At 70.0% G+C, this 115343-nt stretch carries 93 protein-coding genes, 1 tRNA gene and 1 pseudogene (2 of these 95 running past the window's edge); 43 read left to right on the forward strand and 52 right to left on the reverse strand.

The window, feature by feature from the left end; translation table 11 throughout:
- From DTQ71_RS02710 to DTQ71_RS24540, 4 genes are all read right to left on the reverse strand, one after another.
- Positions 1–1924, reverse strand: partial view of a calcium-binding protein gene (locus DTQ71_RS02710; RefSeq protein ID WP_109562732.1) — the 5' portion only. It extends 50 nt beyond the left edge of the window; the window shows 1924 of its 1974 coding nt (coding positions 1–1924); the start codon lies at positions 1922–1924; the stop codon falls past the left edge of the window.
- Positions 1925–2188: 264 nt separating this feature from the next.
- Positions 2189–2317, reverse strand: coding sequence for a hypothetical protein (locus tag DTQ71_RS24535; protein WP_281271213.1), 129 nt, complete (start codon positions 2315–2317; stop codon positions 2189–2191).
- A gap of 122 nt (positions 2318–2439) precedes the next feature.
- The gene (gene leuC, locus DTQ71_RS02715; RefSeq protein ID WP_109562733.1) at positions 2440–3846 is read right to left on the reverse strand and encodes a 3-isopropylmalate dehydratase large subunit; all 1407 of its coding nucleotides are present in this window, start codon (positions 3844–3846) and stop codon (positions 2440–2442) included.
- A gap of 53 nt (positions 3847–3899) precedes the next feature.
- On the reverse strand, positions 3900–4022 hold the full coding sequence (locus tag DTQ71_RS24540) for a hypothetical protein (RefSeq protein WP_281271214.1): 123 nt from the start codon (positions 4020–4022) through the stop codon (positions 3900–3902).
- Between the two features lie 61 nt (positions 4023–4083).
- On the opposite strand from DTQ71_RS24540, the gene DTQ71_RS02720 reads away from it, so the two are divergent.
- Positions 4084–5424, forward strand: coding sequence for a mechanosensitive ion channel family protein (locus tag DTQ71_RS02720; protein ID WP_109562734.1), 1341 nt, complete (start codon positions 4084–4086; stop codon positions 5422–5424).
- Positions 5425–5437: 13 nt separating this feature from the next.
- Here DTQ71_RS02720 and DTQ71_RS02725 read toward each other — a convergent pair whose 3' ends face one another.
- Complete coding sequence (locus DTQ71_RS02725; protein WP_109562735.1) at positions 5438–8068, reverse strand: HWE histidine kinase domain-containing protein; 2631 nt, start codon at positions 8066–8068, stop codon at positions 5438–5440.
- Positions 8069–8527: 459 nt separating this feature from the next.
- On the opposite strand from DTQ71_RS02725, the gene DTQ71_RS02730 reads away from it, so the two are divergent.
- Complete coding sequence (locus tag DTQ71_RS02730; RefSeq protein ID WP_109562736.1) at positions 8528–8905, forward strand: response regulator; 378 nt, start codon at positions 8528–8530, stop codon at positions 8903–8905.
- Positions 8906–8927: 22 nt separating this feature from the next.
- On the opposite strand, the gene DTQ71_RS02735 is transcribed toward DTQ71_RS02730, so the two are convergent.
- The gene (locus tag DTQ71_RS02735; RefSeq protein ID WP_109562737.1) at positions 8928–9119 is read right to left on the reverse strand and encodes a zinc-finger domain-containing protein; all 192 of its coding nucleotides are present in this window, start codon (positions 9117–9119) and stop codon (positions 8928–8930) included.
- Positions 9120–9262: 143 nt separating this feature from the next.
- On the opposite strand from DTQ71_RS02735, the gene DTQ71_RS02740 reads away from it, so the two are divergent.
- Complete coding sequence (locus DTQ71_RS02740) at positions 9263–10195, forward strand: ABC transporter ATP-binding protein (RefSeq protein ID WP_109562738.1); 933 nt, start codon at positions 9263–9265, stop codon at positions 10193–10195.
- Positions 10196–10771: 576 nt separating this feature from the next.
- Here the strand turns inward: DTQ71_RS02740 and DTQ71_RS02745 are convergent.
- The 6 genes and pseudogenes from DTQ71_RS02745 to merF all read right to left on the reverse strand — a co-directional run bounded on the left by DTQ71_RS02745 (position 10772) and on the right by merF (position 14677).
- Positions 10772–11689: a ketopantoate reductase family protein gene (locus DTQ71_RS02745; RefSeq protein ID WP_170125270.1), complete on the reverse strand. Its 918-nt coding sequence runs from the start codon at positions 11687–11689 to the stop codon at positions 10772–10774.
- 57 nt (positions 11690–11746) lie between these two features.
- Positions 11747–12607 (reverse strand): aromatic amino acid exporter YddG, encoded by an 861-nt coding sequence (gene yddG / locus DTQ71_RS02750; protein ID WP_109562740.1) that lies wholly within the window; start codon positions 12605–12607, stop codon positions 11747–11749.
- A gap of 331 nt (positions 12608–12938) precedes the next feature.
- Positions 12939–14237, reverse strand: coding sequence for a cytochrome-c peroxidase (locus DTQ71_RS02755; protein ID WP_109562741.1), 1299 nt, complete (start codon positions 14235–14237; stop codon positions 12939–12941).
- A gap of 7 nt (positions 14238–14244) precedes the next feature.
- Positions 14245–14355, reverse strand: a complete 111-nt coding sequence (locus DTQ71_RS24815) for a hypothetical protein (protein ID WP_407066384.1) — start codon at positions 14353–14355, stop codon at positions 14245–14247.
- Positions 14316–14489, reverse strand: a pseudogene (locus DTQ71_RS23990) (GDCCVxC domain-containing (seleno)protein); the annotation flags it as partial. The pseudogene DTQ71_RS23990 and the gene DTQ71_RS24815, both read right to left, overlap by 40 nt.
- On the reverse strand, positions 14486–14677 hold the full coding sequence (gene merF / locus DTQ71_RS02765) for a mercury resistance system transport protein MerF (protein WP_109562743.1): 192 nt from the start codon (positions 14675–14677) through the stop codon (positions 14486–14488). The gene merF and the pseudogene DTQ71_RS23990, both read right to left, overlap by 4 nt.
- A gap of 152 nt (positions 14678–14829) precedes the next feature.
- On the opposite strand from merF, the gene typA reads away from it, so the two are divergent.
- The gene (gene typA / locus DTQ71_RS02770) at positions 14830–16650 is read left to right on the forward strand and encodes a translational GTPase TypA (protein ID WP_109562744.1); all 1821 of its coding nucleotides are present in this window, start codon (positions 14830–14832) and stop codon (positions 16648–16650) included.
- Between the two features lie 264 nt (positions 16651–16914).
- On the opposite strand, the gene DTQ71_RS02775 is transcribed toward typA, so the two are convergent.
- Positions 16915–16991 (reverse strand) — tRNA-Arg (locus tag DTQ71_RS02775).
- A gap of 125 nt (positions 16992–17116) precedes the next feature.
- Between DTQ71_RS02775 and DTQ71_RS02780 the strand changes: the two genes are divergently transcribed.
- The 4 genes from DTQ71_RS02780 to DTQ71_RS02795 all read left to right on the forward strand — a co-directional run bounded on the left by DTQ71_RS02780 (position 17117) and on the right by DTQ71_RS02795 (position 21484).
- Complete coding sequence (locus DTQ71_RS02780) at positions 17117–19147, forward strand: FAD-dependent oxidoreductase (RefSeq protein WP_109562745.1); 2031 nt, start codon at positions 17117–17119, stop codon at positions 19145–19147.
- Positions 19148–19384: 237 nt separating this feature from the next.
- Entirely contained in the window at positions 19385–20290 is a 906-nt protein-coding gene (locus DTQ71_RS02785) for a LysR family transcriptional regulator (RefSeq protein WP_109562746.1), read from the forward strand.
- Positions 20291–20336: 46 nt separating this feature from the next.
- Positions 20337–20858, forward strand: a complete 522-nt coding sequence (locus DTQ71_RS02790; protein ID WP_174900356.1) for a hypothetical protein — start codon at positions 20337–20339, stop codon at positions 20856–20858.
- Entirely contained in the window at positions 20855–21484 is a 630-nt protein-coding gene (locus DTQ71_RS02795) for a DUF7002 family protein (RefSeq protein WP_109562747.1), read from the forward strand. The genes DTQ71_RS02790 and DTQ71_RS02795 overlap by 4 nt, the downstream gene beginning before the upstream one ends.
- A 94-nt stretch (positions 21485–21578) precedes the next feature.
- Here DTQ71_RS02795 and zapE read toward each other — a convergent pair whose 3' ends face one another.
- From zapE to DTQ71_RS02820, 5 genes are read right to left on the reverse strand one after another with little or no spacing between them, the layout of a single operon-like run.
- On the reverse strand, positions 21579–22616 hold the full coding sequence (gene zapE, locus DTQ71_RS02800) for a cell division protein ZapE (protein ID WP_109562748.1): 1038 nt from the start codon (positions 22614–22616) through the stop codon (positions 21579–21581).
- Positions 22617–22662: 46 nt separating this feature from the next.
- Positions 22663–23730: an acyltransferase family protein gene (locus DTQ71_RS02805; RefSeq protein ID WP_109562749.1), complete on the reverse strand. Its 1068-nt coding sequence runs from the start codon at positions 23728–23730 to the stop codon at positions 22663–22665.
- Positions 23727–24950, reverse strand: a complete 1224-nt coding sequence (locus tag DTQ71_RS02810) for a glycosyltransferase (RefSeq protein ID WP_109562750.1) — start codon at positions 24948–24950, stop codon at positions 23727–23729. Before DTQ71_RS02810 ends, DTQ71_RS02805 begins: the two co-directional genes overlap by 4 nt.
- A gap of 44 nt (positions 24951–24994) precedes the next feature.
- The gene (locus DTQ71_RS02815) at positions 24995–25900 is read right to left on the reverse strand and encodes a glycosyltransferase family 2 protein (protein ID WP_109562751.1); all 906 of its coding nucleotides are present in this window, start codon (positions 25898–25900) and stop codon (positions 24995–24997) included.
- Positions 25900–26592 (reverse strand): sugar transferase, encoded by a 693-nt coding sequence (locus DTQ71_RS02820; protein ID WP_109562752.1) that lies wholly within the window; start codon positions 26590–26592, stop codon positions 25900–25902. Before DTQ71_RS02820 ends, DTQ71_RS02815 begins: the two co-directional genes overlap by 1 nt.
- Positions 26593–26902: 310 nt before the next feature.
- Between DTQ71_RS02820 and DTQ71_RS02825 the strand changes: the two genes are divergently transcribed.
- The 4 genes from DTQ71_RS02825 (at position 26903) to DTQ71_RS02840 (ending at position 41626) form a co-directional block, all read left to right on the forward strand.
- Complete coding sequence (locus DTQ71_RS02825; RefSeq protein ID WP_109562753.1) at positions 26903–28375, forward strand: oligosaccharide flippase family protein; 1473 nt, start codon at positions 26903–26905, stop codon at positions 28373–28375.
- Positions 28375–29166 carry a methyltransferase, TIGR04325 family gene (locus tag DTQ71_RS23340; RefSeq protein ID WP_170125272.1) on the forward strand — a complete coding sequence of 264 codons (792 nt, stop codon included), beginning with the start codon at positions 28375–28377 and terminating at the stop codon, positions 29164–29166. The genes DTQ71_RS02825 and DTQ71_RS23340 overlap by 1 nt, the downstream gene beginning before the upstream one ends.
- A 248-nt stretch (positions 29167–29414) precedes the next feature.
- On the forward strand, positions 29415–38921 hold the full coding sequence (locus DTQ71_RS02835; protein ID WP_109562754.1) for a non-ribosomal peptide synthetase/type I polyketide synthase: 9507 nt from the start codon (positions 29415–29417) through the stop codon (positions 38919–38921).
- On the forward strand, positions 38918–41626 hold the full coding sequence (locus DTQ71_RS02840; RefSeq protein WP_109562755.1) for a condensation domain-containing protein: 2709 nt from the start codon (positions 38918–38920) through the stop codon (positions 41624–41626). Before DTQ71_RS02835 ends, DTQ71_RS02840 begins: the two co-directional genes overlap by 4 nt.
- Here DTQ71_RS02840 and DTQ71_RS02845 read toward each other — a convergent pair.
- From DTQ71_RS02845 to DTQ71_RS02860, 4 genes are all read right to left on the reverse strand, one after another.
- Positions 41548–42150: a 4'-phosphopantetheinyl transferase family protein gene (locus DTQ71_RS02845; RefSeq protein WP_109562756.1), complete on the reverse strand. Its 603-nt coding sequence runs from the start codon at positions 42148–42150 to the stop codon at positions 41548–41550. The genes DTQ71_RS02840 and DTQ71_RS02845 overlap by 79 nt on opposite strands.
- 146 nt (positions 42151–42296) lie before the next feature.
- Entirely contained in the window at positions 42297–43427 is a 1131-nt protein-coding gene (locus DTQ71_RS02850) for a glycosyltransferase (protein ID WP_109562757.1), read from the reverse strand.
- Positions 43420–45633: a GumC family protein gene (locus DTQ71_RS02855; RefSeq protein WP_170125273.1), complete on the reverse strand. Its 2214-nt coding sequence runs from the start codon at positions 45631–45633 to the stop codon at positions 43420–43422. The genes DTQ71_RS02850 and DTQ71_RS02855 overlap by 8 nt, the downstream gene beginning before the upstream one ends.
- A 188-nt stretch (positions 45634–45821) precedes the next feature.
- Entirely contained in the window at positions 45822–47243 is a 1422-nt protein-coding gene (locus DTQ71_RS02860) for a hypothetical protein (RefSeq protein WP_109562759.1), read from the reverse strand.
- 71 nt (positions 47244–47314) lie between these two features.
- On the opposite strand from DTQ71_RS02860, the gene DTQ71_RS02865 reads away from it, so the two are divergent.
- Positions 47315–48916: a hypothetical protein gene (locus DTQ71_RS02865; protein ID WP_109562760.1), complete on the forward strand. Its 1602-nt coding sequence runs from the start codon at positions 47315–47317 to the stop codon at positions 48914–48916.
- On the opposite strand, the gene DTQ71_RS02870 is transcribed toward DTQ71_RS02865, so the two are convergent.
- Positions 48897–50081, reverse strand: a complete 1185-nt coding sequence (locus DTQ71_RS02870) for a polysaccharide pyruvyl transferase family protein (protein WP_109562761.1) — start codon at positions 50079–50081, stop codon at positions 48897–48899. The two genes, DTQ71_RS02865 and DTQ71_RS02870, sit on opposite strands and share 20 nt — an antisense overlap.
- Before the next feature lie 224 nt (positions 50082–50305).
- Between DTQ71_RS02870 and rsfS the strand changes: the two genes are divergently transcribed.
- The 7 genes from rsfS (at position 50306) to DTQ71_RS02905 (ending at position 56333) form a co-directional block, all read left to right on the forward strand.
- Entirely contained in the window at positions 50306–50692 is a 387-nt protein-coding gene (gene rsfS / locus DTQ71_RS02875; RefSeq protein WP_407066388.1) for a ribosome silencing factor, read from the forward strand.
- A 198-nt stretch (positions 50693–50890) separates the two neighbouring features.
- Positions 50891–51349 (forward strand): 23S rRNA (pseudouridine(1915)-N(3))-methyltransferase RlmH, encoded by a 459-nt coding sequence (gene rlmH / locus DTQ71_RS02880; RefSeq protein WP_109562763.1) that lies wholly within the window; start codon positions 50891–50893, stop codon positions 51347–51349.
- Between the two features lie 38 nt (positions 51350–51387).
- Positions 51388–52899, forward strand: coding sequence for a 2,3-bisphosphoglycerate-independent phosphoglycerate mutase (gene gpmI / locus DTQ71_RS02885; RefSeq protein WP_109562764.1), 1512 nt, complete (start codon positions 51388–51390; stop codon positions 52897–52899).
- Positions 52896–53954 (forward strand): murein hydrolase activator EnvC family protein, encoded by a 1059-nt coding sequence (locus DTQ71_RS02890; protein WP_109562765.1) that lies wholly within the window; start codon positions 52896–52898, stop codon positions 53952–53954. Before gpmI ends, DTQ71_RS02890 begins: the two co-directional genes overlap by 4 nt.
- Before the next feature lie 9 nt (positions 53955–53963).
- Entirely contained in the window at positions 53964–55316 is a 1353-nt protein-coding gene (locus DTQ71_RS02895; protein ID WP_109562766.1) for a S41 family peptidase, read from the forward strand.
- Between the two features lie 4 nt (positions 55317–55320).
- Positions 55321–55797, forward strand: a complete 477-nt coding sequence (locus DTQ71_RS02900) for an RNA pyrophosphohydrolase (protein ID WP_109562767.1) — start codon at positions 55321–55323, stop codon at positions 55795–55797.
- 74 nt (positions 55798–55871) lie between these two features.
- Positions 55872–56333 (forward strand): hypothetical protein, encoded by a 462-nt coding sequence (locus DTQ71_RS02905; RefSeq protein WP_109562768.1) that lies wholly within the window; start codon positions 55872–55874, stop codon positions 56331–56333.
- A gap of 170 nt (positions 56334–56503) precedes the next feature.
- Here DTQ71_RS02905 and ggt read toward each other — a convergent pair whose 3' ends face one another.
- From ggt to DTQ71_RS02925, 3 genes are all read right to left on the reverse strand, one after another.
- Positions 56504–58237, reverse strand: coding sequence for a gamma-glutamyltransferase (gene ggt / locus DTQ71_RS02910; protein ID WP_109562769.1), 1734 nt, complete (start codon positions 58235–58237; stop codon positions 56504–56506).
- 2262 nt (positions 58238–60499) lie between these two features.
- Positions 60500–60676, reverse strand: a complete 177-nt coding sequence (locus tag DTQ71_RS23345) for a hypothetical protein (protein WP_170125274.1) — start codon at positions 60674–60676, stop codon at positions 60500–60502.
- 273 nt (positions 60677–60949) lie between these two features.
- Positions 60950–61636 (reverse strand): sulfotransferase-like domain-containing protein, encoded by a 687-nt coding sequence (locus DTQ71_RS02925; RefSeq protein ID WP_109562772.1) that lies wholly within the window; start codon positions 61634–61636, stop codon positions 60950–60952.
- Between the two features lie 287 nt (positions 61637–61923).
- Between DTQ71_RS02925 and DTQ71_RS02930 the strand changes: the two genes are divergently transcribed.
- On the forward strand, positions 61924–62766 hold the full coding sequence (locus DTQ71_RS02930; RefSeq protein ID WP_109562773.1) for a cytochrome c family protein: 843 nt from the start codon (positions 61924–61926) through the stop codon (positions 62764–62766).
- 74 nt (positions 62767–62840) lie between these two features.
- Here the strand turns inward: DTQ71_RS02930 and ubiG are convergent, their stop codons facing one another.
- Complete coding sequence (gene ubiG / locus DTQ71_RS02935; RefSeq protein WP_109562774.1) at positions 62841–63548, reverse strand: bifunctional 2-polyprenyl-6-hydroxyphenol methylase/3-demethylubiquinol 3-O-methyltransferase UbiG; 708 nt, start codon at positions 63546–63548, stop codon at positions 62841–62843.
- On the reverse strand, positions 63526–64281 hold the full coding sequence (locus tag DTQ71_RS02940; protein ID WP_109562775.1) for a methyltransferase family protein: 756 nt from the start codon (positions 64279–64281) through the stop codon (positions 63526–63528). The genes ubiG and DTQ71_RS02940 overlap by 23 nt, the downstream gene beginning before the upstream one ends.
- Positions 64282–64453: 172 nt before the next feature.
- Between DTQ71_RS02940 and DTQ71_RS23350 the strand changes: the two genes are divergently transcribed.
- Positions 64454–64594 (forward strand): hypothetical protein, encoded by a 141-nt coding sequence (locus DTQ71_RS23350; protein WP_170125275.1) that lies wholly within the window; start codon positions 64454–64456, stop codon positions 64592–64594.
- A 2-nt stretch (positions 64595–64596) separates the two neighbouring features.
- Here DTQ71_RS23350 and DTQ71_RS02945 read toward each other — a convergent pair whose 3' ends face one another.
- Positions 64597–64893: a YggT family protein gene (locus DTQ71_RS02945; RefSeq protein WP_109562776.1), complete on the reverse strand. Its 297-nt coding sequence runs from the start codon at positions 64891–64893 to the stop codon at positions 64597–64599.
- 106 nt (positions 64894–64999) lie between these two features.
- Here DTQ71_RS02945 and DTQ71_RS02950 point away from each other — a divergent pair, with 106 nt between their 5' ends.
- On the forward strand, positions 65000–65542 hold the full coding sequence (locus DTQ71_RS02950) for an acyl-CoA thioesterase (RefSeq protein WP_109562777.1): 543 nt from the start codon (positions 65000–65002) through the stop codon (positions 65540–65542).
- Positions 65543–65564: 22 nt separating this feature from the next.
- Here DTQ71_RS02950 and DTQ71_RS02955 read toward each other — a convergent pair whose 3' ends face one another.
- Positions 65565–66227, reverse strand: a complete 663-nt coding sequence (locus DTQ71_RS02955) for a hypothetical protein (protein WP_109562778.1) — start codon at positions 66225–66227, stop codon at positions 65565–65567.
- A gap of 177 nt (positions 66228–66404) precedes the next feature.
- Complete coding sequence (locus DTQ71_RS02960; protein ID WP_109562779.1) at positions 66405–66983, reverse strand: FMN-dependent NADH-azoreductase; 579 nt, start codon at positions 66981–66983, stop codon at positions 66405–66407.
- Positions 66984–67137: 154 nt separating this feature from the next.
- Here DTQ71_RS02960 and DTQ71_RS02965 point away from each other — a divergent pair, with 154 nt between their 5' ends.
- Both DTQ71_RS02965 and DTQ71_RS02970 read left to right on the forward strand, forming a co-directional pair.
- Positions 67138–68031 carry a LysR family transcriptional regulator gene (locus DTQ71_RS02965; RefSeq protein ID WP_109562780.1) on the forward strand — a complete coding sequence of 298 codons (894 nt, stop codon included), beginning with the start codon at positions 67138–67140 and terminating at the stop codon, positions 68029–68031.
- Between the two features lie 4 nt (positions 68032–68035).
- Positions 68036–68905: a DMT family transporter gene (locus DTQ71_RS02970; protein ID WP_407066389.1), complete on the forward strand. Its 870-nt coding sequence runs from the start codon at positions 68036–68038 to the stop codon at positions 68903–68905.
- Positions 68906–69052: 147 nt separating this feature from the next.
- Here the strand turns inward: DTQ71_RS02970 and DTQ71_RS02975 are convergent, their stop codons facing one another.
- Complete coding sequence (locus DTQ71_RS02975; protein WP_109562782.1) at positions 69053–69541, reverse strand: peroxiredoxin; 489 nt, start codon at positions 69539–69541, stop codon at positions 69053–69055.
- Positions 69542–69617: 76 nt separating this feature from the next.
- On the opposite strand from DTQ71_RS02975, the gene DTQ71_RS02980 reads away from it, so the two are divergent.
- The 5 genes from DTQ71_RS02980 to DTQ71_RS03000 all read left to right on the forward strand — a co-directional run bounded on the left by DTQ71_RS02980 (position 69618) and on the right by DTQ71_RS03000 (position 75816).
- On the forward strand, positions 69618–70817 hold the full coding sequence (locus DTQ71_RS02980; RefSeq protein ID WP_109562783.1) for an NAD(P)/FAD-dependent oxidoreductase: 1200 nt from the start codon (positions 69618–69620) through the stop codon (positions 70815–70817).
- Positions 70818–70827: 10 nt separating this feature from the next.
- Positions 70828–71376: a 16S rRNA (guanine(966)-N(2))-methyltransferase RsmD gene (gene rsmD, locus DTQ71_RS02985; RefSeq protein ID WP_109562784.1), complete on the forward strand. Its 549-nt coding sequence runs from the start codon at positions 70828–70830 to the stop codon at positions 71374–71376.
- A gap of 106 nt (positions 71377–71482) precedes the next feature.
- The gene (locus DTQ71_RS02990) at positions 71483–71743 is read left to right on the forward strand and encodes a hypothetical protein (RefSeq protein ID WP_109562785.1); all 261 of its coding nucleotides are present in this window, start codon (positions 71483–71485) and stop codon (positions 71741–71743) included.
- Positions 71744–71804: 61 nt separating this feature from the next.
- Entirely contained in the window at positions 71805–73877 is a 2073-nt protein-coding gene (gene recQ, locus DTQ71_RS02995) for a DNA helicase RecQ (protein ID WP_407066385.1), read from the forward strand.
- Between the two features lie 148 nt (positions 73878–74025).
- Positions 74026–75816 (forward strand): hypothetical protein, encoded by a 1791-nt coding sequence (locus DTQ71_RS03000; RefSeq protein ID WP_109562786.1) that lies wholly within the window; start codon positions 74026–74028, stop codon positions 75814–75816.
- Between the two features lie 49 nt (positions 75817–75865).
- Here the strand turns inward: DTQ71_RS03000 and DTQ71_RS03005 are convergent, their stop codons facing one another.
- The gene (locus DTQ71_RS03005) at positions 75866–76168 is read right to left on the reverse strand and encodes a DUF3775 domain-containing protein (protein ID WP_109562787.1); all 303 of its coding nucleotides are present in this window, start codon (positions 76166–76168) and stop codon (positions 75866–75868) included.
- Positions 76169–76271: 103 nt separating this feature from the next.
- Between DTQ71_RS03005 and yaaA the strand changes: the two genes are divergently transcribed.
- Positions 76272–77036, forward strand: coding sequence for a peroxide stress protein YaaA (yaaA, locus tag DTQ71_RS03010; protein ID WP_109562788.1), 765 nt, complete (start codon positions 76272–76274; stop codon positions 77034–77036).
- A gap of 149 nt (positions 77037–77185) precedes the next feature.
- On the opposite strand, the gene dapE is transcribed toward yaaA, so the two are convergent.
- The 3 genes from dapE to DTQ71_RS03025 form a co-directional block, all read right to left on the reverse strand.
- Complete coding sequence (dapE, locus tag DTQ71_RS03015; RefSeq protein WP_109562789.1) at positions 77186–78340, reverse strand: succinyl-diaminopimelate desuccinylase; 1155 nt, start codon at positions 78338–78340, stop codon at positions 77186–77188.
- Positions 78337–78666 carry a hypothetical protein gene (locus DTQ71_RS03020; protein ID WP_109562790.1) on the reverse strand — a complete coding sequence of 110 codons (330 nt, stop codon included), beginning with the start codon at positions 78664–78666 and terminating at the stop codon, positions 78337–78339. The genes dapE and DTQ71_RS03020 overlap by 4 nt, the downstream gene beginning before the upstream one ends.
- Positions 78667–79362: 696 nt before the next feature.
- Entirely contained in the window at positions 79363–79611 is a 249-nt protein-coding gene (locus DTQ71_RS03025) for a GlsB/YeaQ/YmgE family stress response membrane protein (RefSeq protein WP_109562791.1), read from the reverse strand.
- Positions 79612–79711: 100 nt separating this feature from the next.
- Between DTQ71_RS03025 and DTQ71_RS03030 the strand changes: the two genes are divergently transcribed.
- Positions 79712–80008, forward strand: coding sequence for a DUF6525 family protein (locus DTQ71_RS03030; RefSeq protein WP_109562792.1), 297 nt, complete (start codon positions 79712–79714; stop codon positions 80006–80008).
- Between the two features lie 93 nt (positions 80009–80101).
- Here the strand turns inward: DTQ71_RS03030 and DTQ71_RS03035 are convergent, their stop codons facing one another.
- From DTQ71_RS03035 to DTQ71_RS03045, 3 genes are all read right to left on the reverse strand, one after another.
- Entirely contained in the window at positions 80102–81406 is a 1305-nt protein-coding gene (locus DTQ71_RS03035; protein ID WP_109563127.1) for an HlyD family type I secretion periplasmic adaptor subunit, read from the reverse strand.
- Between the two features lie 71 nt (positions 81407–81477).
- Positions 81478–83223 (reverse strand): type I secretion system permease/ATPase, encoded by a 1746-nt coding sequence (locus DTQ71_RS03040; RefSeq protein ID WP_109562793.1) that lies wholly within the window; start codon positions 83221–83223, stop codon positions 81478–81480.
- 200 nt (positions 83224–83423) lie between these two features.
- Positions 83424–85601, reverse strand: a complete 2178-nt coding sequence (locus DTQ71_RS03045; RefSeq protein ID WP_109562794.1) for a transglycosylase domain-containing protein — start codon at positions 85599–85601, stop codon at positions 83424–83426.
- Between the two features lie 292 nt (positions 85602–85893).
- Here DTQ71_RS03045 and DTQ71_RS03050 point away from each other — a divergent pair, with 292 nt between their 5' ends.
- The gene (locus tag DTQ71_RS03050; protein WP_109562795.1) at positions 85894–86232 is read left to right on the forward strand and encodes a P-II family nitrogen regulator; all 339 of its coding nucleotides are present in this window, start codon (positions 85894–85896) and stop codon (positions 86230–86232) included.
- A gap of 24 nt (positions 86233–86256) precedes the next feature.
- The gene (locus DTQ71_RS03055) at positions 86257–87585 is read left to right on the forward strand and encodes an ammonium transporter (RefSeq protein ID WP_109562796.1); all 1329 of its coding nucleotides are present in this window, start codon (positions 86257–86259) and stop codon (positions 87583–87585) included.
- A gap of 302 nt (positions 87586–87887) precedes the next feature.
- Here DTQ71_RS03055 and dddP read toward each other — a convergent pair whose 3' ends face one another.
- From dddP to regB, 10 genes are all read right to left on the reverse strand, one after another.
- Positions 87888–89225 carry a dimethylsulfonioproprionate lyase DddP gene (gene dddP / locus DTQ71_RS03060; RefSeq protein WP_109562797.1) on the reverse strand — a complete coding sequence of 446 codons (1338 nt, stop codon included), beginning with the start codon at positions 89223–89225 and terminating at the stop codon, positions 87888–87890.
- A 103-nt stretch (positions 89226–89328) separates the two neighbouring features.
- Positions 89329–90276 (reverse strand): dimethylarginine dimethylaminohydrolase family protein, encoded by a 948-nt coding sequence (locus DTQ71_RS03065; protein WP_109562798.1) that lies wholly within the window; start codon positions 90274–90276, stop codon positions 89329–89331.
- A gap of 110 nt (positions 90277–90386) precedes the next feature.
- Positions 90387–90707 (reverse strand): thioredoxin, encoded by a 321-nt coding sequence (trxA, locus tag DTQ71_RS03070; RefSeq protein ID WP_109562799.1) that lies wholly within the window; start codon positions 90705–90707, stop codon positions 90387–90389.
- Positions 90708–90743: 36 nt separating this feature from the next.
- Positions 90744–94049: a double-strand break repair helicase AddA gene (gene addA, locus DTQ71_RS03075; protein WP_109562800.1), complete on the reverse strand. Its 3306-nt coding sequence runs from the start codon at positions 94047–94049 to the stop codon at positions 90744–90746.
- Complete coding sequence (gene addB, locus DTQ71_RS03080; RefSeq protein WP_245947168.1) at positions 94046–96967, reverse strand: double-strand break repair protein AddB; 2922 nt, start codon at positions 96965–96967, stop codon at positions 94046–94048. Before addB ends, addA begins: the two co-directional genes overlap by 4 nt.
- Positions 96964–97635, reverse strand: coding sequence for a nucleotidyltransferase family protein (locus DTQ71_RS03085; protein ID WP_245947170.1), 672 nt, complete (start codon positions 97633–97635; stop codon positions 96964–96966). Before DTQ71_RS03085 ends, addB begins: the two co-directional genes overlap by 4 nt.
- Complete coding sequence (locus tag DTQ71_RS03090; protein WP_109562802.1) at positions 97632–98648, reverse strand: aminoglycoside phosphotransferase family protein; 1017 nt, start codon at positions 98646–98648, stop codon at positions 97632–97634. Before DTQ71_RS03090 ends, DTQ71_RS03085 begins: the two co-directional genes overlap by 4 nt.
- Complete coding sequence (gene tsaE / locus DTQ71_RS03095; protein WP_109562803.1) at positions 98645–99136, reverse strand: tRNA (adenosine(37)-N6)-threonylcarbamoyltransferase complex ATPase subunit type 1 TsaE; 492 nt, start codon at positions 99134–99136, stop codon at positions 98645–98647. The genes DTQ71_RS03090 and tsaE overlap by 4 nt, the downstream gene beginning before the upstream one ends.
- A 47-nt stretch (positions 99137–99183) precedes the next feature.
- On the reverse strand, positions 99184–100758 hold the full coding sequence (locus tag DTQ71_RS03100; RefSeq protein ID WP_170125276.1) for a PAS-domain containing protein: 1575 nt from the start codon (positions 100756–100758) through the stop codon (positions 99184–99186).
- 132 nt (positions 100759–100890) lie between these two features.
- Positions 100891–102255 (reverse strand): sensor histidine kinase RegB, encoded by a 1365-nt coding sequence (gene regB / locus DTQ71_RS03105; RefSeq protein ID WP_109562805.1) that lies wholly within the window; start codon positions 102253–102255, stop codon positions 100891–100893.
- Between the two features lie 90 nt (positions 102256–102345).
- Between regB and DTQ71_RS03110 the strand changes: the two genes are divergently transcribed.
- Both DTQ71_RS03110 and DTQ71_RS03120 read left to right on the forward strand, forming a co-directional pair.
- Positions 102346–102909, forward strand: a complete 564-nt coding sequence (locus tag DTQ71_RS03110; RefSeq protein WP_109563129.1) for an ActR/PrrA/RegA family redox response regulator transcription factor — start codon at positions 102346–102348, stop codon at positions 102907–102909.
- 286 nt (positions 102910–103195) lie between these two features.
- Positions 103196–103537, forward strand: a complete 342-nt coding sequence (locus DTQ71_RS03120) for a hypothetical protein (protein WP_146204791.1) — start codon at positions 103196–103198, stop codon at positions 103535–103537.
- A 68-nt stretch (positions 103538–103605) separates the two neighbouring features.
- On the opposite strand, the gene DTQ71_RS03125 is transcribed toward DTQ71_RS03120, so the two are convergent.
- Together DTQ71_RS03125 and DTQ71_RS03130 are read right to left on the reverse strand one after the other, a co-directional pair.
- Positions 103606–104007 (reverse strand): DUF2177 family protein, encoded by a 402-nt coding sequence (locus DTQ71_RS03125; protein ID WP_109562808.1) that lies wholly within the window; start codon positions 104005–104007, stop codon positions 103606–103608.
- Positions 104008–104067: 60 nt separating this feature from the next.
- On the reverse strand, positions 104068–104967 hold the full coding sequence (locus tag DTQ71_RS03130) for a LysR substrate-binding domain-containing protein (RefSeq protein WP_170125277.1): 900 nt from the start codon (positions 104965–104967) through the stop codon (positions 104068–104070).
- Between the two features lie 111 nt (positions 104968–105078).
- On the opposite strand from DTQ71_RS03130, the gene DTQ71_RS23355 reads away from it, so the two are divergent.
- The 3 genes from DTQ71_RS23355 to DTQ71_RS03140 all read left to right on the forward strand — a co-directional run bounded on the left by DTQ71_RS23355 (position 105079) and on the right by DTQ71_RS03140 (position 109159).
- A complete protein-coding gene (locus tag DTQ71_RS23355) occupies positions 105079–105228 on the forward strand; it encodes a hypothetical protein (protein ID WP_170125278.1) in 150 nt (49 codons plus the stop codon).
- A 164-nt stretch (positions 105229–105392) separates the two neighbouring features.
- Positions 105393–107468: a hydantoinase/oxoprolinase family protein gene (locus DTQ71_RS03135; protein WP_245947172.1), complete on the forward strand. Its 2076-nt coding sequence runs from the start codon at positions 105393–105395 to the stop codon at positions 107466–107468.
- Positions 107465–109159, forward strand: coding sequence for a hydantoinase B/oxoprolinase family protein (locus DTQ71_RS03140; RefSeq protein ID WP_109562811.1), 1695 nt, complete (start codon positions 107465–107467; stop codon positions 109157–109159). The genes DTQ71_RS03135 and DTQ71_RS03140 overlap by 4 nt, the downstream gene beginning before the upstream one ends.
- A gap of 138 nt (positions 109160–109297) precedes the next feature.
- On the opposite strand, the gene DTQ71_RS03145 is transcribed toward DTQ71_RS03140, so the two are convergent.
- The gene (locus DTQ71_RS03145) at positions 109298–109855 is read right to left on the reverse strand and encodes a DUF1285 domain-containing protein (protein WP_109562812.1); all 558 of its coding nucleotides are present in this window, start codon (positions 109853–109855) and stop codon (positions 109298–109300) included.
- A gap of 71 nt (positions 109856–109926) precedes the next feature.
- Here DTQ71_RS03145 and DTQ71_RS03150 point away from each other — a divergent pair, with 71 nt between their 5' ends.
- The 4 genes from DTQ71_RS03150 to DTQ71_RS03165 form a co-directional block, all read left to right on the forward strand.
- A complete protein-coding gene (locus DTQ71_RS03150) occupies positions 109927–110940 on the forward strand; it encodes an AAA family ATPase (protein ID WP_109562813.1) in 1014 nt (337 codons plus the stop codon).
- Positions 110941–111056: 116 nt separating this feature from the next.
- Positions 111057–111830: a DUF58 domain-containing protein gene (locus DTQ71_RS03155; protein ID WP_342768105.1), complete on the forward strand. Its 774-nt coding sequence runs from the start codon at positions 111057–111059 to the stop codon at positions 111828–111830.
- Positions 111827–114532, forward strand: coding sequence for a DUF4159 domain-containing protein (locus DTQ71_RS03160; RefSeq protein ID WP_109562815.1), 2706 nt, complete (start codon positions 111827–111829; stop codon positions 114530–114532). The genes DTQ71_RS03155 and DTQ71_RS03160 overlap by 4 nt, the downstream gene beginning before the upstream one ends.
- Before the next feature lie 3 nt (positions 114533–114535).
- Positions 114536–115343 carry the beginning of a hypothetical protein gene (locus DTQ71_RS03165; RefSeq protein WP_109562816.1) on the forward strand. 1253 nt of this gene lie beyond the right edge of the window, so 808 of the gene's 2061 nt are visible here — the first part of the coding sequence; its start codon is at positions 114536–114538; its stop codon lies beyond the right edge, outside the window.

The following is a 115343-nucleotide window of genomic DNA, read 5'->3' on the forward strand; positions in this document are numbered from 1 at the left end:
TCGCGACCACCTCCCGGCTGCCATCGCCGTCGATGTCGAGCGCCAACTCGCCGCTGCGGAAGTTGTAGGAGACCGAGCCGGAATCGCGCAGCGTGCGGAAGTCGTCCACCGTCAACGCGCGGATATCGATCCCGCTCGCGCCCAGCCCGACCATCTGGTCGTCGATGGCCAGCCGATCGGCGCCCACGCCCCAATCCGTCACCAGGATGTCGGGGTCCGTTCCGCGCTGGTTCGTCAGCACGAAGGTGTCCGCGCCGGTGCCGCCGGTCATCGTATCCGCGCCACCGAAGCCCACGAGGATGTTGTCTCCCGAATTGCCCTCCAGGATTTCGCCCGCTTCCGAGCCGTCGAGGCGGCTGTTTGCGGACCCGATGGCCACCACCTTCTCGATCGTCGAGATCGAGACGAAATTGCCCAGGGCGCGGACTTCGTCGTAGCCCTCGTTGAAGGTCTCGATGACCAGATCGTCGTCATCGATGATATAGATGTCGTCGCCGGGGCCGCCCCGCAGCGTATCGGCCCCGGCCTCGCCTTGGAGCAAATCGTTGCCGTCCAGGCCCAACAGAAGGTCGTCGCCATCGCCGCCGCGGATCGTGTCGTTGCCGGCCTCGCCATTGACAATATCCGAGCCGATGCCGCCGGAGATGAGGTCATTGCCCTCGCCACCGAACAGCAGGTCGTTGCCTCCATCGCCGAGGACGGTATCGGCGCCGTCGTCGCCGCTCATCTCGTCGTCGCCATCTCCGCCGCGGATCGTATCGTTGCCCGCATCGCCGAAGATGGTATCGGCGCCGCCGTCGCCGAAGGCCGCGTCGTTGCCGTCTCCGCCGACGAGGGCGTCGTTCCCGGACTCGCCGCGCAGCGTGTCGTTGTCCTCCTGTCCGAAGAGCGTGTCGTTCCCGCTCCCGCCGAGGATCGAGTCCCGCCCGAAGCCGCCTTGCGCTTCGTCATCGCCCCCATCGCCGAAGAGCGTGTCGTTGCCGGTCTGTCCGAAGAGAATATCGGCATCGATGCCCCCGCGCAGCAGGTCGTCGCCTTCGGCGGCTTCGAGCCAGTCGGCTCCGGCTTCGCCGATCAGCGTATCGCGCCCATCGCCTCCGAGGAGGCTGTCATTGCCGTCGCCGCCCCGCGCGTCGTCATTGCCGGTGCCGCCCAGAATGCTGTCCTCGCCGGGCCCGCCGCGCAGCGCGTCATTGCCCGCGTTCCCGCTTAGCGTGTCATCGCCTGCCGATCCGAAGAGCGAGTCGTTGCCGCCCAGGCCGGAGACGGAATCGTCGCCGCCCAGTGCGTCGATGCGGTCTGCGCCTGCCGTGCCCTCCAACGTGTCGGGGCCTTCCGTAGGCCCCGGGGGCGGCGGCGGAGGCGGGGGCGGCGGAGGCGGGGGCGGTGGGGAGGGGGTCGTGTTCCCCGAAATCTCAATGTCCGGGATGCCCTCCAGCGAGATAGACTGCCCCTCGGAGAAGTCGGTGCCCGACGGCACCGGGCTCAGCCCGTCCTGATTTTGGAATAGGAACAGGCTGGCCGCGTCCGCGCTGGTGAAGGTCGGCAGAGGCGCGCCGCCGATCACGGCGATGCTCTCGAATGTCGGGGTGCCGCTGAAATCGAAGAACGGGTATTCCTCGATGGAGAGGATATAGCTCGTCCCGCCGCTCCATTGCAGCTGTCCGAAATAGGTGATGACCTCGTAGCCGCTATCGACGATCTGATCGACGGTTCGGCCATCGATCACCAGTTCCTGCTCCGCCGGAAGGACCTCGATCGTCGGGAACGGGCTTTCCGGGTCAAAGCCGATGACGTTGTATGTGGCGGAGGTGACGGGCGGATCGTAGGTGAGCTCGATCGTGGTCTGCTCGATTCCGGTATAGAAATCGTTGCCAACGGTTGAACTGACCCGCTGAACGGGAATGGTATACGTCACCGACATTGCTGCCCCCTCCTGCTGCACTGCATGCGAATAAGGTTGCAGGTGGCGGCGAGTCGATCAACTCTGCCGAGCGCTTTTGCCCGTCGATGCGCTCCGGCTCGGCCCGTCTTATCGGGCTCTGCGATTGAGGCGGAGATCCGGCGGCGCGCCGGGTGGCCCCGAGACCTGACGCGACAGCAATGGCTTATGCCAGAGGATCGGGCTGAGATCCGCGGGGTGGCCCTGTGCCGGAGGCGCGTCGGGCAATGCGCCTCCGGCCGTTGCTCAAAAGAGCAGCAGATCCTCCTGGCCGAGCCGCGCCCCGCCATCGCGGTCGATGCGCAACTCGCCGGCGCCGCCGCTATAGCTCACGCTGCCCTCAGCCGCGGAGCGAATGCCCGTGATCCGGTGCACGGTGTCGGGCTCTGGACGGGGATACGGAGCGCTGGCTCAGCCAGGGCAATCAGCGTGGCCGAGGCCAAACGGACCCCTTGAAAAGGGGGGCACCCAGCGATGCCCCCCGTGAGGTCTGCGCGTTACATCAACTCGCGCACATCGGTCAGGCGGCCGGTGACGGCGGCGGCGGCGGCCATCGCGGGGCTCATCAGATGGGTGCGCCCGCCGCGGCCCTGCCGACCCTCGAAATTGCGGTTGGAGGTCGCCGCACAGCGCTCCCCGGGCTTGAGCTGATCGGGGTTCATGGCGAGGCACATGGAGCAGCCCGCGAGGCGCCACTCGAACCCCGCGTCGCGGAACACGTCGGCCAGCCCCTCTTCCTCGGCCTGCGCCCGCACCAGCCCCGAGCCCGGCACGACCATCGCGCGCAGCCCGTCCTTGATCTTCTTGCCGCGCAGCACGTCGGCGGCGGCGCGCAGGTCCTCGATCCGGCCGTTCGTGCAGGAGCCGATGAAGACCGTATCGATCTCGACCTCATTGAGCGGCGTGCCGGGCGTGAGCCCCATATAGGCGAGCGCGCGCTTGGCCGCGTCGACCTTGCCGCCCTTGAAATCCGTCGGGTCGGGCACGGAGGCGGTGATCGGCAGCACGTCCTCGGGCGAGGTGCCCCAAGTGACGACGGGCGCGATGTCCTCGGCCGCGATGGTGACGACCTTGTCCCAATGGGCGTCGTCGTCGGATTTCAGCGTCCGCCACCAATCCATCGCCGCTTCCCACTGCGCGCCCTTGGGCGCATGGGGGCGGCCCTTGCAGTATTCGAAGGTCTTCTCGTCCGGCGCGATCAGGCCGGCGCGCGCGCCGCCCTCGATGGCCATGTTGCAGACCGTCATGCGGCCTTCCATCGAGAGGTCGCGGATCGCCTCGCCCATATACTCGATGACATAGCCGGTGCCGCCCGCCGTGCCGGTCTTGCCGATCACCGACAGCGTGATGTCCTTGGCCGTGACGCCCGGGCGCAGCTTGCCCGTGATCTCGACCTTCATGTTCTTGGACTTCTTCTGGATCAGCGTCTGCGTGGCCAGCACATGCTCCACCTCGGAGGTTCCGATCCCGTGGGCCAGAGCCCCAAAGGCGCCATGGGTCGCGGTGTGGCTGTCGCCGCAGACGACGGTCATGCCGGGCAGGGTCCAGCCCTGCTCGGGGCCGACAATGTGGACGATGCCCTGCCGGATATCGGTGACGGGATAGTAATGGACGCCGAAATCCTTGGCGTTCTTGTCGAGCGCCGCGACCTGGACGCGGCTGTCCTCGGTCATCATCTCGGGGTTCTCGCGCCCCACCGTCGTCGGCACGTTGTGGTCGGGCACGGCGATGGTCTGGTCGGGGCGGCGCACAGTGCGGCCCGCCATGCGCAGGCCCTCGAAGGCCTGGGGGCTGGTCACCTCATGGACGAGGTGGCGGTCGATATAGAGCAGGCAGGTGCCGTCTTCGGCCTCATGGGCCAGATGGGCGTCCCAGATCTTGTCGTAAAGCGTCTTTCCGGTCATCGGAGCGGTCCTCGGAAGGGGAATGTCGGGTGGAGAGGGGGAGGGCGCGACGGTCAGCCCCGCGCCGTGACGCCATGGGCACGCCCGTAGAACCGCCAGGGCAGGAACGCATGGTCGCCGAGGTCGTGCATCCGTCTCATCGCCCCCGAGATACGCCCCGTGGGGTCGGCCCGCAAGGCACCGACTGCGCGGCATGGCGCATTGCCCTGCTGCTGCTCCGCATCACATAAAGATCGGATGGAAGAGACCCTTCTGGAAACCATCGCCATGCAGGACGAGCTGGCGCGCATTTGGGGGCAGCTTGTGCTGTTCCTCGAAGGGTTGTTGCGTCCCCGCGCGCTCTGGCAGGTCGGCGTGGTCGCCGGGGTCGCGGTGCTGGCCTGGCTGCTGCGGCGCTGGGCGGCGGACCGCATGACCGCCTGGATGCGCGGCCAGACGGGCCGCCCGAAATGGCAGCTGCGTGCGCTTGTGATCCTGCGCAACCGCTTGGGATTGGTGTTTTTCGCGGCGCTGTCCTGGTCGGCCTATCTGGCGATGCTCAACCTCTTCCGCTTCCCGTCCTGGAGCTATTACGTCGGCCTGGCCGCGACGATCGGCACCGCTTGGATGATCGTCAGCTTCGTGGCGCGGCTGGTGCGCAACCCGTTCCTGCGCAAGATCGTCGCCTGGGGGCTTTGGGCCTATGTGACCCTCTTCTACCTCGGCCTTCTGGAGGCGACGGAGGCCGCGCTCGACAGTCTGGCCCTGGAGTTCGGGGACTTCCGGCTCTCGCTCCTTGGCCTGCTGACGGCGCTGGTGGTGATCGGCGTGCTGTTTACCGGCGCCCGCTTCGTCTCGGGCACGACCACCGCACGGCTTAGCCGGAACGAAGACCTCAGCCCGTCGATGAAGGTGCTGGTGTCGAAGATCATTCAGATCGTGCTCTATGCGGGCGCGTTCTTTCTGGGCCTCAAGGCGGTGGGCTTCGACCTGACGGGCCTCGCCGTGCTGTCGGGCGCCATTGGCGTGGGCCTCGGCTTCGGCTTGCAGAAGGTGGTGTCGAACCTCGTCTCGGGCGTCATCATCCTGCTGGACAAGTCGATCAAGCCCGGCGACGTCATCTCGCTGGGCGAGACCTTCGGCTGGGTGACGGCGCTGACGTCGCGCTATGTCTCGATCACGACGCGGGACGGGAAGGAATACCTGATCCCGAACGAGGACCTGATCACCGGGCAGGTGGTGAACTGGTCCCATTCCAACAGTTACGTCCGTCTCGATATCTATTTTGGGACCGCTTATGCGGACGATCCGCATCTGGTCCGCCGCGTGGCCATCGAAGCGGCGATGGGCACCAAGCGCGTGCTCGATCACAAGCCGCCGGTCTGTCACATCGTCGGGTTCGGGGACTCCTCGGTTGACTACATCCTGCGGTTCTGGATCAGCGACCCGACCGGAGGTCTGACGAATATCCGGGGCAACGTCTATCTGGCGCTGTGGGACGCCTTCCAGGAACACGGGATTTCGATCCCCTTCCCGCAGCGCGAGGTGCGGCATCTGAACGCGCCGCCCTCCGCGTCTGCCGTCGAGCTTCCCGACTGACCGCCCGGCGCTCTTACCCGGCGCGTGAGGCCGGTCCCGCCTGCCGCACTTTGCGCGGCAACTCGGCGATCAGGGCCAGTCTGAGAGCCTCCACATCGTACGGCTTCGTCAGCACCGAGACCTCCGGGAAGCCGGTCAGCACGTTGCCGTCGCGCCCATAGCCGGTTGCGAGCACGAAGGGGATGCCGCCAAGATGCAAGCGCGTGGCGATCTCGATCGAGGTCTCGGTGCCCAGGTTCACGTCCAGCACCGCGCAATCCACGCTAAGGGCGTCGAGGGTCGCCTTCGCCTGCTTGACGCTGTTGGTCATGTGGATCTTGCGTGCGCCGAGGCTGACCAGCTTGGCATAGACATCCATCGCGACGATGAGGTTGTCCTCCACAAGCAGCACGTCGAAGCCCTCCAGCGGCTCGCTCTGTGTCATGTCCGGTGCCTCGTCCGCGGCCGAAGATGCCGCGCCGGCGACGGCCTTCACGAGATCGGTCGCCAAGGGTAGGGGGCTCGCCTGAGCGTCCACCGGTTCGAAATGGATCGCCGGCAGTTCGAACTCCGCGACCAAGCCCGTCAGTTGGTAGCGCAGGCGGGCGCGGCCATGCAGATCGAAGGGGATCGAACGCTCGATGATCGAGGTGCCGAAGCCCTGCCGATCGGGCGCGCAGACCGGCGGGCCGCCCATCTCGGCCCAGCGCAACAGAAGGGCGCCCGCGCTGTTGAAGGCCTTGGTGATGCGGATCTGACCCGAGTCCCGGGAGAGCGCGCCGTATTTCACCGAATTCGTGACCAGTTCGTGTACCACCAGCGCGATGGTCGTGAAGGCCCCCGGGGTCAGTTGCACGTCCGGCTCCTCCAGCAGGAGCGTGGTGCCGGTATCCGTCACGTAGGCCGAGACCTCGGTCCGCAGCAGGCCGTCCAGCGAGGTCGCTTCCCAGTCTTGGCGGGTAATCTGGTCATGGGCGCGGGCCAGGGACTGAATCCGGCCCTCGAGATCGCTGACATAGGCGTCGATTGACGGCATGTCGCGGTTCCCCTGAGAGACGATGCCCGTGATCAGATTGAGGATGTTGCGGACACGGTGGTTGAGTTCGGCGACCATCAACTCCTGCTTCTGGCGCATGTGCTCGGTCGCGCGGTTGGCCTCGTCGGTGACCTTCAGGATCACTTCCAGCAAGGTGTAGCGGAGGGTCTTGGCGATGTTCAGCGTGGCCTCTCCCCAGGATTCGCACTGGCCCGAGACCTCCTCCTGCCAGGCTGCGAAGCTTTGGCGCGGCTGAAGCCGGTCGCCTTCGGGCGTGGGTACTAGGCTTTTGGCCGGAGACCCGGCCCAGGTCACGCTCTGTCGGATCTCGGCACGGAAAAGGACGATGTAATCCCGCGGTGTCCGCGAGATCGGGATCACCAGCAGGCCGGCGACGCGGTCGGCGATTTCCGCGGCGTGCTCGTAGCTTTCCGATAGGGCGGTGGTCGCATAGACAGCCCCCATAGTCGTCGTGTTGAGGAATCGGACGAGGCGAATGAACTCAGCCTCCGTGGGGGCGGCGCCGAGGGCGAGATAGGAATCGTCGGAAAAGACGGCGATCCCATCGAAATCGATCAGGTCATGAATGTCCTCCGCCAGTGTGGCGAAGTCTTCCATCAGGCCCCGCCCACTAGAGACACGGGCCATGATGCGGTCATGCAGGCGGCGGGTGAGCGCGACCTCCTCTTGAGTGGCGGTGTTGATCCGATCGGCCAGTTCATAATTGAACAGCTGGGTGAAGAGTTCGATCGCCGATCGCCGCTCATAATCGACATAGCGCGGCGTCATATGGTGGCAGGCGAACAGGCCCCAGAGCGCGTTGTTGCGAATGATTGAGGACGACATGGAGGCCCGCGTGCCCATGTTGCGCAGATATTGAAGATGGATCGGCGAGACGGCCCGGGTCACAGCCGAGGAGAGGTCGATGACCCGGGCCTCCGGGCAGCGGGCGGGCCGGATGGGCGAGACCGGCGCTTCGGTGTCGGCAATCAGGCGCAGCGGGCTGCGCAGATAGAGCGCGCGGGCCTGCTTGGGGATGTCGCTCGCCGGGAAGCGCAGGCCGAAATAGCTCTCTATGTCCGGGTCGCGCGATTCGGCGATGACCGTGCCGCTGCCATCGTCCTCGAAGCGGTAGATCATCACGCGGTCGAAGCCGCTCAGATGTCGCATCGCCGCCGCCCCGACGGTCATCAGGCCGTCGAGTTCCGGCTGGCTGCGCAGCTGGGCGACCAAGGTCTGGACCAGCTCGAAATCGTCGCGGTGCTCGGTTGCCGATTTTTCCTCGAACTCAAAGATGAAGCCGCGCGCGGTCGGATGGATCGAGATGTCGAAGCGCCGCGCGTCCTCGAAGAGCGGCTCGCCGAAAAGGCGCGCGATGGGGACGCCGGACTGGAAGATCTGGGTGCGCCCCCGCAGAACATGGGCGACGCTCGCCGGGAAATGCGTCTCGAATCGGGTTCCGATCAGGTCCGCAAGGGGGAACCCCAACATCGTCTCCACATTCTCGGAGGCGTGCAGCACCATCCAGTCAGCAGAGACGGCGATCAGGCAGCCGAAGGCCTGGACCGTCCCGAGCAGGTGGATCGGCTCCCGGTCGCAGGTGGTGAGGTCGATCTCCGCTTGGCTCATGATCTTGGGCGTCCGTCATCGGGGAGAGGGTGGTGCCGGATTGTGTCTTCGGACCGTGCCGAGGAACCCGCGAGAACATGAATGGACATTGGACGTTCCTCGTTGGCGGTGCCGAAACCGTGCTAGCGGGAATGTCTTAAGGAAGTCAGAACTTCCGGGACGCCGCCTCGTGGAGATGCGGTCCAGGGACAAATCCTCGCGGGACTTGTTTCGAAATCGAAGCGTTTTGCCCGGCACGGCAAGGCGGCGTTAACCTTCATCCTCCAAGACGGTCCCAGCGTGGCGCATCGGGCGCTCGAAGGGATCGCGCTCGCATGGGCCAGGGCGCGGGGTCTTCCGGTCAGCCGTGTGGATCGGGCGACGGATTGACCGGCTCGGGCGGCGCCTGATCGCGGCCCCGTCGGCCCGGGCGCGGGGCAGCAAGAGGTGTGTGACCGCACCGTCAAGGAGGAAGAGCGAATGACGCTGAGACGGATCGCCTGCGTCGAGGACGAACCCGACATCCGCGAACTGACCGAAATGGCGCTGCGGGATTTTTCGGGCTACGACGTGCGGACTTTCCCGTCCGGCCCCGATGCGCTGGACGGTCTGGCGGAGTTCGCTCCCGACCTCGTGGTGCTCGACGCGATGATGCCGGGCATGGACGGGATGACCGTCCTCAAGGAAATGCGCGCGCGGCCGCATCTTGCGGGGATGCCGGTCGTCTTCATGACGGCCGCCACCTCCGAGGCCAACGTCCGGGAGTTCATGGCCGCCGGGGCGCTAGGCGTGGTCGCCAAGCCCTATGATCCGATGACGCTCGGGATGCAGTTGGCCGCGTTCGTGCCGTCCGGCTGAACGTCGCGGCGCTGCGCCGATCCTAGTGGCCGTCGCCCTCCAGGACGAAGCGTTTGTCGCAATAGCCGCATTCGACCCAGCCCAGCTTGGGGTCGATGGTCAGCCAGACCCGCGGATGGCCCAGGGCGCCCTCGCCGCCATCGCAGGCGACGCGGAGTTGGGTTACGGTCTCCGTTTCGGGCGGCTCGCGGTCGAGATCGTGGGGCAGGGACATGTCTGGCCTCGCGGGAGCTTGGGGTCCGGGCGTTTATGGCCCGTCGGGCCCGGGCTGCGCAAGGGAGGCCGGGAATGTGCGCCCGCGCGCCTTGCCGTGCCGGCGTCGTCCGGCTAGCTCGACCGTCCTATGGAGGGTGGCTGATGTCCGATGCGATCGAGATCAAGGGCTTGCGCAAGGTCTATGCCGGTGGCGGCAAGTCCGCGCCGAAAGAGGCGTTGAAAGGGCTGGATCTGACAGTTCCGACCGGCTCGATCTTCGGGCTTCTTGGGCCGAACGGGGCCGGAAAATCGACCACGATCAACATCCTTGCGGGGCTTGTGCGCAAGACCTCCGGAAAGGTCCGTATCTGGGGGTTCGATCAGGACGTGAACCCGCGTCAGAGCCGCGCCGCCATCGGTGTCATGCCGCAGGAGCTCAACCTCGACCCGTTTTTCACGCCCGCCGGTGCCTTGGAGGTTCAGGCCGGGCTCTATGGCGTGCCCAAGGCCGACCGCGACACCGCCGGGATCCTGGAGATGGTCGGGCTGAGCGACAAGGCCAACGCCTATGCGCGCACGCTCTCGGGGGGGATGCGGCGGCGGCTGCTGCTGGCCAAGGCGCTGGTCCATCACCCACAGATCCTGGTCCTCGACGAGCCGACCGCGGGCGTCGATATCGAGCTGCGCCAGATGCTCTGGCGCAATGTCCGGCGCCTCAACCAGGAGCGGGGGATGACCATCATCCTGACCACACACTACTTGGAAGAGGCGCAGGAAATGTGCGACGAGATCGCCATCGTGAACCATGGCGAGCTTGTCGTGCGCGACCGCACCGCGAACCTGCTGGAGCGCCTCGACGGCAAGACCATGGTCATCGTTCCCGATGGCGCTGCCGGACCCATCGACCTGCCCCCCGGCGTCGAGCAGGAGACGCGCCCGGACGGCGCCGTGGCGCTCACCTATAATCGGGGCAAGGTGACGGCGGAGCAGTTGCTCTCGGCTGTCCATGCGGCGGGCATCACCATTCGGGACGTGCGGACCGAAGAGGCGGACCTGGAGGACGTGTTCGTCTCGCTGACGCATTCGGCGCGCTGACGCCTCGCACCGGGAGCGGCGCCGATTGCGCCGGGCGCGCCCCATTTGCCACCGTGCTCGCGGCGACCGGCCGACCCGTGCGAGCGCAGCCGTCCCCCCCGGGGCGAGCCGATATTTCGTCTCCCGCGGAAGGGACCGTCCCGCCGTCGCTTCTGTCGGTGCGCAATGCATCGCCATCCGCGCGGGCACGCTCGAATCCCATTCTGAACGTGTGGGCCGCTCTGCGGGTGACCGCGCGGCTGCTCCCTCTTCTCCAGGAGCCGCGTCTGGGTTCGAGCGTCCCGCTGTCCGGGCCGCGAGTCCGACCACCGCAGGCGGACCCCGGTCCCGAGAGGGCCGTGGCGATGGCGGCGGATATCGGGTCGGAGGGGCACCATCGGCCTTCCTAGGCGGGGGGCGTGCGCTCGGGCGGCGCGCGCTGGCGGTGATCTGCGGATGCGGCAAGGGGGGCGGCGGCGCAGCTAATCCGAGACGTTCACGCGACGGGGACCACAAAAAGAAAGATCTCCGCGCCGAGCTGCCCGACCCGGGGGCACGGTGGCTTCGTGGACCGTTTAGGGAATGGTCCCCGGGCCGCTAATGTCCAGTCCGATGCGGCAGCAGAAGCGCATAGAGCATCGCATTGACCGGCGTCGGCACGCCGACCTCTGCTCCCAGGCGCACCGCGGCGCCCGACACCCATTCGACCTCGATCGGCCGACCGGCCTCTATATCGATGGCGGTCGACGCGCGGCCCCCCGGTGGGACCGAGTTGAGGAAGGACCAGACATCGTCCACGATGCCAGGCGGCAGGGCGACGCCCCGGGCGCGGGCGACGGCCTCGGTCTCGGTGGCCGCGGCGCGGAACAGTGCGCCGAGTTCGGGGATCGCCAGGATGTCGCCGACAGTGCAGCGCCCGGCGGCCGTCACACCCGACATCGCGGCGAAAAGCACGAACTTGGACCAGGATTCGGCCGCGATGTCATCGACCGACGGAGCTTCGGCGCCGGTCGCGGCGATCGCTTGCCGCAAGGCGTCGATCCGCGCCGAGGGCCGGTTGTCGCGCTCGCCGAAATGGAAGGAACCGAACGTCCCGGTCTGACGCAGCACGCCCGGCGCCGTGATCGTGGTCGAGACCCGCGTCACCCCGTCGGCGACGTGCTGCGGCGGCAGGATCCGGCTCAGGCGGTCGGCCGCCTCGACCCCGTTGAGGAAAGGAACGACCACCGTGTCCGGTCCAAGCATCGGCAGGCAGGCCCGTGCCGCGGCCTCCAGCGCGTCGCCCTTGACCGCGAAGACGATGGCATCGACCGGGCCGACCTCCGCCGGATCGTCGGTCGCCATCCAGGGATGGGCGACCTCGACCCCGTCCGCGCCCTCCAGGCGCAGCCCGTCGCGTCGGATCGCTTCCAGGTGGGGACCCCGCGCGATGGCCGCAACTTCGTGACCGGCGCGTGTCAGCTTGACCGCGAGGTAGCCACCGATGCCCCCGGTCGCCATCGTCGCAACTCTCATGCTGTGCCCTCCCATGACCTGATCCAGCCTAGCATACAGGCAGGGTCCCCGTCCCGACTATCGGCGGCGTCCGCGCAGCATGTCCTTCGCCGCCAGCACAGCGCCCCCGGTGATGAGCAGGCAGGCGAGGGCGACCGGCCATCCCGGCTCTGCCTGACCGGCCGCGATCAGGACCAGCGTCGAGAGCAGCGGGGCGGCATAGCTTGCGGCGCCCAGCACCGGCAGATCGCCATGTTTCACGCCGATATCCCACAGGAAGAAGGCAAGGCCGACGGGGCCGAGGCCGAGGCCCAGGATGGCGAGCCATTCGGTGCCGCCGGGCATCGCGGTCGTCTCAAGCGCGAGATGGGCGAGGCCCGAGAGCAGCGCGGTCACGAGGCAGAACCCGGTCACGGCGTCCGTCGGCACCGTGGCGAAGCGGCGGGAGAGGACCGAGTAGCTCGACCAGACTAGCGCCGCCGCGCCCGCGAAGGCATAGCCGGCGACGTCCTCCGCGGCGATTTCGATCCCGACCCCGCCCGTGACGATCAGCGCCGCCCCCGCGAGCCCCATCAGCGCCCCCGCCAGGTGATGCGCCTTCAGCGCCCGGCCCGAGGCCATCAGCACGATCAGCAGCGGCCAGAGATAGGCGATGAGCCCGGCCTCCACCGGCTCCGCGTTCCGAAGCGCCAGCACGTAGAGCAGGTGATAGCCAAAAAGCCCGCCCACCCCGAGCGCCCAGGCGGGCCAGGGCTGTGCCCAGGCGCGCCAGCCGCGGCGGGGCAGGCCCGCGAGCAGGCCGGAGATTCCCCCAATGGCGAAGCACATCGCCAGGAGCTGGAGCGGCGGCACGTCGCCCGTGGCCGCCGTAAAGAGCGCGAGCAGCGCCCAGAGCAGGACGGCGCCGAAACCGAGGAGCGTGGCGAAGGGGCGAGACATGAGCCGCCACTTGCCCGCGCGGCGGGGCGGGAGCAAGGTCGGATGATCGCGCGCGCCAGCCGTCCTTGGTGCTCCGCCGCGCCGCCGGTTCGGTCGGGCAGTGCTCTGGCCGGCGGTCGGAGCGAGCGGAGAGGGCCGGGGGCCAGCCCCCGGACCCCCGGAGTATTTCCGGCCAGAAGAAGGAAAGGCGCGCGTTAACGGTTTTTTAGGGCGGCGTCAGAGGCAATCGAAGGACTGAGTTGAGGAGCGGGGCGTCCGGTTGCCCGCGTGGGAGGGGCCCGCGTGGGGCAAGAGCGTGGGAGTTTCGGGGCGCCCCGTCACGCGCGGCGTGTCAGCGATCCACAGGCAGGCCAGAGGGAACCGTCTCGGGGATGCCCAGGCGGCCGGCCAGCGCGGTCTGATCGGTGAGCATGGCGAGGAAGGCCATGAGCGACGCAATCTCCGCGTCGGTCAGTATGCGGTCCGGTCCCTGGACGGCGGCGGCGATGGCGGTGACTTGGGCGGGGTCGTCCATCACCCGCCAGTCCTCGGCCTCCAGCGCGGGCAGCACGACGTCGCGCTGGTAGCTGGCCAGAGCCGCGCGGGGCGCGGCATGGTCGCGCAGAAAGGCGGCGAGGTCGGCATAGGCTCCGGCATGGCCCCAGGGGCCGGTCTCGGTCGCGTTGCGCAAGGAGGGCGTGCGGAAGGCGTAGGCATCCGCCGCCGCGCCCGTCACGCGCATCCGGCCATCGTCGCGGGCATGGGTCTCGAACCGGGCGGCCTTGCCGGGGCCGAGCTGGGGCTGGCCCATGGCGTGGAAGGCGTGATCGGTCTGGAACGGGCCGGAATGGCACTCTGCGCAGCCCGCCGCGCCGTAGAACAGCTCCAGCCCGGTGAGCGCGTCGTCGGGCAGGGCGCCCTCGCCCCGCAGCCAGGCATCGAAGGGGGCGGTGTCGGAGCGCCACTCGTGCTCGACGAACTGGGCGATGGCGTCGGAGATGGCGGTGAAGCCGATCTCGCGGCCGGGCATGGCGGCCTCGAACATCTCGACATAGACCGGGATCGCCCGCACCCGCGCCGAGAGCAGATCCCACGCGCCGCCCTCGCCGGTGATGAGGCCCTGACGGACGGCCTTCGATATCTCGTTCTCGCCGTAATGGCCGGCCATCTCGTCCGCCGACAGCACCGGAAACATGGTCTGGGCGGAGAGGAGCGTCGCGAAACCCTGCTCCATCTCGTCGCCCATCGGGGTGCGCAGACCGTCCTCCGTCTCTTCGATGCGGCCGTCATGGAAGAGCACGGTGAACTCGTGCGCGCCCAGGTTGAACAGGGCGGGCGCGTTGCGGGGGATGCGCTGCTCGGGCGGGTTCTCGGGGTCGATGGCGCGTTCGGGGCCCAGGCCCGTGCCGCCCTCGCCCAGGCCCAGTGACAGGCCATCGCCGGTGCCGAAGCGGGGATGGTGGCAGGTCCCGCAGGAGATATTGCGGTTACCCGACAGAATCGGATCCCAGAACAGCAGACGGCCCAGGGCCACGACCTCTGGATCGGTCGCGCGATAGGCGTCGTCGGAGATCGGCGCCGGGAAATCCATCGCGACGGCAGGTCCACTGACGGCGAGACAAGCGGAGAGGCACAGGGATCGGAACATCATGGACGCTTCAAAGCACGGGCCGGGGGCGGGCAAAAGAGAGAGCGCTCAACCGCAACAGGTGCCGCCGTCCTGGATCGGGGGGCAAGGCACCGTTCCGTAGGAGCAGAAGACGCAGCAATCGCCTGGCTTCGGTCTGATCAGCGTCCCGCAACGCGCGCATTCATGAAACCAGACGCAGGAGTCGCTGGGCATGTCCTCCTGGGAGGCGTGGCCACAGGCGGGGCAGGTCAGTGTCGAGACGGTCTCGGTCATCGGTGCGTCCTCCGTCGGATCAGAGCCCAGGCCGTCAGGCCCGCGAAGCCAGCGAGCGCGGGCAACAAAACCCAGTCCAGCCAGGCGATGGCCGCCCCGAACCCGATCGCGCCGAGCGCAAAGGGGAGGATCGGCGTGAAACAGCAGATCGCTGTTACGGCGAGTCCCAAGAGTCCGGTCTTCAGCATGGCGCGCCCTCCGCTGGTCCCAGCATGGGCCCCACGGAGTCGGATCGGCAAGTCACATCGGCGCGACGGCTCTGGCTTTTTCTGCGGGTGCAGTGTAGGCGCGCGAGCAATCCTGACAGTCCAGGCTCCCATTTTTTCCCGAGGTATCCCCGATGGACCTTCGCAACGTTGCCATCATCGCCCATGTCGACCATGGCAAGACCACCCTTGTCGACGAGCTGCTCAAGCAGTCCGGCACCTTCCGCGAGAACGAGGCGACCGCCGAGCGGGCCATGGATTCCAACGATCTGGAGCGGGAGCGGGGGATCACCATCCTGGCCAAGGCCACCAGCGTCGAATGGCAGGGCACGCGGATCAACATCGTCGACACGCCGGGCCACGCGGATTTCGGCGGCGAGGTCGAGCGAATCCTGAGCATGGTCGACGGCGTCGTCCTGCTAGTCGACGCGGCCGAGGGGCCGATGCCGCAGACGAAATTCGTCACCTCCAAGGCGCTGGCACTGGGGCTGCGGCCGATCGTGGTTCTGAACAAGGTCGACAAGCCGGATGCGGAGCCGGACCGGGCGCTGGACGAAGTGTTCGACCTCTTCGCCAATCTGGGCGCCGACGATGACCAGTTGGACTTCCCGGTGCTTTACGCCTCGGGCCGCTCGGGCTGGGCGGATGCGGAGCTGGACGGCCCGCGCGAGAACCTGACCGCGCTCTTTGAGCTGATCGTGAGCCACGTTCCGGCCCCGAAGCAGATCGCCGACCGCGCGAAGCCGTTCCGGATGCTGGCCACGACGCTGGGCGCCGACCCGTTCATCGGCCGCATTCTGACGGGCCGGGTCGAGTCGGGCACCGTGAAGGCGGGGCAGACGCTGCATGCGCTCTCGCGCGAAGGGCAGAAGCTAGAGCAATTCCGCGTGACCAAGGTGCTGGCCTTCCGCGGGCTCCAGCAGCAGGCCATCGACGTGGCCGAAGCCGGGGACATCGTGACGCTGGCCGGCATGTCGAAGGCCACGGTGGCCGATACGCTGGCCGACACCTCCATCGACGTGCCTCTGCCGGCGCAGCCCATCGACCCGCCGACCATCACCGTGACCTTCGGGATCAACGACTCGCCGCTGGCGGGCCGCGACGGCAAGAAGGTGCAGTCCCGCGTCATCCGCGAGCGGCTGATGCGCGAGGCGGAGACCAATGTCGCCATCCAGGTCACCGACACGCCGGGCGGAGAGGCCTTCGAGGTCGCGGGCCGGGGCGAATTGCAGATGGGCGTGCTGATCGAGAACATGCGCCGCGAGGGCTTCGAACTGAGCATCTCGCGCCCGCAGGTCGTCTTCCGCGACATCGACGGGCAGCGCCACGAGCCGGTCGAGGAAGTCACCATCGATGTCGATGACGAGTATTCCGGCGCCGTGATCGAGAAGATTACCGGCGCGCGCAAGGGCGAGCTGGTCGAGATGAAGCCCGCCGGCGCGGGCAAGACCCGGATCATCGCCCATGTGCCCTCGCGCGGCTTGATCGGTTATCACGGGGAGTTCCTGACCGACACCCGCGGCACCGGCGTGATGAACCGCGTGTTCCACGAATGGGCACCCTATAAGGGCACGATCCCCGGCCGCCGCGCGGGGGTGCTGATCTCGATGGAAGACGGGGTCAGCGTGGCCTACGCGATCTTCAACCTGGAGGATCGCGGCAAGTTCTTCATCGGCGCGCAGGAGCAGGTCTATCAGGGGATGATCATCGGCGAGCATTCCCGCGACAACGACCTGGAGGTGAACCCGCTCAAGGGCAAGAAGCTGACCAATATCCGCGCGTCCGGCTCGGACGAGGCGGTGCGGCTGACCACGCCGGTGCGGATGTCGCTGGAAGAGGCCATCGCCTATATCGACAATGACGAGCTGGTCGAGGTGACGCCGAACGCCATCCGTCTGCGCAAGCGCTTCCTCGACCCGCATGAGCGCAAGCGTCAGGCCCGCGCCGCCGGGTGAGATCCCGTCCGGCCGCAGGCCGGCATGCGGTCCGGCGGGCCGAATGAGGCGCTAACGGGGGGCGCCCCGGCCGGCGTGTTGTGAGGGTTTCTGAGCGCATCGACGTCCAGGTGTTGCGCGCCGCCTCTGGCGGCACGCCCGGGAAAGCGGTCGGACGGGGCATCGAGCCCCGTCCGACCGCGCCTCCGGGGGAGTATTTGCGAACCCGTGATGAGGGCGCGGCTGAGGGCGGGCGCTTGGTCCGGTGCTTTCGGTGAAGGCGGATGGCGGGCCCTGAAGGATTCGAACCCTCGACCTGCCGATTAGAAGTCGGCTGCTCTATCCAGCTGAGCTAAGAGCCCGTCCTGCTCCTGATGCCCCGGCCCGCTCCCGCGGTCAACACTGTGCCGCGGGCGCCCGTGACGCAGCGTTCGCGCGTGACAGCACGCCTCCCGACCGGCAGGAAGAGGGCCAGGAGGACCCGCCGATGACCGACTATCCCCACCTGCTCGCCCCGCTGGAACTGGGGCATGTCACGCTGCCCAACCGGGTCCTGATGGGCTCCATGCATACCGGCCTGGAGGAGACGAAGGACTGGAACCGCGTCGCCACCTTCTATGCCGAGCGCGCCGCGGGCGGCGTGGCGCTTATCGTCACCGGTGGCATGGCCCCCAACCGCGAGGGCGGTGTGTTCCCCGGCGCGGCGGGGCTGTTCACGCCTGAAGACATCGACAACCACCGCATCGTGACGGACCGCGTGCATGAGGCCGGGGGGCGGATCGCGATGCAGATCCTCCATGCAGGGCGCTATGCCTACGCACCCGATTGCGTCGGCCCCTCTCCGATCAAGTCGCCGATCTCGCCCTTCCCGCCCAAGGAACTGGACGAAGACGGGATCGAGAAGCAGATCGCCGATATCGTCACGGCGGCCGCCCGCGCCCGCGAGGCGGGCTATGACGGGGTCGAGGTGATGGGGTCCGAAGGCTACTTCCTCAATCAGTTCCTGGTCACCCATACCAACCGGCGCGAAGACCGCTGGGGCGGCAGCCTGGAGAACCGGCAGCGCCTGCCCGTCGAGGTGGTCCGGCGCGTCCGCGAAGCGGTGGGTCCGGATTTCATCGTGATCTACCGGCTCAGCATGATCGATCTCGTACCCGGCGGTCAGACCTGGGAGGAGGTCGTCTCGCTGGCCAAGAAGATCGAGGCGGCGGGGGCGAGTATTCTCAATACCGGGATCGGCTGGCACGAGGCGCGCATTCCGACGATCGCCACCAGCGTGCCGCGCCGGGCCTTCACCTGGGTCACAAAGAAGCTGATGGGCGAGGTGGGCATCCCCGTCATTACCTCGAACCGGATCAACACGCCGGAGGTGGGCGAGCAGGTTCTGGCCGAGGGCTGCGCCGACATGGTGTCGATGGCGCGCCCCTTCCTCGCCGACAGCCAGTTCGTGAAGAAAGCCGGCGAGGGCCGCGCCGCCGAGATCGCGCCCTGCATCGCCTGCAACCAGGCCTGCCTGGATCACACTTTCAGCGGCAAGATGACCTCCTGCCTGGTGAACCCTCGGGCCTGCCACGAGACGGAGCTCAGCTACGATCCCGCCGAGGCGTCGCGCCACATCGCAGTTGTGGGGGCGGGGGCCGCCGGCGCGACAGTGGCCATGATCGCGGCGCAGCGGGGCCATCGGGTGACGCTCTGGGACAAGGCCCGTGACGTGGGCGGGCAGCTCAACATGGCCAAGGTGATCCCCGGTAAGGAGGAGTTCCATGGCCTGGTCGAATGGTTGACCCGCATGGTCGACCACCCCTCCATCGACCTGCGGCTTGGCGCCGAGCCGACCGTCGATGAGCTGCGCCATGCCGACGAGGTGGTCATCGCGACCGGCGTGCTGCCCCGCGACCCTGGCATCGAAGGACAGGACCAGCCCCATGTGGTCGATTACATCGACGTGTTGCGCGGGAAGGTTCAGGTCGGTCGCCGGGTCGCTGTGGTCGGCGCGGGGGGCATCGGTTTCGACACCGCCGATTATCTCACCCATGGCGCGGGGCCGTCCTCCACCGAGGACCTGCCCGCCTGGCTGGCCGAATGGGGCGTCACCGATCCGGAGTCCCATCGCGGCGGGCTTGCGCCCGAGGGCCCGCGCCCCGAGCCCTCGGTCCGCGAGATCACGCTTTTGCAGCGCAAGGCCGAGAAGCTGGGCAAGCGGCTGGGCAAGACCACCGGCTGGATCCACCGCGCGGGGCTTCAGATGAAGGGCGTGAAGATGGTGCCCGGCGTCAATTACGAACGTATCGTCCCCGAGGGTTTGGAGATCAGTTTCGGCAAGAACCGCGAGAAGCCGACGCTGATCGAGGCCGACACGATCGTTCTTTGTGCAGGGCAGGTGAGCGAGCGCAGCCTCGCGGACGCGCTGGAGGCCGAGGGCATCGCCTGCCATGTCATCGGCGGCGCCGACGTCGCGGCGGAACTGGACGCCAAACGCGCGATAGATCAGGGCGCCCGCTTGGCGGCAAGGCTTTGACACGGTGGCGGCGCTGGGGCCGGATCGTGCGACCGGTGTGACGCCGAAAAAGTGTCACCTAGTTGTACGGGTTAAGAATTAGTTAACTATTAACAGGTGGTTAAGGCTGCCATTTTTCGTTTCGTGCCCCGGAGAAATCTCCAAACTAACCCGGGATTGGCCCTCCCTGGGCATGGTCTCGCCCCAATCCCCCGGCAGGTTCCCCTTACGAAATTACAAGTTCCAAGGGTCAACTGCATGGATCGTCTGTCAGAGATGGAAGCTTTCGCCACGGTCGTCGACCAGGGGGGCTTCACCGATGCCGCCAAGAAGCTCGGCATCTCCAAATCGGCCGTGTCCAAGCACGTGTCTTCCCTTGAGACGCGGCTCGGTGCTCGCCTCCTCAACCGCACCACGCGCCGGGTCAGTCCGACCGAGATCGGGCTCGCCTATTACGACCGGGCCCGGCGCGTTCTCAACGATGCGGGCGAGGCCGATGCTCTGGTCACCGCGATGCAATCGGCCCCCTCGGGTGTGCTGCGGGTCTCCGTGGCGACGGATTTCGGCGTCAACCATCTGAGTCCGATCCTGGGCGGCTTCCTGCACGAATTTCCCGAGATCACCGTGAACATGGTGCTCAACAACCGCTATGTAGAGCTCATCTCCGAAGGCTTCGACCTCGCCGTGCGCATCGGCGATCTGGAGGACAGCTCGCTCAGGGCCCGCAAGCTGGCCGAGACCCATAAGCAGATGATCGCCTCCCCCGAATATCTGGAGGAATACGGCCGCCCCCAGCGCATCGACGACCTGAATGAGCACAAGCTTCTGCATTACTCCAACCAGGCCAACGGTTCGGTCTGGAAGCTGACCGCGCCCTCGGGCGAGAAGCGTCAGGTGCGCTCCGCCGGGTGGCTGACGGTGAATGACGGGCAGAGCCTGCTGACCGCGGCCTGCAATGGCCTGGGCATCGCGTTCCTGCCCGATTTTCTCTACGCCGACGCGATGAAGGAAGGGAAGCTGGTCCCCGCGATCGAGGGCATGGCGCCCGAGGTGCAGGGCATCTACGCCGTTTACCCGCCGGGCCGCTACACCCAGCCCAAGGTCCGCGCCTTCATCGACTTCCTGGTCGAGAGCTTCCGCGACAAAGGGCCCGACAACTGGTGACCGGCCCCGGCTTGCGCCGCGGGGGTGCAGCCGGGATAACCGCCCCATGATCCGCTTGCTGATGATCTGCGCCGCCCTTGCCGGCCCGGCCCATTCGGCCACCTACGGCTTTTGCTGGCGGGGGGCCAACGACTACCGGCTGGAGGGCTATATCTCCTATCCCGACGACTTCCCTGGGCGCATCGTGACCCAGGACGACGTCACGGGGTTCGGGATCGTCGGCTGGCGCGGCGACACCTATCTCGGCCGCTGGTCCCTCAAGGAGCTGACGCCGGAGACCAGCTGGGTTCTCCGCTTCGACACAAGGGCGCTGGCCTTCCCGACCGGCGGAGATCGTCTGCTCGGCACCTATCAGGCCTGGAACGCGAATGGGCGCGTGGACGATTGCGGCGACCCTGGCTTTGGCTTCAATGGCGGAAATGTGGGCCAGGACGTTTGCGTGAACGGGCGCTACATCGCCGCCAGCACCATCGACCCGACCACGCCGCTGCGCATCGCCGCCAACCCGGCGGACCCTTGCGGCCCCGCGCCGATGTCCGCGCTTCCGGGGGCGCGCCGCCACGGATGACGCCCGAAGCCTTCGCGGCCCGCCATCCCCGCCTGTGGCGCCTGTCCTCCGTCGGCTCGCTGGAGGGGATCCGCAGGCATGGCCTGCTCTGCGCGCGCAGCCTCGCAGCGCGGGCAGGGCATGATCTGGCGGACGCGCCCCGCCCCGAGGCGCTGGCGCTCCGCCTGCCCTGTGGCGCGCCCGTCCGCATCACCGACAATTCGCCCCTGAGCGCGGCCAAGCTGGCCCGGGTGCTCGATGACGGCCTGACGGTGGCGGATTGGATGGCGATGCTGAACGCGCGCGTCTTCTTCTGGCCCGAGCGGAGCCTTGGCACGGGCAATCGCGATGCCCGCGCCCGGCTTGGCTACCGCAGCGAATGGCACGTCTTCGACACCCTCCGCCTGCTGGCGCCCGTCTGGGACCGGGCGGAGATCGCCCCCTTCAACACCGGCGCTACGATTCACCAGCCCCCGCGCCGGGGCCGGGCCAGCTTCGCGCCTCTCGGGGGCCTGGACTACGAGACGTGGCGCCGCACGCGCCGCGCCCAAGGCGCGGTCAAGGGCCTCGATACCGTCAAGGAGGTCACCGTCCGCGGCGATCTGCCCCATGCCGCCGATGCCCTGACCGAGATCGCCCGGGCCTGACGGTCCCCTCTTCTTCTGGCCGGAAATACTCCGGGGGGAGTCGCCCTTGGGCGACGGGGGGCAGGGCCCCCCTCCCGCCCTCGCCTCCCGCGCCTCACGCGCCCCAATCAGCGCTCTGCATCTCCCGCAGGCGCGAGGCGGTACGCGCGAATTCGAAGACGCCGCCCGATGACAGCGCCTCCGGCTCCGCCTCCGCCGAGACGATCAGCTTGACCCGCGCCTCGTAGAGCGCGTCGATCAGGGTGATGAAGCGCCGCGCCTCGTTGCCATGGGCGCGGTCCAGCACGGGCACGTCCGTCAGGATCAGCACCCGAACCGCGCGGGCCAGCGCGAGATAGTCCCCCGCCCCGAGCGGCTTGCCGCAAAGCTCCTTGAAGGAGGCCCGCGCCACCCCCGAGGAGAAATCCTCGAGCCGCAGATCGCGCCCCTTCACCCGCAGCGTCAGCCCCTCGGAGCGCCCGTCCGTCAGCGACTCCCACAACTCGTCCAGCGCGCCGCCGCCGACGAAATAGACCGGCGCTCCGGCCAGCCGGTCCTGCCGATGGTCGCGCGGGCTCTCCAGGTGGTGAACGATCATCCGCGTCTTCACCATCTCGATGAAGGGCAGGAAGAGCGTCCGGTTCAGCCCGTTGAGATAGAGATCGTCCGGCGGCCGGTTGGAGGTGGTGACCACGCGCACGCCCCCGGCGAAGAGTTTTTCGAACAGCCGCCCGACGATCATCGCGTCGGCGATATCGGTGATCTGCATCTCGTCGAAGCAGAGAACGCGGATCTCCTTGATGACGCCGTCGGCGAAAGGCGCCAGCGCGTCGCGGGTGCCGCGGGCGCGGGCCTCGTGCATGGCCTCGTGCAGCTCCTGCATGAAGGCGTGGAAATGGACGCGGCGGGACGGGACGGGCGATGTCTCGTGAAAGAGGTCCATCAGCATCGATTTGCCGCGTCCGACACCGCCCCAGAGATAGGCGCCCATCGGATCCTCGGCAGGTTTCGCGCGGCCGAATAGGCTGCGCTTGGTCCCTTCCGCTAGCTTTGCGCGTACCGCCTCCAGCGGTTTGATGGCGGCGGCTTGGGCGGGGTCGGGGATGAGCGTGCCGTCCTTCAGGCGCGCGGCGTAGGTTTCTTCCAGGGTCATACCGGCACCGATAGGACGCGGCGCGGCGCGGCGCCAGCCTCCCGCGTCAGGCCGGAGCGCTGGCGCGGGGCAGGGCCGCGCGGAGGCGGCGGCCCAATGGCTGCTCCACCCGCTCGGTCAGGAAGATCGACAGCAGAACGATCCCGGCCTGAACGGCCAGCATGGCGGCGATCCCCAGGCCGGTGCCCAGCGCGCCCAGCGTGCTCAGCGCGGCCAGCACCGCGAGACCGAGATTCTGGTGCAGCAGGTAATAGGCATAAGAGGCCCGCCCGATCCGCGTCACGGGCCGGGCCGAGAGCACGGGCAAGGGACGCCGCGTCAGACAGGCCAGCGTGGTCAGCGCGATCAGCGCCAGCAGCGCGCCGAGATGGGCCGAGTCCTCGGGCGCATAGATCAGCGCCTGCATCGCGCCAAGCAGGAACAGCGCGAGCGGGCCGGGCTCGATCCCCTGGCTGCGCATCGCGGCCAGGGCGATGCCGAGGGTGAAGAAGGGCTGGAACTCGGTGAAGAGCAGGCCCGACAGCGCGTGGTCCGCCCCCAGCCGCGCCTGGATCACGGCGCAGACCAGAACGAACGCGGTCCAGGCCAGCAGGAACCGCCGCCGGGCCAGCCAGAACAGGAGCGCGGCGACGCCGTAGAACCGGACCTCGACCCAAAGCGACCAATAGGCCCCGTCCAGCCATTCCAGGCCGGGCAGGCCCAGCGCGCGGCCGACATGCTCCGGCGGCAGGAAGAGCAGGCTGACGGCATATTCGACCGGCCCGCGGACCAACTCCGCTGGACCCAGAAGAGAGGTCGCCACGAAGGTGAGCGTCCCGCAGATCAAGAGCGTCGGCCAAAGGCGCAGCAGACGCCGCGCGGCGAAGTCCAGGGCGGAGGCGCTGCGCTCCAGGCTGAAGGCGATGACGAAGCCCGAGACGACGAAGAACATCGACACGCCGAGATGGCCCAGATCCGCGAAGGGGATCCAGGCCAGCGCCTCGCCATAGGGAACCAGGTCGTCGCCCCGGCCCGCAGGCGTCCAGAACACGGCATAGTGGTAGAGCGCGACCCAGAGGATTGCGAGGGTGCGGACACCGTCCACGGCGTCCAGGCGGTCGGTCTGGGCGCTCATCGCGCGGCCGCCAGGGCCGCGTCATAGAGGCCCGAAAGCTGGTCGATCCAGGCCCCGGGGGTCTGGGCGATCAGGCCCTCCCCGGCGAAGCCCGCGCGGCTCATAGCTTCGATCTCGTCGTCGGGGCGGTCCATGAAGGCAAGCAGGTCGCGCGCCAGCGAGTCCGGGCCGCTCACGTCCACTGCGGTGCCGAGGCCCGCTGCGACAACGTCCGGCGCCAGCAGCGCCGCGCGTGAGATCGCAACCGGCAGTCCCGAGAGGCTGGCTTCCGCGCCGACCAAGCCGAAGGGTTCGGCGAATCGGGATGGCATGACGAGCGCCCGGCAATCGGCCACGGCGGCGGCGATCTCGTCGCGGGGCGTCCAGCCCGCGAACTCCACCTCGGGATAGGCGCGCGTCAGCTCCTTGCGGTTCTCCGCCGAGCCGATCACCCGCAGCGGCAGCCCGGCGCGCCGCGCCGCTTCGCAGAGCAGCGCCACGCCTTTGCCCACCTCCAGCCGTCCGACATAGGCCAGCCGACGGTTCGTCTCGGCGGGGATGCGGGTCTCGCTCCAGCGCTCGACGGGGTTGCGGACGGTGCGGATCGCGGCCTCCGGCAGACCGCCGCGCGCCAGGCTGTCGCGCATGCCGGGATGGATCTGGAGCACGCCCGCCCAGTCGCGCCCGGCCAAGCCCCGCCGCACCTGCATCTGCCGCATGCTGCGCCACGTCTTTTGCGCGCGGGACCGGCGGTCGCAATTGGTCGCCAGACAGCTGGCCGACATCGGCACGCGGGCGCATTCCTCCCGGCGCTGATAGTCGAAATAGGCGCCGTTCGGGCAGGCCAGGAAGTAGTCATGGGCGTGCAGGAACGTGTGCGCGGCGACCGGGGCAAGGGCATCGAAGACCGAGGGCGACAGGATCTGCGCCCAGCCATGCAGGTGATAGACCGTGTCCGGCCCGTCGATCTCGGCGATGGCGCGGGCCAAGCCGTCGCGCTTGGCCGCATCGTAGAGACCGCGCCGCGCGGCGTGAAATTTGCCGCGCTTCAGAAGCGCCGTGCCCCCCAGCGCGACGACCTGAACGCCCTGCGCCGCCAAGGCGCCGTCATCGCCTCCATCCCCGCAGATATAGGTGACGCGGTGACCCCGCATCCGCAGCATCCGCGCCGAGAGCAGCGCGAGCCCCGTCGCCCCCCCGCGCGCCACGCTCGCGTCGTTGATGACGACGACATGGGGCATCGGCTGGGCCTCCGGCAGGCCGGGTTGGGGGCGCAGGGGAACGGTCAAAGGTCGAGGATCCGACGCGGAGACAGCCGCCCCCGCGCGAGATCCGCCAGAGCGGTCAGATTCCCGCGCAGTCGCCCGACCCGGTCGACCCAGGGCTCGGGCCAAGGGGCGCGGAGGAGATTGGCCATCATGTTGCGCGACATCAGTCGCAGGGCGCGGCGCGGAGACATGGTCCCCTTGCGGATGAGGTAAATCGGGTTGGCCAGCTGAGAATAACCCAGAGGCACCCCGCGTGACCGCCCCTTTTTCGTGCCGAGGTGAACGCCGAAGACGCTGTCGCAGCGCAGGATCTCGCCATAGCGCGCCATGTTCCGGCTGAAATCCACGTCCTCCAGCCAGCCATAGAGCGGCAGATCGGTGTCGAACCGGACGCCGTGACGGGCGGCCGTCTTCATGCGCAGCGCCATGTTGCAGCCATAGGCGTTATAGACCGGGGCGCAGCCGCCCATATCATCGGGCGGGGTCAGCATCTCCATGCCGCGGGCATGGTCCAGGCCGGGGCCGAGGATGCCGTCGGCCATGACGCGCCCGGTCGCCATGACGACGTCGGGGCGGGTTCCGAAAAGCCGGCGCAGCGCGCTGACCGACCCGTCGCCGAGCAGGTAATCGTCGTCGAGAAACAGAATGATCGCGTCCTCGGGGGCGGCGTCGAGAACCGCGTTCCGCTGCGCGCACAGGCCCTTGGGTCCGGACAGCACCCGCAGCGGGATCGTCAGCAGCGCCGAAAATTCGGCGGCGAGGGCCTCGGGCGCGGCGACCTCCTCTTCGGCGACCGAGAGCCAGACGGCGTCGGGCTGGTCGCTGAGGCTTGCGATCTGTGCCAGCGTCTGCTCCAGAACCGGGCCGCGCCCGGCAGAGGCGATCGCCAGCAGGATCGGCGGCTTGGCAGGGTCCGCCATCATCAACAGGCCCCCGACCCGCGGAGGACCACGAGCGGCGTGCGCAGGATGATACGGAGATCGCCCAAGAAGCTCCGTGTCGCGACATAGGCCATGTCCAGCCGGACGCGGTCGGAGAATTCGAGCCCGCTCCGCCCGCTCACTTGCCACAGGCCGGTCACGCCGGGGCGCACCGACATGTAGGCCGCGGCGTTCGCCCCATAGCCGCCGAGCTCTTCGGCGGTGATCGGGCGGGGGCCGACGAGGCTCATGTCGCCGCGCAGCACGTTGAGGAATTGCGGCAGCTCGTCGATGCTCAGCTTGCGGAGCAACCCGCCGAAGGGCAGCACCCGGGGGTCATGGCGCAGCTTGCGATGCGACTCCCATTCCCGGCGCGCCACCGGATCAGAGGCCAGCAGCGTCTGCAACCGGTCCTCGGCATCCCGCACCATGGTCCGGAACTTCAGGCAATGAAAAACCCGCCCGTATCGGCCAACCCGGGCATGTCCGAAGAAAATCGGCCGGCCATCGGAGATGAGGATCGCGACCGCCACGGTCGCCATGAGAGGGAACAGGATCAGAAGGGCGATCACCGCGACCAGGCGGTCGAAAAACGACTTCCATAAATCTCCCCAAAGGCCGCCACGAGCGAGGGCACGCGTTCCCAGGTCCGGCGCGAACAACTCGGCCGGTTCGGTAGAAGAACCATACTGCATATCACTCGGAAAGGCCGCGAGGCCCTCCCCCCATAGTTACTAATCTAACATTGTCCGGCAGAGACAAGGTCTATAGGGCAAGAAATACCACGCGGCCTAACCTTCGGTAAACTGGGATATTAACCGGCAGCAAAGAAAGAAACGGCCCTATTCGTGACGAATTCTTCTGCCATAGGAAAATTGTGGCGATAGCCCGAACAATAGGTATCTCGTTGCCCGAGGATGGCCACAAGATTCCCGCGGTGCCGCCACAAACTGATTCTCGTTCCGCCGCATTCCGGCGCCGCAGCATGGAAGGACGCTGACTGCAATGACCAAGGAGACCGGCTCCGTCCCTCTGTTGGGGGCTGGCGCGCTCTCGGCGGCGGAGCGGGTCGTGGCGCAGGTCTGCCAATTCGCGATCTTCGTGATCGCCGCCCGCGCGCTCGGCCCGGCGGAGTTCGGCGTCTTCGCGCTGGTCTCGGCCTGCGCGATCCTGCTGATGCGCGCGGCCGAGGTCGGCTGGGCGCCCTATATCATGTGCTGGTCGGGCGACGCCTCGGTGCCGCGGCAGGTTCTGGGGCTGGCGGTGCTGTCGGGCGTCCTGGCCGGGGCGCTGGGTTTCCTGGGCGCGTTCCTGGGCGGCGTGTTCGGCCTGGAGGTGGCGACTGTCACCCTGGCGGAGCTCTTCGCGCTCTGGGTCGTGCTGGCGACCGTCTCGTCCGCGCAGAAGGGAATGATGGTCTGGATGCAGCGGCTTCGTTCCTCCGCCGTCTGTGAGATCTCGGGCGAGTTGATGGGTCTCGCCGTGGCGCTGGGCGCGCTTTGGTCCGGCTGGGGCGTGTTGGCGCTGGTCTTCGGCCGGCTGGCCTATCAGACCACCCATCTGACGCTGAGCTTCACGGTGACGCGGCTCTTGCCCGATTTCCGGGTCCGGCTGTCGCAGATGGGCGCGCTGGTGGACTTCTCGCGCGACTTCTTCTTCAGTCGGATGCTGTCCAACACCCGCCTCTATGTCGCGACTTTTATCGTCGGCGGCGCGTTGGGGCCGACCGAGGTCGGCTATCTGCGCGTCGCGGAGCGTCTCGTGGGCGCGGTGGGCGAGGTGATCGCGGTCCCGGCGCAATTGCTGGGCTGGGCGGCGTTCAAGCGCGCCCGCGACGTCGGCGACCCGGAGGTCGCCCGCACCCGCGTGGGGGACGGGCTGGCCGTGTTCCAACGGCTCGCCTGGGCGATCTCGGTCCCGCTCTTCGTCTGGCTCATGGTGACGAGCGACATCCTGGTCGCGGGCCTGCTGAGCGAGGAATGGTTGCCTGCGGTGCCGCTGATCGTCCTGCTGGCGTTGGCGCGCCTCCTGGGGACGTTCGGCCTGGCGACGGAGCCGCTGATGTCGATCCTGGGCGAATCGCGGGTTCTACCGCGCCTGTCGCTGCTGCTGCTCGTCACCAACACGATCGCGGCGCTGGCGGCGGTGCCGTTCGGCCTCTACGCGGTGGCCTGGGCGCAGTTGGGCGTCTCGGTGCTGTTGCTTGTCGTGACTCTGCGGATCTTCGATCGCCATGCGGGCGTGACGCCGATGCGGGTGCTGCGCGACCTCGCCGGGCTTGCGCCGCCGCTCGCCCTGGGCGTCGCGGCGCTGCTGGTGGTGGACTGGGCGTTGCGGACGCAGGCGGGGTTGCCGCCGCTGGTGCAGACGGTGGTTTCGGGCCTGGTTGCCGGGGGCGTCTATGCCGGGGCTTTGGCCCTGCTCGCGCCCCGCGTCCTGCGGGAGCTGTCCGGCCGCGGCCAGCCAGCGGCGGCGTAATGCGCGCGGCGTTGGGGCGGGCCCTGCGGACCGGAGGGCTGGCCGGGGCGGCGATCTTGGCGCGGGCGCGGGTCCGGCTGGGCCTGGCCCCGCGCTTCTCTGGCGTCTGGGACACGAGAGAGGCGGCGCTTGCCGCGCTGCCCGCCGCCGAGGCCCGGGGCTATGACGACCCGGACATCGCCGAGGTGTCATTCGAGGCGATGTGCAACCGGGAGGTCTGGGACTACCCCGTTCTCCACTGGCTCTCTCGCTGGCTGCCGGATGCGCCGCGGCTGCTGGACGCGGGCGGCCACATGGGCACCAAGCGCATCGCCTTGGGGGCGCTGCTGCCGCTGGAGGGCGTCACCTGGACCGTGCTCGACACCCCCGGGATCGTGACCGCCGCGCGGGCCGCGCAGGCGGCGGGGCGGATCCCGGCCGACCTCTCCTTTGTCGACGCGCCCGAGCGCGCGCCCGAGACCGACCTGCTGCTGGCGTCCGGCCTGATGCAATATGTCGACCGCTCCCTGACGGAGGTGATCGCCGCGCTGCCCGCCCCCCCGCGGCACCTGCTGCTCAACAAGGTCGCGCTGCGCGACGGCCCGCAGATCGTCACCCATGAGCGGCTGGACGCCGTCCGCGTGCCCTACCGCATTCGCGCCCGCGCCGATTGGCAGGCGGAGTTGGATCGGCTCGGATACGACCTGGTCGACACGTGGCGCATTCCCGATCTGTCCCACCGCATTCCGACTCACCCCTGGCTGGGTATGAGTCAGAGTTGGGGCTTCGCGCTGACGCAACGGCAGAAGTGATGAGACAATAGGGCGGATCGGGGTGTAATCTTGCAGAATCAATGGCGAATGCCATGGAATCGCCTTGTTTTGGGTTGCGCCCGGCATACCGTGATCGCGCCTGTTCCGTAGTATGGTCCTGTTTAACTGCCAGAGGCGAGCAACAGCCGGAGGGAAGGTCGTATTGATCCGGACCCCGCGCCGGCGCTTTCGAAGGTTTCGGTCATGGTTCTGGCGCGCATTTTCGTTTTGCCCTCCCGGTGCCCGCGATGAGCGGGGTGCCCGACGCGGCGCTGCGGGACGGCCTCTTCGCTGGCATCGCCGCGCAGGCTGCGCGCCGCCCAGAGGCGGTGGCGGTCCATGGCGCGCCCGCGCGCCGCTATGGCGAACTCGTTCTGTCCGCCCGGCGTATCGCCGGGCAGCTCGCTGCGGCCGGGGTCGCGCCGGGCGATCATGTGGCCCTGTGGGGCGCGCGGTCGGCCGAGGCCATCGAGGGCCTGCTCGGCATCCTCGCCGCCGGGGCCGTCGCGGTGCCGCTGGACCCGAGCTTCGCCGCCGAACGGATCGGCGCGATCGTCGCCGACGCCAAGCCCCGGGCCCTGCTGGCCCCCGCTCCGGCGCGGGCGGAGGCCCTGCGCATCGCCGACTGCCCCGTGATCTCACCCGGCGACGGCCCCGCGCTCCCGCCCGTCTCCCGCGCGCGGGAGGATCCCGCGCTGATCCTCTATACCTCCGGCTCCACCGGGCGGCCCAAGGGCGTGGTGCTGCCCCATCGCGCCCTCGTCGGGTTTGAGCATGGGCCGGGCGATCTGGCGGTAACGGCGGAGGACAGGGTCCTACATGTCTCGACCCCCGCCTGTGACGGGGCCATCGAAGAGACGCTGACGCCGCTGCTGCGCGGGGCGTCCATCGCCGTGGTGCCGGCCGGGCTCGCGTCGGCCTCGGCCGTGGCCGAGACCATCGCGGCGCATCGCGTCACCGTGGCGACGCTCTATACGGGGCTGCTGCACCTGCTGATCGACCACCGGGTCGACGGATTCGCCGGGGTCCGGCTGGTCATGGCCGGGGGCGAGGCGATGGACCCGGCGCGCGCCCGCGCGCTGCTGGCTGCGCATCCCGGCCTTGTCCTCGTCAACGAATACGGGCCGACCGAGACCTGCTGCGTCAGTCTCGCCCACCGTGTCACGCCCGAGGATCTGGCCGCCGACGCGCCCCTCCCCATTGGCCGCCCGCTGGCCGGGGAGGAGGTCGTTCTGCTCGACCCCGATCTGGCTCCGGTCCCCGAGGGCGCCATAGGCCAGATCGCCATCGGCGGCAGCGGTCTGGCGCTCGGCTATTTGGGGCGTCCCAAGAAGACGGCCGAGGCCTTCATCCCCGACCCGCGCCCCGGCCGGAACGGCCGCCTCTACCTGACCGGCGATCTGGGCCGCGCCCGCGCCGATGGCGTGCTGGAGTTCCACGGCCGCGTCGACCGGCAGGTCAAGCTGGCCGGCCGCCGGGTCGAACTCGACGGCATCGAGGCCGCCTTGCGCGCCGCCCCCGCGGTCGCGGATGCGGTGGTCGAGAAATGGGGCGACGGTCTCGTGGCTTTCGTGGTGCCGGCGACCGACGGCGACCTGCCCGCGCTGCTGCGCGCGCAGACCCAGGCCGCCGATATCCACCCCCATGTCTTTCCCCGCCGGATCGAGGCGCGCGATGTCTTCCCGCTACGGCCGAACGGCAAGGTGGACCGCGATGCGCTGCGCGCGTCCCTCGCGGCGATCGAGACCGGCCCGGCCCCGGCGGCGGGCAATCTGCGCGCCACCGTCGCCGGCATCTGGCAGGAGATCCTGGGCACGCGCCCCGCTCCGGCCGACCGATTCTTCGATCTGGGCGGCACTTCGCTGCAACTGATCGAGGCCCATGCCCGCATCGAAGCCGCGCTGGATCGCCGCTTCGACGTCGCGGCGATGTTCGACCATCCGTCCCTGGGCGGGCTCTGCGACTTTCTGGCGGGCGCCGATAGGGCCGCCCCCGCCGCGACCACCCGCAGGACCGAAGAGGCCATCGCCATCGTCGGCCTTGCCGCCCGGCTGCCCGGCTTGCCCGATCTCGACGCCTTCTGGCAGGCGACGCTGGAGGGCCGGGACAGCATCACCCGCTTCGCCCCCGAGGAACTGGAGGACGGCTTCGACGCCGAGACCCGCGCCCGCCCCGACTTCGTCGCCGCGCGCCCGATCCTGTCGGATGTCGACCTTTTCGATGCCAGGCATTTCGGCATGACCCCGCGCGAGGCCGCGCGCACCGATCCCCAGGCCCGGATCTTCCTGGAGCTTTGCGCCCAGGCGCTGGACCACGCGGGGCTGGACCCGACGCGCCCACCGGGCCGGGTCGGCGTCTATTCCGGCGCCTCCATGTCGACCTATCTGCTGGAAAACCTGCTGGCCGGGCCGGGCGCCCTGCGCGACTTCACCAGCCAGTTCCAGATCGACTACACCAACCTCGCGGGCAATGGCGGCGACGACATCCCCGCGCGCGTGGCGCAGAAGCTGGGCCTGACCGGCCCGGCGGTCAGCATCACCACCGCCTGCTCCACCGGCCTTGCCACCGTCATCGCGGCTTGCGACGCGCTGCGGGCGGGCCGCATCGGCGCGGCGCTGGCGGGGGGCGTCTCGATCACCTTCCCGCAGAAGCGCGGCTATCTCGGGGCCGAGGGCGGCATGGTCTCGCTCGACGGCACCTGCCGGCCCTTCGACGCCCGCGCCAATGGCACGATCTTCGGCGACGGCGCGGGGGTGGTCGTGCTCAAGCGCCTCTCGGACGCGGAGCGGGACGGCGACACGATCCATGCGGTGATCCGCGGCACGGGGCAGTCCAATGATGGCGGGCGGGGCATGTCCTTCACCGCGCCTTCAGCCATCGGCCAGTCGGAGGCCATCGCCGAGGCGCTGGCCGATGCGGGGCTGACCGGCGACGATATCGGCTATGTCGAGTGCCACGGCACTGCCACGCCCCTGGGCGATCCGGTCGAGATCGCGGGGCTCAGGCGCGCCTTCGCCGGCGCCACCGCGCCCTGCGCGCTGGGGGCGGTGAAGGGCAATCTCGGCCATCTGGACGCGGCGGCGGGGATCGCGGGGCTGATCAAGGCGGTGCTGGTGCTCAAGCACGGCACCGTGCCGCCGATCGCCCATCACCGCTCCGCCAACCCCCAGATCGATCTGAGCGGCACGGGCTTCCACCTGCCGACCGCGCCCGCGCCCTGGACGGGGCCGGAGCCGCGCCGCGCCGGGGTCAGCGCCTTCGGCGTGGGCGGCTCCAACGCCCATGTCGTGCTGGAGCAGGCCCCCGCGCGCGCCGCGCCCGCGCCGCTGGCCGCGCCGGTCGTTCTGCCGCTCTCGGCCAAGACGCCCGAGGCGCTCAAGACCATGGGCGCGGAACTGGCCGACCTTCTGGAGTGCCCGGACGCGCCCGCCCTGGCCGATGTCGCCCACACGTTGCAGAGCGGCCGCCGCGCCTGGGATCTGCGCGGCGGGGTCATGGCGCGCGACGTGGCCGAGGCGGCCCGCGCCTTGCGCCGCATCCGCCCGGGCGCGCCTGTGGATGAGGCCCCGCGCCTCGTCTTCCTGATGCCGGGGCAGGGGGCGCAGTTCCCCGGGATGGGCCGGGCCGTGACCGATCCGGTCTTTGCCGAGTTCGTGGAGCGCGGGCTTGCCGCGTTGCCCTCTGAGGTCGCGGATGACCTCCGACCGCTGTTGTTCGGGGACCCCGAGGCCGAGGATCAGGCCAAGGCCCTGGCGCAGACCCGGCTGGCGCAGCCCGCGCTCCTTCTGGTCGAGGTGGCGGCCGCCGAGATGTGGCGCGCCCGGGGCGTGACGCCCGATCTGCTGATCGGCCATTCGGTGGGTGAGATCGCAGCGGCCGTCATCGCGGGCGTGATGTCTTTCGAGGACGCCCTCCGCCTCGTCACCGAGCGCGGCGCGCTGATGCAGGCGCAGCCGTCAGGCGGCATGCTGGCCGTGACTGCACCCATGGACGTTCTCGCGGCGCATTTGACGCCGGAGCTGGATCTGGCGGCGAAGAACGCGCCCGAGCAGCAGGTCGTGGCGGGCCCGCCCGATGCCCTGGACGCGCTGACCGCGCGGCTGGAGGCCGCAGGCTATTCGTCGCGCCGGCTGAGCAGCAGCCACGCCTTCCATTCGTGCATGATGGACCCGATCGTGCCCGCGCTGCGCCGGGTCGCGGCGTCGCTGACGCTGCGCGCGCCCCGGATCCCGCTGATCTCGACCGTCACCGGCCGCCCGATGACCGAGGCGGACGCGACCGATCCCGAGTATTGGGCCGGTCAGGCCCGCGCCTGCGTCGACTTCACCGGCGCGCTTGCCACCTTGGGTGCGGTGCCCTCGGTCCTGTTGGAGGCCGGCCCGGGCCGGACCCTGTCGGCGCTGGCGCCGCAGAGCCTGGCATCGGAGGCCGTACGGGACGTCATCCCCAGCCTGCCCGACGCGGCCCGTGCCGCCGAAGGCGACGCGATCCCGGCCCAGGCCGCCCTGCGCCTGTGGCGCGCGGGGGTCGCGGTCGATCTGTCGGCGGGCTTGCCCGCCGGCGCCGGAAAAGTCCCTTTGCCCAGCTATCCCTTTGCCCGCATCCGCTGCTGGATCGACGCGCCCCGGCCGCGGGCCGCGGCCGCCCCCGTTGCGCCCGTCATTCCCGGCGCGTCGGCGCTGCCGCCCCTGCCGCTGGCCGCGTCTCAGACCGTTTTTACAGGTGATCCCATGTCCTCTGCCCGCACCGTCCTGCCCGACGTCATGGACCTCGTCGCCGAGATGTCCGGCCTCGATCTCACGCTTGAGGAGGCGGGGACCAGTTTTCTGGAGCTCGGGCTCGACTCGCTATTCCTGGGCCAGCTCACGCAGGAGGTGGGCAAGCAGTTCAAGGTGCGGTTCGGCTTCCGGCGGCTGACTTCGGATCTGGGCACGCCGCAGGCACTGGCCGACTTCATCCTGGCGGAAAACCCCGACGCCGCCCCCCAGTCCGCGCCCGCCGCAGCCGCCCCGGCCTCCGCCGCCCAGCCCGTGTCGCCCGCGTCCGTGCTGGCGGAGACGCCCGCCCTGAGCGGTGACGTCGCCGCGGTGATGCAGGCGCAGATGCAGACCATGCAGGCCCTGTTCGCCCAGCAACTCGCCGCCTTGGGCAGGATGCCGGCGCAAGCGCCCGCTCCGGCGCCCACCGCTCAGGCCCCGGTCGCTGCCGCCCCGGCGCAAGCCGCCGCGCCCGAGACCGACGCCGAGGCTCCGGCCCCGAAACCCGAGGTCAAGCGCCGCGCCAAGATGCAGTCCAACGCGGACCTGACCCCCGCGCAGAAGGTCTTCGCCCGCGACCTCGCCCGCCGCTATTCCGAGTGTTTTCCGTCGTCCAAGGCCTACACCGACAGGCACCGCCCGGTCCTGGCCGACCCCCGCGCCGCCGCCGGCTTCCATCCCGACTGGAAGGAGCTGGCCTTCCCCATCGTGGCCGACCGCGCCAAGGGCGCCTATATCCACGACCTCGACGGCCATGCCATCATCGACCTGGTGAACGGCTTCGGCCAAACCGCCTTCGGCCACGCGCCCGACTTCGTCGGCGCGGCCGTGGCGAAGCAGCTGGAGAAGGGATATGCCATCGGCCCCCAGGCCGAGCGTGCGGGTCCTCTGGCCGAGCGCTTCGCCAAGGCGGTCGGTCATGAGCGCGTCACTTTCTGCAACACCGGCACCGAAGCCGTCATCGCCGCCTGCCGCATCGCGCGCACCGCGACGGGGCGCGACAAGGTGGTGCTCTTCGACAAGTCCTATCACGGCCAGCATGACGAGGTGCTGGCCAAGCCGGGTAAGGGCGCCGCCGCGCTGCCCTCGGTTCCCGGCATTCCCCGGGGCGCGATGGGGAACGTGGTGATGCTGGGCTATGACGACCCGGCGGCGCTCGACTGGATCGCCGCCAATACCGACGAGATCGCCGCCGTGCTGATCGAGCCGGTCCGCTCCCGCTACCCGGCCTCGCGCCCCGAAGCCTTCGTGCGCCGTCTCAAGGAGTTGACCCGCGACAGCGGCGCGGCGCTCATCATCGATGAGGTCGTCACCGGCTTCCGCACCGGCCCGCGCGGGATGCAGGGCGTCTGGGGCATCCAGGGCGACATCGCCGTCTATGGCAAGGTCGTCGGCGGCGGCATGCCCATCGGCGTGGTCGCGGGCGATGCCCGCTTCATGGACGCGCTGGACGGCGGCAGCTGGTCTTTCGGCGACGATAGCCGCCCCGAAGCCATGCCCACCTTCGTCGCGGGCACCTTCGTGCGCCACCCGCTTGTGCTGGCCGCCGTCGAGGCGGTGCTGGACGAGTTGGAGCGGAACGGGGACGCGCTGTTCGTTGAGGCCCCCGCGCGGCTCGCGGACATGGCCGCGCGGATGCGCGCCGCGCTGGCCGCGCGCGGCCTGCCGGACATGATCGAGGACTATTCGACCTGGCTCTATGTTGACGCCTCCGACCGGGATCCGCGCGCGACGCTGCTCTATCCGCTGATGCGGCTGCGGGACGTGCATGTCATGGACGGGTTCTGCTGGTTCCTGACGACCGAGCACGGCACGGCCGAGATCGATCATGTCGTCCGCGCCTTCGAGGAATCGCTCGACGAGTTGCTATCGGTCGGCATCCTCGCCGACGAGCGTGCGGCCGACGCCCCGCCCCTGCCTCGACGCGAGGCGGCGCCCGCGCCGCTGCTGCCCGGACAGCGCGAGATCTGGATGCGGCATCAGCTTGGGGGGCTGGCCGCCGCGTCCTTCAACGAGAGCGGGACGCTCTGGATCGACGGGCTGCTGGACCGCGCGGCGCTGCAAGCGGCGCTGGACGAGCTGGTGGCGCGGCGCGACGCGCTGCGCGCCCGGTTCGCGCGGGATGGCAGCGGGTTCCGCGTGGCCGATCCCGAAACGGTGCCTCTGGAGGTCCACGAGGACGCCGACGAGACGGCGCTCGCCGCCTATATCGCCCAGGACGCCGCGACGCCCTTCGATCTGACCCAGGGCGCGCCCTTCCGCGTGGCGCTATTCCGCCTCGCCCCGGAGCGGCATTCCCTGGTCCTGACCGCCCATCACATCGTGCTGGACGGCTGGTCCTTCGGGCTGGTCGTCGACGATCTCTCGGCGCTCTATGCCGCCGCCGCCCAGGGCCGCGATGCCGCGCTGGAGCCGGCGCCCAGCCTTGCCGACCATGCGCGCGCGGCTCCGGTCGCGCCCAAGTCCCATGCCGCCTATTGGCGCCGCGTCTATGCCGAGCTGCCCGCGCCCGTGGACCTGCCCGCCGACCGCCCGCGCCGCCCCGCCGCCGACCGGCCCGGCGCCACCATCGTCCACGAGATGCCGATGGAGGTGATCGAGGGGCTGAAGGCGGTGGGCGCCAGGAACAGCTGCACCCTGTTCTCCGCCGCCTTCGCCGGAATGCAACTGCTGGTGCATCGCCTGACCGGCGCCTCCGATATCGTGCTGGGCGTCCCCACCGCCACGCAACAGAGCACCGCCGACCCGGACCTCGTGGGCCATCTCGTCAACTTCCTGCCGATCCGCGCGGGGCTGGACCCGGCGGCCTCCGTCGCCGACCATCTGCGCGCGCTGTCGGCCCGGGTGGGCGAGGCGCTGGAGCATGACGGGCTGACCTTCGGCGAGATCCTGACGCTGGCCGAGGTGCCGCGCAGCCTGGACCGCACGCCGCTCACCTCCATCGAGTTCAACTTGGAGCAGGCGGGCGCGACCGAGTGGCATGGGGCGACGGCCCGGTTCGAGACGAACCCCAAGGCCGCCGTGACCTTCGATCTGTTCTTCAACCTCGTCACCGACGAACGCGGCCTGCGCGTCGAGGCGCATTACGCCAGCGACCTGTTCGACGCCGCCACGATCCGTGCCTGGGCCGCTGCCTATGAGTGCCTGCTGCGCGCCATGGCCGCCGATCCGGCGGCCACGCTCACGGCCCTGCCGTTGCCCGACGCGGCGGAGGCCCCCGCCCCGACCGAGGGCGGCGCCCCCCTGCCTGAGCGGCTGGAGCAGGTGGCCCGCGACCGGGCGGACGCCCCGGCCGTCACCGGCCCGGATGACACGCTGACCCATGCGCAGCTATGGGCGCGCAGCGGCGCCTACGCCGCCGCGCTCCAGGCGCGCACGCGCCCCGGCGATCGGGTCGCGATCTGCCTGCCGCGCGGCGCCGACCTGATCGCGGCCACGCTGGGCGTGCTGCGCGCGGGCTGTGCTTTCGTGCCGCTCGACCCGGGTCAGCCCGACATGCGTCTCCACAAGATCCTGGAAGATGCCGATCCGGCCCTGGTGCTGACCGATACCTGCGCGCGCTTCGACCGCGCCATTCTCTCGCCCGAGGACGTGTCCGGCACGCCGCGCTTCGTCGCGCTGAGCAAGGATGCCCCGGCCTATGTCATCTACACCTCCGGCTCGACCGGGACGCCCAAGGGCGTGGAGGTGCCTCATGGCGCGCTGACGAACCTGCTCGACAGCATGATCGCCGCGCCGGGGCTGAGCGCCGAGAGCAAGCTGCTCTCCGTCACCACGCCCGCCTTCGACATCTCCATCCTGGAGATGTTCGGTCCGCTCCTGGCCGGGGGACAGGTGGAAGTCGCGCCCGCCGAAATGGTGCTGGACGCCTTCAAGCTGGCGGATCGGCTGCGGCGGGGCGACGTGACCCATATGCAGGCCACGCCGACGCTTTGGGCGATGCTCGACATCGCGGGTTGGACCCCGCCCGAAGACTTCCAGGCCTGGGCCGGGGGCGAGCCGCTGGCCCCCGACCTCGCCGACCGGCTGATGTCGCAGGGCGCGGCGCTCTGGAACCTCTACGGGCCGACCGAGACCACGATCTGGTCCGCCGCCAAGCGCCTGACCCCCGGCGCGGCCATCACCATCGGCGACCCGGTCGCCCGGACCGAGCTGCACGTGTTGGACGCGGCGGGCCGGCCCTGTCCGGTGGGTGTCGAGGGCGAGCTGAATATCGGCGGCGCGGGCCTGGCGCTGGGCTATGCCGGGCAGCCGGAGCGCACCGCCGAGGCCTTCCGCAGGGTCGAGATCGGCGGCATGGCGCGCCGGCTCTATGCCACCGGCGATCTCGCCCGTCGCCGGGCCGATGGCGAGATCGAGATCCTGGGCCGCCGCGATGGGCAGATCAAGCTGCGCGGCTATCGCATCGACCTGGGCGAGATCGAGGCCGCCCTGCGCGCCCAGCCCGGGGTCACCGGCGCCGCCGTCGCGCTCCACACGCGCGAGGGCGGGGACAAGCAGCTGGTCGGCTACGTGACGGGCGACGCGCCCGAGGGCCTCGCCCTGGCCGAGGCGCTGCGTGCTCTGCTTCCCGATTACATGGTGCCGACGGCCTGGATGCGTCTCGACGCCCTGCCGCAGACGCAGAATGGCAAGCTGGACCGCAAGGCCCTGCCCGCGCCGGAACCGGCCCCCACCGGGACCTTGGCGGGAACGCCCCTGGCGCCCGGGACCGAGACGCGGCTCGCCGCGATCTGGTCCGAGGTGCTGGGCCGCGAGGTGGCCGACGCGACCGCCACGCTGTTGCAATTGGGCGCCGACAGCCTGTCGATCTTCCGCCTCGCCGCGCGGCTCCTGTCGGACGGCTACGAGATCGAGGCGCGGCATCTGTTCGAGCATCCCACGATCCGCGACCTCGCCGCCTTCCACGACGCGCGCGACCCGGCGGCCGCCCCCGCGCGGCCCAAGCTCAGCGACTTCCGCCGCGGCGCGCGCCGTTCGGGGAGCGCCGCGTCATGAGCGTGCGCGACCCCCAGGCCGATCCCGTTCTGGCCGAATTTCCGCTGAGCGCCGGGCAGACCCGCTGCTGGATCATCGACCGCGCCAATCCGGGCACGATCACGCTGAACGTCGCCGTCCGCTGGGAGGTGACGGGCCCGCTGCGCGAAGCCGAGTTGGAGCAGGCGTTCCGCCAGGTGATCGCCCGGCACGAAATCCTGCGCACCGCCTTCGCCGAAACGGAGAGCGGCCCGGTCCAGCGCGTCCATGCCAGCGCGCCGTTCCAGCTGTCGCTGGTGGACCTGCGCCGGGTGCCCGCGGAGGATCAGATGGCCCGGGTCGACGCCATCGCGCGCGAGACCGCGGCGGAACCCTTCGACCTGTCCAAGCCCGGCCTGATCCGCGCAACGCTGGTCCGCCTCGCGGCGGAGCGGGCGATCCTGTGCTTCTGCGTGCATCAGAACTGTTTCGACGGCTTCTCGATCCGGGTCCTCGGCCGAGAGATCGGGGCGGCGCTGACCGGCATGCCCCTGCCTGAGCCCGAACTGCAATATGGCGACTTCACGCTCTGGCAGCGAGAGATGCTGGAGGCGACCGGCGACCAGGATCTCGCCTACTGGACCGAAACCCTGGCCGGGATGCCCTATTTCGAGATGCCGCCCGACCATCCCCGCCCGGCCCGCTCCGGCGGGGAAGCGGGAATCGTGGCGCGCGACCTGCCCGAAGGGTTCGGCCCCGCCCTGGCCGAGGCGGCGCGCAAGGCGGGCGTGTCGCCCTTCACCCTGGGCTGCGCCGTCTTCGGCGCGGCGCTGCACCGGATCACCGGCGCCACGGATCTCGCCTTCGGCACCCAGATCGCGGGCCGCATGGATACGGAATTGGAGCCGCTGATCGGCATCTTCATCAACAACCTCGCCCTGCGGCAGCGGCCCGCGCCCGCCGCGACCCTGGCCGAGCACATCGCCTCGCTGCGCCCCGTCATCGAGGGCGCGCTGATCCATCAGACCCTGCCGTTCAACCGGCTGGTCGAAGCGTTGAACCCGCCGCGCGACCCGGCCCGCACGCCGCTGATTTCGATCAACTTCAACCTCCAATCGGTCTTCATGGAGACACGCCGCTATGGCGAGGTCGAGATGCGGTCGATGGCCAGCCACGCGCCGGGCGTCCTCTACGACCTGGACCTCGCGGTGATGGAGCGGCCCTCGGGCTGGCAGATCGTGCTGGAATACGCCGCGCCCCTCTTCGAGCGGGAGACGGCGCAGGCGATCCTGGACACGGTGGTGGCGGCCTTCGACATGGCCCTGTCGGCGCCCGAGACGCGGCTGGCGGACCTGCCGCTCCACGGCGCGCCACGGCTCGTGGGGGAGGCCATGACCGTCTCCGGCCCCCTGGCGGAGATCGAGACGGCGCTGGCGGCGCATCCTTCGGTGGCCGAGGCGGTTGCGGTGGCGGACGGGGACGGGGCGTTCGGCTTCGTCACGCCCGCCGCGACCGGGACCTTCCCGCTGGAGCGGTTGCCCGAGGCGCTGCTCTCCGACTTGGGCGAGCCGCGTTTGACCGGGGTCAGCGTGCTGGCCGCGCTGCCCCGCACGCAATCGGGCGCGCCCGACCGCGCCGCGCTGCGCGTGCCTGCCCGGCGCGCCGCCGTCGCGGTGCCCGACGCGCGCATGGCCGAGACGCTGGCGGTGCTGCGGGCCGACTGGGCGGAGCTTCTGGGCGTCGCGGAGGTGCCCGCGACAGGGCATTTCTTCGACCTCGGCGGGCATTCCCTGCTGGTGTTGCGCTTGCTCGCCCGCTTGCGGGACCGCTGGGGCGTCGCCATCGACCTGCCGGAGCTCTACGAGGCGCCGGTGCTGAGCGACTTCGCCGCCCTGGTCGCCGCCCGCCGGGGCGCGGCGCCGACGGCCACGCCGCGCGACGACGGGCTGATGCGGCTCAAGCGCGACGGGGCGGGCACGCCCTTTACCGCCGTCAACAACGCGGCGACGGCGACGGCGCTCTCGACCCTGCCGGGCTTCGACCGGCCGGTGGCCTGCATCCGGCTTCCCGCCGACGCGCCGCCCCTGGCCGAGGACACGCCCTTCGAGGCGGTGGCGCGCAGCTATGCCGACCAGATGCGCGCGTTGCAGCCCGAGGGGCCGTATCTGCTCTATGGAAATTGCGTGCACGGCAACCTCGCGCTGGAAACGGCGCGGGTGCTCCACGATCAGGGGGCGCGGGTCGCGGTCGCGATGAAGGACGTCTGGGAGCCGGGTTATGTCGCGGGCTTCGCCCATGACGCGGGGCTCGCCCGTCAGGACCGGCGCCACTCTCTGCGGCTGCGGCTGCGCTATTGGCGCGAGGGAGAGATGAGCACCGCCGCCCTGCTGGGCAGCTACGGCATCTTTCACCGGACCGGCCTGTTGCGGGCGCTCAGAGCGCTGCGCCTCGTGGGCCATGCCAACCGGACCGACCTGGAAGCGGCGCAGGAGGCGTTCATCCTGACGATGTCGCGGGCGCGCGACCGCTACCGCCCGGCGCCGGTCGATTTCCCGGTGCTGCATATCGTCACCGATGCCACGCCCCGTGGCGGGCGGTTCTCTCCCTCGATCGGGTGGGAGGCCGTGATCGGCCCGGACCACCTGACCACGGTGCATCTGGACCGGGTCTATGTCTCCCGGTCGAAACGGATCGGAGTGGAGGAGATGGCCGCCGAGATCGAAGCCTTCGCAGGCGCGCAAACCTGAACCGCCAGATCGGCCGGGGCCTCGGCCACGCCGACATCCAGCGGCGCGCCGCGGGCCGCCACCGCGCCCACCATCCCGCCGGGCAGGGCCAGATCTGTGAGCTGCCACGGCCCCGGCGGTCCGATCTCGCAGCGGGTCACGCGGGCCGGGGCGCCGGGGGTCAGGGTCACGTCGAACCGGTCGAGCGGCGCGCCCATGCCGAGGCCCAGCGCCTTGACCACCGCCTCCTTGCGCGTCCAGCAGCGGAAGAAGCCCCCGCGCCACATCTCGGGCGGCAGCGCGCTGAGTTCCGCCTGTTCGGCGGCGGAGAAAAAGCGCTCCGCCACCGCCTCCTCGACCGGGCGCGGGGCTTCGATATCGACGCCCAGCGGGCGGTCGGAATGGACGGCAAGGCAGGCGATCCCGCCGGAATGGCTGAGGTTGAATTCCGGCCCGCCCGCCAGGCGGGGCTTGCCGGCTTTACCCGTCTCGAAACTGAGCGCGGCGGGAGAACAGCCACGCCAGCGGGCCAGCACCTCTCGCATCTTGCCGCGCCCGACCCGATAGGCATCGCCCAGGCCGGGGCGGGCGTAGCGGGCCGCGCGAGCGGCCTCTTCTGCGGAGAGGGACGCGGCCAGGCGCGCGACCTCGCCCGGGGGCGCGTCCAGACGCCAGAGATAGAGCCGGACGGTCAGGCCAGCCCCGCGGGCAGCATCGCGCGGATACCGGACTGGAACGCGGCTTCGGAGAAGCCCTGCGCATGGGCCACCAGCCGGGCCGGGTCTACGTCCCAGAGCCGCTCCGCCTCGAACCGCTCCACCGCCGCGACCAGCGCATCGACCGACTGCTCGGGGAACAGCAGGCCGGTCTCGCCATCGACCACCGTGTCGAGCGCGCCGCCTCGCCCATAGGCGATCACGGGACGGCCGGAGGCCATCGCCTCGACCGGGACGATCCCGAAATCTTCCTCGCCCGGGAAGATCAGGGCGCGGCAGCGGGCGAGATGGTCCTTCAGCACGGGAAAGGGGGCGCGGCCGAGAAAGGTGACGTTGGGCGTGGCGCGGGCCTTCAGCGCCGCCACCGTCTTGTCCGGCCCGCCGATCACGACCAGGGGCAGGCCGAGCCGCCCGAACGCCTCGACCGCCATGTCGGGGCGCTTGTAGGGCGCGAGTTCGCCGGCCCAGAGATAGAACTCCTCGGGGCCGCCGGGCGCGGGCGCGAAATCCTCGACGGCCACGGGCGGGTGCACGACGGTGGAGGGGCGGCGCCAATATTTCTCGATCCGCGCGGCGACATGGCCCGAATTGGCGGCGAAGGCATCGACCCGCGCCGCCGAGGTCACGTCCCATTGCCGCAGCCCATGGGCGAAGACCGACATGGCGGCGCGCTGCGCCGGGCCGGTGCCGTCGCGATAGGTGTGATACTGATCCCAAAGGTACCGCATCGGCGAATGGCAATAGCACAGGTGGAACGCGTCGGGCGGCGCGATAACGCCCTTGGCCGGCCCCGCCTCGGACGAGATCACCAGATCGTAGCCGGTCAGGTCCACCGCCTCCAGCGCGCGGGGCATCAGCGGTAGATAGGCTTGGTAGAGGCGGCGTGCGGCGGGCAGGCGGCCGATCCAGGTTTCGCGGATGCGGTGGGCCGTGAGCGTATCGGACAGCGCCGAGGGGTCAGCCACATGGGTGACGATGTCGGCCTCGGGGAACATACGACATAGCGATTCGAGCACCTTTTCGCCGCCGCGCATCTTCGTCAGCCAGTAATGCACCAGCGCGATGCGCGGGCGGCGGCGGGTCGGGCCGGGGGCGGTGTCAGGCATAGCCGTAGCTGAAGAGATAGCCGTCGGGCACATGCTCCAGATCGGCGCGGGTCATCACGACGCCTTCCAGGTTCGCGTCATGGGCGGCCAGGACGGACATGCAGCGGCGGACCGCCGATTCCTGCGTCTGGTCGTGGCGGATCAGCAGCACGCATTGGTCCACCGCCCGGGCGATCACCGCGCCATCCGGCGCTTGCAGCAAGGCGGGCGTGTTGACCAGGACGACGTCGTAGATGTCTTTCAGGTCGTCGAGAAGCTGCGACAGGCTGCCCATGCGCAGCGCGTCGGTCGCCCGCGCGCCGGGACGGCCCGCCGTCACCACGTCGAAATCCAAATCCTCGGAGGAATAGATCGCCTCCTCCAGGCTGCACTCCCCGCGCAGCACGTCGCCCACGCCCGCGCGGCGGCCCAGCCCGAATTCCCGCGCGAGCGTGTCCTGACGCAGGTCCATGTCGACCACGACGACATGCTCGTCGGCGAGGCCCGCGAGGCGGGCCAGCAGGATCGTCGCGGTCGTCTTGCCATCGCCCGAAAGCGGCGAGACCAGCGCGATGGACCGCGAGAGCGCATCCGGCGCGCCGGCGTTCAGATGGTTGCGCAGGGCGCGCACCGCCTCGGCGGTATGTCCGATCGGGTTGCAGACGATCTCGTCGACGGCGGCTTGCAGCCCGTCGAACCTGGTCTCGGGCAGGACGCTGACGACGGGCAGGCCGGTGGCGCGCTCGACGTCGTCGGGGTCGTGGAAGGTGCGGGTGGCGAGACGGCGCATCAGAACGATGGCAAAGCCCAGTCCGGCCCCGGCGAACAGCGCCATGATCGACAGCAGCTTGGGACGCGGCGACGCAGGCGAGCCGGGGATCGTTGCGCGCTCGATCACGCGGGCATCGGGGGATTGGAACTGCTCCTGGGTGCGGGTCTCGGCCACGCGGGTCAGGAGTTCCTTGTAGACGTCGCGCACGGCTTCCGTCTCGCGCTCCAGCTGGCGCAGGCCGATGGTGGAGCGGGAGGCATCGAGATAGCGCGCCTCGACGTCTTCGAGGGCGGCCTCCATCGTCTCCTCGCGGACGCGGGCGATCCGTGCCTCGTTGCGCTGGGCGTCCAGCGCCCGGGCGACCTCGATCTCCATCGAGCGGTCGACATCGCCGAGACGGGCCAGGATCTTGCGCCGCTCCGGATGGGTGTCGGGATAGCCCTGACGGGCCCATTCGGCATCTTGCGCTTCGAGCTCCAGCCGCCGGGCGTTCAACTCCACGATGTTGTCGGAGGTGACCATGTTGATCAGCGCGATGGCGCCGCCGGTCTCGACGAGGCGCTGCATTTCCTCGAACCGCGTCTCGGCTGCGACGCGCTCGATGCGGGCCTGGACCAGCTCGTCGTTGAGCGAAATCAGCCGCTGGGAGAGGATGTCGATGCTGGAGCCGTTATCGGCGATGGTGGAGGCGCGGTAGTCTTCCACCGCCTGCTCGGCGGCTTCGACCTGTTGGCGCAGGTCGGCGATGCGCGCTTCGATGCGGGCGGTCGCTTCGGTCGCGGTCTGCTGGCGGCCCTCGACCTGCTGGGCGATGTAGCGCTCCACCAGGGTTCCGGCGACCGTCGCGGAGAGAACGGGATCGTGCGTCTCGGCATAGACTGAGATGATGTAGGCATCGCCATCGCGCCAGACATCCGTGGCCTGACGCAGCGCCCAGACGAGGGCGTCCATGCGCGCGGCTTCGGACATCTCCCGCTCTTCCTCGGACAGTTCGGGCTCCGGGCCCCCGATCCCGATCGCGTCGAGGATGCGCCGGGGCAAGGAGGGCGGCTGCTGCGAGGGCAGGAGCAATTCCAGCAGGTCGGGCCGGTCGGCGCCGATGGTCCGGGCCACATCCTCCAGAAGGACGTTGGAGCGCAGGATGGATATCTCGGAGGCGACGACCTCGCTGGAGAGGTCCAGATCGGCCACGACCTGCTCATCCTTGACGAGCGTCCCCTCGCGCGGGTCGAGCAGCACCTTGGCGATGGAGCCGTAGACCGGCGTCATTTGCGAGACGATCAGATAGGTCAGGACCGCACAGATCAGCGCCGAGGTCAGGATGATCCAGCGCCCGGACCAGATCCCTGCCAGGACATCGCGCGGGTCGATTCCGTCAAGGCCTTCGTTGCCTTGGGGCACGAAGCGGGACAGCGGACCGGGCCGGACGTCGAAATCGGCGACCTCGTGGGTCATCTGGCTCCTCTCGTGGGACGGGCGCGCGGCATGCCGCGCGCGCGGCAATCCCTTGGACCGTCTCATGCGAGTACCCCCCCGATGCAAAGCATCGTGGGAAACGGACTCACCCTTCCGGTCTCGTCTACCATGTCCGAGTCGGCTCCATTACAGCGGCAATACCATAAACACCGTTTCCAAGTAGGAATTCAGGCGGCAGGATGAAGAGCCTGTGGCGTCCTGCCCGCGTTGCGGGCCAGCGCCGCGCCACGCGACAGACCCGCCGCCGCCCCCGCCATCGCGTAAAAGGCGAGGCCCAGATCCGGCGTCGGCAGCGTCAGCACCGCCGAGACCAGCAGCGCCACGCAGCCCGCGCGCAGAGCATCGGCCACCTTTCCCTGCCGGTCCTCGCCGCGCCACGCCCCGCGGCTCAGCAAGAGCGCCCGCAGGAAGCCCGCATAGAGCACCGCGCCGATCAGCCCGAGCGAGGCCAGCACAGCCACGACCCAGCTGGACGCCCGGACCGAGCCGAGCCCCGCCCCGAGACCCCAGGTGTCAGCGAAGTTGATGAGCGCCTGGGCGTTCCAGCTGCCGCGCTCCTGTCCCGAGGCACCCTCCAGCTTGTCGAAAAGCGCGCGGTCGAAGAAGGCCTGGACCGGCTCCACGAAATGGTAGGCGCCGTAAAGCGCCACGATCCCCAGCCAGGCCGCCGTCAGCGACAGCCCCGCGATGGTGGCGCCGCGCCGGGACACCCGCCGCCCCATCCCCGCCAGGATGCGCACCGTGCCATAGAGCGACAGGAACGCGACCAGCCCGACATAGGCCGAGGAGGATGTCGAGTGGATCAGGCAGGCCAGCGTCGCGAACAGCAGCAACCCGGACAGCCGCCGCCGCACGCCCGTCAGCCACAGATGCAGCCAGACCGCCGAGAGGCCGAGGCTGAGATAGCCGAAGCTCGACGCTTCGGGGAAGCCGCCGATCATCCGCTTGAGCCCGATCATCTCGTGGTTCCAGAGGATGGCGTAATTGGCGGTGCGGAAGGGCTCCATCAGCGCCTCCAGCCCCGTGTGATAGGTCAGCACGTCGAGCACGCCGAGCGCGATATGCAGCCCCGTCGCCGCCGCCATCGCCGTGATCACCGGTCCGGGATCGGGGCGCAGCCGAAAGATGGTGGCCGCCGCCAGGAAGATGCACACCCCCAGCAGGTGGCGGAAAAGCTGCGTCAGATTGCCGGTGCTGGGCCGCAGGGACGAGGTGACGACCCCGTTCTCGTTGCCCGCCCGCGCGATCGAAAAGACCAGCGTCTCGCCAGCGAAGAGCCGCGGCATCGCCATCGTGCAGAAGATCGCCCAGACCGTGAGCAGCGCGATCCAGAAGCCCGGCTGCCCCAGGCGCATCGTCCCCAGCAGGAGCGACGTGCCCCCCGGGCGCGCGATCAGCAGCGCGATGATCCCGAGGGCGCCGATATCGGCCAGCAGGATCGAGGCGCCGCCCACAGCGGGCAGGTTGAACGCCGCCGTCGCCGCGAAGGGGAGGAGCGCCATGAACGCCCAGAATCCCCGCTGCGGCCCGCGCATGGCCAGAACGACCAGCGCCAGCACGACCAGGAGGGACGTGGGAAAAAGTTGCATGGCTTAGGTGCTGGCCTCAAAGTCTCGGGTTTGGTCAAGTACTTTCAGTATCCTGTCTTTCGGAGACGAAAATGCGGTGGGTCCACGTCCTCTTCCTGACCGCCGCGCTGGCGGGCGCGGCCCCAGCGCAGGAGTTGCGCGGCCCCGATATGGCTGTGGCGTCCAATTTCGGCCAGGGGATGCCCCTTGGCCTGCTTCAGGCGGCGGTGGCGGCGGGAATCGCCGACTTCCGGGATGCGGTCTATTGGGACCGGGTCGAAGGGCCCGACGGACGCTTTCGCTTCGTGCGCGGCCGCGACACCTTTCCCGCCCGGCTGCCCCGCATGAGCCTGACGGTGAACAACGGCCATCCGGCCTATGAGGAGGGCGCCACCCCCGTGACGCCGGAGGGGATCGCGGCCTTCGGGCGGCACGCCGCCGAGACGGCCGCGCGCTTCCCGACCGTCGACGCGGTCGAGATCGGCAACGAGATCAACTCGGAGAATTTCGTCACTGGACCCTTGCGGGCGGGCGGGCTCGTCCGCCGGGCCGAGGGCTATACCGCGCTGCTAGAGAGTGTCGCGCGCCAGGTCCGGGCCGTGCGCCCGGATGTGCGCATCCTCGGGGGTGCGTTGCACTCGCTGCCGACGGGCTACACCGCGCTGCTCGATCGGGCCGGGGCCTTCGCTCACATGGACGCGCTGGCCTTCCATCCCTACGACACCCCGCCCGAGGTCTTGCCCGCGCAAGTGGCTGAGATGCGGCGCCTGCCCGCCCTGGCGGAGATGCCGTTCGAGATCACCGAATACGGAACACCCGATGCCGAGGCCGCGCCCGCGCTGCTGCTCAAGATGCATTGCATGGCGGCGCTGTCCGGGGTGACGCGCCTGGCCTGGTATCCGCTCCATCCCCGAGGAGACGGGTTCGCCCCGGTTCTGACCCGCGCGGGCGAGGTGACGGAGTTGGGCCGCGCCTATCTCTTCGTGCAGGACCGGTTGGCGGGGCTGCCGGTGACGAACGCGGCCCCCGACGCTTTCGCGCGCGGCTGCCGCTATGGCGACGCCGCCACGGTCATCTGGGGCGCCCCCCGCGAGGTGATCCTGCCGCCGGGGGCGCGGACCCTGGGTCCGAATGGCACGGAGATGGCGCCTGTCCTCTCCGAAGAGGTCCCGCTCCTTGTGCTGGGTCCTCCGCCGACGCTGGGACCGGTGGACCTGCTGGCCGATTCGTTTCTGCAATTCGGCTATCCGGGCAAAGGGTTCACCCGGCTGGCGCGCAATCCGCTCGGGGTGGCGCCGCTGGTGACGATGCCGGGGCAGGGCCGGTCGGGCGTTCCCTGGACGCCCTATCTGGGCCGCCCCGACGATCCCGGGGTGCGGCTGCTCTCGCGCAGTCTGCTGCCTTCCGGAACGGCGGCCTTCCCGGTGGAGGTGGTGCATCGCTACGTCGCGCCCGCCGCTCTGGAGGCGGAGCTGGACCTGATGCTCCACCCCGCCGCGCGCAGCGTCGACGGGGTCCGGCTGACGGTGAGCCTGGATGGCGCGGCGGTGACCGACCTTCACGTGACCGAGCGACACGAGGCGCGGCATGCGTTCTCCCTGGCGGAAGGATCGGTGCTGGAGATCGCGGTCGGCCCCGGCGACACGGCCTTGGGCGACGTGACCGGCTACCGCTTCACTTTGCGGGCACGCTGACGCAGGCCAGCAGACGGTCGATCCCGGCCCAGGCCCTGGCGATCATGCCGTCCTGTCGCGGGTCCCGCTCGGCGGCCAGCGCCGCCTCCAGCATCTCGACGATGCGCGCGGGCGTGGCGCCTTCGGCGATGAAGCCATCGGGCCGTCCGGTCATCTCGAAGAAGGATTGCAGCTTGCGGTCCCAGCCCAGCCCGATCACGGCGCGCCCATAGGAATAGGCCACGATGCAGGCATGAAGCCGGTGGGCCACCACTGCCTCGCACCCCGCGATTTGGGCGACCAGCTCGGCCGGGCGCTCGGCGTCCGGGGGCAGTTCCAGCCGATCTGCGACATCCGCGAGGGCCGCGACCACGCGGACCCGCGCCGCCCGGTCTTCTGCGGCGCCATTGGTAAAGAGCCGCACGTTCCGCCCGGAGGCGATCAAGGCCCGAGCGACCGCCTCATAGAACCGCACGCCGCTCCCCGCGCCGGCGACGGCCCCGTCGGCATGGTGCTCCAGCAGCCCGAAATCCGTCACGCAGAGCCCGACCACTCCGACCTTGGCCGCCACCGGCCCGTAGCAATCGGCGGCCAGCAGTCCCGGATCCGCGATGACTTCCGGCGCCGGGCCGCCTCCGGCCTGTGCGGTCCAGGCCTCGGCAGAGGCGATGTCGCGCGGGCCGACGAGTCGTAGATCGCAGGCCAGCAGCTCTCGGAACCAGTCCCGTCCCCGGGGCGTCCAATTGCGCGAGGCGCCCACCGCATAGAGCGCGAGCGGCGTGCCCGCCTCGGCGATCATCCGCGCGGCGCGGCCGACCTTGACCGGAAAGTTCAGGTTGGCGTCCGAGAGCACCTGACCGCCGCCGATCACCACGAGGTCGGCCCGCGCCGCCGCATGCCACTGCGCGGCGACCCGGTCGACCATCGACTGCAGCTTGCGCTCCGCCAGGGGCTGGCGCACCGCGCGTGGCAGCCGGTCCAGGATCGCAATCAGGAGGCGCCGCCCGCGCACCGTCACATGGCCGAAGCCCTCCCGTCCGGACAGGTCGATATGCGTCACCTCCACGCCAGGATGGCGCGAGCGGAGCCCGTGGGCCAGGCACTCGGCGATGACCCCGTCCCCGAGATTGGGCGAGAAGCACAGGCCGAACTGCGTCACGCGCAGCGGGGCAGGGGCGGTGTCCATGGGCAAGCGAGTTCCGTCCTTATCTGATCGCACGGGAGCCTAACCATAGGGCACCGTGACGTCACGTCGGCGCTCTTGGCGGCGGAGCGGTTTGAATGCAACAGCCCGAGCCCCCACATAGCTGCGTCAAGATTGCCGGACAGCCGCTCCGGTGCTATGATTTTAAAAGGGCTGGTACGGCCCGCGAAACTCCGGAGGATCGGACCCTGAACGCCGATAACCTGCTGGCCCAAGGGGCCAAGACAACGAACTCCCGCGCCCAAGCCGGGCGCAGCGACGAGATCCTGCATCTCGTGCTCAAGTCCCTCGACGATGACAAGGCCGAAGACGTCACGCAGATCGACTTGCGCGGCAAGTCCTCGGTCGCCGACTGGATGGTGGTCTGCTCCGGCCGCTCCTCCCGCCAGGTCACCTCCATCGCCGAGAAGCTTTCCGAACGGCTCAAACCCGAGTTGGGCCATGCCGCGCGCATGGAAGGCAAGGAGCAGGGAGATTGGGTGCTGGTCGATGCGGGCGACGTGATCGTCCACATTTTCCGCCCCGAAGTGCGGGAGTTCTACCAGATCGAGAAGATGTGGCAGGATCCGGAGCCCGCGAAGCGCCTGAGCTGACGGATCGCGCCGGGCTGTCGCATTGGCCGAAGGTCGCGCGCCCATGCCCGGTGAGCATTGTGCGGCGGCTGCCGGAAAGCCGCGCCGCAGGATCTCCGCGGCCCGCTTCCGGCGCGCGCGCCTCCTCATCACCGGTTTCCAAATACTCATGGCGACCCGCCTGCCACGGGCGGACCCTCGGGACGGGAGAGATCCAGAATGCGCCTGACCCTCGTCGCCGTCGGCCGCCTGCGCAAGGGGCCCGAAAAGGTGCTTGTCGACGACTATCTCGCCCGTTTCGCCAAGACGGGGCGTGGTCAGGGGCTGCCGCCTGTGACCCTGACCGAGGTCGAAGGCCGAGGCAGCGGCAGTGAGGCGGAGGCCATCGCTCGCGCCCTTCCCGAGGGCGCCGCGCTGGTTTTGTTGGACGAGCGGGGCGCGACCCTGACTTCCCCGGACTTCGCTGCCCGCCTGGGCGCGTGGCGCGACGAGGCGCGGGACGTGGCGCTGGTGATCGGCGGCGCCGACGGGCTGGATGCGGCGCTGCGGGACCGCGCCGACCTTCTCCTCAGCTTCGGCGCTATGGTCTGGCCCCACATGCTGGTGCGGGTGATGCTGGCCGAACAGCTCTATCGCGCGGCCTCGATCCTCGCCGGCTCCCCCTACCATCGCGCCTGAGACCGGCCTAGACACGGGCCAAACCCCCGGAGGCTCCCATGCAGAAGAAACCCGTGATCCTGTGCATCCTCGACGGTTGGGGGATCTCTGACCGGCCCGAGCAATCGGCCCCGGACGTCGCGCACACGCCCAATTTCGACCGCCTGATGGCGACCTGCCCCCACGCGACGCTCACCACGTTCGGGCCGGATGTGGGGTTGCCCGAGGGGCAGATGGGCAATTCCGAGGTGGGCCACATGAATATCGGCGCGGGCCGGGTGGTGCGGATGGATCTGGGCCTGATCGACCACGCGATCGAGACCGGAGAATTCCACCAGCGTCGCGCGCTCAAGGACTGGATCGAGACGCTCAAGCAGACCGGCGGGACCGCGCATCTGATCGGTGTGATCTCGGATGGGGGCGTGCACGGCCATATCTCGCATGTCATCGCCGCCTGCCGAATCGTGGCGGAGGCGGGCATTCCCGTGGTGCTCCACGCGATCACCGATGGGCGCGACGTCGCGCCGCGCTCCGCCGAGGGCTTTGTCGAAAGGCTGATGGCGAAGCTGCCCGAGGGCGTGACCGTGGGCACGCTGACGGGGCGCTACTACGCCATGGACCGCGACAACCGCTGGGACCGGGTGCAGCGGGCCTGGGCCGCGATGGTCTGGGGCGAGGGGGAGGCCGTCGCCGACCCCGCCGCCGCCGTCGCCGCCGCCCGCGCGCGTGACGAGAGCGACGAATTCATCCAGCCCACCGTGCTGGGCGACTACGAGGGCATGTCGGCGGGGGACGGCGTCTTCTGCCTCAATTTCCGCGCCGACCGCGCGCGCGAAATCCTGGCTGCGCTGGGCGATCCGAAATTCGACGGCTTCGACGCGGGGACGCGCCCCGCGCTGCATATGCTGGGCATGGTCGATTACTCCGCCACCCACGACACCTACATGACCAGCGTCTTCCCCAAGGCGCCCGTCGAGAACACGCTGGGCCATTGGGTCGGCTCCAAGGGGCTGACGCAGTTCCACCTGGCCGAGACCGAGAAATACCCGCACGTCACCTTCTTCCTGAACGGCGGCAAGGAGACGCCGGAGCCCGGCGAGGAGCGCTACATGCCCAAATCGCCCAACGTGGCGACCTATGACCTCCAGCCCGAGATGTCGGCCGCCGAGGTGACCGAGCATTTCGTGGCGGCCATCAAGAAGTGCTATGACCTGATCGTCGTGAACTACGCCAATCCCGATATGGTCGGTCATACCGGCGACTTGAAGGCCGCCGCCGCGGCCTGCGAAGCGGTGGATGCGGGGCTTGGCGCGGTGCTGGAAGCGCTGGAGGGGAGTGACGGCGCGATGATCGTCTGCGCCGATCACGGCAATTGCGAGACCATGGTCGACCCCGAGACGGGCAAGGCCCATACGGCCCATACGCTCAACCCGGTTCCGGTCATCCTGTGGGGCGGGCCCGAGGGCGCGTCCCTGCGCGACGGGCGGCTGGCCGATCTGGCGCCCACGGTGCTGGAGTTGATGGGGCTGGACGCGCCCGAGCAGATGACGGGGATAAGCCTGATCGCATGATCCGCGCGGCGCTGATCTGGGCCGCGCTGGCGGCCCCGGCTGTCGCGCAGGACGGGGCCGAGGCGGCGCGGGAGGCCGCCGCGATGCTGGCGGAGGCGGGCGCGCGGCTGGAGGCCGCCCAGGGCGCAACCGACCGCGTCGGCGCGCTCACCGGGGTGGTGCGCGCCTATGAGGCTGGGCTGGCCGCGCTGCGCGAGGGGCTGCGCCGCGTCTCGGCACAGGAACGGGCGCTCACCGCCGACCTGGCTGCCCGGGAAGAGGAAATCGCGCGCCTCCTGGGCGTTATGGCCGGAATGGGCCAGACGCCCGAAGCTGGGCTGCTGCTGCACCCGTCCGGCGCCCTGGGCGCGGCACGGGCGGGCATGATGCTGGGCGACGCCGCGCCCGCTCTGCGCACCGAGGCCCAGACGCTCCGCCGCGATCTCGCCGTGCTCGACGCGATCCGCGCCCTGGAGGAAGAGGCCGCCGCCGATCTGCGCGCCGGGCTCGACGGGATCCAGGCGACCCGGCTTGCGCTGTCGCAGGCCATCGCCGATCGGACCGGCCCGCCCGAGGCCCGCGCCGACCTGGCCGCGTTGCGCGCCCGCATCGATACGCTGGAGGAGATCGCCCAGAGCTTCGACCAACTCCCGCAGGCCCAGACCGACCTGGATCTGCCCCTGGGCCTCCCGGCCCCCGGCCCCCTCCTGCGCCGCCCGGGCGAGGCGGATGCCGCCGGCATTCGCCGCCCCGGCCTGATCCTCGCCCCGCCGCCGGGAACGGAGGTCACCGCCCCCGCCGCGGGCACGGTGCGCTTTGCCGGGCCGCTTCTCGATTACGATCTCGTGATCTTGTTGGAGCCCCGTCCGGGCCTGATGCTGGTTTTCGGAGGGCTTTCGGAGGTCTATGTCTCCAAGGGACAGATCGTGCCGGGCGGCGCGCGCCTCGGCGCCATGGGCGGGCCTCTGCGCGACGGGGCCGCAGGTGCTGGCGCATCGCGCCCGGACACGCTTTATGTGGAAGTGAGAGAGGCCGGACGGCCCGCGGACCCCTCGGAATGGTTCGCCTTTGAGTAGGGAAGAGACATGAAGAAATTCGCCTTGGCCGCCACGGGCGGCGTCGTCGCCGGGATCCTCGCCACCACGCAGGTCGCCGGCCCCCTTCTGGCTCAGGAAGCGCGGGAGCCGTCGGTCTACGAACAGCTCGACCTGTTCGGCATCGTCTTCGAGCGCATCCGCAACCAATATGTCGAAGAGGTCGACGAGGGCGACCTGATCGAAGCGGCCATCAACGGCATGTTGACCTCGCTCGACCCCCATTCCTCGTTCCTGCCCCCCCGCGACTTCGAGGACATGCAGGTCGACACCCGCGGCGAGTTCGGCGGCCTCGGCATCGAGGTCACGCAGGAAGAGGGCTACGTCAAGGTCATCACGCCGATGGACGGCACCCCCGCCTTCGAGGCGGGCGTCGAGGCGGGCGACTTCATCACTGCCGTCGACGGCGAGAGCCTGCTGGGCCTGACCCTGGAAGAAGCGGTTGAACTGATGCGCGGGCCGATCGGCTCCGAAATCATGATCACGGTCGTGCGGGAAGGCCTCGAAGAGCCCATCGACATCGAGATCACCCGCGACACGATCAAGCTGACCGCCGCCCGCGTCCGGCCCGAGGGCGACAGTGTCGTCATTCGCGTCTCCACCTTCAACGACCAGACCATGCCCAACATCCGCACGGGCCTGGAAGAGACCCTGGCCGAGATGGGCGGGCTCGATCAGATCAACGGCGTCGTTCTGGATCTGCGTAACAACCCAGGTGGCCTGCTCAATGCCGGCGTGGATCTGGCCGATTTCTTCCTGGAGCAAGGCGAGATCGTCTCGACCCGCGGCCGCGACGTGATCGACGGCGACCGCTTCGGCGCGCGCCCCGGCGACGCGATCGAGGGTCTGCCGCTGGTGGTTCTGATCAATGGCGGCTCCGCTTCCGCCTCCGAGATCGTCGCGGGCGCGTTGCAGGACCACCGCCGCGCCGTGGTCGTTGGAACCAAGAGCTTCGGCAAGGGCTCCGTCCAGACGATCATGCCGCTCCAGGGCGACGGTGCGATCCGGCTGACGACGTCCCGCTACTACACGCCCTCGGGCCGCTCGATCCAGGCGCTGGGCATCTCGCCCGACATCGTCGTCGTGCAGCCGCCGCGCCTTCCCGAGGCCGAGGGCGAAGCGGAGGAGCAGGCCACGGCCCGCCCGCGCCGCTCCGAGCGCAACCTGCGCGGCTCGCTCGACAATGACAGCCTGACCGAGGACCAGCAGGAGCAGATCCGCCTGGAGCAGGAACAGGCCGAGCGCGTGGCCGAACTGCGCAACGAGGACTACCAGCTGGCTTACGCCATCGACATCCTCAAGGGGCTCTCGGCCATCGACCTGGCGGCCGGGAACGACGGCTGACGGGATGACGCCCGCGCAGATCGCGGCACTGCCCTACCGGCCCTGTGCCGGGGTGTGCCTGATAAATTCGGCCCGGCTCGTCTGGGTCGGAGAGCGGCTGGACATGCCGGGCGCCTGGCAGATGCCGCAGGGCGGCGTCGATGCGGGCGAGGCGCCCGAGGCGGCCGCTTGGCGCGAGCTCGAGGAAGAGACGGGCCTCTCCGCGGCCGCTGTCGAGCTGCTCGACCGGCTCGATGCGCCGCTGCCCTACGATCTGCCGCATGACCTCGTGCCGAACATTTGGAAGGGGCGCTATCGCGGCCAGATGCAGGATTGGTTCCTGATGCGCTATGACGGCCCCGACGAGGCCGTCGACCTCGACGCGCATGTGCGGGAGTTCTCTCGCTGGGCCTGGATGCCCGCGGCCGAGGTGCTGGATCACATCGTTCCGTTCAAGCGCGACATCTACCGCGAGGTCCTGACGCGCTTCGGCCTGCTGTGATCCGCTGGGGCTGTCATCGCATGACGGCCCCATTGCATGTCAGGATGCGGGGGTCGCTCATCTCGGAGGCTCCCATGCGCTTTCTCCCCGTCCTATTCCTCGCGGCCCTGGCGCAGCCGGCCACGGCGCTCACATGCGCTCCGCCCTCGGTGGCCTCCAGCTTCGCCATCGCCCAGGACAGCCCTCTGACCTATGTGCTCGCCGCCGGGCGGCTGACCCCTCTGGGCGGCACCGCGACGCCGGTTCCACGCGACCCGCCCCTGCGCGTCCATGAGGTCCGGCTGGCCCGTCTCGACGGCCATCTGGCCAGCCGCTCGGGCTTCGACCGGCCCGTCTCGCTGGAAATCGCGGTCGAGCTGATCTGCGCCGGTCCATGGTGCGCGGATCTCCCCGAGGGAGAGCTCCTGCTCTTCCTGGAGCGGCATGGCGACGATTATGTCCTGCTCGAAGGCCCCTGTCCGCGCTTCGCCCTGACCTCGACACCCGAGACCCGCGCCGAGGCCCTCGCCTGCCTCACCGGAACCTGCCCGGACTAGCGGACCGTCCTTTCTTCTGGCCCGAAAGACCCTCGGGGGATTTTCAAGGGGGCCCGAGGGCCCCCTTGCAGCAGGGAGCGCGAGGGACGGCAGTCCCTCGCGGCCTGGGCTCCGCCCACTCGCGGGCGAAATGGTCCACTGGACCGTTTCCGGGGAGCCCGCTCACCCCTTCACTCGCCGATGGCCACGCCTTCCCGCCGCGGGTCCGCCCCGCCGGTCAGCCCGTCCGGCCCCAGTGCGATCGCATGCAGCCCCGAGGTCAGGCCGCGAATGCTGGTCTCGAAGCCCATCGCGCCCAGCGCTTCGGCCAGATCCTCGGCCGCCGTCCCTTCCTCCAGGTCGTAGGTCCCGAAGCGGTTGACCAGATGCGGCAATTCCACGGCCTGCTGCACGTCCATGCCCCAGTCCATATGCGCCACGATCGTCTTGGCCACGTAGCCGATGATCCGCGACCCGCCCGGAGAGCCGACCACCAGCACCGGCGCTTCGTCCTGCATCACGATGGTGGGCGCCATGGATGAGCGCGGCCGCTTGCCCGGCTCCACCCGGTTGGCGATGGGCACGCCGTCCGAATGGGTGCGGAAGGAGAAGTCCGTCAGCTCGTTATTGAGCAGGAACCCGCCCGGCGTGAACAACCGCGAGCCGAAGCCGTTCTCGATGGTCGTCGTCATGCTGAGCGCGTTGCCGTCCGCGTCCACGATCGAGATATGCGAGGTCGACGGCAACTCCAGGCTCTCGTCATCGGCCCAGAGCATCGCGTGATCCCAGGGGGGCGTGCCGGGCGCGACCTCCTCCAGCGCCGTATCGCCTGCGAGCAGGGTCGCGCGGTCGCTCAGATAGGCCTGGTCCAGCAGGCCGCGGCTCGGCATCGGCACGAAGTCGCTATCGGCCATGTAACGGCCCCGGTCAGCGAAGGCGAGGCGCGAGGCATCGCCGATCAGGCGCCACGCCTCCGGGCTGTCGGGGCCCAGCCCGGCGATGTCGAAGGGCTCGATCAGCCCCAAGATCTGCCCCACGGTCAGCCCGCCGGAAGAGGGCGGGCCCATCCCGCAGACCTCGGCCCCGCGATAGGGGGCGCAGACGGCCGGCCGCTCGATGACGTCATAGGTGGCGAGATCCTCCAGCGAGAGATGCCCCGGCGTGGCGGCCCCGCGCACGGTCGCGACGATGCCCTCGGCGATCTCTCCGCTATAGAAGGCGTCCGCCCCCTCGGCGGCGAGGGCGCGCAGGGTGTCGGCATAGGCCGGGTTGCGGAGGGTCGATCCCTCCAGGATCGGGATCCCATCGGGCAGGAAATAGTCGGCCGTCGCGGGCGCGACCGAGAGCCGCTCCCGCCCGTCCGCGACCAGCGCGGCGAGGCGCGGCGAGACGGTAAAGCCCTGTTCCGCATGGCCGATGGCGTCGTCGAAGAGCGAGCCCCAGTTGGCCCGGCCCCAGCGGCGATGCGCCTCCTCCATCAGCGCGGGCGTCCCCGGCGTGCCGACCGAGAGCCCGCCGACGACGGCATCCCAAAAGCCCATCGGCTCCCCGTCGATCTGAAAGAGGGTCGGTTTGACGGAAAGGGGTGCCGTCTCGCGCCCGTCGAGCGTGGTCACTTCGCCGCTCGCCGCGTCGTACCAGACCAGGAAGGCGCCGCCGCCCAGGCCCGACGATTGCGGCTCCACCAGGCCCAGAACGGCCTGCACCGCGACCATGGCGTCGGCCGCCGAGCCGCCCTCGCGCAGAACGCGGGCACCCGCCTCGGAGGCGAGGGGGTTGGCCGCCGCGACCATCCAGTTCTCGGAGGCGACCGGCGCGCCGGCCTCTGGCGCGAGGCCCGAGGCGGCCTCCGGCGCGACGGAGTCGGCAGCGGTCTGCGCCCAGGCGGGCGCCGCCGCCAGGGTCAGGGCAAGTAGGATACGCATTGGAGGTCCTCCACTCAGGTTCTCCGATCATTGCGCTCGAACTCCGTCGCGGCAACCCTGCGCCGGGGGCGGGGCGCCCGGGCGGCGGGGAAATCCCCGCCCTACGCCTCCTGACCTGTCGGGTGTCGGGCGTGCGGCGGCTGTGACGCCTGTGATCGCGTCCACGGCGCGACCCTTCAGGAAATGGGCCCATGACCCGTTTTGGTGCGCTTTGCGGCGCGTCTGGCCGGGAGGTGGGTGATGTCTGCGGATCCGGTTCGATGCTGCGCCCCGCGAAGCCGATGGGCGGATGCACCGTAGGGCGGCGGGTCGCGCAAGGCCCTCTCCAAGCGGTTCGTGCCGTGGGCCGGGCGAGGCGCGTGGGACGCCTTGCGCGACGGGCAGGGCGAAGAGGGAGCGAGGCTGGGATGCGCGATGCTCCACCTCCGCAGGGGCCACCGTTTGGCGGCGGGAAGCGGGGCCGGGGCGCACGTCATGGACCGCTCGCATGGGGCGCGCCAAGCGGCGCATGGCCGTGGATGAGATCGGCCGACGCCGCCGCCCCCGTCCCGCTGCTGGCGGGCGATCGCGGCGAGGCGGAGGGGCCAGCCGCGTTGGTCGAGGGCGTCGCGCCCGGCGGGCGCTGCGCCCCCCGCAAGCGCCCGCATCGCGTCGATCCCGCGCTCTTCCCGCCCGCATCGGCGAAGGCGGCGTCTCGCGCCTCGAGGGCGGGCGCCGGATCACAGCCGGAGACGCCTCACTCTTGCACCCTCCGGGCCGCAACCGTCATCGCGGTCATGCTCTCCCCTTGGGGCCGAAGCCCGCGCCAACTGGGTTCCGCCAGCCGCCGGGCCTCGAAGACGTGTGACGGGGCCTTTCTGGGCGCTAGGACCATGAGACCATGCAGGGCGGCGCAGGTGGGGGCTGCGTGACGGCGGCGGGACCGGGCGACATGTGTCGAGCTTTTGGCCGGGAGAGCGATGATCCGCGTCCTGGACCCGCGCGGTCGCGCGATCCGGATGACCGGCTCCCTTGCACCTGCGGGGATCGACGGGGGGACAGTTTCATCACCCTGGTAGACGGCGCTCCGTTGGCCGTTTCCGGAGGCGGGCCGGCTTCTCGGGAGGGGCATTTCGACCCAGCCAGGGCCGGTCCGACGCCTGTGCCCAGGGGTGGTCGTCCTGGAGCGGGCGGCCCGTTGGCGGCAGCCGCGGGGGAGGGCCTGACCAAGGACGGCTTGAGCCCATTTTCGCGGAGAGGGGGATCGTCTTGCTTGTAGACGGAGGTCTCCGGGATGGCCTGCCCGCCGATCGTGCGGGAAATGCCCGGTGGCTTTGGACGCTCTCGCGACGGCATGGGCGGTGCGTGGACGGCAACCAGCACCTGGGGCCACTCAGTCTGAGCGCCGCGACCCGCGTGCGCGTCCGCCCTTCCGTCGGAGGCGGCGCTCACCGTCTCCCAGTTGGCCGCCGCGCCGGGGCCGCCTTGAGGGTGTCGCGGGATCCGGCGTCCTGGTGTCCTCGGGTGACAGCTCCGTTTGGCGGGGATGCCCCTAGCCCGCGACATCTCTGCTCGTCTTGTCCTGGTGTTCCCTGCCACGCCAGCCCCCGGGAAACGCCCCGCCCCGGTGGCTGACGAGCAGAAGCCCAAGGCTGGTGAGACGGAACCGACCAAGCGGGAGATCGGGAGCACGGGCGCCAGTCATCCCGCATGGGGCGTGCCCGTGATGTTGGCGAGATCCAGGACGGCGATGGCGAGCGGTCCGCACATCTCGGTCGCTATCGCATGCAAGCGGCGGTAACGGAATCCGGCGGAAACCCGCCGGACAAGACGCCCGCGAAGGTCGGACCGCAGGCCCCGTCGCGGGCCACCCGGGCCGAGACCGCGCCCAAAACCTTGGAGGTCCGTGGGCGGGCACCCCCGCATCAGCGACCGCTTCTCGCCTGAGGCGGTGCGCTCGGCCCCTGCCAGCACCTGGCCAAGGCCCATCCCGTCGATGCCGAAGCACACCAGGATCTCCAGTAGCGGATGCGCCTCCCGGTTGCTCGCGCGGTCGGTGATGGCGCCGCAGATCGGCTGTTGGATGCTCTTGGCCGGGGCTGAGGCTGGGGGCGCGATGATCAGGGAGACGTCGGCGCGCGGTTGCCCCGAATTCTCCTGCGGTGGGGATCGGGGCGTTGCCGAAGCTGGCGGGAATGGCGATGCCGACCGTCAGCGCGAAAGAGCCTGCGATCAGGCTGGGGACGAGAGGCGTGCGGGCAAGCAGTATCGGGTGCTCTCTGGCTAGCTGCCGGTCGGCGGCGAGACAGGAAGATAGGCGGCCAGGGACGAGACAGCCGAGAGCGGTGGGCCGCGCCCGCCGACAGGCGCCTCGCCCGGCAGGCTATCGACGCATGGCGGCAGGTCTCGTGCGCCGGTCGAGTCGACGTGCAGCGGATTGCCGTCTGCGAAGGCGTGCACGCCGGAGTGTGCTGGGTCTCAAAGGACTGGTCTACTTCCGTTTTCCGCCGACTGGGCGTCGGTCCCTTGGCCGTCGGCGAGAGCGTCGGGCCAGTGCCTCGCCATTGCGGCGGCCTCGGTGCCGCAGGATCGGCTTCGTCGTCCAGAGCGCCTCCTGCATGCCTCCGCGCACCCCGGTCTGATTGCGCCGCAAATGCGCCTCGTTGCTCAGGCCCGCATGGGGATGTTGCACGGGCCTTCTCTCGGAGCAGCTCCGGGGCTTGGCCGCGCGGCTCAGGGGGTGAGCGCGCGCGCGCGCATCGCTTCGTAGAAAGGCAACGCGCCGCGCAGCAGGTCGGGGCGGTCGGTCTCGGGCAGGGGGCCTTCGGGGCCCGCGAAACCGGTGGAGCGGTGGACGGCGTCATACCAATGCGCGGCCCAGACCCCGTCCGCCGAATGACCGCCCGCTGGCCAGGAGAGCATCGCGTCGGACCAGGGCAGGCCGATCTCGGCGCAGAGTTTCTGTAGCATCGCCCGAGGGTTGCGGCGCAGTTCGGACGTATCGACCACGATCCCGCCGAGCCGGTCGTAGAGCGCGGCTTGCGTCGCAAAGCCGATGGCCTGCTCGTCGAGGCCGTCATGCTTTTGCCCGTAGCTTGCGATGACCCGGGCGGGGTGGCGGATGAGGTGGACATGGACGGCGCCTTCGGCCCAGTCCAGCGGCATGCCCTCCATGTGGTGGGTCATGTGCTTTTGGTAGACATGGGGGGTGCCGGGGCGGGCGCAGGCGGCGGCGACCTCGGCCGGGTCGGTCGGTTGCGCGGCCAGGATCGCTTCGCGCATCGGGTGGGGAAGGCCGCTGCGGGCGAGGAAGGCGGCGTAGAACGGCTCGTCCATGACGGTGCAGTCGGGCCGGTTGCCAAAGCTGTACATCATCGCGGTGGAGAGGTTCCGGGGGCCGGACCAGGCGGCGATGCGCATGAGGAAGCTCCGTCGGGATATCGGTCGTGACGTCCGTCGTGACGACGGTCACGACGTAGCGGATGCGGATTTCGGCGGGAAGAGCCCGATTGCGCCGACACGGCGCGCGGACCGGAATCCGGGAGCCGGAGCGCGTGTCGGTCAGCTGTCTCTCTCCGACCTCGGGGTCCGTGCCCTTTCGTCCGCGCCGCCCGCCATTCGGCGCGAGGCCGGAAAAGATGCCCGCAGATTTCGCTTGGTGAGGCGCGGCAATTTGATGCACCGTGCCTTTCACGGAGGACGTCCAAATGAAGACACATGCCTGGTTTGTCATCGCCGCCCTGGTCGGCACCGGGGCCTTGGCCGAGCCCTCGCTGGAACGCGGGGAATATCTCGTCGAGGGGCCGGCCGGCTGCGGAAACTGCCACACGCCCATCGGGCCCGAGGGCCCGGTCATGGAGATGAACCTCGCAGGCCGCCTGGTCGAGGAGACGCCGGGCTTCACCGCCATCGCGCCCAATATCACGCCGGGCGGGCGTGTCGCGAATTGGACCGACGAAGAGTTCGCCCGTGCGATCCGCGAGGGGATCACCCCCGGCGGGTCGCGGGTGATCGGTCCGCCGATGCCGATCGCCCTCTACCGGGGCCTTTCGGACGACGACGTGATGTCCATCGTGATGTATATGCGGAGCCTCCCGGCCGTGGAGAACGACCCGGGAGAAAGCGTCTACAACATTCCGCTGCCGCCGGCCTACGGGCCACCGATCGAGACCGTCGCCCATCCGGAGGAAGGCGTCACCGTGGAATATGGCGCATACCTCGCCGGTCCGGTCGCCCATTGCATCGAATGCCACAGCCCGATGGGGCCGCAGGGCCCGGACTGGGTGAACCAGCTCGGCGCGGGCGGCTTCGAGTTCCACGGCCCCTGGGGCGTCTCGGTCTCGTCCAACCTGACCCCCCATCCGGAGGACGGGATCGCCGAATGGACGGATGCGGAGCTGGTGCAGATGATCACCACCGGCATGCGACCCGATGGATCGCCGATGATGCCGCCGATGGGATATGGATATTACAGCCGCATGACCCAGGCCGATCTGGACGCGATCATTCTCTATCTGCGCCAGATCCCGGCCTTGGCGGACCCGACCTGACGCGAGGGCGGGCGCTGGCGCCTCGGCGCGCCAGCGCCGGACGCCCGGCGCGTGGATGGGCCGGGCCAGCGGGCTCAGGGTTTCTCGGCCACGCCCATATAGATGATCGCTTTCGACGGAAGGCGCCCGAAAACCGGATCGCCCCGCCGGTTCACGCCGCGCGGGCCGAGGCCCGTCTCGGGGCCGGGGCGGAGACCCGCCGCCTTCATCGCCGCGCGCAGCTCCGCCGGGGTGATGAACATCTCGGGGTCGTGGGTGCCCTTGGGCAGCAGGCGCAGCACGTCCTCGGCCATGGTGATGACCGCCAGCCGCGAGAGCGGGTTGCGGTTGATCGTGTCGTAGAAGAACTGGCCGCCGGGGCGCAGCACGCGGGCCACTTCGCGCATCACCTGGCCCAGGTCGCGGACATGCTCCAGCACGTCGACGCAGGCCACCGCGTCGAAGCTCGCATCCCCATAGGGCAACGCCTCGCCCACACCCACGTCATATCGGATCTCGCGTCCCCCCGCCTCGGCATGGGCGCGGGCGGCGACGATGGCGTCGGCGGCGGGGTCGATCCCGGTGACGCGGGCACCCCGGTCGTCGAGCGCTTCGGCGAGGAAGCCCCCGGCACAGCCGAGGTCCAGCACGTCCTTGCCCCGCCAGTCGATGAAGCCGTCGAAGAAGGAGAGCCGCCCCGGCACCATGTTCTTGAGCGTCCGGACCCAGCGGATGTCGTCGGACCACCAATGCGCGGCGACGTCGTCATAGATGGTCAGGTCATTGCGCTGGGCTGTCGGCATCGGTGCGGGCCTTTCGTGGAAGCGGGAGCCAATAGGGAACGCGGGCGCGATAGGCGGTAAAGCGGTCCCCGTAGATCTTGGAGAAGCGCCGCTCCTTGTGGAGGGGCGCGAGGACGCAATAGCCGGTCCAAAGCATCGCCAGGGCCAGCTGGTCGGGCGTGTAGGTCGGCATCGTCCAGAGCGTGAGGGCGAAGCCCAGATAGATGGGCTGCCGGATGACGCGGTAGAGCCCGGTCTCGGGCATGTCGGGAAAGACGGGGCTGCGGTCGCGCGCCATGGCGAGCCAGCCGAGCATCCCCGATTGCAGTTGGAGCCCGCTTTGCAGGATGGCGAGGCTCAGAAGGCCCCAGGCGGCGGCGAAGAGGCCGCACATGAGCCAGTAGACGGCGCCCTCGGCCTGCCACAGGACGATGCCCGTGGGCGTCCAGAAGGCAAAGACCAGGGCCAACTGCACGGAGGCGATCAGGGCGTAGCTCGTGGTCGCCAGCCGCGGGTCGGGGCCGATCCGCGCGAGGAACCTGCGCCCCCTCCCGGTCAGCAGCAGCGAATGCGCCAGCGGAAACTGCGCCACAAGCGCGAGGTTGGCGAGCGCCGCCCAGGGCCAGGGCGCCGCACCCCAGCTGCGGGTCAGGCCGTGGAACAGGTGGTAGATCATCAGCCCCACGCCGAGCGCGAAGAGCCCGTGACAGGCCGCGCCCCAGGCCAGGGCGAGAAGGAGTCGTTTCGCATTCATGATGGCGCGGCAGATAGTGCGGTCGCGCCCCCCGGGAAGCGACGCGATGTCTCGGGCCCGGCACCGTTTCCGGGGGCGGGGCGATCCTGTCACGGCGGCGTGATTTGCGCCGCGCGGCAATTCGCGCGATGCTAATGAACCGTTCCGTTCAGTTGCCCACGGGAGATGCGAGATGACCGAACGTTTGTCCAACCTGCGTCTGTTGGCGCTGATCCTCGCGATCGCGGCCGGGCTGATCCTGGAGGCGAAGGCCGAGGACCGGCGCGCTTTGGCCGAGAAGGACTGCGCCGAGATGGCGGTGCTGGTGAGCTAGGCTCAGAAGCCCATCGCCGCCTGCGCGCGCAGGTCCCCGAAGATCATCTGCAGGATGATGATGCCCAGGATGAACACCAGCGGCGCCAGGTCCAGGCCGCCGGTCGCGGGGAGGATGCCGCGGATCCGCGAATAGGCGGGTTCCAGGATGCGGTTCAGCCCGTCCCAAAGCTGGCCCACGATCGGCTGATGCAGGTTCAGCACCCCGAAGGTGATGAGCCACGACATGATAATGTGCGCGACGGCGAACCACCAAGCGACGTTCAGTAGAAGCAGGACAATGTCGATCAGGGTGCTCATGCGGGTCTCCGTTTGTCCGCTCTGAGGTAGGCGCGCTCCGGGGCGCTTGCAAGCCGGACGCGAGGTCGTGCTTGACGCGCCCCGGGCGCGGTCGCAGGCCCCCGGCATGTATCCCGTCTTTCGCCTCGCCTTGCAGATCTGGCGCCAGCGCCGCGCGCCGCGCATGTCCCTCACCGACACCCATGTCAGCCATCACCTCTGTTGGCCCTGGGATCTGGACGGCTTCGCCGAACTCAACAACGGGCGGACCCTGACGCTCTATGATCTGGGGCGGTTCGGCGCGGGGGCGCGGACCGGCCTGATGGAGGTGCTGCGGACGCGGCGCTGGGGTCTGGCGGTGGCGGGGGCGTCGGTGCGCTACCGCAAGCGGGTGACGGCGTTCCAGCGGATCGAGATGCGCACGCGCTGCGTGGGCTGGGACGCTCGCTTCGTCTACATCTTGCAGTCGATGTGGGTGAAGGGCGTCTGCACCAGCGAGGCGCTGCTGCGCACCGCCGTGACCTCGCCGGCGGGCACGCTCCCGCCCGCGCAGGTGGTCGAGGCTCTGGGCTGGCGCGGGGCCGCGCCGGACCTGCCCGGCTGGGTCGCGGCCTGGGTCGCGGCGGAGGCCAGGCGCCCCTGGCCGCCGGAGGATGCTCTCAGCGTCTGATCCGCGTGGCCAGGGGCCGCGTTCACTCGGCGGCGACGTCCTGTCCGCTGCCGTTCGGCTTCGGGCTGCGCTTAGGCGCGGTCGCCTTGGCCGCCCCTTTCCGAGGGCTCTGCGGCGCCTTGGCAGCCGCCTTGCGCGGCGTCCGCACCTTGGGCTTCGAGACGGCATCCACCGCACCCGAGGGCTCCGCCGCGCTTTGCGGGGCCTTGGCCGGGGGCTTGGCCCGGGCCGCGGTCTTGCGGGCGGTCGTCTTGGGAGCCGTCTTGGCGGCGGTCTTTCGGCGCTTGGGCTGCGCCTTGGCGGCCGGTTTCTGCGGCGCTTGGGTGGCGGGCGCCTCCGCTTTCGCCGGGGCGGGCTCGGGCGCGACGGGCACGACGCTCTCCGCTGCGACGGGGGGCGTCGCCTCCGGTTGGGCCGGGCTTTGGGGCGCGGGCTTGGCGACCGGAGCGGCGGCCGTCTTGGCCGTCGCGGTCCGGCCCCGGGCGCTGTCGGCTTTCCGGGGAGCATGGGGCCCCTTCGCGACGGTGTCCCAAAAATCGAGCGTGCCGCGGGTGAAGACCGTCGAGACCGCGAGCGTATCGCGGGTCTGGCGGGCCCAGGCGGCGGTCAGGCGGGCGGAAAACTCGATCGTGGCGATCGGCGGCAACAAGCTGGCGGCGGCGGCACGGTGGAGCATCGGGGTCATCGGGGGCCTCGTCTTGTTTCGATACGCGTGTCCTAGGCCCAGATGGTAAAGGCCCGGCCCGTTTGAAGCACCGTGCGCGCAAATTAAACGCCCGCGCCAAGCGGCGCGGGCGTGGATCGGGGACGATTTGCCACCGATGGCGGCGGGTTGCCCGTGGGGCAGGCAGCCCGAAAAGCGTCAGGCGGCCAGCTTCGCCAGCTGGGCCTCGGCCTTGCCCATGGCGGCTTCGGCGTCGATCATCAGCGTGTCGGCGGTGATGAAGGTCACGTCGGTGATGCCGAGGAAGCCCAGCATGTGCCGCAGATAGGGCGACGCGAAGTCGATGGGCGACCCCTCCTGGGTGCCGCCCGAGGCCATAGCGACGATCGCGCGCTTGCCCTTGAGCAGGCCTTCGGGGCCGTTCTCGGTATAGCGGAAAGTGACGCCGGCGCGGGCGACCAGATCGATCCAGGCCTTGAGCGCGGCGGGCACCGAGAAGTTATAGACCGGCAGCCCGATCACCACCGTGTCGGCGGCCTGAAGCTGCGCCACCAGCGCGTCGGACTGGGCCAGCGCCTCGCGCTGCGCCTCGCTGCGCTCCTCGGCGGGGGTGAAGTTGGAGTGCATCCAGGTCTCGGTGATCTGCGGCAGCGGCGTGCGCGCCAGGTCGAGATGGGTCACCTCACCGTCGAGCATGTCGACGATACGGCCGGTGAGGTCGCGGCTGACGGAGCCGTCGAAGCGGGCGGAGCTGTCAATGCGGAGGATCTGGGTCATGGCGGGTCTCGCTGTTGGATGGTGCTGGGGGGAAGATTGGCGCGGCCCGGGCGCGGAACAATTCGCACATTTTCCGCATGACCTGTGCGTATGTGCGGGAAACCTTGCTATGTGCGCCGATGCGAGGTTACCTGCGCACGAACGGAGGGCTGCGATGGCATTCGACAATTGGGACGAGGTGCGCACCGCCTATCAGGTCGCGCGGCTGGGAACGGTCTCGGGCGCGGCGCAGGCGCTGGGCGTGCATCACGCCACGGTGATCCGCCATGTCGACAGCCTGGAGGCCAAGCTGGGCACCAAGCTGTTCCAGCGCCATGCCCGCGGCTACACGCCCACCGAGGCGGGGCAGGATCTGCTCAAGGTCGCGCAATCGACCGACGATCAGCTGCAACAGCTGGCCAACCGCATCCACGGCCGCGGCAACGAGGTGACGGGCGAACTGATCATCACCTCCCTCGCCGTGCTGGCCCCGCTGCTCTCGCCCGCGCTGGCCGCTTTTCGCGAGGAGCACCCGGATCTGACCATCAAGTTCCTGACCGACGAGCGGCTCTTCCGCCTCGAATATGGCGAGGCCCATGTCGCCATCCGAGCGGGCAACCCGCCCGACCAGCCGGACAACGTGGTGCAGAAATTCTACCTTCAGGGTTTCGGTCTCTACGCCTCCAAGGATTACATCGCGCGCCACGGCCGCCCGGAGAGCCTGGAGGATGTGGGCGACCACGTGTTCATCGGGTCCGCCGACGAGGTGCCGCGCGCGCCTTTCTTCGCCTGGCTGAAGAAACACATCCCGGCCAGGAATATCGGCTATCAGATCAACCAGATCACTGCCGCGCGCCCGGCGGTGCAGGCGGGTCTCGGCATCGGCTTTTCGACGACTTGGGCAGAGGCGGATGAAGAGGATGTCGAGATGGTGTTCGCGCCGCGCCCGGAATGGAACTCGCAGCTCTGGCTCGTCACCCATGTCGACCTGCACCGCACGGCCAAGGTCCAGACCTTCGTGACCTTCCTCAAGGAGTGGGCAAAGCGATGGCCCGAGCTTGAGGACTGACGCCATCCCCGAGGCCCTGCGCGGACATCTCGCGATGTTCCTGGCCTCGGCGCTGATCGCGGGCAGCTTTCCCATCGGCGCGGCCGCGGCCAACGACATTTCTCCCATGGCGCTCAACGCGGTGCGGTTCGTCATCGCGGCGGGGGTGATCGGCGTAGCGGTCGTGCTGACCGGCGGCGTACCGCGCGCGGCGCTGGCGGCGCCCTGGCGCTACGGCGTCCTGGGCGGCGTGTTCGGCTGCTATTTCGTCCTCATGTTCGAGGGGCTCAAGACGGCCGCGCCGGTCTCGGCGGCGGCGGTCTTCACGCTGACGCCGGTGATGGCGGCGGGGTTCGGCTGGCTCTTGTTGCGGCAGATCTCGGGGGCGCGCATCCTGGGCGCGCTGGCGCTGGGGGCGGTGGGCGCGCTCTGGGTCATCTTCGGCGGCGGCGACGCGGAGGGCGCGGCGCTGGGCCGGGGCGAGGCGATCTATTTCGCGGGCTGCGTCGCCCACGCGCTCTATACTCCGCTGGTGCGCCTGCTCAATCGTGGCGAGCGGGCGGTCGTCTTCACCTTCGGGACGCTGGTGGCGGGGGCGGTGCTGCTCTGCACGCTGGGCGCGCCGGCGCTGGCGGCGACGGAGTGGACCACGTTGCCGTCCCGAGTCTGGGTCGCGATCCTATACACCGCCGTGGCGGCCAGCGCGGCGAGCTTCGTCTTGCTGCAATACGCGACCCTGCGCCTGCCGTCCTCCAAGGTGATGGCGTATACCTATCTGGTGCCGTCCTGGGTGATCGTCTGGACGTTGGCGCTGGGCGGGGGCGCCCCGCCGCTGGTGCAGTTGGGCGGGGTCGCCGTGACGGCGGCGGCGCTCGTCCTGCTGCTACGGGACTGAGGCCGCCGATCCTTCGCCCTCAGGGCCCTTGGAAGGGTCGAGGCGCGTCTGCCCCTTCTTCCCTGCATAAATATCCCGGGGGTCCGGGGGCTGGCCCCCGGTCCCGCCCGCACCGCCAGAGCGGCGATGCGGAGCGGAGGGCCGGCCTTACAGCGTCTTGAGCAGCGTCTCGGCGTCCGAGACCTCCATCACGCCCGGGCTCTCCTCGACGTTGAGCGCCTTGACCGTGCCGTCCTCGACCAGCATTCCGTAGCGCCGGGAGCGCCCGATCAGGCCGGCGGGCGGTGCGTCGAAATCGAGGCCCATGGCCTTGGTGAAGCTTCCGTCCGCATCGGCCAGCATATGAATGCCTGCCTCGGTGGCGCCGGTCGCCTCGCCCCAGGCCTTCAGGACGAAGGGGTCGTTGACCGAGATGCAAACGATCGCGTCCACGCCCTTCTCCGCAAGCTGGTCCTTGGCCTGGATATAGCTGGGCACATGCGCCGCCGAGCAGGTGGGCGTGAACGCCCCTGGCACGGCGAAGATGGCGACGGTCTTGCCGGCCGTCAGCTCCGACAGGCTGACGGTCTCGGGGCCCTCGCCGCCGATGCGGATGAGGTTGGCCTCGGGCAGCTTGTCGCCGGTGGAGATGGTCATGTCGCGTCCCTCGCGTTTGTATTGTCCTGGCGGAGTATTATAGCTGCCCGCGACAGACCGACCAGGGAGCACCGCCATGGATCACATCGCCGTCGTCGGCGCGGGACAAGCCGGCGCCAGCGCCGTGGAGACGCTGCGAAAGGAGGGCTTCGCGGGCCGGCTCACCCTCTGGGGCGACGAGCCGCATCTGCCTTATCAGCGTCCGCCGCTCTCGAAGGCGTATCTGCTGGGCGAGATGGAGCGGGAGCGGCTGTATCTGCGGCCCCGGACCTTCTACGACGAACATGGGGTGGAGCTGCATCTGGGCGAGCGGGTGACGGCGCTCGACCCGGCCGCGCGGACCCTGACCCATGGGGGCGGGACGGAAGGCTGGGACGCGGCGATCCTGGCCACCGGCTCCGCCGCGAACACCTTGCCGGAGCGCTGCACCGCGGGCCTGCCCGGCACCCGGGTGATCCGGACCTTGGCCGATATCGACGCGCTCGCCCCCGAGATGGTGCCGGGGCGGCGGCTGCTGGTGGTCGGCGGCGGCTATATCGGGCTGGAGGCGGCGGCGGTCGCGCGCAAGATGGGCCTGGAGGTCGTTCTGGTGGAGTTGAGCGCCCGCCTGCTGTCGCGCGTCGCCTGCGAGGAGACGGCCGCCTGGTTCCGCGCGCTGCACCGCGATCACGGCGTGGACCTGCGCGAGGGGGTCGGGCTCGACACGCTGCTGGGCGGGGGCCGGATCGAGGGCGCGCGGCTGACCGACGGGACCGAGATCGCCGTCGACCTGGTGCTGGCCGGGATCGGCGCCCATGCGGTCACCGACTTGGCCGAGGCGGCGGGGCTCACCTGCGCGAACGGCGTCGTGGTCGATGAGATGGGCCGGACCTCGGCGGCGGGTGTCTGGGCGGCGGGCGATTGCGCCGCCTTCCCGTGGAAGGGCGACCACGTCCGGCTCGAAAGCGTCCCGCACGCGATCGACCATGCCCAGGCCGTGGCCCGCAATGTGCTGGGGGCGGAGGCGCCCTATGTCGCCAAGCCCTGGTTCTGGTCGGACCAATATGAGGTCAAGCTCCAGATCGCGGGGCTCAATACCGGGTTCGACCGGGTGGTGGTGCGCGAGGATGCGGGGCGGTCGCACTGGTATTATGCGGGCGACCGCTTGCTGGCGGTGGACGCGATGAACGACCCGCGCGCCTATATGGTCGGCAAACGCCTGATCGAAGCCGGCCGGTCGCCCGATCCGGCGGCGGTGGCCGATGGCTCGGTCCCGGTCAAGAACCTGATGGCGTGAGGCCCAACGTATGAGGATCGTCGGAGGGCGTTGGCGCGGCCGCCGCCTGGCCTCGGTGGGCAAGGGCGACGCGGCCGCCCGGCTGCGCCCCACCACCGACCGGGTGCGGGAGGCGATCTTCAACCTGATCCAGAACGGCGGCTATGGCGCGGCTCTTGACGGGACGCGGGTGCTGGACGTCTTCGCGGGCACCGGCGCGCTGGGGCTGGAGGCGCTGAGCCGGGGCGCGGCGGAGGCCACCTTCATCGAGCAGGGGCGCGCCGCGCTGGCCTTGCTGCGGGAGAACGTGGCCCTGCTGGACGCGCCCGCGCGCATCCTGGCCCGCGATGCGCGCCGCCCCGGGCCGGGCACGCCCCACGACCTGATCCTGATGGATCCGCCCTATGGCCGGGGCCTGGGCGAGGCGGCGATGGCCGCTCTGCTGGCCCAGGGCTGGGTCGCGCCGGGGGCCCTGATCGTCTGGGAAGACGCCGCCGCTCCGGTCCTGCCCGAAGGCCTCGTCCAGCTCGACAGCCGAACCTATGGCGGGACGGTCGTGACATTGGCGGAGCGATCCTGATCAGCTTGCCAAAAAATTGCCTCAGTATTGCGGAAAAACGTCCACGTAGCGCGCCCGACTCGGACGCGCGGAAACCGAGATCAGGAAAAAGGAGGTCGTTCCGTCGATGTCGCAGCTCGAACCCGTGATCTGGCAAGTCTCCTCTCCACCCGCGCGGATCCCGGTCAGCGATCGGGAATTGCGCCAGGCCTACCGCGCCGCCGCGCAGCAGGCAGAGGGCGAGCGGGTGCGCGGCGCCCGTGAACGGCTGCACACGCTGGGGATCACCACGGCGGTCTGCTGTGGGCTGGTGCTGAACCTCTCGAACGTCACGACGGGCCTGGAGATCAGCATCGCCGCGTTGAAGGGCCTGAGCGGGCTTCTCTGACGGCGGCGCAAGGCGCCTCCGCGTCTTGCCTGCCGAATCGAGTTGTGGGACTCCTCGCCCCATGACCGACATGCTCGACCCGGCGGCTCCGCCCGACCCGCACGCCCTGTTGGGCGCCGTCTTCGGCTTCGACGCCTTCCGCCCCGGCCAGGCCGAGATCGTGGAGGCCGTGACCGCCGGACGCGACGTGTTGGCCATCATGCCGACGGGCGGGGGCAAGTCGCTCTGCTTCCAGCTGCCCGCGCTCTGCCGCGACGGCCTGACCGTCGTGATCTCTCCGCTCATCGCGCTGATGCGCGACCAGGTGCGGGCCCTGCGCGAAGCGGGGGTGGAGGCGGGCGCGCTGACCTCCGGCAATACCGAGGAAGAGACCGAGGACGTCTGGCAGGCGATCGAGGCCGGGCGTCTCAAGCTGCTCTATATCGCGCCGGAACGGCTGGCTTCCGGCGGAACGGAGCGGATGCTTAGGCGGGCGAACTGCACCCTGATCGCCGTGGACGAGGCCCATTGCGTCAGCCAATGGGGCCACGACTTCCGGCCCGATTACCTGCGCATCGGCGATCTGCGCCGCGCCCTCGGCGTGCCGCTCGCCGCTTTCACCGCCACCGCCGATGCCGAGACGCGCGAAGAGATGGTGCGCCGCCTCTTCGACGGGACGCCGCCGCAAACCTTCCTGCACGGCTTCGACCGCCCCAACCTGACCCTCGCCTTCGAGCCAAAGAACAAGCCCCGCGACCAGATCCTGAGCTTCGCCGAAGCCCGGCGCGGCCGGTCGGGAATCGTCTATTGCGGCACGCGCTCCAAGACCGAGGGTCTGGCCCAGGCCCTGCGCGAGGCGGGCCACGCCGCCTGTCATTACCATGCCGGGATGGAGGCGGAGGACCGCCGCCTGGTCGAGACCCGCTTCCAGCAGGAGGACGGGCTGATCGTCGTCGCCACGGTCGCTTTCGGCATGGGGATCGACAAGCCCGACATCCGCTGGGTGGCCCATGCCGACCTGCCCAAATCGGTCGAGAGCTACTACCAGGAGATCGGTCGTGCTGGCCGCGACGGCGCCCCCGCCGACACCATGACCCTGTTCGGCGCCGACGACATCCGCTTTCGCCGCCAGCAGATCGACGAGGGGCTCGCTCCGCCCGAGATGAAGGCCGCCGATCATGGCCGGCTCAACGCGCTCCTGGGGCTGGCCGAGGCGCAGGTCTGCCGCCGCGTGACGCTGCTGGCCTTCTTCGGAGAGACGGCCGAGCCCTGCGGCAATTGCGATCTCTGCGCCAATCCGCCCGACCTGTTCGACGGCACGACCGAGGTGCGCAAGGCGCTCTCGGCGATGCTGCGCACCGATGAGCGCTTCGGCATCGGCCATCTGATCGACATTCTCCGGGGGACCGAAACCGACAAGACCCGGCGCTTCGGCCATCACGATCTGCCGACCTGGGGCGTGGGCGCGGATCTGGCCAAACACCAATGGCAGGCGATCTTCCGCCAGATGATGGGGCTCGACCTTGTCCGCCCCGACCCGGAGCGCCACGGCGCCTTGCGCTTCATGGAGGCGGCGCGCCCCGTTCTGCGCGGCGAGGCCGAGGTCACGCTGCGCCGCGACACGATCAAGCGGGCCGAGCGCCGCCCCGCCGTCAAGCAACTGGTGGCGGAGGAGGACGCGCCGTTGCTCTCGGCGCTCAAGGCCAAGCGCCGGGCGCTGGCCGAGGCGCAGGGCGTGCCGGCCTATGTCGTCTTCAACGATCGCACCCTGATCGAGATGGCCGAGCGGCGCCCCGCCACGCTCGACGCGATGGCTGGAATTTCGGGCGTCGGCGCCACCAAGCTGGAGCGCTACGGCGCGACCTTCCTCGCCGTCATCACCGGGGAGACGCCCGACGACGTCCACCCCGCCCGCCGCAAGCTGGCCGGACGGCAGGAGGGGGCGGTCTACGACCGGCTGCTCTCGGTCCAGGCCGATCTCGCCCGGGGCGAGAGCGGGATGGACAAGCCGATGTCCTGCTCGTCCTCGCAACTGGCCAAGGTCGCCCGCGCCCCGGCGGAGCGCAGCGCCGTGGACCGCATCCTGGGCGACCGCCACGCGGAACGCTTCGGCGACGCTTTTCTGGAGGTCTTGCGGGCGAGGGAGGCGAGCTGAGGCGGCCCGCCCCCGGCCGTCCGAGCGGCGCGCGAGCTTCGTGCGCAACGGTCCGCGCATGAGCTGGCCCTGTTGACACGAGCCTCGGGTCTCCCGCAGAGGTTCCGAATGAGAGGGAGCAGTCCCGTGCCGGAACCGGAGCAGGCCGATGACCGACGATCTCATTGAACTCAACCGTCCGCCCCTGGTCCCGCGCACCCATCCCTTCTCCGATTTCGTGATCGCACAAGGCCCCCTGCGGTCGCGCCTGACCGAGATGGACGGCCTCCGCAAGATCGAGCTCGGCGCAGCGGACCTGCACCTGAGGGGGCGCATCCAAGCCATCGAGGACGGCCTCTTCATGGGGGTCGCGCCCATAGCGGGCGAGTTGCTCGTCGGCACCATGCCCTACAGCCGCAAAACGCCGCTCGGTGGGAAGATCCGCAACGGGTTGACGGGGCAATACGTGAACATGGCCCGTAAGGCGGGCGGCTCCCTCACGATCGGCGGCGACTGCTTCGGGATGGTGCCGCTGTTCCTGTGGCGGGGCGAGGCCGGGGCCCTCCTGTCGTCGCAGCTACACCTCATCGCCATCGCACTGAACGCGGCGGGCTTGCCGGTCCGGGTCGATCTGTCTTCGATGATCGGAGCGTGGTTCGTCGACAACTCGCTCGCAATCCAGCAATCGACCCGGGCGGCTTTGATCGAGGGGGCGGAAATGATCCGCGCCGACGAGGAAGTCGTCATTTCGAAGGACGGCCTGCACCTGCACGCATCCGAGCCCCAGACGCACGAGCCGGTGACAAGGGACGAGTACAAGGACCTGATCAAGGTCGGGGCGCAGGAGATTCGGGACAACCTCTCGGCGGTGGTGAACAGCGGCCGGCATACCGTCGCCACGCTGACCGGCGGCCGGGACAGCCGGATGATCTTCGCGGGCCTTGTCTCGCTGGGGCTGGAGCGCGAGGTGGCCTTCAGCACCCGGGACATTGACGACGGGGACATGCAGATCGCGACCGGCCTGGTCTCCCGCTACGGAGGCGCCTTCGAGGCACAGCGCGTGCCGTACAGCACGCTGCCAGTCGATCCGCGCCGGTCCTTCGACCGCCATCGCAGCACCTTTTTCGGCGCCTATCACGACTACAAGGGCGTGGGTGGCGCCGCCGTGGACGACAAGCACACGATCGCGCTGATCGGCGGCTGCGGCGAGGTCTATCGCGGCTTCCTAAGCCGGCGCTACGACGCCGATCTTGTGGCCAGGCCTTTCTCCCGGGAGAACTTCGAGGCCCTCGTCGCGGGCCACGCCAGCTGGAAGAAATTCTTTCCAGAGGAGGCCGGCGATCTCTGGCGCGAAGCGCTGTTCGAGACGATGGCGGGCCTGCCGGGCGAAACGCTGGCCGACCGTCTGGAAGAGCATTACTTTCATTTTCGCAACCGGCTGCATTTCGGCGCATCCTCGACTGCGGCGCATCCCGGCCGCCTTCCGGTAAATCCGCTTATGTCCCCGACTCTCAAGACGCTGGCCGCCCGGGTGCCCGCGTCCGTCCGCGCGAGCGGTGCCATCGTCTTCGACGTCACGCGAGAGCTGGACGAGACGGTGGCCTACCTGCCCTATGCCAAGAGCGGACCCGAGGCCTTCTCTGCGCACGGCTTCCATACGCCGAGCCGCTACGATGGCGCGCCGCCTTCCCTGGAGCCGGATCTCGATCTTTGGCAGGCGGCCGCCCGGAAGCGGAGCGGTTTGCGGCTGAACAAACCGCCCTACCGCTCCCGCGAGGCCTATAACGCGGCGATGACGGCGGCGTTGTTCGAGCGGCTGGCCGACGACGCGCGTGTTGGGCCCTTCGTCACGCCCAAGCTGCAAAGACGCTTCTCGTGGCTGCAACGCGACAAGAAGAAGTTCCGCACGGTCTGGCTGTCCCGCCTAGCGTCGGCGCATGACGTTCTGAGCTACAACTAGCCTCCGGTCGGCCCGGACCGTGCCCGGTCGCACTCGCCGGTGGAGGCGCCTACTCGTCCACCGTCTCGACCCCTAGCGCCTCCAGCCCGGCTTCCAGATGGTCCGGGAAGTGCGGCGTGCCGATAAGATAGTCCGCGGTCGGCGTCGTCGCCTCCGCTTCGGCGGTCGCGCGGGCCTCGTCGAGCTCGTCGGGACCAAAGCTCTCGCGCCCGATCCAGAGCACGGCGATCAGGTCGATCGCCTCCTCGGTATCGAGCCCCTCGATCAGGCCCCGCAACTCGCCTTCGGCGCGTCCCAATTCGTGACCGTAGAGGATTACCTGTTCGACCTTGGTTCGTGAAATGCGCAGCATGACCGGCCCTCCTGGCGCCTTCCTGAGGGGATGACTAGGCCTCCGCCATGACCTGCATCAAGTGCGGCTTGCACCCGGCGCGCGGGCTCCTAAAACCATTGCCATGCTGACCGTCATCTCGCCCGCCAAATCCCTCGATCTCGCTCCGGTGTCCGACCCGGCCACCGCCCCCCGGTTCCAGGAGGAGACCGCGACGCTGGTCACCCGCGCCCGGCGCCTGACGCTGAAGGACATGCGCGCGCTGATGTCGATCTCGGAGGACCTGGCCCGGCTCAATCGCGACCGCTACCGCGACTGGGACGACGCCGCCGAAAAACCCGCGATCCGCATGTTCGCGGGGGACACCTATACCGGCCTCGATGCGGCGACCCTGTCCGAGGACGCGCTGCGCCACGCCCAAGACACGCTCCGCATTCTCTCGGGGCTCTACGGCCTTCTGCGCCCGCTCGACGCGATCAAGCCCTACCGGCTGGAGATGGGCAGCCGCCTGAACACCCGGCGCGGCAAGGATCTCTACGCCTTCTGGGGACCGCGCCTCGCCGAGGCGCTCAACGCCGACGCAGAGGCGGTTGGCACCGACCTGCTGCTCAATTGCGCGAGCCAGGAATATTTCGGCGCCGTGGATCGCAAGGCGCTGAAGCTGCGCGTGATCACGCCGACCTTCCTCGAAGACAAGCCCGGCGGGCCCAAGATCGTCAGCTTCGCCGCCAAGCGCGCCCGGGGCGCCATGGCCCGCTTCGTGGCCGAGCACCGCCTGACGGCCCCCACCGATCTGCGCGACTTCCGCACCGGCGGCTACGAATGGCAGGAGAGCCCCGAGGACGCCCCTGTCTTCCTCCGCCGCGCCGAGACGGACCGCGCGGCCTGACGCGTCTCGCGGCATCCCAGGCCAGGAACGAAGCGCCTCAGCCCCCCTTCTTCCCTGCATAAATATCCCCGCCGGAGGCACCCGCCCTCGGCCCGATGCGCCGCCCGTCCGGACGACGCACCACCTCGGCCGCAGGCGAAAATTCTTAATTAAGAATTTTCTTCAGCGGCGAACCAGCCGCGCAGGATCCGGGCGTAGATCGCCTTGAGCTGTCCGATCTGCTCCACGCGCACGCGCTCGTCCACCGCGTGCATCCGGTGGCCGACAAGGCCGAACTCAACCACCGGGCAATGGCTTTTGACGAAGCGGGCGTCCGAGGTCCCGCCCGAGGTCGACAGCACCGGTCTGCGCCCGGTCTCCGCCGCGACGGCCTCCGCGACGAGCTCCGATAGGGGGCCGGGCGGGGTGAGGAAGCTCTCGCCGGAGATTTTGACCTCCATGCCGATCTCGATCCCCGTCGCCTCGGAGACCCGCGCCGCCTCCCGTCGGAGCCAGGCGGTCAGCGTGGCGCCGCTATGGCTGTCGTTGAAGCGGATGTTGACGGTGGCGCGGGCCTCGGCCGGGATCACGTTGGTGGCTTGGTTGCCGGTGTCCATGGTGACGACGGCGAGGGTGGAGGGATCGAAATGGGCGGTGCCCCGGTCAAGCTCCGTCTCGGCGAGATCGGCCATCAGCCGGGCCATGGCGGGCAACGGGTTCTTAGCGCGATGCGGATAGGCCGCATGGCCCTGCTGGCCCCGGAAGGTGAACCAGGCGTTCATAGAACCACGCCGCCCGATCTTCATCATGTCGCCCATCTCTTCGGGGCAGGTCGGCTCGCCCACGAGGCAGACATCCATCCGCTCGCCCTCGGCATCCATCCAGTCGAGCAGCGCGCGAGTGCCGTCGCGGGACGGCCCCTCCTCGTCGCCGGTGATGGCCAGGATGACGGCGCCGTCGGGCGGGGTCTCGATCACGAAATCCACGGCGGCGGCGGCGAAGGCAGCCACGCCCGACTTCATGTCGGTGGCGCCGCGGCCATAGAGCCAGCCCTCGGCGATCTCCCCACCGAACGGATCGTGGGTCCAGGCAGCGGCGTCGCCCACCGGGACCACATCCGTATGGCCGTTGAAGCCGAAACTGGGCGCGCCCTTCCGCCCCCAGCGGGCAAAGAGATTGGGCACGCCGCCCCGGTCCACCCGCGTGCAGGAGAACCCCGCCGCCGACAGCATCTCCTCCAGCAGGACCAGCGCGCCGCCTTCCTCGGGCGTGACCGAGGGGCAGCGGACGAGGTTCTGGGTCAGGGCGACGGGATCGGTGGTCATTCGTCCTCCCGGAAGATGGTGGTCTGGGCGACGATGACGGAGTTCTCGGCCAGGGCGCGATCCATCAGCGCGCGCTCGTCGGCGTCGATGTCGTGGCCCTCGGCCTCGCGCTCCTCCAGGGTGCCGTAGCCGGTCACCTCCAGCACGTTCATGTCGGCCGTCTTCAGCACGGCCACGGTTTCGCGCACGGCTTCCTCTTCGTCGACACCGGAGGCGTAGCACATCAGCGCGGCGCCCGAGGCGCCCTCGGGCAGGCCGTCGCCGGACTTGCGGCCGATTTCGACGAGCAGGGTGAAGACGTGGTGGGGGCGCTTCGGCTTTGACATGGGGCCGGGTGTGGGTGCCGGGGCGCCGTCTGTCAACCGGGGCCGGGCGGGGCCGGAGACCGTCCGCGGGCCCCCGTGCCGCGCTGGGGCTCGCATCCCAGGCAATTTGTTGGGGGCCATTTGCTGAGTGCGAGTGCGCCGGGGCTGGCGCGCGAGGTCTGGCTCAGCGACCGGCGATGGGCGGCGGGCGCCGCATCCGTCGGAGAACCGGTCCGGGGCACGACGGGTGGAGGACCGTCCCGTGATCCCCTGGACGGTGCATGTGCTTCGGTCGGGGGCGGCTCGCGGATTGCGTGGCCGCTTATGACCCGCCCAGGACGATCTCCGCCCGCTGGCGCCAATGGTCCCGGTGCGGCATCTGGGAGGGCTGTCCGAAGCGGTCCGCGAGGTCGCCCCCGCCGAGGCAGCCGCCCTCGTCTGCCGTTCCGTGACTGTCCAGCGCTCGGCCACTGGGGCAAAGCAGGGAGGCGGGCGGGCGGCGAAGACCCACCCGATTGCGGACGGGGCGGGACGCCTGTTCGTCCTCACGCCCGGCCAGTTCGGGGACAGTTGCGCGGCATGGCCTCTGATGTCGGCGCTGCCGTCCAGGCGGGGTCTGCTGGGGGATGCCGTCTCCGATGCCGAGCGGTCGCGCCGCATCGCCAACGCTCGGGACACGGTGGCTGCGTTTGCAGTCGGAGCCTGGCGCGTCCGCGCTCAGTTGCGCACCGCCCGCACGACGAAGATCAGGATGCAGGCGCCGATGATGCCCACGACCATCTGTGCCAGCCACGTCCCCGTGGCGAAGATGCCCACCCAACGCAACAGCGCGTTGGCGACGAAAGCGCCGACGATGCCCAGGATGATGTTGAGGAAGAGGCCGGTATCGGCCTTCATGATCATGCTCGCGATCCATCCCGCAAGGCCGCCGACGATGAGGGAGGCGAAAAACCCGAGTCCGGCCATGGCGTCACTCCTGTTATGCGTGCGACAGAAACGCGCGCTGCTGCGGCGCGGTTCCGGTCCCGGCCTCGACAGAACACCGGATGCGCCCCATTTTCCAGTCATGCAGGGAAACCAGCGCACCAGGCTCGGTCTGTCGAAGGCGCAGCGGGACAACATGGCCGCGTATGACGCGCTGCCTGAACCGCTGCGCGTCTGGCTTGCGCAGGCGCGGCTGCCCTGGTCCCCGGCCTCGGCCAAGCGGGCCTGGCGCAAGGCGCTCTGGCGGAATTTCGGGCGCACTAAGGCCGCGCTGGCCGAGATGGACCGGCTGGAGGAAGAGCGCCTCGCCCAGGACGCGCTGACGCAGCAGCGGGCGGCGGAGGGGCTTAGGCCGCCGGTGGATCGTTCGGGACGGTAGAGCTGGGGCTCTGCCCCAGACCCCGGAGTATTTCCGGCCAGAAGAAAGAGGGGCCTGGTTGGGGTGCCGGTTTGGGGCGCCCCCGTGGGCCGGTCACTCCCGGAAGGCGCGGTTGAAATAGTCGGTCAGCGGCTTGACGAGATAGGCCAGCGGGGTCCGGTCCTGGGTGCGGATATAGGCTTCGACCGGCATGCCGGGCAGCAGGACCAGTGACTCGTCCAGGCGGTCGAGTTCACCGTCGTTGGGCAGCACCTCGGCCTGGTAATAGGGCGCGCCGGTGACTTCGTCTGTGAAGGAGTCGGGCGAGACCCGGACGATGGAGCCGAAGAGTTCGGGCGTCGTCTTCATGTCGAAGCTGGACAGGCGCAGGGTCACGTCCTGGCCCGGATAGACCTGATCGATATGGATCGGGTCGACCTGGGTCTGGATCACCAGCGGCCGGTCCTGGGGCACGAGATAGAGCACCGGCTCGGCCGGGCGGATCACGGAGCGGGGCGTGAAGACCGTGAGGCCATAGACCACGCCCGAGACCGGCGCCTTGATCTCCATCCGGCTCAGCCGCTCCTGGACGGAGCGGTATTGCTCGGCCAGCTCGGTCTCGCGGAATTGCAGGTCGCGCAGGAGGCTGATCGCCTCCTCGCGCAGGCGGTTCTCCAGCTTGAGCACCTCAAGGTCGATCTCCGTGGCCCGGCCTTCCAGCTCGGCCACCGCCGCCTCGAACTCGCCGACCTGACCCAAGAGGCGGGCTTCCTCGCGGCGGAGCGCCAGAACCCGGGGCGCTTGGGCCAGCCCGCGATCGAGCAGGCTCTGCTGGGCGTCGAGCTCTTCGCGCAGGAACTCGAGCTGGAGCGCGAGCGCCTCGGACTGCGCGGCGATGCCGTCGACCTGGTTGCCGATCTGCGCTTTGCGGCGGATCAATTGCTCCGTTTCGCGCTCGAACAGCTCGCGCCGTGCCGCAAACAGCCGCTCCTGTCCCGAGACCATGTCCGCGACTTCGGGATCGGTCTGGGTGGCCGCGGCCAGGTCGTCGGGAAAGGTCAGCGTGTCCAGCCCGTCGCGTTCCGCTTCCAGCCGGGCGGAGCGGGCGGCCAGCTCGAAGAGCTGGTTGCGCAGGATCTGCGCCTCCGAGTTCTGGAGCGTGCGGTCCAGGGTCAGCAGGGTCTGCCCGGCTTCGACCACGTCCCCCTCGCGCACCGAGATCTCGGCCACCACCCCGCCATCGGGATGCTGCACGACCTGCCGGTTGCTCTCGACGGCGATCTGGCCCGACGAGATGATCGCGCCCGAGATATTCGCCGTCACCGCCCAATAGCCGAACCCCCCGAGCAGCACGGCGAGACCCAGGATGCCGATGATGAGCTGCCGCCGCGCGGTCCAGGTCGCGGCGGCCTGTTGCACGGCGGGGACGGGCTTGTTCGCCTGGTTGGCGGGAAGCTTGGCGGTGTCCGCTTTGACGGGGAGCTGCTTGTTCACGACACGCCTCCGGGTTGGGGGGATCGGGTGATCTCCGCATGGTTCTTGACCATCTTCTGCAGCACCTCCTCGCGGGGGCCGAAGGCGGTGCGTACGCCCTGGTCGAGCATCAGGAGCAGCTCGCATTCCTGGATCGCGGCGGGACGGTGGGCGATGATGATGACGGACTTGCCCTCTTCCTTCATGCCGCGGATCGCCTTGTTGAGCGCGACCGTCCCCTGGTTGTCGAGGTTCGAGTTCGGCTCGTCCAGGACAAGGATCACCGGGTCGCCATACATCGCGCGCGCCAGGCCGATGCGCTGGATCTGCCCGCCCGAGAGGCGCCCGCCCACGGCTGAGACCGGCGTGTCGTAGCCCGCGGGCTGCTCCAGGATCATCTCATGGGCGGCGGCCTTCTTGGCGGCCTCGACGATGCGCTCGGGGTCGGGGTCGGGGGCGAGGCGGGCGATGTTCTCGGCGATGGTGCCGTCGAACAGGCTGACCGTCTGCGGCAGGTAGCCGATATAGCCGCCCAGCACGTCCGGGTCGTATTGGTCCAGCGTCGCGTTATCGAGGCGCATCTTGCCGCCGGCCGGTTGCCAGACACCGCAGATCGCCTTGGCCAGCGAGGTCTTGCCCGCGCCCGACGGCCCGATCACGCCCATCGCTTGTCCGGGCTTGAGCGTGAACGACACGGCGCGGAGCGAGGCCTGTTGCGCGCCCGGCGGCACCACGGTCACGTTCTCGGCCACCAGCAGGGCCTGGGGGCGAGGCAGGGGCGTGCGCGGGGTCTCGGGGGCGACGGTCTCCAGCAGTTCCAGAACGGCCTGGCGGCCCTTGCGGGCGGCGCCGACCAACTGCCACTGGCCGATCACCATCTCGATCGGCGCCAGCGCCCGGCCCAGCAGGATCGAGCCGGCGATCATCGCGCCGGCCGTCATCTCGTTCTGGAGCACGAGATAGGCGCCGAGGCCCAGCATCGCGGATTGCAGGAACAGGCGCAGCGTCTTGGTCGTGACGGTGAAGAGGCCGGAGCGGTCCGAATGGGCCATCGCCTGCTTGAGCGACTTGCCCCGCGCGGCCATCCAGCGCTCATAGGCCGCACCGCGCATGCCCAGCGACTGGACCAGCTCCGCCTCGGAGGCGAGCTGCTGCGCGGTCAGTTCGGCCCGGGCGGTGGCCTGGTTGGCCTCGGCCATGGGGCCGGAGGTGGTCCACTGGTTGAGGATCGCGATGCAGATCAGCAGCACGCCGCCCGCCACCGCCAGCCATCCTAGCCAGGGATGGAAGATGAAGATCGCCGCCACGAAAAGCGGCGTCCAAGGGATGTCGAACAGCGCCAGGAAGACCGGCGAGGCCAGCAGCCGCTGCACCGCCTCCACGTCGCGGAGCGGATTGCGCGTGCCCGCGCCCCCGGGCACCACCGCCGCGCGCCGCAGATGCGCCTGGAAGACGCGGCCATCGAGCGCCGACTGGAACCGCGCGCCGACCCGCGCCATGACCCGGCCGCGCGCGTGGTCCAGAATGCCCATCATCAGGAACAGGAAGGTCACCAGCACCGAGAGCGCCAGCAGCGTCTCTTCGGACCGGGAGCCGAGGACGCGGTCGTAGACCTGAAGCATATAGAGCGGCCCGGTCAGCATCAGCGCGTTCACCACCATCGAGAACACGAAGACCATCACCAGGAGCGATGTGGACTTGCGCCGGATCTCGGTCAGTTCCGGTTGGCCGAGATCCGGCCTCACTGTTTGCGGTCGTCTCATTGCCGTCCCTCATCCTCGATGGCGCGCGAGTCTGTCCGCGCGGAGGCCGCGCCAGTCTTTCCGATCTCGGGCCCGGTTGCCAGTGCGGTTGCGACGGTCGCCCCGTCGCATCCATCGGTTGGTCGGCGCGCGGGCAAATTTGGTTAATGGAATTGGCGACGCAATTGCCGAATAATCGAAACCTAGCCGGTCCGGGTTGCTCAATTCCTTCCGAAGACGGTGCCCAGCACGTCCCTCAGGATGCGCTCCGCCAGATCCGGCTCGCGCTCGGGCTGCGGCTGGGGGGCGGGGCGCGGGCTCTGTGCCTGGGGCGCGGGGCGGGCGGTGCGCGCCGGGTCGATCATCGGCAGCGGCGTGACCGGCGTGCCCGCATGGACCCGCTCCATTGTCTCGTGCCAGATCTCGGCGGGCAGGCCGCCGCCGGTGACACCCGTCAGCGGCGTGTTGTCGTCATAGCCCATCCAGACGCCGGCGACGTAATCGCCGGTGAAGCCCACGAACCACGCGTCCCGCGCCGCCTGGGTCGTCCCGGTCTTGCCCGCGGCCGGGCGGCCGTCCAGCTTGGCGCGGGTGCCGGTGCCTTCCTCGACGACACGGGACATCATGTAGACGAGCTGGCGCGCGGCATCGGTCTGGATCACCCGTTCGCCCAGCCCGCTGTCATGGTCGAGCAAGGGGGTGGTGTCGCCCCGCAGCGTCAGCGACTTCAGGCCATAGGGCGTGACCGAGGTCCCGCCGTTCAAGATGCCCGCATAGGCGCCGGTCATCTCCAAGAGCGTCGCCTCGCTGACGCCGAGCGCCAGGGCGGGGCCGTCCGCCATTTCGCGGTCGAGGCCGAAATCGGCGGCGACCTTGCGGACGATGTCGCGGCCGACATTCTCCGACAGGCGCACGGCGGCGGTGTTGAGGGACCGCGCCAGCGCCTCGGTCAGCGTGACCTCGCCATAGAATTCGCGGGAGTAATTCTCGGGCGAATAGGTGCCCGATCCCGGGACCTGGATCGAGAGCGGGCCGTCATAGACGGTCGAATCGTAGGTCCAGCCCAGATCGAGCGCGGCGGCATAGACGAAGGGCTTGAAGGCCGAGCCGGTCTGCCGGATCGCCTGGGTGGCGCGGTTGAACTGGCCCGCCCCGCGGGTGTTGCGCCCGCCGACCATCGCGCGGACGGCGCCGTCCGCGCTCATCACGACGATAGCGGCCTGGGCTTCGGAGCCTTCGCGGACCTTGGTCTCGAACACATATTCCAGCGCTTCTTCGGCGGCGCGCTGGATGTCCTTGTCGAGGGTCGTCCGCATGAGGACGTCCTCGGTCGTGTCCTGGGTCAGGAAGTCGGGCCCGGTCTGCATCACCCAATCGGCGAAATAGCCGCCCGTGTCCTGCCGTGCGGCGGGCGAGAGCGTGGCGGGGTTGGCCAGTGCCTGCTGGTATTCGGCGCTGCTGAGATAGCCCTGCTCGTGCATCAGCCCGAGGACCAGCGCGCCCCGCTCCTGCGCGCGTTCCAGGTTGGCAGTGGGGGCGAAATAGCTGGGCGCGGGCAGCAGGCCCGAGAGCATGGCGGATTGCTGCGGGTTCAGCCGCGCCACCGAGGTGCCGAAATAGCGCTGCGCGGCGGCGGCGAAGCCGCGCGCGCCCGCGCCGAGATAGGCGCGGTTGAGATAGATCGCGAGGATCTCGTCCTTGGTGAACTTGAGCTCCAGCGCGAGCGCGTAGGGGATCTCCTTGACCTTGCGCCAGACCGTGCCGCGGCGGCAATCGGCCTCGAACTCCGCCTCGGTCATGCCGAGGCTCGGATCCCAGTCGGTGCCGAGGCAGAGCAGCTTGGCGACCTGCTGTGTGATCGTGGAGCCGCCCGAGCCCGAGAACGGCCCCCGTCCGGCCTGGATATTGGTGCGCATCGCGCCGGCGATGCCGCGGGGGCTGATGCCGAGATGGCGGTAGAATCGCTTGTCCTCGCTGGCGACGACGGCGTTCTTGAGATGCTCCGACACGCCTTCGGTCGTGACCAGCCCGCCGAAATTGTCGCCGCGCCAGGCGAAGACCTCGCCCGAGCGGTCGGCCATGGTGACCGAGCCGCGGGCGCGGCCATCGGCGAGCGAGGCCATGTCGGGGATGCGCGCGTAATTATAGGCGACGGCACCGGCCACGATCAGCGCGACGATCACCGCGCCGCGCCAAGCCAGCGCCCAGATGAGGCGCAACAGCACCCGAAAGGGCCAGAGCACCCAGCCCAGCAGGCCGCGGCGCGGGCGCGCGGGCTTGGCCGCCGCCGTTTTGGCGCGTGTCTTTCGGCCCCGGGGTTCCGCCAGCGGGGCGCGGCGCTTCTCGGCCACGAGGCGGCCCTTGCCCCTGCGCGTTCCGGAAGAAGGTGTCTTGGCCATCTGCTCGTCCCTCTCGCTGGGGCCGCCCGCTTTGCGCAGGTCTCGTGCGTTCACGATAAGATAGGCGCGCGCGAGTCGGATGTGGAGCGCATCCGAGCCGAAACCTTCGCGATTGCAGCATATAGGCACTGCCTATTTTTTGTGCAATGCCTCCGAATTGTGCAAGAATTATGCGAAACCGCCTGTTTGGCCGTCTGACTTGCCCGGTGGGAACGTTGCGCAGGCCCCCCCTCCTCCGTGATGTCGCCTCCATCCGGGCCCCCGCGAGGGGGGCGCAGAGAAGGGGAAGCGCGTGAAACTCATCATCGCAGCGATCAAGCCGTTCAAGCTCGAGGAGGTGCGCGAGGCGCTCACCGCCCTGGGTGTGCGCGGCATGATGGTCACCGAGATCAAGGGCTTCGGCAGCCAGTCGGGCCATACCGAAATCTATCGCGGCGCCGAATACGCCGTGAACTTCGTTCCGAAGGTCAAGCTGGAGATCGTGGTTCCGGCCGCGATGGCGGACCAAGTCGTCGAGACGATCTCGAAGACGGCGAAGACCGACAAGATCGGCGACGGCAAGATCTTCGTCCTCGACGTGCAGCAGGCCGTGCGGGTGCGCACCGGTGAGCTGAACGAAGACGCCATCTAACGAATACGCCAGGGGAAAATGAGTATGAATCACTTCAAGACACTGGCCCTCACCGCCGCGCTGACCGCGCTGCCGGTCGCGGCCTTCGCGCAGGACGCCCCTGCGCCGGGCTTCGACGAGATCGGCCCCTACATCATGACGACGCTGCTGTTCCTCGTGGGCGGCTTCCTCGTCTTCTGGATGGCCGCGGGCTTCGCCATGCTGGAGGCCGGCCTCGTCCGCTCCAAGAACGTGACGACGCAGCTGACCAAGAACATGGGTCTCTTCTCCATCGCCGCGATTATGTACTGGCTGGTCGGCTTCAACCTGATGTATCCGGGCGATGGCTGGATCATGGCGGGCTATGTCGGTCCGTTCTTCTCGATCACCTCGCTGGAGCCGGTGGGCCTCGCCGCCGATGCCGCCGCGCTCGACTACGCGTCGGTCGCCTCGGACTTCTTCTTCCAGCTGATGTTCTGCGCCACCACCGCGTCGATCGTGTCGGGCACCCTGGCCGAGCGCATCAAGCTCTGGCCCTTCCTGATCTTCGTGGTCGTCCTGACCGGCTTCATCTACCCGATCGAGGCCTCCTGGCAGTGGGGCGGCGGCTGGCTGTCCGAGGCCGGCTTCTCCGACTTCGCCGGCTCGACCCTGGTTCACGCCGCCGGTGGCTTCGCCGCGCTGGCCGGTGCGATCGTGCTGGGCCCGCGCCTGGGCAAATATGCCAAGGACGGCTCTGTCGTCGCGATGCCGGGCTCGAACCTCGCCCTTGCCACGCTGGGCACGTTCATCCTGTGGCTGGGCTGGTTCGGCTTCAACGGCGGCTCGCAGCTTGCCGCGGGCACCGTGGGCGACATCACCGATGTGGGCCGCATCTTCGCCAACACCAACATGGCCGCCGCTGCCGGTGCGCTCGCCGCGCTGATCCTGACGCAGGTCGTCTATGGCAAGGTCGATCTGACGATGGTGCTCAACGGCGCGCTGGCCGGTCTGGTCTCGATCACCGCCGGGCCGCTCGACCCATCGCTCTTCGGGGCGCTGTGGATCGGTGCCGTGGGCGGCGTGATCGTGGTGTTCACGGTCCCGATGCTCGACAAGATGAAGATCGACGACGTGGTCGGCGCCATCCCGGTGCACCTCTTCGCCGGCTTCTGGGGCACCCTGGTCGTGCCGGTCTACACCGAGGGCACGTCCTTCGTGACGCAGATCATCGGCTTCGTCTCGATTGGCGCCTTCGTGTTCATCACCTCCATGATCGTGTGGTTCATCCTCAAGGCGACCATGGGCATCCGGGTCGACGAGGAGAGCGAGATCAACGGTCTCGACGTCTCGGAGCTGGGCATGGAGGCCTATCCGGAATTCTCCAAGGGCTGACTCTCCCTCCCTCGACCCGAGGAGAATGACGACCCCCCGGGCGCGACGGCGCCCGGGGGTTTTCGTTCGGGCATTGGGAACGGGAGGAGAACGGGGAGGGGGGCTCTGCCCCCCGTCGGCCCATGGCCGACTCCCCCCGGAGTATTTCCGGCCAGAAGAAGGCGGCCCGGGAAAAGATCGGACGCTCGGCCAAAACCTTTCGCCTTTGACCTGCGCCAGCCGCGAAAGGCAAAGCGCACGCAACGGCCCAGCGGCGCACCGCGTTTCGAGAAGGCGGAGACTCAGGTCTTGCGCGAAGCGCTTTAGAGCAGTCTCGGATCGAACGGATAACGGCTGAGGTTCTCGGGGCCGGTCTCGGTCACCAGCACCTGATCCTCGAGCTTGATCGAAAAGTCGCCCCCGTCCTCGGCCGTCAGCACCTCGACACAGAGGACCATTCCCGGCTCCAGTACGGCGCCGCCGGCATAGCCCGGATCGGCTTGGTCGGGATAGGCGATCATGGGCCACTCGTCGCATAGCCCCACCCCATGGAACGCGCAGCCATACTTAAGGGCCTGGAACTCGGGCCGCAGCGTGTGAAGCATACGTGGCAGGTCATCGAGCGGCGTGCCGGCTATCAGGAGCGTCTCGTTATATCGGATATGGTCCAGCGAGTGCCGCATGGCGTCGACGATATCGGGCCGCGCGGGACCGTCGCCGATCCACCATGTCCGGCTCATGTCGCAGCAGAAGCCATACGGCCCCACGAGGTCGGTGTCGAAAGCCAGGATCTCGTTCTCGGAGATCTCGCGCGGGCCGCATTCCTGGAACCACGGGTTGGTGCGCGGACCGGAGGCCAACAGCCGCGTCTCGATCCATTCGCCGCCACGGCGGATGTTGGAGGCGTGAAGCTCCGCCCAGACGTCGTTCTCGGTGACGCCGCCGCGGGGGATCTCGGTGCGGGCGAAGGTCTCCATTTCCTGCATCGCGACCTCGCAGGTATGGATGGCGCAGCGCATGGCCGCGATCTCGTCGGGGCTTTTCACGGACCGTGCCCGCTCCGTTAGGGCTTCGCCTGGCAGGACGGCGATCCCGGAGGCTTCCAGCGCGCGCAGCCCGTGGATCGTGGGCTTGTCGCAGGCCAGACGCAGGAGCCCGCCGCCATGCTCCCGCAGCAGGTCGCGGACCTCACCGGCAAAGATGCGGGCGCCGCGGTCGATGCCTTCGCCACGGGTGAAATAAAACAGGTCCGCGCCCGCCCGGCGCTCGGCCACCAGGGGATTGTACTCCGACAGGAAGGTCGCGATCCGGTAGTCCCAGAGGACCATGTAGCCATCGGCGCAGACCAGCGCCGCGCGGAACGGGTTGTGGGCGTTCCAGAGCTGCATGTTGGTCGTGTCGGTCGCATAGCGGATGTTGAGCGGGTCGAAGACCAGAAGCCCACCGAGGCCACGCGCCACCACCTGATCCCGCAGCCGGTCTAGGCGATAGCGGCGCATGGCCGCGAGGTCCGGAAGGGCGAGGCCCCGTGCCTCCCACTCGGCGAAGGCCAGCGGTGTGGGGCCGATCTCCACACGGTCGGCGTCGTTGGGTGTGCCGTCGCCCAGATGCGTGCCGCGGCTGGGGTCGATCTTTCGGGGGAACGGGGCGTGATCCTTCATGGACCCACGGTTGGAGAGATCCCCCGCCGGGTCGCGCCCAGAGGCGACATCACGCCGGTCGGTTTCGCGCGGAGTCCGGCGACCGGAAGCGTCCTGCCACGCGTCAGCCCATGTCGCGCGCGACCACGCCGGTCAGGCAGCCGACCGCGCCCGCGGCTTTACGCAGCTCGAAGCAGGGCGTCTCGACCACCTCGACGCCCAGCCCTTCGTAGAAGGCGCGCATGGCGTCGTTGCCCGCCGGCATCAGCACCCGCCGGGGGCCGAGCGCCACGACATTGAGCCCGCGATTGGCCTGCACCTCGTCGGCATCCGGCAGGAAGGCCACGGTATGGCCCCTCTCCCGCAGAAGCGTGACGGCGCGGTGGGGCGTGCGGCGCGGCCAGGCGATGGCGAGATCGGCGTCGAGCATGCGCAGCATGCCCATCAGGTGCATCGTCCCGAAGGGCATATCGACCGGGATGGCCTCGATCCCGATCTCCGCCAGGGTCTGGGCGATCTGGCGCGCGGCCTCGGCGTTGGTCCGCAGGCCGAGGCCGATCAGGCAGGTCCGGGCGTCGACCCAGATCAGGTCGGCGCCCTCGAAGGTGGCGCCGCCGGTGAGCGTGCGCAGGATCGGCACGCGGGCGGCGGCGAGCGCGGCGGCCACCGCGACCTCCTCGCCCGCGCGCACGGTCGAGGCGGGGCGGGCCAGGATCGCGCCTTGGGGCGTCATCACGAAGGTATCGGCGCAGAACATCCGGTTGGGCGTCGGCGCGGGCACGTCCCCGACCGAGAGCACCTCCACCCCGGCCTCCACATAGGCCGCGGCCAGGGCGTCATGCTCCGCCTGCGCCCGGCCCAGATCGAGCGGTTCGAGATATTGGGCGGCGTCCACGTCCTCGGCGGCCAGTTCGGCGCCCGGTCGACGCAGCAGAACCTGCCGCAGCGGGCGCCACTCGCTGTCGATCCCGCCTTGCCAGATCGGCCCCATCTCGGCGCCGTGCTCCGCGGTCCGGGGCGACCAGCCGGCGCCGCCATAGGCCGCCGTTCCGAACCCGTCAGATGCCGTCATCGCGTTCTCCCTGTTCGCGCGGCAAAATCGCGCGGGCGGGGGAGGCATGCAAACGAAAAGCGCCCGCGCTCAGGGAAGCGCGGGCGCCTTTGCAGGCGATCGGGGACACGTCAGACGGCGCGGTCGATCCAGTCCTTGAGCGCGGCCTTGGGGGCGGCGCCGATCTTCTGGTCGACGGCCTCGCCGCCCTTGAACATGAACAGCGCCGGGATGCCGCGCACGCCCATCGCACCGGGCGATTGCGGGTTCTCGTCCACGTTGACCTTCACGATCTTGACCCTGCCCGCATATTCCTCGGACAGCTCTTCCAGGGCCGGGCCGATCTGCTTACAGGGGCCGCACCACTCCGCCCAGAAGTCGACGATGACCGGGATGTCGGACTGCTTGACCACCTCATCGAAGGTGGCGTCGGTGGCGGCTACGGTGGCCATGGCGTGTCTCCTGGCTGGCTTGGGTGGACACCCTAGCTAAGGAGCGCCGCGTCCCGCGTCAACTGCGTCCCAGGCCGCGATCACGGCCGCGTGCGGAAGCTCCATCAGCCGGCGCGTTCGCGTCCAGAGCAGCGCCAGGCGGATGCGGCGGTCCGGCCAGATGGCCGTGGCGGCGGCATGGTAGGCGCCCATCTGCGCCAGCAGTCCCCCGGGCACCGCTTCGGGCGTGGGGGGGACCTGGGCGTTGGACTTGAAGTCGACGATCAGCGCCTCGCCCGGGGTCAGGAGGATGCGGTCCATCGTGCCCGCCACGCCGGGATGGGTGCCGGTCGCGGGCAGGACAAAGGGCACCTCGGCCAGGGTGCCGTCGGCGAAGAGATGAGCCAGCGCCGGGTCGTCGAGGACGGCCAGGGCCTCGGCCACGGCCTCCGCGTCGGCGGTGAGGCGGGCGGCCAAGGCCTCCCGTTGGTGGCGTGGGACCGTGGGCAGATGTTCGAGCAGGCTGTGGATGGCCGTGCCGCGGGCCATCGCGGCGTCGGTGTCCTGGCCCTCGCCGGGCAGAGCCTTGGGGCCGGGCAGCGCCGAGGGCGCGACCGGCTTGCGCGAGAGGCCGGGGCGGGGGACCGGCGCCCGGCACCACGCCGGAAGAGGCGGCGCGCGCGGCGCCTCGGGGGCGGCGTCCCGCGCCTCCACCGGCGACCAGTCGCCCCATTCGAGCCGCCGGTCCACGCCCGCCGGCGCGCCCAGCGCGTCCATCCCGGCCTCGACCGCTCGCCACCAGCTGTCCTCTGGCCCATTGCCCACCTCGCCCGCGGCGCAGACGATCAGCCAGCTTTCGGCCCGGGTCAGCGCGACATAGAGCAGCCGGTCCCGCTCCGCCGCTTGGGCGGCGGCATGGGCCTCGGCTCGCGCGGCGATGGCCGGGGACCAGCCCGGTTTGGAGGGCAGCCAGACCGGCGTGCCGTCGTCGAGCACCTGCACGCCGGTGAGGCCCTTGGGCGCGCGCTTCTGCGTCTCGGGCAGGATGACGACCGGTGCTTCCAGCCCCTTGGCCCCATGCACCGACATCACGCGGATCGCGCCGGTTCCGGGCTGGCGCTTGAGTTCGATGTCAGCCGCCTCCAGCCAGCCGAGGAAGCCCGTCAGGCTGGGCACCTCCAATTGCTCATAGGCCAGCGCCTGGCCCAGTAGCGCGTCGATGGCCTCCGCCCGCTCGGACCCGAGCCGCGCCAGCAGGCGGCGGCGGCCGTCATGGCGGATCAGCACCCGTTGCAGGATCTCGTAGGGGCGCAGGATGTCCGCGACCGAGAGCACCGACTCGAACAGCGACGTGTCGTGGCGGCTGTCGCGCAGCACGTCCCAGAGAGGGCGCTTGCCGCGGTCATGGGCCAGTTCGAACAGGTCCTCTTCGCTCAGGCCCCCCAGGGGCGAGCGCAGCACCGCCGCCAGCGCCAGGTCGTCGCCGGGCGATGCCGCCCAGGTCAGCAGCGCGACCAAGTCCTTCACCGCCAGATCGTCCGACAGCATCAGCCGATCGGCCCCGGCGAGGTCCAGCCCGGCGGCCTTGCAGGCCGCGATCACGTGGTAGAACAGCGCCGCGCGCCGCTGGAGCAGGATCAGGATGTCGCCCGCCTGCACCGCGCGGCGCTCGCCCTTGTGGACGATGGGGGTGCGGGCCGCGATCATTTCCTTGATCTCGGCGGCGATGCGGCGGGCCAGCACGACCTCGGCATCGTCGGGGGCGGGCTTGTCGACCGGGTCGAACCAGCGCCGGTCGGAATTGTCCTCATCGGCCTTGGGGATCGGCGCCCAGAGGTCGATCCGGCCGGGCAGGGTGGGCTGAAAGGCGATATGCTCGGGCGGAGCGCCGACGCCGCTCTCGCGGGCGAAAACGGAATCGACCAGTGCCAGGATCGTCGAGGACGACCGGAAGGAATGGAGCAGAGCGTGGTCGCGCAACGCCGCCGCCTCCGTGGGCAGGATTCGGTCGAACTCGGCGCGCATCCGGTCGAAGGCGTCCGGGTCCGCGCCCTGGAAGGAATAGATCGACTGCTTGCGGTCGCCGACGACGAAGAGCGTGCGCAGAGTGTCGGGCCGCGCGCCCTGGCCCGCGCCGAACTCGGCGGCGAGGGCCCGGATCACGTCCCATTGAGCCGGCGCGGTGTCCTGCGCCTCGTCCACCAGGATGTGGTCCAGCCCGCCATCGAGCTTGAAGAGGACCCATTGCGCCATGTCCGAGGTCGACAGCAGGTGCCGCGCCCGGTCGATCTGATCGTCGAAATCGAGCCAGCCCCGCGCGCGCTTGGCCGCGTCGAGCCGGGCGGTGAAAGCGGGGGCGAACGCGTGGAGCGTCTGCGCGTAGTCGAGCGAGGCGAGCGCGGCGAGGCGGCGGCGAGCATCGGCGGCCCGTCCCGCCATCGCGGCGAAGAGCTCGGGAAGGGGGCCATGATCGCCCGCGAGGACCGCTTTCGGCCAGCGACCGGTGCTGCGTGGCTCCCCCTTGGCGGTCAGGAGCAGCCCCGACAGCATGTCCCACCGGTCTTCCGGCGCGGCCTGCACGACGGTCTTGAGGCCCGCGACCAACTCGCTCAGGGTTTTGCCGGGGGCGCCCTCGGCATCGCCAAGGAAGTCATCGACCATGTCGAGCATGTCGGCGCCGATAACGCCGTCGCGGATCGTCTCCTCGGTATCGTCGCCCACGCCCAACGCCATGCGCAGCGCCGCCTCGCTGAGCGCCGGTCGTCCCGGCGGCCAGTGCTTGGCCACAGCGGCGAGGAAGGCGCTGGGCTCCGCGTCGCTCAGCCGCTTGGCCATGGCGTCGACCAGAGGGGCCTCGGGCCCGTCGCTCATCGCGTCGAGGATCTCGGCATGGAGGCGCGTGGCCGCCGCGTCGTCCATCTCCTGAAAGAGCGGCGACACCCCGGCCTCCAGCGGGAAGCGGCGCAGGAGCGACGCGCAGAAGGCGTGGATCGTCTGGATCTTCAGCCCGCCCGGCGTCTCGATGGCGCGGGCGAAGAGCGTGCGCGCCCGGCGCATCTGGTCGCTCGTGACCTCACCCGGCCGGACGCCCAGCGCATAGAGACGGGCGCGCAGATCCTCGTCGGGGATCATCGCCCATTCGCCGAGCTGTTTGTAGAGCCGGTTCTGCATCTCGCCCGCGGCGGCCTTGGTGAAGGTCAGGCAGAGGATGCGCTCGGGCGGGGTGCCGGTCAGCAGCAGCCACGCCACCCGCTGCGTCAGAACCCGGGTCTTGCCGGAGCCTGCATTCGCCGCCAGCCAGACCGAGCCCGACGGGTCGGCGGCGGCGATCTGCGCCCTCGTGGCGGCGTCGGTCGCGGTCATCGGCCCACCGGGATCTTCGTGGAGGGCAAGGTGTCGTCCCACTCTCCGTAGCGCGACAGGTGGTCGTAATCGCTGGCATATTTGATCGCGTCGGGCGCGAGCCGGGCGACGAAGGGGCGGCCCTGCCGGTAGGCCGCGATCAGGTCGCGCAGGCCCGCGCGGGTCTCGGCCAGCAGGTCGGGCGTGATCTTGACGCATCGCTCGTCATAAGCGGAGCCGATCTTGAGATAGGCGACCTCGGTCACCTGCCGCTGGGGGATGTCGCTAAAGCCGCCATCGGCGACCATCACCGCCTCCAGGAGCAGCTGCTTGTCGAAATGCTCGATCTGCTTTTCGGAGGGGATCTGGCCGGTCTTGTAATCGTAGATCGCCACCGCATCGCCGCAGATGTCCAAGCGGTCGGCGCGGGCAATCAGGTCGAAGTCGAGTTCGGGCAGGGGCAGCCGGCCGGAGGCCTCCAGATAGGCGGGGGTGCCCTGGGCACGGCGCTCGGCCTCGGCAGCGAGCAGATCGTCGATCACCCGCTCGAACTTCCCCTGCCAGATATGGCGGATCGCGGGCCAGGGAGATTCGTCTTGCAGCGTCTCCGCCAGGATGGCCCGCAACCGCGCGTCCGCATCCGGCGGCAGCGGACCGGGCAGATCGCGGGCGAACCGCTCCATCGCGCGGTGGACGACGGTGCCGCGCAGGCGCGCGTCGGGGCTCTGGCGCAAGGGGTTGGCGGCGCGGAGGCCGAGAACATGGCGGGCATAGACCGCGTAAGGATCGCGGATCAGGGTCTCGATCGCGGTGACCGAGAGGCGCTTGGGCTGCGCCTCGGGGGGCATGATGGGGGCCGGACGCGGGGCGGGGCGGACGGACGTCTCGGGCAGGTCCAGCGCGGCGGCTTGGGTGAGCCACGCGTCGCCGCGCGCTTGCATCGCCGCCAGCGCGGCCTCGCCCTGGGGGCCGATGCCCCGCAGCAGCCCCTCGATCCGGTTCAGCCAGCGGGACGGCACCGTTTCGGCCTCCGCGTCGCGGGCGGCGCGGGCCAGCCAGATCTCGGGCGCGGCGGCGGCCAGCTGAAAATCATGGGCGCTCAGCCCCACCACCCGCTCGGGCACGCGCAGGCCAGCCGCCACGCGCATGGCGCGGTTGAGCCAGGGTTCGGCGGTCTGGCGGTCGGGCCAGATGCCATCGGTCAGCCCGCCCAGGATCACTAGATCCGCGCTGCGCACCCGCGCCTCCAGCGCGCCCCAGATCATGATGTCGGGATGGGGCGCGTAGCTCTCGCGGACCTCCTCGCCCGAGAGGCAGCTTTGCAGGAGACGGGCATATTCGGCCCCGCTCATCGGCGTGGCCTCGGCCTCCGGGGCGGCGGCGGCGAGATCTTCGAGCACACGCCGCGCCAGCCGTCCGGCCTCGCCCGCCCAGGGGTCGCCGGTGCCGTCCGGCCCGCCCGCGACCCGCTCCACCAGGGCCAGATGGGCGGCGAGGCGATCGGGCAGGGGCGCGGTGTTCGGCACCGCCGTAATGGCGTCGAGCAGATCGCAGAGCCAAGCCGTCCAGGCCTGGTCCGCCTGGGCCGTCGCGCCCCAGGCGGTGACCGCCGCGCGGTCGGGGAAGGGGCAGGGGCCGTCGCGCAGCAGCTGCGTTTCCAACTGCCGTGCCAGCCGCAGATGCGGGGTGCGGGCGGCCCCGGCGGTCAATGGGTGGGCCAGAAGGATCGCCAGGGCCTCGGCCTCGATCGGGCGGCCCAGCATCGCGGCCAGGTGCAGGATCAGGCGGCCGGGGGCCGATTGCCCCAGCGGGCGTCCGGCTGAATCGTCGGGTTCGATCCCCCAGCGGTCGAGATGCGCGGCCACCTGGCGCGAGAGCGTCCGGTCGGGCGTGATGAGGGCGGCGCGCCGCCCCTCCTCCAACGCGGCGCGCAGGCCCAGGGCGATGGCGGCGGCCTCGGCCCCGGGGCTGGGCGCGGCGAGCAGGGTGATCGGCGCGCAGGCCGCGTCTATGCCGGTAAGCTCTGGCCCCTCCCTGCGCCAGGCATCGGTGGCGGGCGCGGGGCGCAGCGCGAGGGAGATCAGACGGTTGCGTTCGGGCGCGGCGGGACGGGCGTCGCTCCATTGCGGGCAGGCGTCACGGGTCAGGCCACGGCTTGCGAGCAGGGCGGCATGGCGGAATTGCGAGTGGTCCTGCGGGCCCTTGGGCGGCTCGGGGGCGGTGAGCAGCCCGTCCCAGGCATCGTCCGGCATATCGGTGTCGAGCCCGGGCAGGATCACCGCGCCCCGCGGCAGCGCCAGCACCCCGTCGATCAGCCGCGCCGTCGGCGCGCGCGAGGCGGTGGAGCCCGCGACGATCACTGGATCGGCCGGCGGCGCCTTGGCCCAGGCGACCAGCAGCCGGTCGAGCGCGCGGGCCTGCAGGTCGGCGGGCGTCGGGCTGCCGTCATGCTCGGCCCAGTGGGTGACGATCCGCAAGAAATCGAGGCTGCGCTGCCAATGCTCCGACAGCCCGCTGACATCGATCGCGTCCAGCGCGGCGGGGTCCATCCCCTCCTCGCGCATCTCCTCCATCAGTGTCAGCAAGGTGCCCGCGAGGTCGAAGGCGGCTTCGGGTGGGGAGAGGTCGGGCCGCGTCTCCAGCAAGGCCCGCACCAGCCGCGTCAGGCGCAGGCGCAGGGCGAGCGGGCGCATCGGCGGCGGCGCGTCGCCGCGGGGCGGCAGCAGTCCGTCGAGCTGCGAGACAAGGCCGATGCGCGGCAGCAGCGTCGGACCCTCCTCGGCAAGGGCGGCGTGGATGCGGGTGGCCATGCGGTTGGTGTTGGTCAGCAGCGTGACACGGGCCAGCGCTTCTGGCGCTGGGTCGAGCCGCGCGCGCAGGCCGCGAGCGACGGCGCGGGCGAAATCGACGCCGACCGGCTCGTGCCAGAGGCCCCTCACGCCGCTCGGTCCAGCATCGCCTCGGCCAGGGCGATGCCGTCGGGCGTGCCGACATCGGCCCATTGGCCCGGATGGACACAGCCCGAAAGCCGCCCCTCGGCCAGCATGGCGAACCACAGCTCGCGCAGCGAGAAAACGGGGTCGGCAAAGGCGGCGAGCCCCTCGGTCTTGACGATCCCCGCGCCGGTATAGACCAGCCCCGCCCGGTCGCGGACCAGCCGCCCGTCGGGGTCCAGGCTGAACGATCCGCCGGCCTGGCCCAGCGCCCGGTCGGGCGGGATCATCAGTAACAGCCCGTCCATCCGCGCCGGATCCCAGTGCGCCAGCAGGGTGTCTCGGGCGCGAGGGCCGGTCCAGACGGCATCCGCGTTCATGGTCAGGACTGGCCCGTCGCCCAGCACGGGCAGCGCGTTGCGCAGGCCCCCTCCGGTTTCGAGCAGCACCGGTTCCTCGATGAAAGTCAGGCCAGGCCGGTCCGCCAAATGCGCCCGGAGCAGCGCAGCGTGGGCATGGGCGTTGACCGCACGCGGGCCGGGCCCGGCGACTTGCTCCAGCGCGTGCTCGATCAGGGGGCGGCCCGCGACCTCGATCAGCGCCTTGGGGCGCGTGTCGGTGAGGGGCCGCATCCGGGTGCCGTGGCCTGCGGCAAAGACCATGGTGGCGATCATGGCGCCGCGCGCTCCTGCCCGGCCAACGTGCCCGCGCGCGCCCGGATGGCGTCGAGCCGGTCGGGCGATGGTGGCGGCAGCGCCGCCTCGACCACCGCGCGCAGGCCGGTCAGCGCGGAGTGGGTCAGGTCGGTCTGCAACGCGGCCCAGGTGGCGGGGATGAAGTCGGGATAGCGGGGCTTACCGTCGCGCAGGCAAAGCCGGGCGAAAACCCCGAGGATGCGGAGGCAGCGCTGGGCCGAGCAGATCGCGACACCGGCGGCGGTGGTCTCGGCGTCACGCCCGGTCGCCGCCTGCCAGGCCGCCAGCGCGGCGCTGCGAGCGGCTGGGGTGACGACTCGGCGCGGATCGTGGATGAGCGAAGCGAGATCGTAGTCCCGCGGACCCCGCATCGCGTCCTGGAAATCCAGCATCCCGACCCGGGCAAGGCCCGCGCGGTCGGGCAGCCAGATCAGATTGTCGGCGTGATAGTCGCGATGGACCAGCACCTCCTCAGTGACGGCCGGGTGGGTGAGAGCCTCGGCCATGGCGTCCGTCAGGGCCGTTCGGTGTGCGGCGGCCTCCGGCGCGTACCAGTCGATGGCGAGGGCCGCGAGGCCGGGCATCTGGTCGGTATAGCGGGGCAGGTCCGGCGGCGGGTCCGCCTGCATCCGCGCCAGCGCCTCGGCCGCGGCGGCGTAGAGCGCCGGCTCTGAGGCCGGGTCCGCGGCGGTGACGCGGGCGTAGGTGTCGTCGCCCAGATCCTCCAGCAGGAGGAATCCCTGCTCTAGATCCTGGGCGAGGATGTCGGGGACAGAGAGACCGCGGGCCGCCAGGTCCGCGGCCATGGCAACGAAGGGGCGCACGTCCTGTTCCGCATCCGGCGGCGCATCCATCAGGATGGCGCGGTCCGCGCCGCGGGCGAGGCGCGTATAGGAGCGCCGGGACGCATCGCCGGCGAGCGGGTCGCGCGCCGCCTCGGCCCAGCCGGCGCGGGCCAGGAAGGTTGCGGCGTGGTCCGTCCGCGCGCTCATGCCGGCGCCTTGGCCAGGGCGGCGGCCAGCCGGTCCGCAAGCTCTCCGCTGCCCGACAGCTCCAATCGCCGCGCGTCCGGGCCGTCATGGGACAGGCGCAGAGTGACCGCGCCGCCGGGCCGGTCCGGGCCCAGCCGGTCGGGCCATTCGATGAGACACAGCGCGGTGTCGAAGGCCTCGGAGAGGCCCAACTCCATGACTTCGTCGGGCGAGGTCAGGCGGTAGAGATCCGCGTGCCAGATCTCGAAGCGGTGGGCGTTGTAGGTTTGTACTAACGTGAAGGTCGGGGAGGGCACGTCTTCGGGCGGCAGACCCTCGGCGGCGAGGATGGCCTGGATCGTGGCCCGGGCGAACGCGGTCTTTCCGGCGCCGACCGGCCCGTCGAGCAGTAGGACGTCGCCCGGCCGTAAAATCCCCGCCAGGCGGCGGGCCAGGCGGTCGGTCGCGGCGGGACCGGGCAGGGACAGGGTCGCGAGGGTGTCGGCCATGGAAAGCGGAGTGACAGCCCGCCGGGCCGGATTCAAGCCTGCGCCCGCTATTCCGCCGCAACGGAGGCGGGCCTGACCTCCTCTGCCATGGTCGTGCAGCAGAAGCCCAGCGCCAGGCCGCCCCCGCGTTTGGGCACGACGCGCATCGTCACGTCCGTGCCGGCCGTTCGGTGCAGGGTCTCGGTCCAGTCCGACAATTGCGCGGTCGGGCCGCTGCCCCGCGCGGCATCGCGGATCTCCGCCCAGGCGGAACTTGGGCTGAAGGCGGAGCGCCAGATCAGAATGGCATCGTCCAGCGTCTCGGGCAGGGTGCCGTCCCGGCCGGGCGGCAGCAACGATTGCGCCATGGGATTGGCCGCGACGCGGCGCCCTTCGGCGTCGAAGACGACCAGCGCGTCCTCACTGGCCGAGAGCGCGTGGGCCAACGCGTCCCGTTCCTCCCGATGGGCGCGGTCGGCGTAGATGTCGGCCGACACGTCCTCAAACATCAGTGCGATGGCGCCGTCGGCATAGGGGCGCCCGGTGACGCGGTAGATCTGGCCGGTCGGCAGGCTCCAGGTCTCCCGGTAGGTGCCGCCCTCGCCGACGCGCCCGAGATCGCTGAGCCGCTCGCGCCAGGCTTTGTAGTCCCGGGGTTCCGGCAGTCTGCGACGCTCGCGCAGGGCGTCGAAGAACGCTTCCAGCGTCGGGCGGCGGGACAGCCAGCCCCCTTCGAGCCCCGCCATGTCCATGAGCGCCGGGTTGAACATGGCCAGCCTCCGGTCCCGGTCGAAGATCGCGAGCCCCGTCGGCAGGTAGGCGAAGGTCTTGGTGAGGGTCTGCATGAAGATCCGCAGGCTTTCCTCGGCGGCGACGACCGAGTCCAATGCCACCGCATGAAGATGGCGCATGCCATGCGCGTCGCGGCCCCCCGCGACGATCTCGAACCAGTGGTCCTCGCCCTCCAAGCCGGTGAGCTGCCGCCTCGAGCGCCCGGTCGATACGGCTGTCGTGCTCTCGAACAGGTCGGTGAGCGGCCAGCCCCGGCTGGCATCCTCGCCCCGGTACCGGGCCACGAGGTCCTGATAGGCGGCGTTGGCCCAGACGACGCGGCCCTCGGTGTCCAGTCGCCAACTCGCGGTCGGGCTGGAATCGGCGGCCCGGGTCAGAAGCGCGTTCTCATCCTCGAGCGCGCGCAGATTGTCGATCTCGATCCGCATCGCCGTCTCCGCGCCTTCGGCGGAGGTCACGGAGATGCGCAGGTCGGATCCCTCGCGCAGCCCCAGGATATGAAGCCGGTCGGTCCCGAGCCGCCCCTCCAGCCGAAAGGAGCGGCCGTCCTGTTCCAGCGCCTCGAATGCGGCGAAGGTCCCATCGACCATCTGTCCCAGATTGTCGATCAGGCTGTCCCAGGCCCGAAGGTGGTCGATCGGCTCCGGCAAGAGGAAGCCGACATTGTCCGAATGCGCGACCAGATAGCCGTCGCGAAACACGAAGCTGCGTGGCTCCGACAGGGTGCCCAGGATGACCGGGGGCACCCGCCGCGGCTTGGCTCGGATCAGCCAGAGCGTGACCGAGAGCGCCAGCGCCCCCGCCAGCGCCCCCGGGAGGAGAAACAAGAACAGGATCGAACCCCAAGTCATACATCGCCCCTGGCGCTTATGTTGCTGCGCCAGCATGACTCGCGATTGGTTAATGAGATGTTAAATTTGATTGACAGTCAATTTGCCAATCTGGCGCGTCAATTCGCTCGGCGGTCCGGGTCTGATGCTCGGTCATTCGAGCGGTCTGTTGGGGTCGAGCGGACCGGAGGCCGGCGCGGCGATGGCGTCGCGCGGCCAGGTCACCTCTGCGATGGCGCCGCCCCGATTGCCGGTCCCGGCGCGGCCCGAGGGGGCACCGTTGGCGAAGGACATATGTCCGCCGGTCCGCTCCAACAGCGTCTTGGAGATGAACAGGCCCAGCCCCATCCCGTCATAGCCCCGGCGCCCGTCGCGCCGCCGCAGGAAGGGATCGCCCAAGCGGCTCAGCACTTCGGGAGGGTAGCCGTAGCCGTCGTCGATTACCCGGATCACCACGTCCTCGGCGGACCAGCGCACATCGACCCAGACCCGCTCCCGCGCGAAGTCGACCGCGTTCTGGATCATGTTGCGCAGGCCGTGGATGATCTCGGGTTTGCGGTGGATGACGGGGGCGGGGTCGTCGTGATCCGCCACGCCGGCGAAGTCGTAGAGGATGGTCACCCCACGGTCGCTATGGGGCTCCGCCGCTTGGCGCACGACGCTTTCGATGGGGGCGGTCAGCAGATGCGTATCGCTCTTGCCGGCCCGGCCCATCGAGCGGAGGATGTCGCGGCAGCGGTCGGCCTGCTGACGGATGAGTTCGGCGTCCTCGCGCAACTCGGGGCGGTCGCCCAGCTCTTCGATCAACTCGGCCGAGACCAGTTTGATGGTGGCCAGCGGCGTGCCGAGCTCATGGGCGGCCGCGGCGACGACTCCGCCCAGGTCTTGCAGCTTCTGCTCGCGGGCGAGTGCCGTCTGGGTCGCCAGCAGCGCCTGAGACATCTCTTCGGTCTCGTGGCTGAGGCGATAGGCGAAGCCCGACAAGAACAGCGTGCCGATGGTGATCGCCGCCAGGAACCCCGCCAGGTGGAGCGGCGGCAGCGCCAGCACCTCGCCCGCATCGGTCCGCAGCGGCACGTGGAACCCGCCCAGAAGCGAGATCACCGCCAGCGCGATCGCTCCGATGATCAGCGTCGCCCGGAGTTGCAGCACCGTGGCCGAGATCGTCACCGGCGCCAGGAACAGGAGCGCGAAGGGGTTGTGCAGCCCCCCGGTCAGCGCCAGCAGCGCGGCCAATTGCAGCAGGTCGAAGAGCACGAAGCTGAACGCCTCCCGCCCCGAGAGGCGGTGGTTGGGCGGAAAGATCGTCAGCACGACCAGGTTGGCGACGATGGCCGCGGCGATGACCAGAAGGCACAGGCCCAGATGAAGCTGCACCCCGAGCCAGAGTTCGGCCACGACCACGGTCACCGTCTGCCCGAGGACGGCCAGCCAGCGCAGATTCACGAGCGTATTGAGCCTTACGCGCGGCTCGCGCGTTTCGGGCGGCAGGAGAGTGCGGGTCGACTGGACGGACATTGGGTCTAAATGACCGACAACGTCAAAAAACGCGAGTGCCGCGATCGGAGGCTAGACCGCCGCGCGGCAAGAGGAGAAGATCGGATGACCATGACCGAAGACGCTCTGCAAGCCGGTCCGGAGATCGGACCCGACAAGACCCTCCTGCTGGTCGATGACGACGAGCCGTTCCTGCGCCGGCTGGAGCGGGCGATGGAAAAGCGCGGCTTCGAGGTGGAGGCCGCGTCTTCGGTCGCCGAAGGGATCGCCAAGGCGACGATGCGACCCTCCGCCTATGCCGTGGTGGATCTTCGCCTGGAGGATGGCAACGGCCTGGACGTGGTCGAGTGCCTCCGGGGGAAACGTCCCGACAGCAAGATCGTCGTTCTGACCGGATACGGGGCCATCGCGACCGCGGTGGCGGCGGTCAAGATCGGGGCGACGGACTATCTGTCGAAGCCGGCGGATGCCAATGACATCACGAATGCGCTGCTCTGCGCCGAGGACGACCTGCCGCCGCCCCCGGAAAACCCCATGAGCGCCGACCGGGTCCGCTGGGAGCATATCCAGAGGGTCTACGAGCTATGCGACAGGAATGTCTCCGAGACCGCGCGGCGGCTGAACATGCATCGTCGGACGCTCCAGCGCATCCTCGCCAAGCGCAGCCCGCGCTGAGGTTGGCGGCATCCGCGCGCGGCCCGGCGAACCGGACCGGCCCGACCTTGCGAGGGGGCGAGGGCGGCGTGCGGCTGACCCAGGAGAGGGGTGACCGGGCAAGGATCTCCGGGGCGCTGCCTGCCAAGACGCGGAGCGTCGGGGGCGCGCCGCGATGCATTCCCGGCGCGGTCTCGGGGCGCGGTGCCGCCATCACGGCCCGGGGCAGGCTGGCGACCCACGAAGCCCAGATCTCGGTCGGCGGGCGCAAGAGCCGGGAGGCCGGCGTGGCGCGCTGCGGGGCCGCGTGAGGGGCTTGGTTGTCCTTTTCCTGACCGTGCTGACGGGCTGCGTCGCGGCCCCGCCGCCGGGGTCGCCTGCGCCCTCCGAGCCCGCGCTTTCGCTGGTGCCTTATGAGGGCGGGCTTGTGGTCGTCGGGTCGGGCGGGCGCGAGATCGGGTTCGGGCGGGACCGGCCGGGGGCGCTGGCCTCGGTCGCGCGGGTCGAAGGCGTCGCGCCGCGGCCCATCCCCTGCGCGGCGCTGGGGCGCGACGGGTTCGTCACCCGCGAGGGCGTGACGTTGATCTTTACGGAGCATAGCTTCGTGGGCTGGGCGCAGGACGGGCGGCGCGCCGGGCGGACGTGCTGAGGCGAGGCGGACGGTGGGGCTGGGCGGTCTGACCCGCGACCGATGGCAGGGGCGCTCAGGGAGGCGTGTCAGGCCAGAAAGCTCCGCGCGACCCAGACGCCGAACGCCGCCGTGGCGCCTGTCAGCACCGTTCCCCAACTCGTGTCGACGATCACCATGGTCCAGTCCCACCCCTTGAGTGTCGCCTTATTGGTGAACTCGTAGGTGCCGTAGCACATCGCCCCGAGGATCGCTCCGTTGAGCGCGGCCATCCCGACCGATCCCTCCCGGAAGGCCGGCAGCGAGACGAAATAGACCAGCGCCCCGATATAGAAGAGATAGAAGATCGCGGCGGGCGCCAAGTCGATCGGCGAGCGCAGCATCTCACCAATATAGCGGGTGAAGAGCGGTTTGAGCACCAGATTGAGGGCGATCGCATCGACGATCAGGAAGAAGACGACGGAGGCTCCGTAAAGGGTGATCAGCTGCATGGGGTCCGGCTCCAGAGGGTATGACTTTGTTACGGGTGGACGCCGGAATTGGATGCGCCGTCATCCGCTCCAACCGAATTGCGTGCGCTCGGGCCGGCTGCGCATCCAGGCCATGAACCGCTCCAGCGCCTCGGAATGCACGCCGGGGCGGGTGACCAGCCAATAACCGACGCCCTCCAGCGGTATCTCGCAGACCGTGGCGAGGTGGCCCTCGTCCAGTTCGGGCTGCGCCAGCACCGCGTTTTGCAGGCCCAGCCCCATCCCGGCCCGCAGCGCCGACAGGACCATGCCGTTGGTGGCCAGGGTGTAGACCCGCAGGTCGGCCTCCTCCACGCCCAGGGCGCGGGCCAGATGCGGGGCCTCGGCGCGGTTCTCGCTCATCAGCCAGGTCTGTCGGGCGAGCGTCTCTCGGTCGGCCGATTTGAGCCGGGCGGCGAGCTCGGGCGACGCCACGACGAGAAAGCTGTCGGTCAGGAAGGGCTCGGCCTCCAGCCCGGGCCAGTCGCCCTCGCCGAAACGGACGGCGAGATCATAGCCGTCCCGGCGCAAGTCGGCGATGTCGGCCGTCGGGGCGATGGTTACGCTAACATCCGGGTGAGCCGCCCAGAAGCCGGACAGGCGTGGCATCAGCCAATGCTCGGCGAAGGTGGGCGTGGTCGTGACCGCGATGGGCCGGGCGCGGCCGCGGTCGCTCAGATCGCGGCACGCGGCCGTCAGCAGGCTGAACCCCTCGGAGAGGCCGCGCGCCAGAAGCGCGCCCTCCGGCGTGGGGTCCATGCCCTTGCCCGCGCGGGTCAGCAGCGTGACGCCGAAGAAGGCTTCGAGCGCACGAACATGGCCCGCGATTGCGGCATGGGTGACGTTGAGCTCCCGCGCGGCGGCGGAGAGCGAGCCGCAGCGGACCGCGGCCTCGAAGGCGCGGAGGGCGGAGAGAGAGGGAATATCGCGCCAATCGGTCATACCTGTAAGTTTGGCTGACATATTGGAAGAATTCCAGAGTGGATCGGCGGCGTGTTCGGGGGCATTTGCCCCTCAAACACCGATTCACCCCTTGCCCGAAAGGTGACCCCAATGCTGACCACGTTCGCCGACTTCCTCCTGGGCGCCGCTCTCTCCCGCCGTCCTGCCTTTGGCCGCCGCATGATGCGCACCCCCTCCCGCGACTACGGCGCCGAGCGCGCCGAGGCCCTCGGTTGGATGTCGCGCGTCGGCACCTGGTGATCGCTCTCCGGCGACCGGATGCGGTTGCCGGACCGGATCGCTCCCCCCGGACGGGGCTGCCCCAGCGGTAGCCCCGTCTTCGTTTGCGGACCGCCCCGCTGGGGGTTCCGGCCCCCCGCAGGATGCCGTAGCGAAGGGGCGGAAAGCAGCAAGGAGCGCGGATCGTGGGAACACGTCTGGGGGTCGATATCGGCGGCACGTTTACGGATGTCGTGCTGGAGCGGGACGGCACCCGCCACTCGACCAAGGTTCTGACCACCTATGCCGCCCCCGAGGACGCGATCGTCGAAGGGATGCGCCGGGTCTGCGGCGCGGCGGGCATCGCGCCCGCGGAGATCGACCAGATCATCCATGGCACGACGCTGGCCACCAATGCGCTGATCGAGCGGCGCGGCGCCAAGACGGCGCTGATCACGACCGAGGGCTTCCGCGACGTGATCGAGATGCGCACCGAGTCGCGCTTCGAGCAATATGACCTCAACCTCGCCCTGCCGGAGCCGCTGCTGCCGCGTCAGGCGCGCTTCACGGTTCCCGAACGGGTCGACGCGACCGGCGCCGTGCTGGTCCCGCTGGAGCGCGCCGCGGTGGAGGCCGTGGCCGACCGGATCGCCGCGGCGGGCTATGACAGCGTCGCGGTGGGACTGCTGCATAGCTACCTCGCCCCGGCCCATGAGCGGCTGATCCGTGACGTCCTGGCCGAGCGCCTGCCCGAGGTCTCGGTCTCGATCTCCTCCGAGGTCAGCCCTCAGATGCGGGAATACGAGCGGTTCAACACCACCGTGGCGAATGCCTATATCAAGCCGCTCATGGCCTCCTATCTGGGCCGGCTGGAGGCGCGGCTGGCGGCGGAAGGCGTGGGTTGCCGCATCTTTCTGATGCATTCGGGCGGAGGGATCCTGTCGATCAAGGACGCCTCCGACTTCCCGGTCCGCCTGGTCGAGTCGGGGCCGGCCGGGGGCGCCGTCTTCGCCGCGCATATCGCGGCGCGCTATGGGCTGGACCGGGTGCTGAGTTTCGACATGGGCGGGACGACGGCAAAGATCTGCCTCATCAAGGACGGCACGCCCAAGACCTCGCGGGTCTTCGAGGTCGCGCGCAGCTACCGGTTCAAGAAGGGGTCGGGCATGCCGATCTCGATCCCGGTGATCGACATGGTGGAGATCGGGGCGGGGGGCGGCTCGCTCGCCCATGTGGACGCGCTGCGCCAGATCCGGGTGGGCCCCGAGAGCGCGGGGTCGGAGCCGGGCCCCGCCTGTTACGGGCGCGGGGGCGCGCGGCCCGCCGTGACCGACGCGGACCTCATGCTGGGTAAGCTGGATCCGGCTGCCTTCGCGGGCGGCTCCATCACGCTCGACCCGGGGGCCGCCTCTTCCGCCCTGTCGGACGTCATCGGCGCGGGCCTCGGGATGGATGCCGAGGAGGCCGCCCATGGCGTGGCCGAGGTGGTGGACGAGAACATGGCCAACGCCGCCCGCGTCCATGCCGTCGAGAACGGGGAGGACTTATCGGGCTACACCATGATCGCCTTCGGTGGCGCCGCCCCTCTGCATGCGGGGCGGCTTTGCGAAAAGCTGGGGATCGCGCGCTGTCTCGTGCCGCCCGGGGCGGGGGTGGGCAGCGCCATCGGCTTCCTGCGCGCGCCCTTCAGCTTCGAGGCCAACCGCTCGGTCTACATGCGGCTGGGAGACTTCGACGCGGATGCGATCCGCGTGCTGCTGGAGGAGTTGCGCGCGGAGGCGACCGGCTTCGTGCGGGAATGCGACGCGGAGGCGGAGATCTTGGCGGAGGTGCGCGTCTATATGCGCTATGTCGGCCAGGGCTGGGAGATCCCGATCCCGCTGACGGCGGCGGAGGCGGCGGCGCCCGACGCGGCCACCTTCCAGGCGCGATTCGAGGAGGAATATACCCGGCTCTTCGGCCGTCCGGTGGCGGGGCTGGATGTGGAGATCACCGTCTGGTCGGTGAACGCGACCACGCCGCCCGCGCCCATCGCGCCGGTCCAGCCGGCCGCCCCCGGCCCTGACGCGCCGCGGAGCGGCGACCGCACTCTGTTCGACCCGGCCCTGGGCGCGTTCCAGGACGCCGCCGTGGTGGCGCGCGACGCCCTGACCGAAGGCGCCCGCGTCCCGGGCCCCGCCGCCATCGTCGAGGCCGAGACCACCATCATCGTTCCCGCCAGCCGCGCCGCGCTCCGCCAGCCGGACGGCTGCATCGACCTGACCGTGAAGGAGACCCCATGAGCCAGGAGCCCAGCGCCGTCGCCTATCAGGTGATGTGGACCCGCCTGATCTCGGTCGTGGAGGAGCAGGCCCAGGCCCTGGTGCGGACCGCCTTTTCGACGAGCGTGCGGGAGGCGGGGGATCTCTCGGCCGGGGTCTATGACGACCGGGGGCGGATGCTGGCCCAAGCGGTTACCGGAACCCCGGGCCATGTCAACGCCATGGCCGATGCCGTCGCCCATTTCATCCGCCGCATCGGGCGGGAGACGATGGCGCCGGGCGATGTCTACATCACCAACGACCCCTGGGAGGGGACGGGCCACCTGCACGACTTCACCATGGTGACGCCCGCGTTCCATGGCGGGCGGCTGGTCGGCTTCTTCGCCTGCACGGCGCATGTGGTCGATATCGGCGGGCGCGGCTTTGGCGCGGACGGGGCCAGCGTCTACGAGGAGGGGCTTTACATCCCGATCATGCGCTTCGCCGACCGGGGCCGGGTGGACGAGACGCTGATCCGCATCGTCCGCGGCAATGTGCGCGAGCCCGATCAGCTGGTGGGCGACCTCTATGCCCTGGCCACCTGCAACGAGATAGGCCATCGCCGCCTGACCGAGATGATGGAGGAGTTCGGGCTGGACGATCTGAGCGGGATCGCGGGCTTCATCCTGGAGAACTCCCGCCGCGCCACCCTGGAGCGGATCGCCGCGCTTCCGCGCGAAAGCGCCGTGGGCGAGATGGTCGTCGACGGGTTCGACACGCCGATCACGCTGCGCGCCCGGGTGACGGTGGAGCAGGACCGGATCGTCACCGATTTCGAGGGCACCTCGGGGATCGACGCCAAGGGCATCAACTGCCCATTGGTCTATACCAAGGCCTATGCGTGCTATGCGCTGAAGGTGGCCATCGCGCCCGAGATCCCGAACAACCACGCCTCGCTCGCCCCGTTCGAGGTGACGGCGCCCGAGGACACGATCGTCAACGCCCGCCACCCGGCGCCGGTCGCGCTGCGGCATATCGTCGGGCATTTCGTGCCCGACACGGTGTTCGCGGCCTTTGACCAGATCGTGCCCGGCGTTGTCCCGGCCGAGGGCGCGGGCTGTCTGTGCAACTTCCAGGTCTCGCTCAGGCCCACGGGTCCCGGCGGGCGGCGGGCGGAGGTGCTGACCTTCAACTCCGGCGGCTCCGGCGCGCGGCCCGCGCGGGACGGGCTGAACGCGACGGCTTTCCCGTCGGGCGTGATGACGATGCCGGTGGAGGCGACCGAGCATGCCGGTCCCGTCGTGATCTGGCGCAAGGAGCTGCGCCCGGATTCGGGCGGCGCGGGCCGGACGCGCGGAGGCTTGGGGCAATATATGGTCGTTGGCGCGCGCGAGGGCCACGTGTTCGACATTCAGGCGATGCTCGACCGCGTCGACCATCCCGCGCGCGGGCGGCGCGGCGGGCAGGCGGGCGGGGCGACCTCGATCGCCCGCTCCGACGGGGTGGCGATGCGCGGCAAGGGCAAGCAGGCCGTCCCCGAGGGCGCCCGGGTGGAGATGGCCTTCCCCGGGGGGGGCGGCTATGGCCCCGCCTCCGACCGCGACCCCGCCCTGCTGCGCCGCGACCTTGCGCGCGGTTACATCACGGCGGAGGCCGCCGCGCGCGATTATGGGATGACGGCGGAAGAGATCGCGGAGGTCGAGGCGGCGGTGGCCCGGGGCGAGGACGTCTGAGCGGCCGCGCTCCGATCCGGCTGCCGGCGCGTCCGCCGGCGGGGGAGGGGGCTCTGCCCCCGTCCGGCAAGCCGGACTCCCCCGAGGTATTTCCGGCAAGATGAGGGAGGCGGCGCGGCACCTCCTGCCCGAGCCGGTCTATTCCAGCGCCGCAGCCTCGATCATCGGGAAGAAGGCGCCCCCGGAGCGGACGCCGAAAACGTCTCCCTCGGTCTCGCCGATCTCCACCAGCCGGTAGAAGGATTTGCGGTCGATCAGCGCCTCCAGCCCACGGCGGACCTCGATATAGGGGGACGGCTCGCCATCCGGTCCCAGTTCCACCCGGATCGGGTGGTCGGGGCCAGCGGTGACGAGATCGCCGACATTGGTGGAAAAGGTGATGTCCCCGTCCGCGACTTCGAAATCGACGGCCACGAAAGGCGCGTCCTCGACCTGCAGGCCCAGCTTCTCGACCGGCGTCACGAGGAAGTAGCGGTCCCCCTCGCGCTTGAGCACGGAGGCGAACAGCCGCACCAGCCCGAGCCGTCCGATCGGCGTGCCCTCGTGGATCCAGGTGCCGTCGCGCTTGATGACGATATCGATCTCGCCGCAATAGGGCGGATCCCACAGATGTACGGGCGGTGGGCCCTTGCCGCCGCTTTTGGCGGCCGCGATCAGGGATGCTGTCGAGCCGTTCACATTCACTTGTTCGGCCATTGCGTTTGCACTCCGCGTCCGTCGCCATACCTATGGGTATGAGGATAACGCAAAGGACGGCGAGGGCGAGCATGGACCAGCGGGACGCGGACGCGCTTCTGGAGGAAATCGAGGCGCTCGGGAGCAAGCTCGGCGATGCGCGGAGCGCCATTGCCACCCGCATCATCGGCCAGGACCGGGTGGTCGAATTGGCCCTGGCGGCGATGCTGTCGGGGGGCCACGCGCTGCTGATGGGCCTGCCGGGACTGGGCAAGACGCTGCTGGTCGAGACGCTGTCCTCCGTCATGGGCCTGACCGGCAACCGCATCCAGTTCACCCCCGATCTGATGCCGTCGGACATTTTGGGTTCCGAGGTGCTGGAGACGGCGGCGGATGGCGGCCGGGCCTTCCGCTATATTGAGGGGCCGATCTTTTCGCAGCTCCTGATGGCCGACGAGATCAACCGCGCCTCGCCCCGCACGCAATCGGCCCTGCTCCAGGCCATGCAGGAGCGGGAGGTGACCATCGCGGGCCAGACCCGGCCCCTGCCGCGCCCGTTCCACGTGCTCGCCACCCAGAACCCCATCGAGCAGGAGGGAACCTATCCCCTGCCCGAAGCTCAGCTAGACCGGTTCCTGGTCAAGATCGACGTCGAATATCCGGACCGAGAGACCGAGCGCGGGATCATCCTGGCCACCACCGGGACCGCGCAGGAAGAGGTGCGGCAAGTCTTCGACGCCGAGGCGCTGATCGCGGCGCAGGATGTGGTGCGGCGGATGCCCGTGGGCGACGGCGTGGTCGATGCGATCCTGGACTTGGTGCGCGCCTGCCGGCCGTCCGGGGAGGATGCGCCCGAGGCGGTGCGCAAGCATGTCGCCTGGGGCCCCGGCCCGCGGGCGGCGCAGGCGCTGATGCTGCTGGCGCGCGCGCAGGCCCTGCTGGAGGGGCGGCTCGCCCCCGACCTGGACGATGTGGCTCGCCTCGCGGAGCCGGTACTGTCCCACCGCATGGCGCTGAGCTTTGCCGCGCGGGCCGAGGGTGTCGTGCTGAGCGACATCATCGCCGAGGTCGCGAGCCGCGTCACGCATACGGCGCGGGCGGCCTGACCCTGGCCTTCGAGACGCTCCATAGCCCCGCCTCGCTGCGGGCCCGCTCCGAGGCGGTCACTGAGGGGCTGCCGGCGCTGCTGCTCGGTGCCGAACGGCTGGCCGCGACCATCCTGCTGGGCGAGCATGGGCGCAAGCGGGCGGGCGCGGGCGACAATTTCTGGCAGTATCGTCCGGCTCAGCCCGGCGATGCGCGCCGCGCCATCGACTGGCGGCAATCGGCGCGCGGCGACGACCATTTCGTCCGCGAGACGGAGTGGCAGGCCGCGCAGACAGTCATGCTCTGGGTCGACGACGCGGCCTCGATGCGCTTTTCGGGCGGGAAACGGCCCTCCAAGCTGCGCCGGGCGCAGACGCTGGCTCTGGCGCTGGCCGTGCTGGCGGTGAAGGGGGGCGAGCGCGCTGGCTTGGCCCAATTGGCCGAGCCGCCCAAGGGCGGGCGCGGGCAGCTGATCCGCATCGCCGACGCGCTGATGGAGGGGGGCGACGTGCCGGAATACGGCGCGCCCCGGCCGCAAGTCATGCCGATGGGCTCCCGCGCCGTGTTTCTGTCCGACTTCCTGGGCGATCCCGGCCCGCTGACGGACGCGCTGACATCCGCCGCCGACCGCGGCGTGACCGGCACGCTGTTGCAGGTGCTGGACCCGGATGAGGAGGCGTTCCCCTATGACGGCCGCACCGTGTTCGAGAGCATGTCGGGCGCCGTCCGTTTCGAGACGTTGAAGGCGGATCGTCTGCGCGAGGATTACCTGGAGCGCCTGCACGCCCGGCGCGCGCAGCTGCGTGACCTGTGCGCGCGCACGGGCTGGCGGTTTCAGCTGCACCATACGGACGCCTCGCCCGAGGCGGCGTTGCTCGCACTCTATACTGCATTGGAGAAGCGGCGATGATCGGCGCGCTGGCCTTCACCACGCCCCTGCTGCTGTTCGCGCTGGTGTTGCTGCCGATCCTGTGGTGGCTCCTGCGCGCGGTGCCGCCCGCGCCGATCAAGCGGCGGTTTCCGGGCATCGTGCTGCTGCTTGGGCTGCGCGACGACGAGAGCGAGACGGCCACCACGCCCTGGTGGCTGCTGCTGCTGCGTCTGGTCGCCTTGGCTGCGGTGATCGTGGGCTTCGCCGGTCCCGTGCTGAACCCGCGTCAGGCGGGGACAGGGACGGGTCCGCTGCTGATCGTGATGGATGCGTCCTGGGCCTCGGCGCGCGACTGGCCCGACCGGATGGCGCGCACCGAGGAATTGCTGCGCGACGCCGCGCGCCAGGGCCGGGTGGCGGCGGTGCTGCCGCTGACCGATCCCTTGCCCGAAGAGATCCCCTACCAGTCCGCCAATGCCTGGATCGAGCGGCTGCCGGGCCTCGCGCCTCGTGCTTGGGCCCCTTCCTACGAGGGTCTCGCTGATCTCGATACCGGAGGCGCCGAGGTGATCTGGTTCTCCGACGGGCTGGCTCGGCCGGGGCGCGATGTGCTGACGGCGCGTGTCATCGAAGGGGAGCGGCCGATCCTGGGGCTGACGCCTGCCACCTACGCCGATGGCGAGATCACGCTGCGGGCCCTCCGCCTGGGCGACGAGGGCGCCCGCAGCCATGAGATCAGCGTCATCGGTCCGGCACCCAATGGCGCGTTGGCCCAGCTCGCCATGGCGACGGTCGCGTTTGAGCCGGGCGCGGAGGAAGCCGAGGTCGCCCTGATCCTCCCGCCCGAGTTGCGCAACCGCGTGTCCCGCTTCGAGATCGCGGGCATCCGTTCCGCCGGGGCCGTCAGCCTGACCGATGACAGCCTGTCGCGCCGTCAGGTCGCGCTGCTGACGGATGCGGGCGACGAGGCGCAAGATCTGCTCAGCCCGCTCTATTACCTGCGCCGCGCGCTGGAGACGACCACCGACCTGATCGAGGGCGATCTGGAGACGATCCTGCCCGCCTCGCCCGACGTGCTGGTCTTCGCCGATGTCGCCCGTCTGTCCCCCGCCGAGGCCGAGGCCGTGACTGAATGGGTGGAGGAGGGCGGCCTGCTCCTGCGCTTCGCGGGCCCGCAGCTGGCCGCCTCCGACATCGCCCGGGACGCCGAGGATCCGCTGATGCCGGTGCGACTGCGCTCGGGCGGGCGCACGGTCGGGGGCGCGCTGAGTTGGGGGGAGCCCAAGACGCTCCGGCCCTTCGGCTCCGATTCACCCTTTTTCGGACTCTCGGTCGCCGATGAGGTCAACGTGACCTCGCAGGTGATGGCGCAGCCCGACCCGACGCTGGCCGAACGCTCCATCGCGGCGCTGGCGGATGGCACGCCGCTGGTGACGCGCAAGCCGCTGGGACAGGGGCAGGTCGTGCTGTTCCATGTGACCGCCAATGCCGAATGGTCGTCGCTGCCGCTGTCGGGGCTGTTCGTGCAGATGCTGGAGCGGCTCGCCGTGTCCACCCGTCCCGCCGCCCCGTCCGAGGAGGATCTTGCCGGCACGACTTGGGTGCCGCGCGCGGTGCTGGACGGGTTCGGGACCGTGCGGGACGCTGGCATCATGCCCGGCGTGCCGGGCGAGGCGCTGGTCGAGCCGATCCCCTCCGCCGAGCTGCCGCCCGGCCTCTATCAGGGGCCGACCTCGTCCCTTGCCGTCAACGTGCTTGGCCCCGACGGGGAACTCGCCCCCGCCGCCTGGCCGCCCGGCACCACCGTCGAAACGCTGGCCCGCCAACCGGAGACGAATCTGATGCCTTGGCTTCTCGCCGCCGCCATGACCCTGCTCACGATCGACATTGTCGCTTCGCTCTGGCTCGGCGGGCGACTCAGGCGCGGCGTGACGGCGGCGCTGTTCCTCGCCTCTGCCGCGGCGCTCGCGCCGTCCTTCCCGGCACAGGCCCAAGATAACCCGGTCGTCCCGTCGGAGGTGTCGCTGGCCTATGTCATCACCGGCGACATCCGGCTCGACGAGACCTCCGAGGCGGGGCTGCGCGGCCTGTCCGAAGTGCTGACCCGCCGCACCTCCGTCGAACCCATCGCGCCGACCGGCGTCAATCTGGAGACGGACGAGCTGGCCTTTCTGCCGCTGCTCTACTGGCCCGTGACCGCCGATCAGCCCCTGCCGTCGTCTGACGCCTACGCCAAGCTCAACCGCTATCTGCGCGGCGGCGGCATGATCGTGTTCGACACGCGCGACGCCAATCTGGGGGGCTTCGGCTCCTCCTCCCCGGCCTCGGTGCGGCTGCGCGATCTGGCCGCGCCGCTCGACATTCCGCCATTGGAGCCGCTGCCCGCCGACCACGTCATGACCCGCAGTTTTTACCTGATCCAGGACTTCCCAGGGCGATTCGCCTCTCGCGATGTCTGGGTCGAGGCCAGCCCGGAGGTCGAGCAGATCGAGGGCATGCCCTTCCGCAACCTCAATGACGGCGTGACTCCGGTGGTGATCGGCGCGAATGACTGGGCCGCCGCCTGGGCCATCGACAGTCAGGGCCGCGCGCTCCTGCCCGTGGGCCGGGGCTATGCGGGAGAGCAGCAGCGCGAGATCGCTTATCGCTGGGGCGTGAACCTGGTGATGCATGTGCTGTCGGGCAATTACAAATCCGATCAGGTCCACGTGCCCGCCCTGCTGGACCGGCTGGGGAACTGAACCATGGCGCGCGAGATCATCTTCGACCCGATGTTTCCGCTGTGGCTGGTCGCCACGCTCGCTGTGGTGGCGCTGGCGCTTTGCCTGTTCGCCGCGCTTCGGGGCCTGCCGGGCTGGTGGCTGCGGGCGGCGTCGGTGGTGGCGCTGACGCTCGCGCTGCTGAACCCGAGCCTCCAGACCGAGGAGCGAGAGCCGCTTTCGGACATCCTGCTGGTCGCCGTCGACGAGAGCGCGTCGCAGGCGCTCTCCGATCGGGCCGCGCAGTCGGCGGAGGCGCTGGAGGCGCTGCTGGCGGAGGCCGAGCGCGCGGGGCTCGACACCCGCCTCACCCGTGTCGGCGACGGGGAGGGCGACGAGGGCACGCTTGTCATGACCGCTCTGGCGGAACTGCTCGCCGAAGTGCCGCGCGACCGTGTGGCTGGCGCCGTCGTCGTCTCGGACGGCCAGGTTCACGATGCCGACCTCGCGCCCGACCTGCCCGCGCCGCTGCACCTGCTGCGCACCGGGCGCGGCGACGACTGGGACCGGCGGCTGATCGTGTCGAACGCGCCCGCCTTCGCGATCCTGGACGAAGAGGTCTCGATCACGCTCAGGATCGAGGATCAGGGCAATGTGCCCGCCGACCTGCCCGACGAGGCGGAGATCGTGATCTCCATCGATGGCGGCCAGCCACGCGCCTATGTGATCCCCACCGGCGAAGACCTGCAACTGCCGCTGACTCTGGCCCATGGCGGGCTCAACGTGATCGAGTTCACCGTGCCCGAGGCCGAGGGCGAGTTGACGACCCGCAACAACGCTGCGGTCGTCCAGA

It is taken from the genome of Jannaschia seohaensis, assembly GCF_900116765.1.
GTDB classification, from domain to species: domain Bacteria; phylum Pseudomonadota; class Alphaproteobacteria; order Rhodobacterales; family Rhodobacteraceae; genus Jannaschia; species Jannaschia seohaensis.

Coding starts and splice junctions, on each gene's coding strand:
- leuC (WP_109562733.1), bottom strand. CDS start 3,846: ATGACCGGAAAGACGCTTTACGACAAGATCTGGGACGCCCATCTGGCC.
- DTQ71_RS02720 (WP_109562734.1), top strand. CDS start 4,084: ATGGAAGAGACCCTTCTGGAAACCATCGCCATGCAGGACGAGCTGGCG.
- DTQ71_RS02725 (WP_109562735.1), bottom strand. CDS start 8,068: ATGAGCCAAGCGGAGATCGACCTCACCACCTGCGACCGGGAGCCGATC.
- DTQ71_RS02730 (WP_109562736.1), top strand. CDS start 8,528: ATGACGCTGAGACGGATCGCCTGCGTCGAGGACGAACCCGACATCCGC.
- DTQ71_RS02735 (WP_109562737.1), bottom strand. CDS start 9,119: ATGTCCCTGCCCCACGATCTCGACCGCGAGCCGCCCGAAACGGAGACC.
- DTQ71_RS02740 (WP_109562738.1), top strand. CDS start 9,263: ATGTCCGATGCGATCGAGATCAAGGGCTTGCGCAAGGTCTATGCCGGT.
- DTQ71_RS02745 (WP_170125270.1), bottom strand. CDS start 11,689: ATGAGAGTTGCGACGATGGCGACCGGGGGCATCGGTGGCTACCTCGCG.
- yddG (WP_109562740.1), bottom strand. CDS start 12,607: ATGTCTCGCCCCTTCGCCACGCTCCTCGGTTTCGGCGCCGTCCTGCTC.
- DTQ71_RS02755 (WP_109562741.1), bottom strand. CDS start 14,237: ATGATGTTCCGATCCCTGTGCCTCTCCGCTTGTCTCGCCGTCAGTGGA.
- merF (WP_109562743.1), bottom strand. CDS start 14,677: ATGCTGAAGACCGGACTCTTGGGACTCGCCGTAACAGCGATCTGCTGT.
- typA (WP_109562744.1), top strand. CDS start 14,830: ATGGACCTTCGCAACGTTGCCATCATCGCCCATGTCGACCATGGCAAG.
- DTQ71_RS02780 (WP_109562745.1), top strand. CDS start 17,117: ATGACCGACTATCCCCACCTGCTCGCCCCGCTGGAACTGGGGCATGTC.
- DTQ71_RS02785 (WP_109562746.1), top strand. CDS start 19,385: ATGGATCGTCTGTCAGAGATGGAAGCTTTCGCCACGGTCGTCGACCAG.
- DTQ71_RS02790 (WP_174900356.1), top strand. CDS start 20,337: ATGATCCGCTTGCTGATGATCTGCGCCGCCCTTGCCGGCCCGGCCCAT.
- DTQ71_RS02795 (WP_109562747.1), top strand. CDS start 20,855: ATGACGCCCGAAGCCTTCGCGGCCCGCCATCCCCGCCTGTGGCGCCTG.
- zapE (WP_109562748.1), bottom strand. CDS start 22,616: ATGACCCTGGAAGAAACCTACGCCGCGCGCCTGAAGGACGGCACGCTC.
- DTQ71_RS02805 (WP_109562749.1), bottom strand. CDS start 23,730: ATGAGCGCCCAGACCGACCGCCTGGACGCCGTGGACGGTGTCCGCACC.
- DTQ71_RS02810 (WP_109562750.1), bottom strand. CDS start 24,950: ATGCCCCATGTCGTCGTCATCAACGACGCGAGCGTGGCGCGCGGGGGG.
- DTQ71_RS02815 (WP_109562751.1), bottom strand. CDS start 25,900: ATGATGGCGGACCCTGCCAAGCCGCCGATCCTGCTGGCGATCGCCTCT.
- DTQ71_RS02820 (WP_109562752.1), bottom strand. CDS start 26,592: ATGCAGTATGGTTCTTCTACCGAACCGGCCGAGTTGTTCGCGCCGGAC.
- DTQ71_RS02825 (WP_109562753.1), top strand. CDS start 26,903: ATGACCAAGGAGACCGGCTCCGTCCCTCTGTTGGGGGCTGGCGCGCTC.
- DTQ71_RS23340 (WP_170125272.1), top strand. CDS start 28,375: ATGCGCGCGGCGTTGGGGCGGGCCCTGCGGACCGGAGGGCTGGCCGGG.
- DTQ71_RS02835 (WP_109562754.1), top strand. CDS start 29,415: ATGAGCGGGGTGCCCGACGCGGCGCTGCGGGACGGCCTCTTCGCTGGC.
- DTQ71_RS02840 (WP_109562755.1), top strand. CDS start 38,918: ATGAGCGTGCGCGACCCCCAGGCCGATCCCGTTCTGGCCGAATTTCCG.
- DTQ71_RS02845 (WP_109562756.1), bottom strand. CDS start 42,150: ATGCGAGAGGTGCTGGCCCGCTGGCGTGGCTGTTCTCCCGCCGCGCTC.
- DTQ71_RS02850 (WP_109562757.1), bottom strand. CDS start 43,427: ATGCCTGACACCGCCCCCGGCCCGACCCGCCGCCGCCCGCGCATCGCG.
- DTQ71_RS02855 (WP_170125273.1), bottom strand. CDS start 45,633: ATGACCCACGAGGTCGCCGATTTCGACGTCCGGCCCGGTCCGCTGTCC.
- DTQ71_RS02860 (WP_109562759.1), bottom strand. CDS start 47,243: ATGCAACTTTTTCCCACGTCCCTCCTGGTCGTGCTGGCGCTGGTCGTT.
- DTQ71_RS02865 (WP_109562760.1), top strand. CDS start 47,315: ATGCGGTGGGTCCACGTCCTCTTCCTGACCGCCGCGCTGGCGGGCGCG.
- DTQ71_RS02870 (WP_109562761.1), bottom strand. CDS start 50,081: ATGGACACCGCCCCTGCCCCGCTGCGCGTGACGCAGTTCGGCCTGTGC.
- rlmH (WP_109562763.1), top strand. CDS start 50,891: ATGCGCCTGACCCTCGTCGCCGTCGGCCGCCTGCGCAAGGGGCCCGAA.
- gpmI (WP_109562764.1), top strand. CDS start 51,388: ATGCAGAAGAAACCCGTGATCCTGTGCATCCTCGACGGTTGGGGGATC.
- DTQ71_RS02890 (WP_109562765.1), top strand. CDS start 52,896: ATGATCCGCGCGGCGCTGATCTGGGCCGCGCTGGCGGCCCCGGCTGTC.
- DTQ71_RS02895 (WP_109562766.1), top strand. CDS start 53,964: ATGAAGAAATTCGCCTTGGCCGCCACGGGCGGCGTCGTCGCCGGGATC.
- DTQ71_RS02900 (WP_109562767.1), top strand. CDS start 55,321: ATGACGCCCGCGCAGATCGCGGCACTGCCCTACCGGCCCTGTGCCGGG.
- DTQ71_RS02905 (WP_109562768.1), top strand. CDS start 55,872: ATGCGCTTTCTCCCCGTCCTATTCCTCGCGGCCCTGGCGCAGCCGGCC.
- ggt (WP_109562769.1), bottom strand. CDS start 58,237: ATGCGTATCCTACTTGCCCTGACCCTGGCGGCGGCGCCCGCCTGGGCG.
- DTQ71_RS02925 (WP_109562772.1), bottom strand. CDS start 61,636: ATGCGCATCGCCGCCTGGTCCGGCCCCCGGAACCTCTCCACCGCGATG.
- DTQ71_RS02930 (WP_109562773.1), top strand. CDS start 61,924: ATGAAGACACATGCCTGGTTTGTCATCGCCGCCCTGGTCGGCACCGGG.
- ubiG (WP_109562774.1), bottom strand. CDS start 63,548: ATGCCGACAGCCCAGCGCAATGACCTGACCATCTATGACGACGTCGCC.
- DTQ71_RS02940 (WP_109562775.1), bottom strand. CDS start 64,281: ATGAATGCGAAACGACTCCTTCTCGCCCTGGCCTGGGGCGCGGCCTGT.
- DTQ71_RS23350 (WP_170125275.1), top strand. CDS start 64,454: ATGACCGAACGTTTGTCCAACCTGCGTCTGTTGGCGCTGATCCTCGCG.
- DTQ71_RS02945 (WP_109562776.1), bottom strand. CDS start 64,893: ATGAGCACCCTGATCGACATTGTCCTGCTTCTACTGAACGTCGCTTGG.
- DTQ71_RS02950 (WP_109562777.1), top strand. CDS start 65,000: ATGTATCCCGTCTTTCGCCTCGCCTTGCAGATCTGGCGCCAGCGCCGC.
- DTQ71_RS02955 (WP_109562778.1), bottom strand. CDS start 66,227: ATGACCCCGATGCTCCACCGTGCCGCCGCCGCCAGCTTGTTGCCGCCG.
- DTQ71_RS02960 (WP_109562779.1), bottom strand. CDS start 66,983: ATGACCCAGATCCTCCGCATTGACAGCTCCGCCCGCTTCGACGGCTCC.
- DTQ71_RS02965 (WP_109562780.1), top strand. CDS start 67,138: ATGGCATTCGACAATTGGGACGAGGTGCGCACCGCCTATCAGGTCGCG.
- DTQ71_RS02975 (WP_109562782.1), bottom strand. CDS start 69,541: ATGACCATCTCCACCGGCGACAAGCTGCCCGAGGCCAACCTCATCCGC.
- DTQ71_RS02980 (WP_109562783.1), top strand. CDS start 69,618: ATGGATCACATCGCCGTCGTCGGCGCGGGACAAGCCGGCGCCAGCGCC.
- rsmD (WP_109562784.1), top strand. CDS start 70,828: ATGAGGATCGTCGGAGGGCGTTGGCGCGGCCGCCGCCTGGCCTCGGTG.
- DTQ71_RS02990 (WP_109562785.1), top strand. CDS start 71,483: ATGTCGCAGCTCGAACCCGTGATCTGGCAAGTCTCCTCTCCACCCGCG.
- recQ (WP_407066385.1), top strand. CDS start 71,805: ATGACCGACATGCTCGACCCGGCGGCTCCGCCCGACCCGCACGCCCTG.
- DTQ71_RS03000 (WP_109562786.1), top strand. CDS start 74,026: ATGACCGACGATCTCATTGAACTCAACCGTCCGCCCCTGGTCCCGCGC.
- DTQ71_RS03005 (WP_109562787.1), bottom strand. CDS start 76,168: ATGCTGCGCATTTCACGAACCAAGGTCGAACAGGTAATCCTCTACGGT.
- yaaA (WP_109562788.1), top strand. CDS start 76,272: ATGCTGACCGTCATCTCGCCCGCCAAATCCCTCGATCTCGCTCCGGTG.
- dapE (WP_109562789.1), bottom strand. CDS start 78,340: ATGACCACCGATCCCGTCGCCCTGACCCAGAACCTCGTCCGCTGCCCC.
- DTQ71_RS03020 (WP_109562790.1), bottom strand. CDS start 78,666: ATGTCAAAGCCGAAGCGCCCCCACCACGTCTTCACCCTGCTCGTCGAA.
- DTQ71_RS03025 (WP_109562791.1), bottom strand. CDS start 79,611: ATGGCCGGACTCGGGTTTTTCGCCTCCCTCATCGTCGGCGGCCTTGCG.
- DTQ71_RS03030 (WP_109562792.1), top strand. CDS start 79,712: ATGCAGGGAAACCAGCGCACCAGGCTCGGTCTGTCGAAGGCGCAGCGG.
- DTQ71_RS03040 (WP_109562793.1), bottom strand. CDS start 83,223: ATGAGACGACCGCAAACAGTGAGGCCGGATCTCGGCCAACCGGAACTG.
- DTQ71_RS03045 (WP_109562794.1), bottom strand. CDS start 85,601: ATGGCCAAGACACCTTCTTCCGGAACGCGCAGGGGCAAGGGCCGCCTC.
- DTQ71_RS03055 (WP_109562796.1), top strand. CDS start 86,257: ATGAATCACTTCAAGACACTGGCCCTCACCGCCGCGCTGACCGCGCTG.
- dddP (WP_109562797.1), bottom strand. CDS start 89,225: ATGAAGGATCACGCCCCGTTCCCCCGAAAGATCGACCCCAGCCGCGGC.
- DTQ71_RS03065 (WP_109562798.1), bottom strand. CDS start 90,276: ATGACGGCATCTGACGGGTTCGGAACGGCGGCCTATGGCGGCGCCGGC.
- trxA (WP_109562799.1), bottom strand. CDS start 90,707: ATGGCCACCGTAGCCGCCACCGACGCCACCTTCGATGAGGTGGTCAAG.
- addA (WP_109562800.1), bottom strand. CDS start 94,049: ATGACCGCGACCGACGCCGCCACGAGGGCGCAGATCGCCGCCGCCGAC.
- DTQ71_RS03085 (WP_245947170.1), bottom strand. CDS start 97,635: ATGATCGCCACCATGGTCTTTGCCGCAGGCCACGGCACCCGGATGCGG.
- DTQ71_RS03090 (WP_109562802.1), bottom strand. CDS start 98,648: ATGAGCGCGCGGACGGACCACGCCGCAACCTTCCTGGCCCGCGCCGGC.
- tsaE (WP_109562803.1), bottom strand. CDS start 99,136: ATGGCCGACACCCTCGCGACCCTGTCCCTGCCCGGTCCCGCCGCGACC.
- DTQ71_RS03100 (WP_170125276.1), bottom strand. CDS start 100,758: ATGACTTGGGGTTCGATCCTGTTCTTGTTTCTCCTCCCGGGGGCGCTG.
- regB (WP_109562805.1), bottom strand. CDS start 102,255: ATGTCCGTCCAGTCGACCCGCACTCTCCTGCCGCCCGAAACGCGCGAG.
- DTQ71_RS03110 (WP_109563129.1), top strand. CDS start 102,346: ATGACCGAAGACGCTCTGCAAGCCGGTCCGGAGATCGGACCCGACAAG.
- DTQ71_RS03125 (WP_109562808.1), bottom strand. CDS start 104,007: ATGCAGCTGATCACCCTTTACGGAGCCTCCGTCGTCTTCTTCCTGATC.
- DTQ71_RS03130 (WP_170125277.1), bottom strand. CDS start 104,967: ATGACCGATTGGCGCGATATTCCCTCTCTCTCCGCCCTCCGCGCCTTC.
- DTQ71_RS23355 (WP_170125278.1), top strand. CDS start 105,079: ATGCTGACCACGTTCGCCGACTTCCTCCTGGGCGCCGCTCTCTCCCGC.
- DTQ71_RS03140 (WP_109562811.1), top strand. CDS start 107,465: ATGAGCCAGGAGCCCAGCGCCGTCGCCTATCAGGTGATGTGGACCCGC.
- DTQ71_RS03145 (WP_109562812.1), bottom strand. CDS start 109,855: ATGGCCGAACAAGTGAATGTGAACGGCTCGACAGCATCCCTGATCGCG.
- DTQ71_RS03150 (WP_109562813.1), top strand. CDS start 109,927: ATGGACCAGCGGGACGCGGACGCGCTTCTGGAGGAAATCGAGGCGCTC.
- DTQ71_RS03160 (WP_109562815.1), top strand. CDS start 111,827: ATGATCGGCGCGCTGGCCTTCACCACGCCCCTGCTGCTGTTCGCGCTG.